Raw genomic sequence first — 115,343 nt, 5'->3', positions numbered from 1 at the left:
GCGCTACCGCTCCCACCGCGGCCAGGCTCAGCATGGCCTGCAGTCGGGTGCCGTCCCCGGCCTGCAGTGTGGCGAAACAGAGCTTTCCGGTATTGCGGACAAAAACGACGCGGCCAGTGACACCGACGGCGTCGCCGGTAGCTTCGTCCGCCGCGAGGTCCGGGTATTTGGCCCTGATCTGAGCCAGTGTGTGGGTCCGCTCAACGCCGACCGGATACGCCTGGCCGCCGCGCTCGATCAGCCGGGCACGCTTTTCCATCCGGACCTGCATCTGTTCGGAGACGTCCGTGGCCTCCGTTGCCGGCACCCGGGGGTGTGGGGTTGACGCAGGTAGGGTCGAGGCGGGCAGGGTTGAGGCAGTCAGCGCCTGGTCAGTCAGGGTCTTGTCAGTGGTCACGGTACACAAGTTTAGTCCGACGACGGCGGCACGCCGGCATCGTCCAGCCCGGGTGCCGCAGCGCTCGCCACGGACCGAAGGGGTGCTCTTAATCGGCAGGGTATTTATCACCGCCGTGATTTGCCGGCACCTTTTCATTACCCGTGCACAATAACCTGGTACGGACTAAGCCTTAGAAGTTTACGTCCGGCGGAGCCCGGGCGGCTCACCCGGTGCCATGGAACTGCCCGCTCATTATTCGATGACAACGGATATCGCGGCGGCGTTCCGGCAGCAGTGCCTGCGTCGGCGATATCCTTGGTCGGGGTCCGGTAGATTCGATGGCTCGCAATACGGTGGCGAAATCCGTCGGCTCGCTGTCGGCACCGGAATTCGCCGGGTCCGCGGAATTCGCCGGGTCCCTGCCGACCCCCGGCAACCGGCGGTTTTATGCGCCGGCGAAAAGACCATTATCCGCCCCGAAGCACCCTCTTCACGCCCGCTCCCCGCGCACCCATCCAACAGGGCAGCGGTTAGCGCACCATTGCGAGGCGTATTAAAGTCCCAACTGCTGCGACCGGGTCAGAAGCCCAGTGGCATGCTGTCGATCAGACGGACCGGGCCGACCTGTGCGGCGATCAGGGCCAGGGCTTCTCCGGTAAAGGGCGTCTCCCGGCAGTTCTCCGCGCGCGGTTCGAAGGTATCCGGGTCCACCACCTCGAAATAATCCAGTACCACCAGCCGCTGGCTGTCGATCATATCCATCACGGAGTCGGGATCCAGCGGTTCGTGTCGGTCGGCGCGGTCCCGGAGCAGCTGCAGCACCCTCGACAGAACCAGCGCGGCATCGCGTTCCACTGCGGAGAGGAAGCGGTTGCGGCTGGAGAGCGCCAGACCGTCGTCGGCGCGCACCACGGGCACTCCGACAATTTCCACCGGAAAATTCAGATCCACGACCATCTGCTTGATCAGGGCCAGTTGCTGCGCGTCCTTCCTGCCGAAATAGGCGCGGTACTCCGCGGCCGTCGGAAGACACACATGCAGCAGCTTCGCCACCACCGTCAGGGCGCCGTCAAAATGACCGGGACGTGAAGCGCCCTCGTACTTACCCCCGAGGGGGCCTGAGGCGATGCACACCTTCGGCGGCCCGTCCGGGTACATCTGGGCAACGGACGGGGCAAAAACCAGATCGACCCCTTCGGCCTCCAGCAGGGCCATATCCGCCTCCAGGGTGCGCGGATAGCGCTGCAGGTCAGTCTCGTCGCCGAACTGCAGCGGGTTGACAAAGATGCTTACGACGACGACGTCGTTCCGCGCCGCCGCGGCCCGCGCCAACATCGCGTGGCCTGCATGCAGGGCGCCCATGGTGGGCACCAACCCCAGCGACGGGACGGCCGGCATCCCATCGCCGCCGGCCTGACCGCCGTCGGGCTGAGTGCGTTTCCGCGCGAGCAGGTCCGCGCTTGCGGCCGCAAGCTCCGCAATGGTGGTGACAACCTGGATGGCCATAAGTTAGTCGCTTTCCTCGGTTGGGCGGAGTCCGTTGGCGCCGGTCCCGGGGTCCTCCGGCAGCAGGGCGGCCTCAATCCGGCGCAGCTGCGCAGCCGTGAGAAGGCCGCGGGCGGCCGCGCGGGCCGCCGTCGCCGATGCCATCGCCAAATATGCTGCCACAATATCCCGGACATCCTCCGGGCCATCCCCCGCGGCCAAATCCAGCCCGTATTCACGCAGCGCTTCCGAGTGCGCGGCCACCGTTCCGACGTCACCGCGGGCCACGGGGCCGGTCAGCGCCGACTCCCCCGAGGCCAGTGCGTTCTCCAGCGAGGCCCGCAGCAGCGAACCGAGCATCCGCTCCGGCGCCTCAACGCCGATGCCCGCGAGCAGCTGCGCGGATTGCGCCGACAGCGTGACCAGATGGTTGGCGGCATGCGCCAGCGCGGCGTGATAAAGCACCCTGTCCGCCTCCGCGATGACCACCGGCTCGGCTCCCATCTCCACGACCAGGGCCTGGGCAATCGGCAGCATCGCCGGATCCGCGGTGACTCCGAAGCTGCAGTCCGGCAGTCGGGCCAGATCCAAAGTCATTCCTGTGAAGGTCATGGCCGGGTGCAGTGCCAGTGGAATCACCCCGGCCGCCCGTGCCGGGGCGAGCACCGCGGTGCCATAACGGCCGGACGTATGTGCCACCAACTGCCCCGGGTGCCAGGCTCCGGTTCGGGCCAGCCCCTGCACCAACGCGGGCAGGTCATCATCCGGGACGGCCAGCAGCACCAGCTCGGAGCGTTCGACGATCTCCGGGATCGCCAGCACCGGGACGCCGGTCAGCAGATTTTCCGCGCGTTCCAAGGAGGCCTCCGACACGGCGGAAACCCCGACGACGGCGTGTCCCGCGGCCCGCAGGGCGGCTCCCAGTACAGCGCCTACCTTGCCCGCACCGATAACGCCGACGCCGAGCCGACCAGGTTTATTGCTCATATTGATTGTCCTTGTCTGCGCTGCTGGGCGGAGCCGCACCTGCCAGATCCGGCCCGGCCGGGCGTTCTTCCATCCAGCGCTCGGGTCTTCCTGATCTGCGGGCGCTGGCCGCCCGGGCGGCCTGCCCGGTGAACAACTCCCGCGCCGAAACCAGATCCAGGTGATGGACCATGGGGCGGACCGGGCCTGCGGTGGAGTGCAGCTCGAAATCCACCAGTCCCAGTCGGCGCATCAGTGGACCCTGAAACAGGCTCAACGATTGGGTCCGCTCATGCGGGACCACCTGCAGCCGGCGGAAGAGCAGCCCGTGCCGGCACAGCAGGGCCGTGTCCGTGGCGCGGTAGGCATTGCGCCGCCAAGCGAACGGATCCAACAGGCGGGCGCGGCGCGGGGAATGGATGAAGCCCTGGTCCCGGCCCTTGCCGCGGAGACCGGCCGTGAAAACCCTCACCGGGTCGGCCACCCCGGGGTCCGGGAAGATCAGTCCCAGCACCGTCATGACCTCCGCCTCGGTACCGGCAGGCAGCACCACCGTGCGGCCCCCGCTGTCGCCGTGGTCCGCCCCGTAACCGGCAACGTTGACGTGCACCCGGTACCAGCCGGTCAGCCGCCACAACGGGCTCTGTGTGACTCCGACGGCCTGCACCCTGCCGGGCGGAATGGTCTGGGCGCGCGTATCGAGCAGACCGTAATGCAGCCGGACTCCATCCGGGGACACCGCCACGCGGAAATTGCAGTCAGTCGTGAAAGCCTTCCAGTAGGCCGCCCCGACCGCCAGCAGCAACGGAATGAACACGACCAGGAGGGCCGGCGAACCGGTGCCGAGAAGCGCACCCACGACGAGGGCGGTCAGCACCAGGGCCGCGACGGTGATGCCCGAAAGCAGCGTTGCGCCTGCGATCCGGCCCGGCGTCAATGCCAGCACCTCCCGCTCGGGAGCCTCCGAAATCGCGGAAGGCTGGTCCGGATCGACCCGCATGCCCGACGCCCGGGCCAAGATGGCCGCCCGTAGGCGTTTCGCCTCATCCAGATTCAAAAAGGAGAGCTTCATGGCGGACTTGCCGGCGTCCGCCACCTCAAATTTGAGCTCCGCCAGCGAAAATATGCGCGCCAGCAGCGGCTGCACCACGTCGATGGCCTGGACGCGGTCGATCCTCGCCTGCCGCTGCTGACGGAAGATGACGCCGCTGTTGACGCGCACATGATCATCGGTGACCTGGTAACGGGTGTAGAACCAGGACAGGAAAAAGACGACAGCAAAGATCACCACGGCAGCGGCCAGCACGGAAAGGATCAGCCACACCGGTGCCCCGCCTGGTCGGTGACGGCCGCCGGTGCCGATCGCCTGCACCAGATCGTCAAAGGAATTACGGCCAAAAACGACGATCAGGCCGACGACGGCGAGCCAGCCGCGCACCAACGGGGACACCGGGTGCACCCGGCGCCACTGATCCTCGGGGCCGGTCCGGAACCCGACGGCCGGACCCGGCGGGTTCGACTGCGGCGCTACGGCACCGCCGTCGTCGTACCCCTTCGCCGCGCTCACAGACCGGCCAGCTTAGCCTCACCGCGCGCGGACAACTGCTCCCGCAGCCGCGCCGCCTCGGCCGCGGGCAGTCCCTCCAGCACGGCGTTGGTGCTGGCCGAGGCCGTGTGCATCTTGACCGAGCTGAGCCCGAACGCCCGTTCCACAGGCCCCACAGAGACATCAACGTATTGCATCCGGCCATACGGAACCACCATGACGCGCTGGAAGAAAATTCCGCCGCGGATCAGCAGATCGTCGTCGCGCTCGGCATACCCGATGGCGCGGACCTGTCGCGGAATCAGCACCAGCCGCCAGATCATCGCCAGCAGCACCGCCAGCGGAAGGCTCCACGCCAGCCACGCGGGAAGGCCGTGCCACGGTCCGGTCAGGTGCAGCACCAGGGGCAAGGACGCGACAGTGGTCAGGACCAATGCGCCGAGCCCGCGTTCGATGAGCCGGACGGTCACCAGTTTCGGGGAGACACGTTCAAAGTCAAGGCCGACCGGGTCGATCGGTTCACGCATATTCTTCCTCGCCGGCACTATCGCGTTTCTTCCGTTCTGCCGGCGGGACGTCATCGTCCGGAGGGAGGCGGCAGAACCGCTCAACGATGAAGCCGACCGCCACCATTACGACGCTGCCGCCGACCATCGCCAAGGCAAGCCAGATGACCGTCAGGTTGCTGCGCAGCGCGATGGTGGGAAGCTGGTCCAGCAAAATACCGACATGCCAGCCGAACAGCAGTGCGCCGGCATAGGCGCAGGCCTGAGCCAGCACCCAGGTCCGGGCCGCCAGGATCGGGTTCAGCACCCGGTCCCGTTTGCCATTACGCCAGCTCCGTACACGCAGACCCAGCACAACAGTCATCGCGACGATGATTCCCATGGTCAGCAATGAGCTCAACGGCAGCACCGGAGTGGGCAAACTGGCGCGGTTGGCCAGCACTGTCGCCACCCACCCGGCGGCCCCGGATACCAACGCTATAACTGCCAGCCAGACGGGCCGGATGGTTCTCATTCTTCGCCTCACCCACGTCGGTTGCGCATCTGGTTCCACCGTACAGTTCTTTGCAGACTTTTGTCCTTGCCGACTCCTGCGCCGGATGCCCGCGGACGACGGCGCGCCGGGCGGCTTGCGCGCCGGGCGTCTTGCGCGCCGGGCGTCTTGCGCGCCGGGCGTCTTGCGCGGCGGCGGTTTTTGGGGCTGCGGGGCCTGGTGCGTCCTGAGATGGTGGGGCCTGGTGTGTTTTGGGGCGGCCGGTGCCATCGGGGTGTCAGCCCGTGGAGCCGGATTCGCAGCTGTCATCGTCGGCAAAGTGCTCGATCCCGGGAAAATCCGGCGCCTGTGCGGCCAAAGCGGCCACCGGCTCGTCCGCCAGTGTGGCCTGCGGATCCATCAGCGCCCACGGGTACAGCACGAACGCCCGCTCCGCGGCCCGCGGGTGCGGCAGGGTCAGCTTTTCGTCGCTGCTGCTTAGTCCGCCGAAGGTGATGATGTCAACGTCCAGCGTACGCGCGCCCCAGCGCACGTCGCGGGTGCGCAGGTGGCGGTTTTCCACCGCCTGGCAATGCTCCAGGAGCCCGTAAGGGTCCAGCGACGTTTCGATTTCCATCACCATGTTGAGGAATTCCGGTTGGCCGGAAGGACCGCCCACGGGCCTGGTCTGCACCACCGGGGAGACGTCCCGCAGACGAACGTCCGGACGGTCCACCAGCTCCGCTACGGCAGCGCACAGGGTGTCGTTACGTTCCCCCAGGTTGCTGCCGAGCGCCAGCACCGCCCGTGTGTAGGGTCTGACGGCATCGGGTCTGCTGGCGTCGGGTCTGCTCACGGGCTTTCCCGGTAAATGTTAATCGTTACATCGCCAAAGGGAACCTGAATCGGGGCCTTGGGCTTATGCACGGTGATCTCGACGGCGGACACGGGAAACGTGAGCAGAATCGCGGCGGCGATACGCTCGGCAAGCGTTTCGATCAGATCGTAGGCCTGACCGGTGATCAGCGCGCGGATCAGTTCCGCGACGTCGCCATAGTTCGCGGTCTTCTCCAGATCGTCGTTCTCCGCGGCGGCACGGATATCCGTGAACAGCACGGCGTCCACGATGAACGGTTGACCGTCCCTTTTTTCCCGCTCGAAAACCCCATGCCGGCCAATGGCGGTCACACCGGTGACGGTGATCCGGTCCAGGCGGCGCAGGGCAGACGGCGCGGGCGCCGCGTCAGGCTTCCCAGCAGCTGGCACAGCGTCTTCTTGCACAGCGTCCATATCCACAGCGTCTTCTTGCACAGCGTCTTCTTGCACAGCGTCCCCATCCGCGGCGCCTTTATCCGCAGTGTCGACTGGCTCAGCCTCTTCTTGCACGACGGCGTCAGTCCCGGTCATCAGCTTTGCCCCGGCCGCGGTCATCGGCTGCCCAGCCCGGTCGTAACGGCACCGGCGGGAGACAGCCGGTGGGCGCCCTGTCGGGCAGCCACCTTGGCCGCATCGAGATTGCCGGTGACATCGTGCACCCGCACACCCCAGGCACCCATCGCCGCGGCCAACGCCGTCGTGGCCACCGTGGCGCTGTCCCGTTCCTTAGGCGGCGCGGCCTTCCCGGCGTGGGCCAGCAGCGATCCCAGAAAGCGCTTGCGGGAGGTACCCACGAGCACGCGGTGCCCCAGCACCTCGAAGCGCTGCAGATTGGCCAGCAGTTCCCAGTTCTGTTCCGCATTCTTGGAAAAACCGAGGCCCGGATCCACGATGATCTGCTCCGGCAGCACACCGGCCTCGTAGAACCTGCCCCGGACAGCCATCAGTTCGGCGATGACGTCCTCCACCACATCCGCGTACTCGTTCAGCGCGTCCATGGTTTTCGCCGTGCCGCGGCGGTGCATCAGCACATAGGGCACCCCGCGAGTGGCCACCAGCGCCATCATGTCCGGTTGCACGCTCATGCCGGACACGTCGTTGATCAGTGCCGCCCCTGCGTCGAGCGCCTTGGCGGCGGTGTCGGCGTGCCGGGTATCCACGCTGATCAGAGCGCCGGCCTTCGCCAGCGCCCCGATCACCGGAAGAATGCGGTCCTGCTCCTCCTCCGCGGCCACCTCGGGCGCCCCCGGACGGGTGGATTCCCCGCCGATGTCAATGATGTCGGCACCGGCATAGATCATCCGCAGCCCATGCGCGATGGCCGTATCGAGTGAGTTGTGCTCGCCCCCATCGCTGAAGGAATCAGGCGTGCAGTTCAGGATGCCCATGACGACGGCGCGGTCCGACGGCAGGTCCGCGAACCTGGCCGCCGGCCGCGGTCCCCGAAGGACCGGCAGGGGAGAGGTTGCTGGCCCGGTTCCGGGTGCTGCTGCGAGAGAATCCATAGGTTGCTGGTGTTACCTTCCAAGAATCAGGCTCATGGCTTCGGCCCGGGTAGCCGGCTCGTGCAGCAGGCCGCGCACGGCGCTGGTGACGGTTTTTGCCCCTGGTTTGCGCACGCCGCGCATGGACATGCACATGTGTTCACATTCGACGACTACTATCGCGCCGCGGGGCTTGAGGTACTTGACCAAAGCCTCCACAATCTGGGTCGTCAGGCGCTCCTGCACCTGCGGCCGCTTCGCGTACACGTCCACCAGCCTCGCCAGCTTGCTCAGCCCCGTCACGCGCCCCTCCAAAGAGGGGATGTATCCCACATGGGCGGAGCCATGAAACGGCACCAAGTGGTGCTCGCAGGTCGAATAAAAGGGGATGTCCTTGACCAACACCATTTCCTCATGCGCGATGTCGAAGGTCGTGGCAAGGACATCCGCCGGATCCTGGTGCAGACCCGCGAAAACCTCGCCGTAAGCCTTGGCCACACGCTTGGGAGTGTCCAGCAGCCCGCTGCGGTCCGGGTCTTCGCCGATGGCCAGCAGGATCTCACGGACAGCCTTCTCAATCCGGGGCAGGTCGACCCGGACATTTCCGCTCCCCGCTGTTGCGTCGTCGTCGTCGTCGTAATTGGTCACGTCATTGATCTTAGCTGCCGGGAGCTTGGCTGCCGGCCGGGTGCGGCGGGTGCGGCTCATCACCGGACTGGCCGGGCGTGGTGCCGTTCTGCGATGCCGAAGAGCCAGGCGCATCCACGCTGCCGGGCATATTGGCGTGGGCCAGCTGGTCCTGCGGCGCCACTGTTTCCGGGGCGGGCTCACTGGAGGCCAACGCATCCCGGCGCTCTTTATCGCTGACGACGGGCGGCAGATCCGATACCGGCCGGGTCTGCTTGGACAGCCAGACGTCGCGCAGATCCCGCTTGCGGATATCCCGGAAGATGTACTGGATTTCCGCCTGGTTCAGGGTTTCCCGCTCCAACAGTTCCAACGCGAGCCGGTCCAGCACGTCGCGGTTTTCGTTCAGGATCGTGTACGCCTCGTCGTGAGCCTGGTCAATTAACCGGCGCACTTCCTCATCGATGACGTACGCCACCTGATCCGAATAGTCCCGGTCGTGGCCGGCATCGCGGCCCATAAACGGCTCACCGCCGCCGGTGCCCAGTTTCACCGCACCAATCCGTTCGCTCATGCCATACTGCGTGACCATTTTGCGGGCGGTGGCGGTGGCCTTTTCAATGTCGTTGGAGGCGCCGGTGGAGGGATCGTGGAAGACGATTTCCTCCGCCGCCCGGCCACCCATGGCGTAGGCCATCTGGTCCAGCAGCTCGTTGCGGGTCACGGAGTACTTGTCATCCTCGGGCACCACCATGGTGTACCCCAGCGCGCGGCCACGGGGCAGGATGGTGATCTTGGTGACGGGGGCGGTGTTCCGCAATGCGGCAGCGACCAGCGCATGCCCGCCCTCGTGATAGGCGGTGATCTTACGCTCCAGCTCTTTCATCACCCGGGTGCGTTTCTGCGGACCCGCCATGACGCGGTCAATTGCCTCATCCAGGGCCCGGTCATCGATGAGCTGTGCGTTGGAGCGTGCGGTCAGCAGCGCCGCTTCATTGAGCACGTTGGCCAGATCCGCGCCCGTGTATCCGGGCGTCTTCTTGGCCACCGCGTTGAGGTCAACCCCGGGAGCCATCGGCTTGCCCTTGGAATGTACGCGCAGGATCTGCTCCCGGCCGATCCGGTCCGGAGCCTCGACGGGAATCTGTCGGTCAAAGCGGCCCGGACGCAGCAGCGCCGGGTCCAGGACGTCCGGGCGGTTGGTGGCCGCGATCAGGATCACGTTGGTCTTGACGTCGAAGCCATCCATCTCCACCAGGAGCTGGTTCAGGGTCTGCTCACGCTCGTCATTGCCGCCGCCGATGCCGGCACCGCGGTGACGGCCGACGGCGTCGATCTCGTCCACGAAAATGATGGCCGGGGAGTTGGCCTTGGCCTGCTCGAACAAATCGCGCACGCGCGACGCACCCACGCCGACGAACATCTCGACAAAGTCAGATCCGGAGATGGAGTAGAACGGGACGCCGGCCTCGCCTGCCACCGCTCGGGCCAGCAGCGTCTTACCCGTTCCGGGCGGTCCATAAAGCAGCACGCCCTTGGGAATTTTTGCACCCACGGCCTGGAACTTGGCGGGTTCCTGCAGGAACGATTTGATTTCGTGAAGCTCCTCCACCGCCTCGTCCGCACCGGCGACGTCCGTGAACGTAACTTGCGGGTGGTCCTTGGTGATCAGCTTGGCTTTGGACTTGCCGAACTGCATGACCTTGGAACCGCCGCCCTGCATTCGGGAGAGCAGGAACCAAAAAATAGCACCGAGAATAATGACTGGGAAGATCAGGCTCAGGATGCCTGACCAGAAGTTGTTCTGGATCGGCTGATCATCGAAGGTCTTGAGACTGGCCGAGTCGATGGCCTTAACGATGTCGGTGCCGCGCGCATCAACGAAGAAGAACTGAACGTTCTTGCCGGCCTTTACACCATCGGGGGTGGTGTAGTCATTCTTCAGCACCAGGTCCACGCGGTCTTCGCCGTTAAAGATCTTGGCAGATTCCACCTGACCCTTGCTGAGCAGACCCAGGGCGTCCGAGGTGTCAATTCTGGTGGAACCGCCGCCGGAGAGGGTACCGAACGCGATCAGGAGCAGCACGACAACCGCAACGATCCAAACGATTGGACCCTTGAAGATTTTCTTAATGTTCATGTGCTCGAGGCTTTGCCTCGCCCCTCCCGATCAATACGCCAGATAATTCAGTTCACCGCTTCAAGTAGACGCCACTGCACGACCACCGTACTAGCTTTACACGTCCGCAAACTTTCACGATCAACGCGTGGGAATAGTTCCCTGACGGCGGAACGCCCACCGAGGCATAGCCACCACTGAGGTGCCTGGTTACTCGTAGATGTGCGGGGCCAAGGTGCCGATGAAATCGAGGTTCCGGTACCGCTCCGCGAAGTCCAGGCCGTAACCGACCACAAATTCGCTCGGGATCTCGTACCCGACATACTTGACGTCGATTTCCACCTTGGCGGCCTGCGGCTTGCGCAAGAGCGTGCAGATTTCCACCGATGCCGGCCCGCGGGAGATCAGGTTGGTCTTCAACCAGGAGAGCGTGAGCCCGGAGTCGATGATGTCCTCCACAATGAGCACGTGTTTACCCATCAGGTCCGTTTCCAGGTCCTTGAGGATCCGCACCACACCGGACGACTGGGTTCCGGATCCGTAGGAAGATACCGCCATCCAGTCCATGGTCACGTGGCTGTGCAGGGCCCGAGCGAGATCCGCCATCACCATCACGGCGCCCTTGAGAACACCCACCAGCAGCACGTCCCGGCCTGCGTAATCGGCATCGATCTGCGCAGCAAGCTCAGCCACCCGCTCCTGGATCTGCTCCTGGGAGAAGAGGACGTGCTTGAGATCGGCCTGGACGTCGTGTGAATCCACCCATTGCTCCTGGTGTTGAAGGGCTTTAGCTTTTATCCGGTACGGATTATCCGGTGCAAACGTCAGTGCTCTTACGCATTGCGTCTAAAGACTAGCTTCCCATAGGCGGAGGAGTCCTGGGGAACGGATCTGCTCCGCGGCTGCCGGAAGGCGCTGACGCCACCGGCGAGCTCGACGGGGCCGGCCGACCCCCGGCGTGCCAGCAGAGTCTCGGCGGCAAGCAGGCGCTCAAAGCTGGGCTGTTCCCCGCCCAGTCCGACGACGGCGAGCGCCAGGACGCGCTGTCTAAGCGCCGCCGGCAATGCCCGAAGGCCGGCTTCGGGGAGCTGGACCTCGGCGGCGGGAGCGGTTGCCGGCTCCCCTGCCAGCCGCCGGTATTCGACGGCAGCCTGCTCGTCCAGATAATCCGCGTCCTGCGCCAGGATGCGCGCGGAGCGGTACAGCGACTGCGCAACACCCGGTCCCAGCTCATGTTCCAGGAACGGCAGCACCCGGCTGCGCACCCGTGAGCGCAGGAACGCCGGGTCCGCATTGGTCGGGTCGTGCCAAGGCTGGAGCCCCTCCGCGGTGCAGATATCCAAGGTCTCGGTACGCCGCAAGCCCAGAAACGGCCGCAGATACACGCCGCGCCGCTGTGGGATACCGGCGAGCGAGCGCGTCCCGGAACCTCGGGCCAGACCCAACAGCACCGACTCCGCCTGATCATCGAGGGTGTGTCCGAGCAGCACGGTCCTGGCACCGAGCCGGCTGGCGGCCGCGTCGAGCGCCCGGTACCGCGCGTGCCGGGCGGCCGCTTCCGGACCCACGCCACCACGGGTAACCGTGACGGTGCTGATCTCCACTGGGTCCAGGCCCAGTCCGCGCAGGGTCACGGCCGTGGCCTGGGCCACCCGGTGGCTATGCAGCTGCAGCTGGTGATCGACGATGACCGCGCCGACACGGATTTCTCCGCGTCTGCTTAGGAAGGCGGCGACTGCGGCAAGCGCCAATGAATCCGCGCCGCCGCTGCAGGCCACCAGCACCAGCGGTGCGGGCGCCGCGCCCGCCCCGAGGTCTTCAGGCGGCAGCGTGTACTGACCACGTGGTCTGCCTGTGGTGGAGATCCCCAGCAGGTCGCCGAGCATCTTGCGGGCCTTGCCGACCACGGGGTCGAGCCGGGGACGCGGACGCTGCCGGAGCCCCCCGTGCTCCTGCTCCTGCTCCTGCATTAGGGCTAAAGCCCCATCCGCTGGACCCAGAGTGTGGGGGCATGGATTTCCTGCTCGGTCGGCAGGTGGTCCGCGCTGGTCCAGACATGGTTAAATCCGGACATCCCGGTCTCCGCCACCACGCCCCGGACAAAGCGGGCACCGTCGCTGTACTGTCGCATCTTGGCATCCAGCCCCAACAGGTTGCGGATGAACTTCTCGAGTGCCCCGCGGTCCTTCCCGCGGGAGTTGAAGCGCTGCCGGATAGTGCGCACGCTCGGCACGATGCCTGCGTCTACGGCGTCCATGACCACGTTGGCATGCCCCTCCAACAGACTCATCACAGCCGTCAGATGCGAGAGCGCGGCCTTTTCCTCCGGATCCTGCAATAGGTCCAACAAACCGCCGCGGCTGGGGGCGCCGTCGTGCTCCGCACTTTTCCGAGTCAGGGAACGGGCAGCGGAGACAAGTTTTTCGGCGAGCTTGTCCGTATCGCCCACCAGCAGGGTGCTGAGTTTCTCGATCTCGCTTAGCATATGGTGCCGCAGCCACGGGGCAGCCGCGAACTGGACCCGGTGGGTCTGCTCATGCAGACAAACCCACAGCCGGAAGTCGGACGGGTCCACGTTGAGCTCGCGTTCCACCGAGATGATGTTGGGGGCCACCAGCAGCAGCCGTCCGCCGGCGGCAGCACCGGGACGTCCCGCCAGGGCTGCGAACGGATCATACTGGCCCAGCACCTTGCTGGACAAAAACGCCAACACACCGCCCAGCTGCGCGCCTGTGACGGTTCCGCTCAGCGCCACACTGGAGGGCCTCAGCGCGGCCGCCTGTTTCTTCGCCAGAGCGGCCATGGTCGATTGCATCAGCACGGAAAAACTCTGCGTATTCGCCTTCGCCCAGGACGCCCGGTCCACCACCAGCACCTGCGAATCGCGCAGGTCCCGCGCGGCATCCAAGCCGGTTATTTCATGCACATACGGAACGGAGCGGTCCGCCAGCAGGCGCAGGTCCGCCACGGCCGCACCAATTTCCTTCCCGCTCAGCGCCGGCCCTGCCGGTGCCAGGTTCGCGGCCGTCGAGGCGGCCAGCTCCCAATTGATCAGGCTGGGGCCCGGGGCTGCTGCACTGCTCTGTGAATCCATAGTCTCCATAAGACCACACAACGATTGCGGCCGGTCAGTAGTTCACCTCCCGGCATACCGGCGGCACATCAGGTAGCCGCGGTGCCGGGTCAGCCGCCGCAGCCGCAGCCGGCAAGGATGGTCGCGGCGGCGTCAATCACCGGTTTGGCCGCCGCGCTGCCGGCATTGAGATCGTTGCCGATAAAGGAAAACACCAGCAGGCGTCCGTCCGTATCCACGACGTACCCGGACAGCGAAATCACAGCGTTCAACGTTCCGGTCTTGGCCCGGACCAAGCCCGCTCCAGCGACGGTGCCCGGATCCATGTAGCGCTGCCCCAGGGTCCCGCTCAGTCCGGCGATCGGCAGCCCGAGCAGACCCTGCCGCAGGTCCCCTGTGGTGTCCGCCAGCATAATTTTCACCGTCTGGGTCAGCTGTTCGGCGCTCACCCTGTCATCGGCGGCCAGCCCGCTGCAGTCCGCCAGCACCATCGAGTCGGTCTTTACTCCCAGCGCCGCCACCGTTTCCTTCACCGCTTCGCTGGCGCCGGCCGAGGAACCAACCCTTTTCAGCGCTACGGCGCTCAACCGGCCAAGGGTTTCGGCCACGTAATTATCCGAATCCTGCAGCATGTATTCGATCTGCTCCCCCACGGTCGCCGAGCTGACCTCCGCGAGCGTCCTGGCGCCGTCGTCGGCCTTTCCGCGTTGGATATCCGGGTCCACGTCCACCCCGGCAGCCTTCAGCGCGGCGGCGAATGCCGCCGCGACGCTCATGGCGGAGTCCTGTGGCCGGGCACCGACCGAGGCGTCCGGAGTCAAACGGGCCCCGTATAGCGCCATCGGGAATACCGGCGCAATTTCCCCTGCGACCACGTCGCCCTGCAGCCAGGCCGGGTTGAGGGCCGGGCCGGTGAAAAGCGTGTCATCGACGGTGATCCGCACCGGGCCGCCGGCGCCGGTGGATTCCAGGGCCGTCGCCGTCCGGGCCGCCAGGGTGGCGACGCCGGCATGGCCCACGGTGGCCTCCGCCTCGCTTTGCCCCTCGCCGAGCAGCACGTCGCCGCCGGCACGGAGCACAATGGAGCCCGTCCCGGCCCCGGCCAGAACCTTGGTGCTGAGCCGGGTTTGTGCCCCCAAGGTTTTGAGGGCCGCCGCCGCGGTCAGCAGTTTCAGGTTGGACGCCGGTAGCCTACCGGCCGAGGCGTTGCGGCTGTACAGGATCTGTCCCGTCGCCGCGTCCTGGACGAGTGCGGTGTAGTTGCCGCCGTCGGCGTCCATCAAGGTAGCATCGAGGGCTTTGGAGAGAACTCTACCGTCCGGAACAGGGGCGTTGGATGACAGCGGGTTGATGCCGGAGACGGTGCTCAGCGCGGTGGGAAGCTGCTGTGCCGCGGGAAGTTCCGGCAGCGTGGCGGTGGCCGGCGCCGGACCGAAGACCGGCGCCAGATTCATCCCCACGGGCACCGCCAGAACGCCGAGGGCAATCGCCAGCACGCCCGCCGTCAGAATTTTTGACGTCCGGCTCATGGTGATAAGGGTTCCTTCGGTGCGGCGGAAAATCGGGGCGGGCAGGCGGGCGGTGGGAGCCCAGGTTTCGGCGCAGCACCGGCCGCTATATCCTACATATTAGACGGAACCCCGGTCTGCCTTCGCGTTGCCGATCGGCCGCGCCGGCCTTGCGGGTTTCCCACACCACCATCCGGCCCCGGACGCCCTCAGGCGACGGTCCACTGCCAAGGAGCAACAGATGAAGCACGACGTCACCATCGAGATCCCGCGCGGGTCCCGCGTTAAGTACGAAGTTGACCATGAAACCGGCCGGGTCCGGCTGGACCGGGTGCTCTTTACCTCCATGGGTTACCCCACGCATTACGGTTATTTCGACAACACTCTCGGTGAGGACGGCGATCCGCTGGATGCGCTGGTGCTGCTGCAGGAATACGATCTGCATCCCGGTGTCGTGGTTGAGGCACGTCCGATCGGGGTGTTCAATATGACGGACGACGGCGGCGGGGACGCCAAGGTGATCTGCGTCCTCGACGACAAGCGCTACGACCACATCCAGGAAATCTCCGATGTGGACGACTTCCTGATCAAGGAAATCGAGCACTTCTTCACGCATTACAAGGATCTGGAACCCGGCAAATGGGTCAAGGCGGAGGGCTGGGACGACCGCGCCGCCGCGGAGGTCGAGCTCGAAGCTTCAATCAAGCGCTTCGTGCCGACCGCGCACTAAACTGGCTGCCTAAACCTTGCGGCGGCTCGCGCACCTGATGAACCCCCGATTGGTCAGCCAGAGCAAGAAGGTTCTCCGATGACAAATAAACCGTCAGCAAGTCGTAGTGTCATTCCCGTGCATTCATGACACCAACGTGAAACCAAATGCACGAGATCGGCGCCCGTCCGGACCGGGGCAGCCGCGGCCGGGTTCATGGTGTACCTGCCTTAGCTGCCGCCGCTTCGCAGTCGATAGCGGATGGTATCCAGATCGGCCAGCTCCCCGGAAGCCACGTCGATGGTCAGGTCATAAGCTTGCCTTCCGTCATGCCGCCACGGCCAGTGCTTCCTCAAGCGTCAGAAAGACAGTCATTCCCCAAGCCGCTTCAGGGTGGTGCGGTAACGAACCAACGTGTCCGCTAGGGCCTCCTCGAATACGTTCTGCCGCTTTAGATACCAGTCGCGCCATGGGCGGCTCGGTTCGAAAAGGGCTGCAGGCGCTACAGCAGGCTGCGCAAAACGTGCGCAACGCCATCGTCGTACACCGACGCAGTCGTCTCGTTGGCGGCGGCACGCACCGCGTCGTTGGCTTGGCCCATGGCAACCCCGCGGGCGGCCCAGGTCAACATTTCGATGTCATTGTTCCCGTCCCCCACCGCGACCGTACGTGATTGCTCCACGCCCAACCGCGAGCGGAGCTTTTCCAGGGCCGTTGCCTTTGTGACACCGGCCGCTGCAATGTCCAGCCAAGCCGTCCAGCCCACCGAATAGGTCACCCCCTGCAATCCGCAGGCCGCGATGGCGGCGGCAAAATCCTCCGTACTGCTGTCCGTACTGTTCACCACCACGCGTACCGCTTCAAGGTCGAGCAGGTGCTGGAAGCCCACTCCCTTGGCCTGGATGCCGAAACTGCGATCCTGGAAGCGCTCGGTGGAGAGGAAATTGCCCGCCGAATCCTCCACGGCGTAGCGAGCACCGGGCAAACGATCCCGCAGTGCGGTCAGGGCAAGGCGAGGGTCAAACGTTTCGCGCTCGATCACCTCGTACCCCCATTCCAAGGACGGGTCCAGCCGCACAGTCACGCCGCCGTTGCTGGCCACGCCATAGCCCCGCTCCAGCCCGATCTGCTTCACCACGGGCAGCAGAGCGCCAGCGAACGGCCGGTGGCGATGATGACCTGGTGCCCGGCGGCCACGGTCTCCCGCGCCGCGGCCCGCACAGCCTCGCTCATCAGCCCGTCGTGATCCACCAAAGTGCCGTCCACATCCAGGGCGACGAGAAGGGCGGAAGGATCGGTGTTGATTTCGTTGTTCCTCTGGTCATCGATGCCAGAGACTGCGGATTCAGTCAAAATAGTCATTGAACAAGTCAAGCAGACCTGCAGAAAAATGCCTAGGAAACAGGTCACAGTGGCGATGAACGGCAGGTGAATACCCACAACGTTATCCACAGTGTGGGTATTCACCTGCGCATGCGGCACAGCTGGGGAAACCGGGCGCAGTTGGGAAAGACCGGGCACAGCTGGGAAAGACCGGGCACAGCTGGGAAACCGGGCATCCGGGAATGCCGCGCTCATGGAAAAGCCGGGTCCAGCGGGTGTAACCTCATGCCATGACCCCGCAAGAGCTCGCCAACTTAGCGCACCTGCGCCGGGCCCGGGACCTGATCGACCGTGAGTACGCCCGTCCGCTCGACGTGCCCACCATGGCCCGGCGAGCGCTCATGTCACCGGCGCACTTTTCCCGGCAGTTCCGGGCCACCTATGGCGAGACGCCATACAGCTACCTCATGACCCGCCGGATCGAGCGGGCCATGGCGCTGCTGCGTGCCGGCAGGAGCGTGACCGACGCGTGCATGGAGGTCGGGGCCACGTCGCTCGGCTCGTTCAGCTCGCGGTTCACCGAGATCGTGGGGGAAACGCCGAGCGCGTACCGCGCCCGGGAGCACAGGGCCGTGACGGCGATACCCGCGTGCGTGGCGAAGGTTTACACCCGCCCAGCCAGAAACGCGCCGGCCGGAACCATAGCGAGCAGGAACATAATGAGCAGGATCCGAGAAGCGGTCTCCGCGGCTGCCGACTAGCGTTGGCCGCATGACCATTTCACTCCAATACTGCAATATCACCGTCAATGACCCCGACGAGTCGATGACCTTCTACCGCGACGCGCTGGGCCTTGAGGTGCTCAACGACATCGCCTCAGGCGGCTTCCGCTGGGTCACTCTCGGCAGCGCCAGCCAGCCGGGACTCGGAATCGTGCTCTCGGAACCGCACGCCGGACGGTCACAAACCGACGGCGACTCGCTCCAGGAGCTGCTGACCAAAGGTGCCCTTGGTCCCATCGTCTTCCGCGCCGACGATCTCGATGCGACATTCGAGAAGATGCGGGCGTCCGGCGCCGAGGTGCTGCAGGAGCCCATCGACCAACCCTGGGGTCCACGCGACTGCGCGTTCCGCGATCCCTCCGGCAACATGGTGCGGATCTCGCAGGCGCCGACGGCGTAACGGCAGCCTACAGAACAGGGAAGACTTCCAGCCCGCCCACGTACTTGCGCAGCGCCGCGGGGACATTGACGGAGCCGTCCGGGTTCTGATGATGTTCCAAAATGGCGACGATCCAGCGGGTGGTCGCCAGGGTGCCGTTCAGCGTGGCCACGGCCCGAGTGGCGCCCTTTCCCTCTTTAACCCCGGTTTCGGCGGTTGCGCGTTCGCGGATGTTCAGCCGCCGGGCCTGGTACGTGGTGCAGTTGGACGTGGACGTTAGCTCGCGGTAGGCATCCTGCGTCGGAACCCATGCCTCGCAGTCGAACTTGCGCGAGGCCGACTGGCCCAAATCTCCGGCGGCCGTGTCGATGACCCGGTACGGCAACTCGACCTTGGCCAGCATCTCCTCTTCCCACGCCAGCAGGCGCTGGTGCTCCGCCGCGGCCTCTTCCACCGTTGTGTAGGTGAACATTTCCACCTTGTTGAACTGATGCACCCGGATGATCCCTCGGGTGTCCTTGCCGTGCGATCCGGCCTCGCGGCGGTAGCACGAGGACCAGCCTGCGTAGCGCAGCGGTCCGTTGGAGAAATCGAGGATTTCATCCCCGTGGTACCCGGCCAGGGCCACCTCCGAGGTTCCCACCAGATACAGATCGTCTTCGGCCAGCCGGTAGATCTCGGCGTCGTGCTTCACATCGAAGCCCGTACCTGCCATCGTTTCGGGCCGGACCAGCGTGGGGGTAATCATCGGGACGAACCCGGCGTCGATGGCCTGATCCATGGCCAGCTGGAGCAGAGCCAGTTCCAGCCGGGCCCCGACCCCCTTCAGAAAGTAAAAACGCGAACCGGAAACCTTCGCGCCGCGCTCCATATCAATTGCCCCGATAAGCTCGCCGATTTCCAGATGGTCCTTGGGTGTGAATCCTTCGGCGGTGAAGTCCCGCGGAGTCCCGACGGTCCGCAGCACCACGAAGTCATCCTCGCCGCCTTCCGGCACGCCGTCGGCTATCAGATTTGCCATCCCCCGGACCAGCGCATCCTGGGCAGCCGCGGCGGCTTCGGCCTGGGCGGATGTTGACTTGACCCGCCCGGACAGCTCCTTGACCTCCGCCAGCAGGGCCTGCTTTTCCGCGCCCTTGGCCTGCGCCACCTTCCTGCCGTAGGCATTCTGCTCGGCACGCAGCGCCTCATAGGTGGTGATGGCGTTCCTGCGGGCGGCATCAGCGGCGATAATCGCGTCGACGACGGATGCATCGGCACCGCGCGCGCGCTGGCTGCCTCGGTAGGCGTCGGGGTTTTCGCTGAGGTCTCTGACATCGATCACCGTCTAAGGGTATCCAATCGCACACGCGCCGCGATGCACACCTCCGCGCAGCGGGCCCGGAAGCCCCCCCTTCCAACCGCTATTGTTAGAGGATTATGCCAACCTGGGTTCTGGTCCTCATCATCGTTTCCGCGTCCCTTGCCTTCCTGATCGCCAGTTGGTGGGGCGTGCGCAAGCTGGCACAAAAGCACACCCGCAGCGCCGCCGGGGAGATCCCGCACAAGGGCCAGACCGGCAATCAGAAGGTCGCCGTCATCCTCAACCCGGTGAAGGCCGGCGCACCCGACGCCAGGACTTTCATTCTTCGTTCCGCTGCCCTGGCCGGTTGGAAGGAACCGCTCTTTTTCGAAACCACGATGGAGGATCCGGGATACTCGCAGGCCCGCCAGGCGCTGGAATACGGTGCCGACGTCGTTGTAGTGGGCGGCGGGGACGGCACCGTGCGCGTGGTGGCCGAGGTGCTGCGGCATACTCAGGTCCCGATGGGCGTGATTCCGCTGGGTACCGGCAATCTGCTGGCCAGAAATCTTGGTCTGCGGGTCAACGACATCCACAGCGACGTTCAGACCGCCCTGTTCGGCCACCAGCGCCACATTGATACCGCCACCATGGCCATCGAGAATTCCGTCACGGGAGCCAGCTCCAAGCACGCTTTCCTGGTCATTGCCGGGCTCGGCATGGACGCCGAGGTCGTCGGTGACACCCGGAAGCGGCTGAAGAGGACGGTGGGCTGGCTGGCCTACAGCGAGGCAGGCATGAGGCATCTGCCGGGTCGGCGCAAAAAAATCAGCATCGCCATGGATGATCAGGATCCGCAGCAGCGCAAGGTTCGCACCGTACTTTTTGCCAACTGCGGGCTGCTGCCCGGTGGCATCGACTTCGTGCCCAACGCCCTGATCGACGACGGCGTCCTGGACGTCGTGGTGGCCAGTCCCCGCAGCGCGCTCGGCTGGGCGGCCATGGCCGTGAAGATTGTCCTGCAGCATAAGGGGCGGCTGCCCGTGATCGATTATTACCGTGCGGAGAAAATCACCATCCGCACCGCGGTTCCGGAGGAAACCCAGCTCGACGGCGACACTTTTGGCAAAGCGACAAAGGTGACCGTCGCCGTCGAGCCTAAGGCTCTGCTGGTAAGGGTTAAAGCCCAGACAATTTAGTGCACTACCGGGGCGGCCTCCGTACCGGTCCCGCCGGTGGGCGCATCGGGGTGGCCCTGCTCGGTGATCAGCTCTTCTTCCTCGTTGAAGCGCAGTTCGTTGGCGTCATCCGCCGCGTCGCCCACCGAGTCGTCCCGCTCGTATTGGGCACCGGGGTTGATGATGGTGCCGTCGTTGCCGCTGTCCTTCGACGTGTGACTTTCGCTCATTGGATTCGCCCTTCTTTCAATGCACACCCCGATATGGGGTAGGCCCAGCTTACTTTCATTGCCTCCGCCGGAACAGGTGCACCCTCGAAGTGGCCGGTACCCGTTCCGCTCGGGCGCTAGAGCACCCGGGGAGGCTGCGAATTCTCCGAAACCATGGCACGTCCGGCCTCCATCCAGGCCCCCATACCTCCTGTAACGTTCACGGCGCTGTAGCCGTTTTCCGTGAGCCAGGTAGTGGCCCGGAAGGAGCGTCCACCGGTGCGGCAGATGACGTTCAGGTCCTCATCCGGGTCCAGCTCGTCCAGCCGGGCCGGGAGCTCGTCCAGCGGTATGTGCAGCGCGCCCGCAATGTGTCCGGCCTCCCACTCATAGTCCTCCCGGACGTCTAGTACCCGGGACTCTTCACCAAGTGCGGTCGCCTCTGTAGTGGGAATGTCAGCCATCGTGTTCTCCTGCCGGTATGCGGGCCTTATCCATTCAGCCTATAGCTCCCTCCCGACAACCCGACGCCGGCAGGAGAAGGAAAAAGGTGCCGGGCTGCAGAGTGCAAAAAGGAGTGCGAAAATAGGGCAGGTGAGTAAAACACATACCTCCGCCGACGCGCCACTGCCGTCCACGGACAAGTCATTCTTCGGCCAACCCAGGATGCTGCTGAATTTGTTCAGCGTTGAACTCTGGGAACGGTTCTCGTTCTACGGCATGCAGGGCATTCTCGCGTACTACATGTATTATACTGCCACGCGGGGCGGTCTAGGCATTAAAGACACCGTCGCGCTCGGGATCGTGGGGGCCTATGGCGGCGGCGTGTATCTGTCCACGATCCTGGGAGCCTGGGTGGCTGACCGGCTCATGGGCTCGGAACGCGTGCTGTTCTACAGCGCCATGATGATCATGGCCGGCCACATCTCGCTGGCACTGCTGCCCGGCGCCGCGGGCCTGGCAGCGGGCCTGATCATGATCGCCGTCGGCTCCGGTGGGCTGAAAGCCAACGCCACCTCGCTGGTCGGCTCGCTGTACGGCGAAAAGGATGACCGCCGGGACGCCGGATTCTCGATCTTCTACATGGGTATCAACATCGGCGGCCTGATCGGTCCGCTGCTCACCGGGCTGCTGCAGACCACGCTTGGTTTCCACTATGGCTTCGGTGCCGCCGCCGTCGGCATGGCGATCGGCCTGACGCAGTACGGACTGACGCGTAAAAACCTTCCGGAAGAGGCACACCTCGTTGCCAATCCGCTGCCGCGCAGCCGCTACCCGATGATGATCGTTATCGCCGCGGCAGCCATCGTGCTGATGGTGCTGGCCGTGCTGATCGGCGTCGTGACCGCGGCAAACCTGAAGTGGGTTGTTGTCGGCGTCGTCGTCCTGGCGACGGTCGCCTATTTCATCGTTATCCTTTCCAGTCGGAAGGTCGATGCGGTGGAGCGCAGCAGGGTGTACTCGTTTATCCCGTTGTTCATCGCAAGCGCTGCGTTCTGGTCTTTGTTCCAGCAGCAGTTCACCGTGGTGGCACTTTACGCCGACAAGCGCCTGGACCGTAACCTGTTCGGCTGGGAAATGCCCGCCAGCTGGGCGACGTCGATCAACCCGGTGTTCATCATCATCTTTGCCGGCGTCTTTGCCGCGCTCTGGACGAAACTCGGCTCCAGGCAGTGGACCACGCCGATCAAGTTTGCGGCGGCACTGGTGATCATGGGACTGGCCTACCTGAGCTTCATCCCCGTTGCGGGGATAGCTTCCGTGCCGCTGCTGGCCCTGGTGTGGATTCTGCTGCTGTTCACCTTCGCGGAACTGCTGCTCTCCCCGGTGGGTTTGTCGCTGGCCACCAAGCTGGCGCCGCGGGCATTTCACACGCAGATGGTCGCGCTGTTTTTCCTTTCCGTCGCCTTGGGCACGGCTCTCTCCGGTGTCTTTGCCGGCTACTACCGGGAAGACAATGAGACCCCCTACTTTGCCGTGATCGGCATTGCGGCGATCGTGCTGGGCGTGGTGCTGGCTCTGGCGTCCAAGCCGATCAAGCGGTTGATGGCCGGGGTGCACTAACCAAAGCAGTTGTGCCGGATTCGGCCGAATTGCGCCAATCGGCGTTTCACTCTGGCATGCTGGAACCATGTCTAGCCGCGCGGGCACTGTTGCCCTTCCCTCGGACCTTGTCGACCTGACCGCCCTCCTCGATGCCTACTACGATGTGAAACCCGATCTGGCCGATCCCGCCCAAAGGGTCGCCTTCGGTACGTCCGGCCATCGCGGGTCCAGCCTGAAGGCTTCCTTCAACGAGGGCCACATCGCCGCCATCACGCAGGCGATCGTGGAGTATCGGGCGGGTCAGGGCATCACCGGACCGCTGTTTCTGGGTAAGGACACGCATGCCCTGAGCGAGCCGGCGCAGAACACCGCCCTGGAAGTGCTGGCCGGCCATGGCGTGCAGGTACTGATCGACGCCCGGCACGCATACACGCCCACACCGGCGGTCTCGCATGCCATCTTGACCTACAACCGCGGCCGGGGGCCGGGGGATGGCCAGGCGGATGGAATCGTCGTGACCCCCTCGCACAACCCGCCCGGAGACGGTGGCTTCAAATACAACCCCCCGCACGGCGGCCCCGCGGACTCGGACGCCACCGGCTGGATCGCGAACCGCGCCAATGAACTGCTGGAAGGCGGTCTGCGGGACGTTAAGCGCATTCCGTTGGCGGACGCGCTGATCGCCGAAACCACCGGAAAGTTTGATTTCCTCAGCAGCTACGTCGACGATCTGCCCTCCGTGCTGGACCTGGACGCCATCCGCGGTGCCGGCGTGCGGATCGGCGCCGACCCGATGGGGGGTGCCTCGGTGGACTATTGGGGCGAGATCGGCGAGCGCCACAACCTCGATCTGACAGTGGTGAACCCAACCATTGACCCGCAATGGGCGTTTATGACGCTCGACTGGGATGAAAAGATCCGGATGGACTGCTCGTCCCCGTTCGCCATGGCGTCGCTGATCAAGGCGCTGCAGACCGACGACGGCGGTGCCGGGCGTGGGGCCACCGGCCGGGCCCGGTACGACGTCGCCACCGGCAACGACGCCGATGCCGACCGGCACGGGATCATCACCCCGGACGCGGGCCTGATGAATCCGAATCACTATCTCGCCGTGGCCATCCAGTATCTGTACACGCACCGTCAGCAGTGGCCCACCACCGCAAGCGTGGGCAAGACGCTCGTCTCGTCCTCCATCATCGACAAGGTGGCGGCCGATCTGGGCCGGCAGCTAATGGAGGTTCCCGTGGGCTTTAAATGGTTCGTTCCCGGGCTGCTCTCCGGCGAGGGCGTCTTCGGGGGGGAAGAATCCGCCGGCGCCTCCTTCGTAAAGAAGGACGGCTCCGTCTGGACCACGGACAAGGACGGCATCCTGCTGGCCCTGCTGGCCTCCGAGATCATCGCGGTGACCGGCAAATCCCCTTCCCAGCACTATGGTGACCTGACCGCCCGCTTCGGATCGCCGTCGTACGCCCGCATCGACGCGGCGGCAAGCCGGGAGCAGAAGGCGGCGCTGGGCAAGCTCTCCGCCTCGGACGTCACCGCCAGCACCCTGGCCGGGGAGCCCATCACCGCCAAGCTCACCGAGGCGCCGGGCAACGGCGCATCCATCGGAGGACTCAAGGTCACCACCGACAGCGCCTGGTTTGCCGCCCGACCCTCCGGCACCGAAGACGTCTACAAGATCTACGCGGAGTCGTTCAAGGGCGACGACCACCTACGGCTGGTGCAGGCCGAGGCCAAGGCACTGGTCGACGGCATCATCTCATAAGCACATCCGCCGTCTCCTCAGCACGTCCGCCGCGCGATGAGGGGTCAGGAGTGGACTCCGTGTTCGTGCGCGGTGTGGCCGGCGGGCTCCAGTTGGAAGGTGGAATGCTCGATGCTGACGTCAAAATGCCCGGCGACGCATTGCTGCAGCTGATCCAGCAGCTGTGGGGAATGCCCGTCGTGGAAGCAGCCGTCGTCCACCACCACGTGCGCCGTGAGGACGGGCAATCCGCTGGAGATCTGGGTGGCGTGCAAATCGTGCACGGCCAGCACATGCGGCACCTCGAGAATGTGTTGCCGCACGCTCGCCAGATCCAGCCCCGCCGGCGTGGATTCCAGCAGCACGCCGATCGTTTCCAGCAGCAGCTTGAACGTGCGTGGCAGAATCAGCACGCCGATCAGCATCGCGACGACGGCATCGGCCTGCAGCCAGCCGGTCAGTCCGATCACCACGGCCGCGATGATGACGGCGACCGAGCCGAGCGCGTCATTGACCACCTCAAGGAACGCGGCACGCATATTGAAATTCCGGCCGCGGCCACCGGCGAGCACCAGCAGTGAGATGACGTTACCGGCCAGCCCGATCGCCCCGAAAACCGCCATCTCCATCGACGCAATCGGCGACGGGCTGATCAGCCGCTGGATTCCCTCCACCAGTACCACCAGCCCGACGGCGAGCAGCACGGCCGCCTGTGCCGTTGCCGCCAGAACCTCGGCCCGGGCAAAGCCCCAGGTCCTCCGGTCGGAGGCAGGCCTGGACGTCAGCCGGGCGGCCAGCAGCGCCATGGCCAGCCCGGACGCATCGGTGAGTACATGCGCGGAGTCGAAGAGCAGCGCCAGCGACCCGGTCAACCAGGCGCCCACCAGCTGGAACATGAAGACCAGCAAGGTGATCCCCAGCGCCACGGCCAGCCGGCCCTGATGCGAGGCGGCGGCCCCGTGCGCGTGGCCGTGAGAGTGGTCGTGTCCTGACATGACTCAATCGTATGGGCTGCGATCCCAACTGCCCCACGACCGCTGCCCCACGCCGGGCCCGCACCGCACCGATCCTGCGGGCGGGTAGTCTTAGCTTCGGTCAAAACGATGGAGGCACAGCAATGAGCTTGCGCAGCACCAGATGGACCGTGCACGGTGACGGCAAAAACGTCAGGCCCGGCGCCGTCGTCTCCCCGGACGAGCGGCTGAGCTGGCCGCGTACCATCGGAATCGGCCTCCAGCACGTGGTCGCCATGTTCGGCGCCACGTTCCTGGTGCCCATTCTGACGCACATGCCGCCCGCCACGACGCTCTTCTTTTCCGGCATCGGCACCATCTTTTTCCTGCTCATCACCGCCGGCAGGGTGCCCAGCTATCTGGGTTCCAGCTTCGCGTTCATTGCCCCGATCACCGCCTCGCAGTCGCAGTTCGGCGTCGGCGGCGCGCTGGGCGGGGTGGTGCTGGCCGGCGTCGTATTGGCGATCATCGGCGCCGTCGTCCAACGCTTCGGCGCGGCGTGGATCAACAGGATCATGCCGCCGGCGGTGACCGGGACGATCGTGGCGCTGATCGGTCTGAACCTCGCGCCGTCGGCCAAAAACAATTTCACCGCCGCCCCTGTCACCGCCTTTATTACCCTGCTGGTCATCATTTTGGTCAGCGTGTTGTTCCGCGGCATTTTGGGCCGGCTCTCGATCCTGGCCGGGGTGGTGGTGGGTTATCTGGTCGCCATCCTGCGCGGCGAGGTCAACTTCGGCACCGTTGACGCCGCGGCGTGGATCGGCCTGCCGCATTTCCAGACGCCCGAATTCCATCTGGCGGTGGTTGGCCTATTCGTTCCGGTGGTGCTGGTGCTGGTGGCCGAAAACATCGGTCATGTGAAATCCGTGGCACTGATGACGGGCAGGAATCTGGATCCGCTGGCCGGCCGGGCACTCATGGCCGACGGCCTGGCCACCACGCTGGCTGGGTTGGGCGGCGGCTCGGGCACCACCACCTATGCGGAGAATATCGGGGTGATGGCCGCCACCCGGGTTTATTCGACCGCCGCCTACTGGGTGGCCGCCGTCGCCGCCCTGCTGCTGAGCTTCTCCCCCAAATTCGGCGAACTGATCGCCACGGTTCCTGCCGGTGTACTCGGCGGTGCCGCCACCATGCTCTACGGCATGATCGGCGTGTTGGGCGTGCGGATCTGGGTGCAGAACAAGGTCAATTTTTCCAACCCGGTGAACCTGACCACCGCCGCCGTCGCCCTCATCATCGGTGTTGCAGACTACACCTGGAACATCGGCGAGCTGCAGTTTGCCGGCATTGCGCTGGGCACGGCCGCAGCCCTGGTGATCTACCACGGCATGAACGCACTCGCCCGGTGGCGCGGGACGGCCACGGACCCCCGCGATCCCGAAACCGATGCACCGGACGCACTGGGCCCGGATTCCCGCGGCGCCGAAATCTAACCGGCGGGGTGTGGACGGGCGCCGCTACAACCGCGTCCTTGAGGCTGACATACGCCCGTCGATGCCGTTAAGACGCCGGTCAGATCCCGTTCAGCGCCTCGGCGGCGGCAAGCGCGACATACCGCGCGGCATGGCGCTGGGCCTCGTCGCCCGACCGTGCCACCTCGGCGGCACTCGCCGCTGCCACCACACCGTGTTCGGCCAGTTGCGCCGGCGTCACTTCAATCCGGCCGGCGACGACGACGACGGGCAGTCCGAGCGCGTTGGCGGCGTCGGCCAAGCCAATGGGGGCCTTGCCGGACAGCGACTGAACGTCCAGCGACCCCTCTCCGGTGATGACCAGATCCGCGTCCTGCAGCGCGGCGTGCAGGCCGGTCAGCTCGGCCACCAGCGCGAAGCCGCCCTCGATGTCCGCGCGAGTATAGGCGAGGAACAACGACGGGAAACCACCGGCCGCGCCCGCGCCGGGCACATCAATGTCGTTTCCGGTGGAGGACCGGACGACCGAGGCCAGGTTCCGCAGACCCGCGTCCAGCAGCTCCACCGCCTCGGGATCCGCACCCTTCTGCGGGGCAAACACGTGTGCCGCTCCGTCGGGGCCGTAGAGCTTATTGTCCACGTCGACGGCCAGCCGGATCCGGGCCGTGGACAGCCGGGGGTCCAGTCCGCTGGCATCGACGGCGGAGACATCCACCAGCGACCCGCCGCCAAGCGGCACCAGATTTCCCTGCGTATCCAGCAGTTTTAGCCCGAGCGCCCGCAGCGCACCGGTCCCGGCATCCGTCATGGCGGACCCACCAAGTCCGATGACGATTTCGGTAGCACCGGCATCCAGAGCGGCGGCGATCAACTGCCCGCAGCCGTAGGAATGGGCACGCAGGGCGTTCTCCCGGGTCGGCTCGGAGAGCAAATAACCGCTGGCCTGCGCGGTTTCGATCACCGCCATCGGCCCCTTAATGGCCCAGGCGGCACCCACGGGCTTGAGGATGGGCCCGACAACGGCGTTGAGCTTCTCCTCAAAGCCGGAGGCCAGGGCTGCTTCCAAGGTCCCCTCGCCGCCGTCGGCCATCGGCAGGGTGGTGACAACTGCCTCCGGATACACGCGCAGGACGCCCTCGGCCATCGCCGCGGCCGCCTCGAGGGCCGTCAGGGTTCCTTTAAATTTGTCCGGTGCAATGAGAATCCGCATGGCTCCATCCTGCCAGCTGCCCGCAACCCGCACGAACGGTCACTAGCCGGCCCGGTCCCCACTGCCCGGCGCCCCGGGCCCGGGCCCGGGCCGGGGCCAATACCCGCGTTCCCTCATGACTTCGGCCAGCAGATCGGCGCGGTCCGTCATGAGACCGTCCACCCCCAGGTCAAAAAGCGCGTGCATCCGCCGCGGATCGTCGATTGTCCAGACATGGATCTTCAGCCCCAGCTCATGGGCACGGGAAACAGATTTCGGCGTGACCAGGTGGATGGACCGGTAACGGACGGGCACCTGGAGGCAGTCCACGTCGTGCAGGATCCGCCGCAGCAGTGGCCTAGGCAGCCACGGTCCCAGACAGATGAAGGCCGCCAGGGACACCACCCCGGCGGAGCTGGCCGTGGGCCTGGAGAGTCGCTTAAGCACCGCGCGCCGACGACGGTCGGAGAACGAGGCCACGCAGACCCGGTCATGCAGACCGGATTCCTCGATCGCGGCGGCCAGCGTCTGCACCGACCCCCGGTCCTTGACATCCAGGTTCAGCCGCACCCCGGGCAGCGCGGACACCAGCTCGGCAAATGTGGGAATGGTCTCCCTGCCGCTGATCCGGGCCTGCGCCACCCGCTCCGCGGTCAATGCGGAGATCCGCCCGGTACCGTCCGTGATCTGCTCCAGCCTGGCGTCGTGGAAGACCAGCAATACCCCGTCGGCCGTTGTGTGCACGTCCGTCTCCAGATAGTCAAAACCAAGCGCGACGGCGGCGCGGAATGCCGCGAGCGAGTTTTCCAGACCATCCTTGGAAAAGCCGCGGTGGGCGAAGGCCACCGGGGCCGTTGACGCCAGGAACGGCAACTGTCTGCTCACGCTTCCACGCTACTGGAGTCCGACCGTGCATGGTTGGATGCCTGCGGAACGCTGGAATCATGCGGGCTGCTACCGCACGCCGCGGCCTCCCGTTTTCAGCGCCGCCAACCGTTCCTCCAGAACCTGGGCAACGCCGTCGTCGGCGAAATTCGGGGCCCGCAGCGCGGTGGCCGCCCGGGCCCGTTCATGGCCACTGGCCATCGCGTACCCGGCGCCGGCCCAGCGCAGCATTTCAATGTCGTTGGGCATGTCCCCGAAGGCCACCACGTCCCGGGCCGCGATCCCCCGGGACGCCGCGTATTCGGCCAGCGTCACTGCCTTGTTAATGCCGTGCGGTCCCATCTCCAGCATGGCCGCCGTGGCAGCCGAATGCGTCACGGCGAGCAGCCGGTCGATCTGAGGGCGCACCCGGGCCAGGAACGCGTCGGCCGTGCTCTTCCGGGTGACGGCCAGAAACTTGACCACGGCGGATTCCGCGGTGACCGTTTCCGGCAGCGGAGCGGGCGTGACCTCTGCCAGCAGGTCCACCGAGCCGGGTTCCAGGAAGCCCGGCTCCAGGTGGAAGCCGTCCAGCGTTTCCACGGCAAACACCGCATCCGGCACCAGCCCCTTTATAACCCGCCGGGCCTCGAGCACCGACACCAGCGGCAAAAGGTGGGAGGACATGACCCGTTCGCGGACCAGGTCATAGACCACGGCCCCGTTGGAGCAGATTACGGTGCCGGTGTGGCCGATCTGCTCGCGCAGCGGCCCCAGCCAACGCGGCGGCCGCCCGGTCACGAAGACAATTTCCAGCCCCGCGTCCTCTGCGGCCCGGAAGGCGTCCACCGTTCTGGCACTGATTTTTCCATCGTGACCGAGGATGGTTCCGTCAATGTCGCTGGCAATTAAACGCATACTCTAGGCTATCCGACGCCGTGGGAGCCGATCAGCAGGCCGCAGCGCTCCTCGAGATACCGCACCGCCAGATGCAGCTTGGAAAAGGCCTCGTTCGCAGTCTGGCGGTGAAAATATCTGAAGTAGATCTGCTGGGCGATGACTGCGAGGCGGAACAGGCCAAACACCTCATAAAAGGTCCAGCCGGCCGGACTCAGGGCGAGCCGCGTGCGGGACGTGTAGTAGTTCACGACCTCGGCCCGGGTCAGCATCCCCGGCAGCTGGGTCGGCTGCCGGCGGAAGCTGCGAAACACCGCATCATCATCGGCCTGGACCCAATACGCGAGCGCACCGCCGAGGTCCATCAGCGGGTCGCCGATGGTCGCCATTTCCCAGTCCAGGACGCCGGCCACCCGAAGCGGCGCCACGGCCTCCTGCGCGAGGACAACGTTGTCCAGCCTGAAGTCGTTGTGGATCACGCAGCTGCGGACGTCGGCGGGTTGATTCACCGCCAGCCATGCCATCACTGTTTCAAAGCCGCCGACGTTCTCCGTCCGCGCCCTGACATACCGCTGGGACCAGCCCACCACTTGGCGGCCGACGTAACCAGCGCCCTTGCCGATTCCGCTTAATCCGGCGGCGTCCGGGTCAACGCTGTGCAGCTCCACCAGCCGGTCCAGCAACTCCATACACAACGCCCGCGCCCGATCGGGGCCAAGCTCAAACCCCGCGGGCGGGTCCGCGCGCAAAATGGTCCCGTTCAGCCGCTCCATGACGTAAAACTCCGAGCCAAGGACGGACCGGTCAGCACAAAACGCAATCATCGCGGGCACGTAGCCGAACAACGGCTTGAGCTGTCGCTGGAGGTAGAACTCGCGGTGCATATCGTGCGCGCTTCTGGCCTTGCTGCCGGCGGGCGGGCGGCGCAGGACCACCTGCAGTTGCGGATAGCTGAGCAGATAGGTCAGGTTCGAGGCGCCGCCGGAAAACTGACGGACCTCCGGGACGCCGTCGAAATCTGCCGGGTCGAATCCCTCCTGTTCGGCGGCGTGATGGCGCAGCCATCGAGCCACGGCGGCGAGGTCGAAGGCGTCTTCGGTGCGTACGGGTCGGAGGCCGGCGGGATCGGTCATGTGCTGGGCTCCCTGCTGGTCAGGTATTTGCGCAGTTCCAAGCCCGCGACTACGCCGCGGTGCACCTCGTCGGGGCCGTCGGCCAGCCGTAGCGCCCGGGCCTGGGTCCAGGCAGCGGCGAGCGGGAAGTCGTCGGACAGTCCGGCGCCCCCATGCAGCTGGATCGCCATGTCGATGACCTGCTGCGCCATGGTCGGCACCGCTGCCTTAATCTGGCTGACCGCTGCGACGGCGTCATCAGGGCCTTTGGTGTCCAGCAGCCAGGCCGCATGCAGCACCAGGAGCCGGGCCTGGTCGATGGCGATCCGCGCCTCGGCAATCCTTTCCCGGTTTCCACCCAGATCGGCCAGCGGCCGACCGAACGCCGTGCGGCCCAAGGCCCTGCGGCAGGCCAGTTCCAATGCCCGCTCGGTTAGTCCAATCAGGCGCATGCAATGGTGCACCCGGCCGGGGCCAAGACGGCCCTGCGCGATCTTGAATGCGTGCCCCGGGGCGCCGATCACATTGGTCAGCGGCACGCGGACATCGGTGAAGGAGACTTCGCCATGGCCACCCGGTTCATCGTAGGTCCCCATCGTAGGCAGCATCCGTTCAACGTGGACGCCAGCAGCGTCCCGCGGAACCAGCACCATTGAGTGCCTGGCATGGCGGGGCGCCGCGGGATCGGTCAACGCCATCACCAGGAGTATGCGGCAGTCCGGATGGCCGATGCCGGTGGACCACCATTTGCGCCCGTTCACGGTGACCACGTCAGCGGAGACGATGGCCGTCGTTTCCATCGTTGTCGCGTCCGAGGATGCCACGGCGGGCTCAGTCATGGCAAAGGCGCTGCGGATACGGCCGTCCAGCAGCGGTTCCAGCCATTTTTTACGCTGCTCCACGGAGCCGTATTTGATCAGCACCTCCATGTTGCCGCTGTCCGGGGCATTGCAGTTGAAGACCAACGGGGCCAGAAAGGAATGCCCGGTGAGCTCGGCGATCGGCGCATAGTCCACATTGCTCAGGCCGGTACCGCCCGGCGGCAGGTAGCGGGGATCAAAGGCTTTTTCATGGCCCGCCGGCAGGAAAAGGTTCCACAAGCCCTGTCCGCGGGCCTTCGCGCGCAGATCCGCGAGCACCGGAAGCGGTTTCCACTGCCGACCCTCGGTCCGCGCCGCGGAAAGAGCGCGCTCGTACTCCTCCTCCGCCGGAACAATCTCGGTGCTGATGAACCGGCCGACGCGTTCGCTCAGTTCGGCGGCCAGCGGCGAGAGGGAAAAGTCCATGTCGCTGACCCTAGCGCTTGCCCGCGCCTGGCCGCCACCCGATTACCGGACTCTTCTGCGCAGATTTGGCCGCTTCGCCGGCGCATGCTCGTTCCTTCGCGCCATCAGCTCCCGGCCATGCGCAGATTCGATCGGTCAGTGATCAGCGTCCGAAGGTCCCGGTGATCCGGGCCCGGCCCAGCGTGTGCGAGAACAGGTTGAAACCCAGGAACGCCGGCGAGGCGGTTTCCGGCAGTCCCAGATCCGGCACGTCCACCGCATGCACCACTACCATGTAACGGTGCGTGCCGTGCCCGGGCGGCGGGGCGGCCCCCGCGAAGCCGGCAAAACCGCCGTCGTTCTTCAATGTGAGGGCACCGGACGGCAGCCCCGCGTCCCCTTTTCTGCCGGCACCTTCGGACAACGACCTCACTTCCACCGGAATATTACAGACAGCCCAATGCCAGTAGCCGCTGGCCGTGGGAGCGTCCGGATCGTACATGGTCACGGCGAAGCTCTGCGTCCCGGCAGGAAAACCACTCCAGGTCAGCTGCGGGGAAATGTCCTGGCCACCGGCGTCGGCGCTGATCTGCCGCTCGGACAGCGTCTGGCCGTCCCGGATCGAGTCGCTGGTCAGCGTGAAAGTGCCGACCTCGGGCAAGGCATCGTACGGATCATATGAATTCATAAGGGAATATTCCTTTCGTTTGCTGCCTAATGGGGTTGCACCCGGGCACGGACCACAGAGCAGCGGCCGCGCTGGCTACTCCGCTGCGGCGGAGGTGGAGGAAGGGTCGGGTTCCTGGGCCGCGATCCGGGTGCGGAGTTCCTCGCGGCTCGGCGGGTTGGCTCCCGGCCTGGAAACCGTCACCGCTGCGGCCTCGGCGGCGTAGTGCAGAATCCGTGCCAATTCCTCGGTGCTGAGGGAATGCAGGCTGTCCCGGCGCTGGGCGCCATCCAGTTCCCGGTCCACCAACGCGGAAAGCAGCGCAGCCATAAAGGAATCCCCGGCCCCCACCGTGTCCGCCACCTCCGTCGCAGGGACCCGGGCCTGCGTTTCGCCGCCCGCGCAGACCGCCCATGGTCCGTCCACGCCGCGGGTCACCACGACGACGGCGGGACCGCGGCCTGCATCGCCGGCAGCAATGGCCAACCAGTTCCGTGCGGCTGTGAGCGGATCAAGATCGGGATACAGCCACTGCAGATCCTCATCAGAGGCCTTCACCACGTCCGCCAGCCGGACAAATTTCTCCGCCTCCCGCCGGGCATATTCCACGTCGGGAATAATGCTCGGCCGGCAGTTCGGGTCGTACGAGATGGTGGCCCGCGGGCGCGCCTGCCGGACGGCGCGGAGCACCTGGCTGGCGCCGGGCTGGAGCATGGCTGCTATCGAGCCGGTATGCAGCACCGTCGTCGCCTCGAGCAGGAAATCCAGCCGGTCCTCAAGTCCGGGAAGATCCCAGGCGAGCTCGAAGACGTAGGAGGCGGCGCCGTCGTCGTCCACAACGGCACGCGCAATACTGGTGGCGCCTTCATCCGGCGGAATGGGCAGCAGCACCGAGTTATCGTGCAAATGCGCGGAAATCAGCGTGCCGTACGGGTCCCGTCCGAACCGCCCGAGGAACTGCACCGGATGCCCCAACCGGGCGAGCCCGACCGCGACGTTCATCGGGCTCCCGCCCACATGCGCGACCGGCTCCTGCGTCCCGCGCACCACTTCGTCGATCAGGGCCTCACCAATGACAGTCAGCATGCTCTTAGCCTAGGTCCATCCGCGGGGATACGCGTGCTGCCTTACGACGTGCGCCATCGGTACCGGCTTCGTCGCCGGAGCTGCCCCCGAGGGGCCGAGAGCCGCCGAGGTGGCGGGATCAGATGACCGGCAGGGCGTCCAGCACCAGTGCGCGGCAGGCGGCATACGCTTCGCGGTGGATATCGATCAGGTCGAAGTGATCCCCCGACACCCGAATGAGTTCGGCGACCGCTCCGGCTGCCCGTGCCGCTGCCACATAGGCCCTGGACTGGGCCGCCGGAACCTCGGTGTCGGCCGCGCCGTAGACCGCGTATACCGGCACGCGGAGCGGAACCTGCTGGAGCGGATCGGCCAACCGGTAGCGTTCCGGATCCGATTCGGGTGAACGCCTGATGAAGTTTTGGACCGCGCCGTCGCTGAGACCCAGTGCCATGGCTTGACGCAGATCCAGCACTCCGGCCTGACTGACGACGGCGGTCAGCGGCACCGCTGCTGGCCCTCCTGCCCCGCGGCGCCCATAAAAGCCCGGCGCACCCGGTGGCATTGCGTCCCTGCCTGCCGCCCACACCGCCAGCTGGCCTCCGGCGGAATGCCCCAGCGCCACCACTGCGGACAAGTCCAGGGAGTGCTCCGCCGCGGCCGCCGCCAGCGCGTCGATTCCCGCGCTCACGTCCTCAAACGTCTCCGGCCACCCGCCGCCGTCACCGGCCCGGCGGTATTCCAGATTCCACGCCGCGACACCGTGGGCGGCGAGGTCTTCGGAGAGCGGGGCACCCAACTGCGCGGTGTACCGCGAACGCCAGTACCCGCCGTGGATGACCACGGCGACCCCTGCGTACTTCCGCTGTCTCGGCAGATAGAGCTCCGCATACTGGTTCGGGTCGGCGCCGTAGCTGTACCGTGCGGGCACGTCGGCCTCCTGTTCTGGGCTGGGCATTTCCACTTGTCCGTGCGGGATATTTCCATTGGCGTGAATCCATGCCTGCACCCGCTGTTCGGCACGGATCCGGGCCATGGGGCGGTTCAGCCGGCTCAGGACCGGGCATAGCGCCGGACAAAATTCGCTATGATCTGCGCGGGCTGATCCACATTTTCCGCTCGCGCGGCGCTCCGCACCTGCTCCAGCTGGTCGGGATGGAAGTAGCCGGCATCCCGGTATACATCAATTCTGGTCAGCAACCCCGCCACATCCAATTCAGGGTGGAACTGCGTGGCGTACAGGTTGGATTTGATCCGGAACATCTGCACCGGGCAGCCTGCCGAAGAAGCCAGCAAGGTCGCGTGGGCGGGGAGCTCGGTGCACGCCTCCTTATGTCCGACAAACGCTTGGAACTTCGACGGCAGACCAGCCAGGAGCGGATCGTGCAGGCCCTCATCGGTCAACGTCACCTGCACGGGGCCGATCGGTTCGCCGAAACGCCTCCCGATCACCGCTCCCTGATGCCGGCCAAGAGTTCCGACGCCGTAACAGGCGCCCAGAAAGGGGATATCGGCCGCCACGATCCGGTCCAACAGGGCCGAAAGCTCCGCCTCGACGCGCAGCTGAACGGTGCTTTTCTGCTCCACCGGATCACTGGCATTGAACGGGCTGCCACCCACCAGCACGCCGGAGTAATCACTCAGATCGAGTGCCGGCAGCGGCCCCGCCTCCAGCCGCACCCGAACCAGAGAGTCGGCCGGAAGGGAACCGAAGCGCAGGAACGCCTCATATTCGCCATCCGCCGCCGCCTCATCGGCGCGCGTGGCCAGCAGCAGAAACGGCTTGATGCCGGCATGGACTTCACTCATGCGCTTGAGCCTACCCATTCCGCCCGCCGGTACTACTGTCGCCGGAAGTAGTGTCGGTCGCTAGTGCTAGCGTGGTGGTACCCGTAAAAGCCTGACAGCGAAAGGCCCACATGAGCAGCCACTGGGACAGACTCGACGAGCGCCTTCGCCCCGCAGTGGCTGCCAGCGTAGCCGAGTATGAACGGATCCGCTCCCAGCTTGAATTTGTCACCTGGGACGTTGAGGCGAGTATCCGGGAGATTTTCGAGGACTCCGAAACAACGCCGCTGTTTTTCACCAGCCGCACCAAGTCGCTGGAATCCTTCCGCGAGAAGGCCTCCCGGATGGTGTCCCCGGTGGCGGGTGCCGAACCTGCACTGCAGTTCCCGGACCCGCTGCGGAATCTGACCGACATCGTCGGAGTGCGGGTGATCACCACCTTGCCGGCGGAGAATGCCCAGGCTGCCAACCTGATCAAGCGCCAGCGCAGCACCTTCGACTGCCGCGGTGACCGCGAAAAGGACATCGGCTCCATCGAGTCCGGAACCTACGGGTACTCCAGCCGGCACCTGATCCTGCGCACCATCCAAAATGACGTCGTCAAGCACTACCAGCAGGTCCTTGACCCATCGGCCAAGCCCAACGGCAGCTACTTTTTTGAATGCCAGATCCGCACGGTTTTCGCGCATGCGTGGAGCGAAATTGAGCACGACATCCGCTTCAAGGCCCAGGACCGGCGTGCCTGGAGTCCGTACTTTGACCGTCAGTTCACGGCAACGGCGGCCATGCTGGAAACGGTGGAGACCGCTTTTTCGGAACTGCACGAACGCTATGAGGCGGTGACCAATTTCTGGGATGAAAATGGGGAGGGCGCGGTTCCGCTGACGCCGAACCGCGTCAAGGAAGTCTGGCAGACCCTGCTGCCGCACGTTGACCGGAAGTCCGACGACGATTGGGGCTGGGCAGCGGAGCTGCTCGCGGCCCACGGACTGGTCCGGACCATCGAATTGGTCGATGTCCTGCAATCACAGGCAATCAGCGACGTCCGCCAGGCCCTGGATCACAGATATTCGCCCGGGCCGGACCGGCTGCTGGATGACCTGCTGCTCTGGCGCTACGGCACCGTCCATATTGACCTCACCACCGAGCCGGCAACCCCGGATGCCAAGCATCCTGAGAGCAAGCCGCGCCGGGAAAGTCTGCAGCGGCGCTATCAGCAAATGATGCGGTACCGGGAGGCCGGCCGGGCTGCGTCTTCTGCCTGAGCTGGCGCCCCGGTTTGCCCGCCGCCGGGGCGGGCCATAAGGTTACTGTGCATCAGTAATGTCAACCCTTGAGGAGTCATGATGAAAGCATCGAAGACACTGACCAAGAACCTGCAGTCCGTCCTGGTGGATCTTATTGAGCTGCACGTGCAGGGCAAGCAGGCGCACTGGAACATCGTGGGCACCAACTTCCGGGACCTGCATCTTCAGTTGGACGAGATCGTCGATTCGGCGCGGGAATTTGCCGATGTCACGGCCGAACGGATGCGGGCCCTGCAGGCGTCACCGGACGGCCGCACCGGGACCGTCAGCAGCACGACTTCGCTGCCGCAGTTCCCCGAGGACCTGGTTGATACGGCCGAGGCCGTGGATCTGGTGGTTGAGCGTCTGGACTCGACGGTGGCGACCATGCGCAGGGTCCATGATCAGGTGGATGAGGAAGATCCGACGACGGCGGATCTTCTGCACGGCTTCATTGCAGCCCTGGAGCAGTATGCCTGGATGGTCGGGGCCGAGAACATGAAGGCCGGCAGCACCAAAACTGTGTCTTCGCATTCCAAGAGCCAGGTCAAGGGCTAGCCCGCGACTGAGTCCCCCAGGCGATAAGCATCCACAGTAGACAAGATCCCGGCGATTTTGGCCGTGGTCTTTTTTATTTCGGTGATTAACCCATCCGTGACTCCGGACACACCGAATAACCAATGGACGCGCTCGGAACCGGGCCGCCACCGCGAATGAAGAGGATCCTGAAATGAATAAGAAATCTGCATTCCTGATTGCTCCGGCTCTGGCACTGGGCGCGTTGGCCCTTTCCGGCAGCCCCGCACTCGCCGCCGACACGGCCTCCTACCAGACAACCTTGGGCGCTTTGAACGGCAGCTCGGCCAGCGGCACCGTCATGATCAGCGTGACCGGGGACCAGGCCACGGTCACGGAGAAGGTCAGCGGCCTGGCCGCATCCTTCAACGGGCAGCCGTATCCGCACGTCCAGCACATCCATATCGGTGCGCAGGGTACGTGCCCGGCGCCGTCTGCAGATACCAATGGGGATGGTGTCATCAACACCACCGAGGGCGGTCCGGCGTACGGCATGATCGGAACCACCCTTACCACCAGCGGCGATACCAGCCCCGCGGCCGGTACCGACCTGACGTTGGCGGGAATGGGCTCCGATTTCACCTACCAGCGCACGTTCACGCTGAATGCCGACACCGCTGCCTCGCTCAAGGCAGGTAAGGCCGTCGTCGTCGTTCATGGGCTTGACCCGGCAACCCTTTCCGCGAAGGCTCAGGCCGAGCCCAGCGATCTGGTTCCCTCCCTGCCGCTGGCGGCAACCTCGCCGGCACTGTGCGGCACACTGGCCGTGTCACAGATGAGCAGCATGCCCGGAGGTGCCCCCGGCACCGGCGTGACCACGGCCGTAGCGCACAGCAGCACCACGGCTGGTCCTGACGCAGGCATGATCGCCGGTGGCAGTGCCCTGGTACTGGCAGCCGGAGGTGCCCTTCTGGTGGGCCGCCGGATGTCCACCAAGAGCGTCAAGGACTAGGGAAAATCCTGTTCCGATGAACAATCACATCAGCCGTCGCGGACGTTTCATCGCGTCCGCGGCGGCCGCCCTCATCTTTTTGGCCGGCTGCGGATCGACGTCCGGCCCGGCAGCGCAGTCAGTGCCGCCGGAATCCGCGGCGGTTTCCAGCAGTGCCGTTGCAGCGCCGACGTCGGCTGGGGCACCACTCCAGACACCAACTCAGGCGGCGGCGCCCGTCGAGCCGGCCGCTGCTGCCGTGCCGGCGACGGTCGGTCCAGCGCTGCCCGCATCCCAGCCCGTCGCACTGGACATTCCGGACATCACAGTGAGCTCCCAGTTGCTGCAACTCGGGAAAGCGGCGGATGGAACGGCGGAGGTTCCTCCCGGTGAACCCGGCTCTCCCGCCGGTTGGTACAAGTACTCTCCAACGCCAGGCGAAATCGGCCCGTCTGTGATCCTTGGCCATGTCAATTCGACGCTCAGCAATATCGGTGTCTTTTACCGGCTGCATGAAATGACCCAGGGCCAGCAGTTCTCGGTAAGCCGGGCCGATGGAACGGTCGCCGTCTTCGCAATGGACCGTTCCGCGGTTTTCAAGAAAGACCAATTCCCCACGCTCGAGGTCTACGGCAACACAAAGCGCGCCGAGATCCGGCTCATCACCTGCGGCGGCTACAACCCGGCGACGAATCTGTATGACGACAACACAGTGGTTTACGGTCATCTGGTGTCCAGCCATCCGGCCTGACGCCACCAGCAACCCGTACTCAGGGCCGATCAAAGCCGTCGCGGCTACCCGAGAACGCACGGGATCCACTCAATCTTTCGGACCGGATCAATAGCCGTCAACAGTGGCTAAGGAAGCCTCGGACCGGAGAAGGGCAAGGAACCGCGGCGAGGGATCGACAAAGATTCGACCAAGAATTTGGAGTTTGAGATGATGCGCAAAAGCGCCATACTGGCTCTGGCCGGGGCCGCCTTGATTGTGCTGGCCGGCTGCGGGGCCCCTGCCGCCCAACTGGGTGCGGCTGCGGCGCAGGCAACGTCGGTACAGCCCGGACCCAGCGCAGCCAGCTCCGCCCCATCGACGTCCGGCACGGCAGACGGCAGCACACCGTCCGCGGCCGCACAGATGATCTGCGGCGACGAGACCAAAACCAATCTCGCGTCGAGTCTGGCACTGCCGGGGCCGCCGCAAAGTGCGGACAGCTGGTCCGATCAGCTGTACACCTGCACCTATGCCCTACCGGCGGGCCAGCTTGTGTTGTCCGTCAAGGAATCCGAGAGCCCCGCATCGGCGCGCGCGTATTTTGATGCCCTGCAGAAAACGCTCGGCTCCGCCGAAGCAATCGAGGGACTTGCCAACCTGGGACTGCCCGCTTATAAAACCGCCGACGGCAACGTGGTGTTCGTCAAAGACAATATGACACTGCAGGTGAACGGGACCGGGCTGACCGGCACCGTCGGGCCGCACGCCGTTTCGCGAACCGAGCTGTCCTTTGAAGTCGCCACCGCCATCCTGGGCTGTTGGCGGGAGCACTAGCCGTCCGTACCTTCGCTTCCGCCACTGCCATTGCCTGACTGCCCATCCGAGGCTGCAGGGTGCGCCGCCCGGGAATTTTCCGGCGTGTGCGGTTCCATCGCAGGGTTCCACAACGGGTCGTCGGCGGGATCGTTGACCGATCCCTTCGCCGCTCCCGCGGTGGTTACGGCATCGCTGTCCGGGTCAACATGGGCCAACGGATTGTCCGTTTCCGGGGCCGCGTCCGGTTCGTCATCGTCGTTCTCCGGGCGGTCCTTACCCGCCCGCTGCTCCTGGACCTGGTCCCGGTCCCGGGAATCAGCATGATCGCCCATCGCTGTCCTCTCCTTCCGACAAGTGCCCGGCTGCTCTCCGAGCCGCAGGCGGCTGGAATCCGGGCTGATTCCGTCAACGTACCAGTGCCCGCGGAAAGATGGAACCGCCGGACCCCGTTTGAGTGGCAAGAACCCGCCCGATGCGAGTCAGGGGCGAGTTAGGGTGGTCGTCTGCGATGGTACTCGGGCAGTAACGCGGCTCAGGATTTATCGAAATCATTCAAAGCCCCGCCACGTTTCGCGTGAGCGCATCGTAGTTTCGCACGGGGCGGGGGAGCGGCCTACGCCCGGTAATCGAATGCAGAAGCAGGCGCCTGCGCTCACGCCGTCGCTCACCCGGGGGGCGGAGTCACCGTCGATGGCGTCCACCACTTGCGTACCGCTGTCCGGCAGTTCCGGCGGTTCCCCCAGCTCCGGCAGTTCCGGCGGTTCCCCCAGTTCAACCGTGAGCGTTGCACCCAGCCGCTCGGCGAGCCTGGCGGCGATGGAGAGCCCGAGTCCGCTGCCTACCGGCCGCTGACCGGCATATCTGCGGTACAGCACGCCGCGGTCAAAGGCGACGGCGGCGTCCTCCGCTGTCAGCCCGGGACCGTTGTCCCGCACGTCTATTGCCACAACATCGTGACCTCCTCCAGACTCCAGCCGCGCGCTCAGCCGTAACGGCTTTCCCTGCGGTGTCACCCGCAGCGCATTTTCCACCAGGCCGTCGAGAATCTGCCGCAGCCGCTGGGCGTCCGTCAATACCATAAGAGCCTGCTCCGGCACCGGCACGATCAGCTGCAGCCTGACACCGCTTTGTGCCGCACGAGCTCGCCAGGTCTCCTCCACCTGATGCAGCAGTGCGGTTATCTCCACTGGCCGGGTCTCCACGGCAAAATCGTCTGCTTCCAGCCGGGCCAGCTCCAGCAGATCATTGACAAATACGTCCAGCCGGTCCGTCTCCGCGGCCAGCGTACGACCCACCGCAGCCACGTCCGCCGCCGCCAGAACCAGCCCGTCCTCCAGTGCTTCGGCGTACCCGCGCATAGCCGTCAACGGCGTGCGGATCTCATGCGAAACCGACAGCAAAAATTCACGCTGGCGTCCCTCGCTCGCCAGCAGCGCATGGTCCAAAGTGTTGACCGCCTCGCCCACAGCACGAACCTCCGTGACACCGGCAGGTACCAACTGCACGCCGCGTTCGCCGCCGGCCATCCGCCGGGCTGCGGCCGCCGTCCTCACCAGCGGGCGGGACATCCTGCGCGCCAGCAGGGTTCCGGCCAGGACGGCGATCAGCAGACCGGCGGCGAGCGCCAGCAGGGTCCGCTGCAGCACCAGCGCAGATGCGGCATAGACGTCCGCCAGCGAGCGGGTCAACACGATCGCCCCGCCGCGCTTAAGTCCGCGGGCCTCCAGCAGCAATGTCGAACCTTCCCGGTTGACGGTCTGTGATGTCTTTCCGCCGGAGAGAACCCGTTGTATCTCGTCCGCGCTGAGATACGGCCGGGCGGCTCCGCTGACGGTGCCGTCGGTGCTGACCGCGGAGAGCTCGTAGTCGGCCGGACCCAGCAGGTGCCGTTCACGCAGATCCAAGGCCTGCGAGGCAACGGGGGTGGCCGCAAATGCATCGGCCTGCCGGGAAAGTTCCGATCTGGCCTGCTCGACGGCGGCGGCGCGGATCAGCGGAAAGCCCACCGTCCCGGTCACGAGAACGGCCAGAACGGCGACGGCGGCGGTCACCAACGTGACCCGGCCCGCCAGCGAGCGCAGCCACGTTTTCATCGGACGCCCGCGGTCTCCATCGGCGGCCACGTTTTCACCGGGCTCTCGGGACCTTGCCGGCCACGTCATGGTGGACAACACCGCCGTCGTCGTCCATCATGTCGTTTCGTCGCCGGCGGTGTAGCCGACGCCGCGCAAGGTACGGATCGGGCTGGCTGTTCCGAGTTTTGCGCGGACCTGGGCAATGTGGACGTCCACTGTGCGGCCGGCGCTGTAGCTCGCCTGTCCCCAGACAGCGGAGAGCAATTGTTCACGACTGAAGACGCGGCCCGGGCTCACCAGCAGGTAGGCCAGCACATCGAACTCCTTTGCGGTCAGCTCCACCGCAGTTCCCGCGGCACTCACGCTGCGCCGGTCCGGATCCATGATCACGGCACCGACGCGGATGAGTTCCCGCCGGGGCAGCCCTGCCGTCCGGCGCAACACGCCCTTTAGCCGGGTGACCAATTCGCGCGGGGAAAACGGCTTGGTCATGTAGTCATCGGCGCCAAGCTCAAGGCCCAGGATTTTGTCCACCTCCTCGTCGCGGGCGGTGACAAAGATCACCGGTGTCCAATCCCCCGCCGCCCGCAGCCGGCGGCAGACCTCAATTCCGTCCATGCCGGCACCATCGGTGCCGGGCAGACCGACGTCGAGAATCACGGCCACCGGCCGCAGGTGCCTGACTTGCCGCAGTCCCGCCTCGCCGGTCGTTTCCACGTGGACCCCGAAACCGGCACGGCTGAGGTAAAGCCGCTGAACATCGGCGATCGCGCGCTCATCCTCGATGATCAGCACCAGCCCGCAAGCCCGCGCATCATCGGGTGCCCCGGCATTGTCCATGACTCCATTCAACCCCTTGCCGGCGGCACCTGTGGGCCACGCGCTGCTTTCTTTACTTTCCCCTTACATTCCTCTGACACTCCCCCCATACTGGGCCGTCATAGTGGACTCAACGGCAGTCAGGGAACCCCCCGGACGCGAATGCGAAGGAGCCATCATGAACGTCAATTCTGAATTGCACCCCGAAACCGGGACAACTGGATCAGCAGGGGAGCCCGTAAACACAAACGGACGACGGCGACGCAACCGGATCGTCGGGTCAGTGGCGGGGACGGCCCTGCTCGCCGCCGCGTTCTTCGGCGTGACGGCAGCCTCCGCCGCGGATGCTCCGCCGCAGCCCGCCGCAGCCGGCACCGCATCGTCCTCCGCCTCGGGTACGGCCGGGCCAACGGCGGATGCCGCAGCCCACACAGCGCACCACCGTGGCGCCACACTGCGCGAGGAACTGCGGATCAGCCTGCAGGCCAAGCCGGGCTTCGGCGACAAGGACCATGTGCTGGCCTATGCGCTGATCCAGCGCCCCAAAGCGTTCGCGAAGCTGCCCGCCAACCTACAGTCCGACCTGAAGACGCTGGAAGCGGCCCCGGCGGCGGAGCGGGACGCGGACGCCGGCAACATCAAGACCACGGCCCTGAACGGCGGCTACGGCACGTCCATCCAAACACACGCACAAGCGATCCAGGCCAAGCTGGCCTCGGCACCCGCGAAGTAACGGTCCATAAAAGGGCCGCCGGGTCTCCGCGCGGCCGCGGCCGGCCTTGGTCGACCACCGGGCCATGTGGTCACCCCGCCGTGGCAGTGATCACGTCCTTGGAGTGGACGCCTCGTCCAAGGTCACCGACGCCGCGTGTTGACCGGGCGACGGGTCGGTCCCCTGCCCACGGGTCGGCCTTGCGGCGCCGTCGTCTTTGGGGGCGGCGGCGTCGGCTCCGTCGGGGGCGCCGTCGTCGTGAGCACGGCTGGGCCTAAAACTGCTCGGTCGTCCGATCTGATCGGTCCGACTCAATTTCGAGGGCCACCAGATGACCCTGCCCAGGTCATAGGAGAGCGCCGGGACCAGCAGCGAGCGCACAACGACCGTGTCCAGCAGCACTCCGAAGGCAACGATGAACGCGATCTGCACCAGGAAGAGGATGGGAATAACACCCAACGCTGCGAACGTCGCTGCCAACACCACACCGGCGGACGTAATCACGCCGCCGGTCACCCCCAGCCCGCGCAGAATGCCCGGGCGCGTGCCCAACTCCAGGGACTCCTCGCGTACCCGTGTCATCAGGAAGATGTTGTAGTCCACGCCCAGCGCCACGAGGAAAACAAACCCGAACAGCGGCACGGCCGCGTCGGCCCCCGGGAAGTGGAAAAGGTGCTTGAAGGCCAGCGCCGAGACGCCCAGCGCTGCCGCGTAGGAGAGCACGACGCTGCCGATCAGCAGCAGCGGCGCCACGATCGAGCGAAGCAGCAGCATCAGAATCACGAGAATGACGGCGAGCACCAACGGGATGATTTTAGTCAGGTCGCTTTGCGCCGTGACATTGGTATCCAGCGCGATCGCTGTCACGCCACCCACCAGCACGCCCGCATCCAGCGGTGGCAGGGTTCCCCGCAGATCGCGCACCACCTGCTCCGCGGCGGCGGAATCCGCCGGCGTCGTGAGCGTCGCGTTGATCAGGACTTTCCCGTCTTTGAGGACTGGTGGCCGGGCGGGGCCCTCTGCCACCGGGCTGCCTGCACCGGAGTAGACGGTGGCTCGGGAGATGCCCTCCTGACCGGCGACGGCGGCAAGCACAGAATCCGTCTTTTCCTGGTCCTCGATGATCAGCACCGGACTGCCGCTGCCGGCGTCGAAATGCTGGCCGAGAGCCTTCTGTCCGTCGACGGCGTCGCTCTTCGCCAGTATTACATCCGACTGCGAGACGCCGCTCGCGTTGAGCTGGAGCGCCCCGGCACTGGCCGCCAGCAATGTGATCAAAGCGGTAATCCACGCCGCCCGAGGATGTCCTCCGATCATCCTGCCCATCCGCTGCCACAGTCCGGTTATCCCTTCCAACCCGGCGCGGGCTTCGCTCTGCTCGTGTCTGCCATGCTCGCGTCCGGAATGCTGGTACGCGGAGTTCTGACCGCCGTCCACCTTGGGCCGGAACGGCCAGAACGCCAACCGGCCAAAGACCACCAGCAGCGCCGGCAGCAGAGTGAGGGAGGAGAGCAGCGCAAAAACTATACCGATGGCGGCAATGGGGCCCAGGCTCCGGTTGGAGTTCAGATCCGACACCAGCAGACACAAGAGGGCGATGATCACGGTGATTCCGGAGGCCAGGATCGGCTCCTAAGCCGCACGCAGGGCGCGTCCCAGAGCTGCCCACCTGGAGGTCACCTGATGGAGCGCTTCCCGGAACCGGGACACCAGCAGGAGCGAGTAATCCGTTGATGCACCGATGACCAGAATGCTCAGAATCCCCTGGCTTTGCCCGCTGAGCTTGATCCAACCCCAGCTGGCAAAGGCGTAGACCAGCAAAATGGCCGCTGTCAGCGCAAAGACCGATGTCAGGAGCACCAGAATGGGTAGAATTAGGGAGCGGTAGACCGCCAGCAGAATGAGGAAGACAGCGATCAGCGCCACGAGCAGCAGCACGCCGTCGATCCCGCTGAATGCGTTGACCAGATCCGCTGTCAGCCCGGCCGGCCCCGTCACGTAGACCGTTGCGCCAGCTGGCAGGTTCTCCGCCAGCACATGCCGCAGGTCAGCGATCACGGTTTTCACGTTTTCCGTATCGGCAACCGGGACTATGAACGTCACGGCTTTTTTGTCCGCCGACGGGATCGGGCCGGCAATGCTGACGGTGGCCGGCGCCGTCGGCTGCTCAACGCCTGCGACGGCGGCCATCTTCGCCGTCAGCGTGGCATAGTCCGCGAGCTTGGGGGCTGGGATTTCCGTTTCCGAGGTCAGCAGCACAATGGCTGGAATGCTGCTGGAATCCAAGAACTGCTGCTGCAAATCCCGAGCCTTGGTGGACTCCGCGCTGGCCGGCAAAAAGCTTGCCTGATCGTTGCTGGAGACCGCAGAGAGCTTGCCGAACGTCGGGCCGCCAAAAGCGGCTGCTCCCAGCCAAATGACAAGGAGCACCACCGGCAGCAGTATCCGCAACCAGCGCCTCGGGTTCCAGTCTTTGTCCATTGGACAGCCTCTGCTTCGAGATTTATCTCCATGATGGAGCTTCTTTATCATAAAGATAATACAGATATGCTGGTTAAAATCCAATGCCTGATGCATAGAGTACAGAGGTGGTGAAGCGTGACGGCGCCGAGGCCGAACTATGAACTATTGACACTGCTGCAGCAGTTCACCGTGGAGACAGACCGCTACGTGGACGCCGTCAGCGGAATCCATGGTCTGCACCGGACCGATATGAGCGCCCTGGCGTTCATGGTCCAGTCCGCTCGCACCGGACAGAAGGTCACTCCGGGACGTCTTGGCGAGGCTCTGAACCTCAGCTCACCGGCGACGACGGCGCTGGTGGCCAGGCTGGACCGCGCCGGTCACGTGACCCGCCAGCGCAGTGACGAGGACCGCCGCCAGGTCCGGCTCGCCATGACAGACCACGCACGTCAAGTGGGCAGCACGCTCTTTAGTCCGCTGGCCCGGCATCTGGGCGATGCGCTGGAGAACTACAGTGCGCAGGAGCGGGAACTGGCGCAGCGGTTCCTGCGGGACATGATCGAAGCAACAACTGCCGCCCGGGAGGACATTCCCCCGGCCTGACCGCGGGATTCCGCCGTCGAGCCCGTCCAGACCCCGGAGTCGGTATGCTGATTCCGAAGTCTCCTGCACGAAATGTTGGACGTCGCCTGCACCGCTGTCTCCCACACGTCGTCAAGGTTCAGCGGCGTCCGCGCTTGGAGGCATGACCTTTCGTCTTCCCTCCGGACGTCTTGGCGCCCCTGCCGGCACCCTTGGCACCGCGGACTGCTGAGCCGCCGGCCGCCGTCGTAGTCTTTTTTGAACCTTTTCCCGAGCGGTCTGCGGCACCCTTGCCGCTGACTCCGCCCCGAATCTTCTTCGGCGCGGCATCCTGGGCGGCCTGAACGGATGGCTGGCGCGAGCTTTGCGCCGTCCGCCCCCGCACCACGCCGATGAATTCCTCGATCACAGGATCCATATTCCCCTCCAGCCAGGCGAGGCCGATCTGCGGCTCTACGACTCCCGTCACCGGGCGCGAACGCAGTGACCTGCGGCTGAACTGGCGTGCCACGGACATCGGCAGAATCAGAATTCCCAGCCCGGCCTCCACCAGGTCCAGTGCGGCCTCCAAGGAATCCATCGCCGGCAGCGGTTTCCGGGCTCCGTCCCGAATCTGGTCCGAAATATCCCGCCACTCGGGAAAGAGATCCGGGTCCTGCAGCAGGTATTCCGCTGCCAGCTCAGTCACCGGCACCTCGTCGAAAACGGCGATCTCGTGATCCTTTGGCGCCACTACCACAGGAATCTCGGCGTAAAGCGGAATAACATTCAGCCCCGTGCGGTCCACGGGAAGCCGAACGAAGCCGATTTCCGCTTCGCCGCGGTGCAGCACCGCCACCTGGTCCGCTTCGGACACAGGCGAGGCCAGCAGCGGGCATTGTGGCATGCGGTCCTCCCAGCGGCGGATCCACTTGCCTGGAGTCACTCCCGGCACAAAGGCTACGGTCAGAACTCGAGATTCAGGCACCTGAACACAGTAGCGCACCCGACCCGAGGCCGGGCCAGTAAATGCGCCATGCTGCGTGCACATGCCCGATCAAGGGCCCTCCCGCTGATGACGGTGCGTTGGCTACGGCGCATGGTACCCAATGCATTTGGCTTGGCGCGGTGGGCACGGCGGCGCATTGGCGCGGTGGCGCTGTGTATGCCGCGTTAGCGCGGTGCCTAGCCGCGGTGCATGGGGTGGCGCATAGGGCGGCGCATAGGGCATGGTGCATTTGTCGTTACATGGTTCAGGGTCGACAACGCGGGCGGACGTTGGATTACCAAGACCGCACATCATTATCCCCAACCCAAATGTGTACTATTATTCTCCTCCGTCAGCGCGTATTATGGTATACATGTTCGATACATTGAGTTCCGGTTCCGCAGGGTCCGCACACAACGCGGCCGGCACACCCCCGGCTTCGACCCTCGGCACTGCCCACTCGGGCGCCCGAGCTGCCGCCGGAGCGGGTGCTCGCTCGGGCGCCGCTTCCGCGGGCGCCGGTCCTGTTGCTGCCGGTCCTGTTGCTGCCGGTCCTGTTTCTGCCGGTCCTGTTTCTGCCGGTCCTGTTGTTGCTGGTCGGGTTGGGATGATTGCGGGGTGGATCACTGTTTTGGCGGGGATGGATCCCGAGGACGGGGATGACGGGGAGCGGATCGGGTTGCTGCGGGTGATGGAGGACCTCAAATCCGCTGCCTGCGCGGGGCAGGCCCGTACCGCTGCCGCGTTCGACGCGTCCCAGCGCCGGGCGCAGGCCGGGGCGGGTATCCCGGCCGCGGAGCTGGGCAAGGGCATCGGGGGGCAGATCGCGTTGGCGCGGCGGGAATCCCCGCAGCAGGGAAACCGGCTGCTGGGCCTGGCCCGGATCCTCGTGACCGAGATGCCGCACACCCTCACGGCCCTGAGCAGCGGGCTGCTCAATGAGTGGCGGGCGGTACTGCTGGCCCGGGAGACCGCGTGCCTGAGCGCCGATGACCGGCGCACCGTTGATGCCGGGCTCGCCGCCGACACCGGGGCGCTGGCGGGGATGGGGAACAACAAGCTCGTCAACGAGGCCAAACGGGCCGCGTACGCCCTTGACCCGCAGTCCGTCACCGCGCGGAACGCGAAGGCCGAAAACGACCGGCACGTCAGCTGCCGGCCCGCGCCGGACACCATGACGTACCTGACCGGGCTGCTCCCCGTCGCTCAGGGCGTGGCCGTGTACGCGGCACTGGCGAGGGAAGCGGATTCCCTGCGCGCGTCCGGAGACGGACGCGGACGCGGGCAGATCATGGCCGACACCCTCGTCCACCGCGTCACCGGTACCCCCGGCGGGATCACCGGCGTTGAGATCCAACTCGTCATGACAGACCGGACCCTCTTCCAGGGCGACAGCGAACCGGCCTACCTCCCCGGCTACGGCATCGTCCCCGCGCAATGGGCCCGGAACCTCACCCGCCGCACCCACACCAACAGACCCACCAACAGACCCACCAAACCCGGTGGATCCGCCGGCAGCTCCGGCGGGGAGATGCCGGACGCGGCGATGCCGGATGAACCGGGGATCCGGGTGTCGCTGCGCAGACTGTTCACCGCCCCGGGGACCGGGCAGCTCGTCGGCATGGACGCGAGGTCCAGGTTCTTCCCGCCGGGACTGCAGCGCCTCATCCGGACCAGGGACCAGACCTGCCGGACCCCCTACTGCGACGCGCCGATCCGGCACGCGGACCACATCATGCCACACAACCGCAAAGGCGCCACCAGCGAAATCAACGGGGAGGGAACATGCGAACGCTGCAACCTCGCCAAGGAAGCGCCCGGCTGGTCCTCCATCCCACGACCCGGACCCCGCCATACCGTCCAAATCACCACCCCCACCGGACACACCTACCAATCCACCGCACCCGCCCTACCCGGCACCACACGAACGGGAGCCGGCCGGCCGGGAACGAGAACCACCGCCAAGAGAAAGAAATACTTCCGCCAAGTCGTACCCGGCCGATTCTCGTCGCCCTAATCCCGGGTCCCACCGCCGGAACACACCTCAGGCGCGGATTTCAACCAACCCGAGACGGCTGTGCGAGCCGATGGAGCACCCCACGAACATCGCCCTTGGTCTGCTCCCCCGAGGCGCACCAGGCCGAGTGCTACCGCTGCTGAATACCCCCCGTACTCTTAAGGCATGAGTTCTGAACCTTCCGCCCAGTCCATGAAGCCCGAAACAGCTGCCAAGAAACTGGGCATCTATCTGCCGGCCGCGCCTGCCGAGTTCCGGGACAACGCTATCTCCCGTGGAGATTTCAAGGCGTTGCAGGAGAATCCGCCGGTATGGCTTGAGGAACTGCGACGTACCGGGCCGCACCCGCGACCCGTCGTGGCGCAAAAGCTCAATATCTCTGTCGGCGGGCTCAACCGATCGGAGATCACCGAGCCGCTGACGACGGCGGAGATCACCGCGCTGCTGCAGGCCCCGCCGAAGTGGCTGGTCACCGAGCGCACGGTGCACGCGAAGGCACGCGCGGAAGCCAAACTGGCGAAGGACCGAGAGGCCAAGCGTCGGCCCAAGAGCTGACCGCTGAAATCAGGTTCTGATCAAAGCTTGGGATCGACGATTTCAGCCGCCAACGTCTAAACCGTCGTCGTAATTCCGGTGTATCGTTTTACCTCTTTGCAAATCGTATGCACCCGATGCCCTCGTTGACTGCATACATTTGAACTTGGTGAAGATGACTCTCATTTAGTTTTTGGCTTACGCGTTTGACCTCGATGAAGGCGACAAGTTGCTTGTCGATTCGGACACCGTAACCGGCGAGTAGTCCTGCTTAACCATGTATTCCGTCGTTAGGTCCCGGAATTTGTCGTAGCCAAGTCTCTCGCAGAGCATGTCCGTGATCAGGAGGCGCGTGTCGCCTTCATTCGCATCTCTGGCCACCAGATCTTGAAGAGGCTTCGCAAAGCGGCGGACGGCCAATCGCACCTGCGCCCGAGCATCCGATTCCCATTTTGGCTCCTTAGCGCCAGCTGGTGACTTAATCTTGGCCACAAGCGTCACCGACGCTTCTTTCGCGGCGGCCGCACCGATCGACGGATCCGCATGGGTCGCAACGACTTCCGCCGGAGTGACTTCCACGACTGGCTTCAACTGTAGGGAGGCGACATCGGGCAGCTTAATACTTTGAGTTGGCGATATCAATGGAGCGGCCAACTCATCCGGAAGCTCAAGGTGCGGCCGCAATACCCAAAAGCTGCCTGCTTCAGTAGCCATTGCATTGTAGGAAGCCAGGGCTCCAGCATCAGCCGGTCGGCTCCGGCGATGTCGGCGCTTTCGCAATTGACATAGCCTGAAGATCGGCGAGCTTCGGGACTGCATGTCCCGGCTGGCTGCCACTTCCGCCCAAGCCGCCAGCGCTTCGAGCCTGGCTTGCGCTTTGGAATCCAGATTGTTCTGGTAATCCACGTAAAATTCCCCACACCGTTTCCATCCCAGTTCACAAAGGTCGGATCGAACCTTGAGCCGCGCACCAATTTTCAATTCAGCTCAGCATGCACTGGCCCGCAACGCTTCCTCCCAGATTGCCGAGTTCGGCACCCCGCCACCGAAGAGCTGACCAGACGAATTCCGCCCGCGGAATAACTGGCTCCCGAACAGTACTTGTGAGCTCCGGCATTGCTACTGTTGTAGGTGGATTCTGGGGGAGTTTAGCCCTAGGACAGTAGCATCCCCAGCTGCCTGGCACGCTGGTACAGACTCAACACTCTAAGGAGCCCCGACAAAGCGTGTTCGTCAAGACATTCGGCTGGTCGATGGTGATCACGGTCGCCGCACTGATCCTCGCCTTCATATACGGCGGCCCCAGCGCCGTCGTTTTGTGCGCGATCCTCGGCGTGCTGGAAATTAGTCTCAGCTTCGACAATGCGGTGGTCAATGCCCGCATCCTCGAGAAAATGAGCGACTTCTGGCAGAAAATCTTCCTCACCGTCGGCATCCTGATCGCCGTCCTCGGTATGCGCATCCTCTTCCCACTGCTGATCGTCGGCGTCACGGCCAAGCTGAACCCAATCGAAGCGATCGATCTGGCGCTGCAGAAGGGCGACATTCACACTCCCGGCAGCTACGCCTACCTGCTGCATGACGCGCACCCGCAGATCGCTGCCTTCGGTGGGATCTTCCTGCTCATGCTCTTCCTTGATTTCATGTTCGAGGATCGTGACATCCGCTGGCTGACGTTCCTGGAGAAGCCGCTGGCCTTGATCGGCAAGCTCAACGGAGCCTCCCTCGTCGTCGGGCTCGTTGGCCTGGTCATCGCTGCCCAGTTCGCCGGCGACAAACAGGGTCAGGTACTGATCTCGGGCATCCTCGGCATGGTCACGTACTTCCTGGTCACCGGGCTCGGCGCCCTTTTTGAGGTCGACGACGAGGACGACGACGGCGAGATCGATCCCGAAGAGGTAGCCACGAAAGCGGAGAAGATCGCGCATCCCAAGGGCGGCGCCGGCAAGGCCATAGGCCGGGCTGCGTTCCTGCTCTTCCTATACCTCGAAGTGATCGACGCTTCGTTTTCCTTCGACGGCGTCATCGGTGCGTTCGCGATCACCTCAGACCCGATTATCATCGCACTGGGCCTTGGCCTGATCGGCGCGATCTTCGTGCGCTCCTTGACCGTATATTTGGTCCGGCAGGGCACGCTGGATGAATTTGTCTACCTTGACCACGGAGCGCATTGGGCCATCGGCGCCCTCTCCGTGATTTTACTGATCACGATCGGCACGGAGATCAATGAAGTCGTCACCGGGTTGATCGGCGTCGTCTTCATCCTCGCCGCATTCCTTTCTTCCATCCGGCGGAACAAGCGGCTGACCGGTCGGGAAAACTTGAAAGAAGTCCACGTAAGCAATTAATGAGGAGACTAAATCATGGGTTTGAGCCTGCAGAAGGGTCAGTCGCTATCACTGACCAAAAAAGACGGCGGCGCGCTGACAAGGGTCCGCATGGGACTGGGCTGGGACTCCGCGGCCCCGGTTAAACGCGGCATTTTTGGACGTGCCAAGGCAACCGAAATCGATCTGGATGCCTCCGCCATCTTCTTTGACGCCTCCGGCAAGGCCATTGACGTGGTCTGGTTCAACCAGCTGGCCAGCAAGGACGGTTCCACCCAGCACACCGGTGATAATCTCACCGGCGCCGGCGAAGGGGACGATGAGACGATCCTGGTGGACCTGTCTAAAGTCTCACCATCGGTGAGTCAAATCGTCTTTGTAATCAGCAGCTATAGCCAGCAGACCTTCGACCTGGTGGAAAATGCGTTCTGTCGTCTCGTTGATGATTCCACTGCCGGCTCTCCGGAGGTAGCCCGGTACCAGTTGACCGATTCCGGCACCCATACCGCCATGATCATGTCCAAGGTTTCCCGGGAGGGCACGGGCTGGCAGTTCAAGGCGGTCGGCGAGCGCGCCCAGGGCCGCACGGTCCAGGACCTCGTCGCCCCTGCGGCGCGTTATCTCTAAACGTCTGAACAGGAAGGAATTTTCATCATGGCAGGCCTGACTCTTTCCAAGGGCAGTAACCTCTCGCTGACGAAGACCGATCCCGGGCTGAAACGGGCAATGGTCGGTCTGGGTTGGGATCCCCGCACCACGGCCGGTGAGGCCTTCGATCTGGACGCCTCCGCGCTGCTGATCGGTTCCAACGGCAAGGTCCGCTCGCAGGATGATTTCATCTTTTACAACCAGCTGCAGGCCAAGGACGGCTCGGTGGTGCATCAGGGCGACAACCGCACCGGTGCGGGAGAAGGCGATGACGAGCAGATCCTGATCGATCTGAGCATCCTCGCCGCGGATGTGGAGCGGGTTGTCATTGTCGTCTCCATCGACGAGGCCGAAGCGCGCCGGCAGAATTTCGGCCAGGTGCGCGACGCATTCTGCCGCGTGGTAAACCAGGATTCGGATCAGGAGGTCGTCCGCTACGACCTCAGTGAAGATGCTGCTGCCGAAACCTCCATGATCTTTGCGGAGATCTATCGCAATGGTGCGGAGTGGAAGTTCCGGGCCGTGGGCCAGGGCTATGCCACCGGCCTTCGCGGCATAGCCACCGATTTTGGGATTTCACTGGACTAAGGAGACCGGCAATCCGCTGGTCTCCCCCATCCACCGATAATTCATGCACCTTGTAGTCCCCGCAATCTGCAATATCTATCCATAGGAGTGTTCTCATGGCAGGACTGACGCTTGAAAAAGGAAACAACCTTTCCCTGACCAAAGCCGATCCCGGACTAGCGCAGGCAGTGGTCGGGCTCGGCTGGGACCCGCGCACCACCAGCGGTGAGGCCTTTGACCTGGACGCCTCAGCGTTGCTGGTAGGTGCGGACGGGAAGGTCAGGTCCTCCGATGACTTCGTCTTCTACAATCAGCCGCAGGCCAAAGACGGGTCGGTCATCCACAAGGGAGACAACCGGTCCGGCGAGGGAGCGGGCGACGACGAACAGATAGCCATTGATCTGACGCTGGTGGCTGCCGACGTCGAGCGCGTGGTTATCGTGGTCTCGATCGACAAGGCCGAGGAACGTCGGCAGAACTTCGGCCAGGTCCGAAGTGCTTACTGCCGCGTTGTGAACCAGAGCAACGATCAGGAAATCGTCCGCTTCGATCTGAGCGAGGACGCCGCTCCGGAGACCTCCATGGTCTTTGCCGAGATTTACCGCAACGGCTCGGACTGGAAGTTCAAGGCAGTCGGGCAGGGCTACGCCACAGGCCTTGCCGGGATTGCCAATGACTTTGGCGTGGTTCTGGGCTAGATTTTGCCCTAACCCCATGCTGTAATCACGCGGGGCTGTCCGCTGCCGGTAAGGCAGAGCACGGCCCCGCAGCTACCAGAAGAACAGGCTGGCCAGACATATGACTTCTCCGTTGACTCCCCCCGACACTATGGACACGGCACTGGTGTTGCGCGCCCCGGACGCGCCGGCCATTGTTGAGCCCGACGACGCTCCGGGCATGGTTCCAGTGCCGCAGGAACGCCAGGTTGAAATCCATCGGCAGGCCAAGGAGTTTGTCTCCGAGCTTGCCGAACTTGACCCGCGCAGCCCCGAGTTCACCACGAAAGTGGAGGGCATCTCCAAGCTCGCTGGTTCGGAGATGACGCAGTCCAGCGGGTACTCCACCCGCATGCTGGAACGCTCCTCCACCTCAGTCGCCGGGGCAAAGCGCAGCGGCAACAACGCGCAGGTGGCAGTCGCCGGCACCCTTGGTGAGCTGCGCTCCACGGTGGAGGACCTGACCCCTAATCAGGCCGATCTGAGCGTGGGGCGAAAGATTCTCGGCTTCATCCCCGGTGGAAACAAAATGGCCAAGTACTTCCAGAAGTACGAGTCAGCCCAGACACAGCTGGACCATATCATCAAGGCCCTGATGTCCGGCCAGGATGAGCTGCTCAAGGACAATGCGGCGTTGGCCGGCGAGAAGATCCAGCTCTGGGAAACCATGCAGTCGCTGAGCGAGTACGCGGTGTTTGCCAAGGCCCTCGATGCTGCCTGCGTGGAAAAAATCGATGCCACCCGCGCAAAGGGTCAGATCGAGGAGGCTCAGAAGCTCGAGGCGGACGTGCTGTTCCCGATCCGGCAACGCCACCAGGACATCCTGACTCAGCTCGCTGTGTCCGTACAGGGTTATCTGGCGATGGATCTGATCCGCAAGAACAACTTGGAACTTATCAAGGGAGTGGACCGCGCCCGCACCACGACCATTGCGGCGCTGCGCACGGCCGTCATCGTCGCACAGGCCTTGGCCAATCAGAAGATGGTGCTGGACCAGATCGACGCGATCAACACCACCACCAACAACATGATCCTCAAGACCAGCGAGATGCTCAAGGATCAGACGGTCCGGATCCATGAGCAGGCTTCCAGCTCCGGCGTCAGCGTGGAAACACTGCAAAAGGCATTCGACAACGTCTTTGCCACCATGGACGCGATCGATACCTTCCGGGCCACAGCCGCCAAAAACATGGAAGGCACGGTATCCGCTCTCGAGACCGGTCTAGAGAAGGCCAAACCCTATCTGGAACGCTCGCAGCAAAACCAGAGGGGCTAAACCGCGGGGATGACAACAGGTGGTGGAACGGTGATAGGGAAATTCGTTGGTTCTCTCTTCAAGAATCCTCCCGCGGCGGCGGGGGTTGTTCCGGAGAGCCGGCAGAGCGAGGTGGAGGCCGACGACGCTCGCACGGCGCGTTCACTGGATCAGTTGCGGACGGATATCCGCCGCGCCGGGGCCGTCCTGCCGCCATTGCTGTCCTCCCAACTGCGGCAGATTGATGATCTGCTTCGCACCGTGATAGAAGTGGTCGCCGCGCAGAACGCGTCCACCGAGCAGCGGGTTCTGCTGGACGCCATGATCTCCGACTACATCCCCACCCCGCTCCGGGCCTATCTGGCCATGACGGACACGGACCGGGCGGAGCATTCCCGGGCCACCGGACTCTTTGTTGAGCAGCTGACCACGCTGGAGGCGACGATAAAGGACCTGCTCAATCAGATCCGCACCGGTGCCTTCGCCGAGCTGTCCACGCACGGCCGGTTCCTCGCCGACAAGTTCGCCGAGCCGTCCCTGCGGTTGGACGGTCAATAGTGGCAAACCTGGTTCCCGGGGCCAACGCGGCCCTCACAGCGGAAAACCGTGGGCTGAGCAAGGTGCTGGTCGGACTCGGGTGGGATACCGTCCCCAGCCGCGGGCCGGTTGCGGAGCTCGTACCGATGGCGGTCATGTGCAATGATGCCGGCAGTGCACTTTCCGGGGAGTACCTCGTGTTTTTCAATCAACTGGTCAGTGCGGACGGATCGGTCAGCTTCGCCGGCGAAGACGATCAGGAACAGATCGACGTCGATCTGGCCCTGGTACCGGCCGAGGTCGCGAAGATCGCCTTCATCGTTTATGTGGACCCCGACGTCCGGGGCCCCGGCACCTTCTCCGCCGTCCGCTCTGCCTATATCCGGGTTGCCACCGTGGAGAACCGCGAACTGGTCCGGTTCGAGGTCCCGCTCAGCAGCAACGACAACATCAACGCGATGATGTTCGGTGAACTTTACCGACACCGCGAAGACTGGAAGTTCCGTGCGCTGGGCCAGGGTTACACCACCGGACTGGCAGGCGTGGCCAAAGACTTCCGGGTGGACGTCTAGCCGATGCCAGCGAAATCTTCACCCGTCCGCACGGACATCGGGTACCTGCGGCGCCGGATCAAAGCCGTGCCCGCTGCGGTGCAGCTTAGTCCGGCTGACCAGAGCACGACGGCGGCTGACCAGAGCACGGCGGCTGCCGGCCAGAGCCTGCCGGCAGCCGCCTCCGGCGGCGCTGGCCTCAGTCTCAGCCGCGCGGTACCCGCGCGTCCTGCCGGCGGCCGGCCTACCTCCGTTCAAACCCAGCCCTTTCCCGCCCCTGGCATCGGTGAGGTCACGGAACTGAACCTCCAAGTGCCCATGCTCCGGCTCAACGGCCGGCAGTCCGCCATCGGAACACTCATCGTCACTGGGGCGTCGGCCGTAACATGGGAAAGCTCCACGCATATTACGGGTGCCCTTACGGCCGATGGCCACTTCGCCGGCACCCCCGTTGAAACCTCCGGCAACCGGTCGCTGGTCGGCTATGCGGGCCGGGACGCCGTGGTAACCCTGCGGCACGTCCGGGAACTGCGGCGCGCGCTCTTCATCGGCCGCGGACCCGCGACCCTGGGCGCGCAGATTTTCGACGGCGCCAGTTTCACCTTGCCACCGCGCGACGGTAACCGGATGTTCATCCTCTCCTTGCTTCGGGTGGATAACCTGCTCGAAATGCGGGCCGAACCGGTACCAGCCGGAATAACTGACCAGGACATCTGGCAGGAATTCGGTTTCAGCATGACCCGCCGAGTCACCCTTCAAGGGAACAGGGGCAGATAACCCTTCATGCACCATTTTAATTTCCTCAGCGAACGTCAGGCGTCGCGTCTCTTTTTTGCCCGACCGCAGACGCTGACGCTGGATTCCGACCCGAACCTTCTGGCCGTCGCGCTGGGCGCCACCCTTTACGCGCCGGCGGACCGGCCGCAGTTAGCCGAGGATGTTGCGAAGCAGGCAGCCCGAGGCTGCCTGAGCATGGTTCTTTGCCTCGAAGACTCCATCGCGGACAATGTGGTGGACGCGGCCGAAGACAACGTGGTCCGCACCTTGGAGCTCCTCCGTCAGGACTCCACTGCTGGTGCGCCGGAGCATTCGGGCCCCGGGGCGGAGCACGCGGGCCCCGGGGCGGAGCACGCGGGTCCCGGGGCGGAGCACGCGGTTTCCGGGGCGGACCGGCCGATGCTCTTCATTAGGGTGCGCACGCCGGAGCAGATGGTGCGGCTGGCGCAGCGCTGCGGCCCGTCCCTGGACGTTTTGGCTGGCTTCGTCATCCCGAAATTTGAAAACGAGACGGGCCGGGCACAACATTTCCTGGACGCGCTGCACCGGGTTCACGCCGTCCATGCCCAAGCGCAGGCAATAGTACTGCCGGCGACACACACAGGGGCACCGGGGACGGCGCGGCGGCTGCGGATCATGCCCATATTGGAATCTCCTGTGATGATCCACCGCGAGACCCGCTCCGCGGCGCTGGCGAACATCCACTCCGTCCTGCAGGCGCACCGCGAGGATATCCTGGCGGTCCGGCTTGGCGCGACAGACATGTCCAGCGCGTTCGGACTGCGCAGATCGAGAGACCTGACCATTTACGACGTCAAGGTCGTGGCCTCGATGATCGCCGATATTGTCAATGTGCTGGGCCGCCGGGAGGACGGTTTTGTCATCTCCGGCCCTGTTTGGGAACACTATGCCAACACCGAAAGGCTGCTCCGGCCACTGCTGCGGGCCACGCCGTTCGCGGAGTCCGACGATGTGGAGCTGCGGCAGCGCATTCTGGTGGCAAACCTGGACGGGCTGATGCGCGAGATCGCCTTGGATCAGGCCAACGGTCTGCTCGGGAAAACGGTCATCCATCCAAGCCACGTGCCGCTGGTGCACGCGCTCTCCGTGATTAGTCATGAGGAGTTTCTCGATGCCGGCGAGATCGTGGGCAACAGCGGCGGTGGCGCGGCAGCCTCGCCCTACGGAAACAAGATGAATGAGATGAAGCCACATCAGGCCTGGGCCCAGCGGACCCTGCTCCGCGCAGCGGCCTTCGGCGTCGCCGCACCGGACGTCACCTTTGTCGACTTCCTGGAAGCGGGGATGAATTGACGCCGGTCTGGACGGGCGATTGCGTGCAGCAGGAGCTTGGCGTCCGGATTGAGTCCGCCGGGGGGAGCCTGATGGAAGTGAAGGATCTGGTGGGGCTTGCCCTGCGCCGGAATCCGAAGCGTGCCCATCTGCTGGTGTCCCGGGTCCTGGCCAAGCATGTGCCCACCGTCCCTTCCCTGGCCATCGCGGCCGGCATGCTGCTCGGGGCGATGGTGGCGGAGCGGCTCGCGGGCCCTGCGGAGCACGGCCCGGCGCTACGGAGCGCGGCGGAAGCTTTAGCGGCCGCACTGCGGTCCGCTGACGGCGAAATACCCGCCACAGGCGACACCAACGGCGACACCTTGACCGGCAGGAGAACCGACGACGGCGCAGCCGGTCCGCCGCGGGAAAAGCCAGCGCCGCGGGAAAAGCCAGCGCCGCGGGAAAAGCCAGCGCTGCGGGAACTGCGGGAAACCCTCGCCGCGCTGGCGGCGAACCATCCGGACGTGGTCACGATTGGTTACGCCGAGACGGCGACCGGCCTGGGCCGGCTGGTCGCGGAGGGCATCGGTTCCTACTACATCCACACCACCCGTCACTTGGCCGCCGGATCCCACTCGGTTGCAGCCTTCGAGGAAGGCCATTCGCACGCGACCTCGCACCGGCTGCTGCCCACCGATGACCGGTGGCTGCGCCCTGGCGGCATCGTTGTCCTGGTCGACGACGAGCTCAGCACTGGCTCGACGATCATCAACACCATCCGCGAACTGCACGGGCTTATGCCACAAAGGGAATATATTGTTGCAGCGCTGGTGGATCTGCGCACAACCGGGGACCGCGAGCGCTTCGACGAGCTGTCCGCTGCGCTTGGTGCGACGATTCGGGTGGCCGCATTGAGCAGCGGGCGGATCAGCCTGAGTGCGGACATTCTGGCCCGCTCCCGGGAATTCATCGCCGCCCTGCCGGCCCCGGTGGCTGCCATGACTACCGGGAAGGAAGTGGCCGAACGCCAGGGCTCCATCTCGTTCTTAAGCATCGGCACGACCGAAATCGCTCCTATCCGCAGCGACAGGTTCGGCAATGAGCCGCCCGCCACGGCCAGCATTGCCCTGCCGGCCGTGGCGGCGATTACGGCGCATATCCGTGCCGACGTCGCGCAGCGCACGGGCGTAGCGAAAATGGCCCAGATGGACACCACAGCGCAGCGGGATCTTCAGACGTGGCTGCAGGAGGGGATTTTGGTCTTGGGCACCGAGGAGTTCATTTCGCTGCCCCTCGCGGTGGCCGACGCGCTTGACGAGCACTTCCCGGTGAAGTTTTCCACCACCACCCGCTCCCCGATCGTGGCACTCGACCGGCCGGACTATGCCATCGCCAGCTCCATCGGCTTCGGCAGCCATGACCAGACCGAAGATGGCCCCGGACCCCGGTTTGCCTACAACCTGTCCCGAGATGGACTCCGCTTCGGTAGCATCATCCTGATGCCCGAGCCCGGGACCGATCCGGCTGTGCTTTCCGGAACCGGGAGCATCACCGAGGCGCTGAGCGCTCTTTGCCGTGACGTCGTCGTCGTACTCCTTCCTGCAGCATCCCCCGCCACCGCGGCCAGCAATTTCAGACAAGGACCCCATGCCCCGCACAACTGATCCGACCGGCCAGCAGGAACTGCCCGTCCCGCTTTCCGGACCGGACTTTGGCTCCTACCCGGCCGAGGACGTCCGCTGGCTGCTGACGGACCTCGGTGATGCCAGGCTGGAAGCGCCCACCGGCGAACGGGAGCAGGCCATCCAGAGCGGGGCAGCCAATTATGCCGAATCCCTGCCGGTTGAATACACCCCGAGCGCCGAATATCAGCAGCTCTACCGCGACGCCCTGCAGCGCTCGGGCCGGCGGATCGCGGAGGCAGTGGGCACAGTGACGGATCTGCTGCTGGCCGCCCGGGAACAGCAGCCGGTCCTGGTGTCGCTGGCCCGCGCCGGTACACCGGTGGGAATCCTGATGCGGCGCTGGGCCCGGGAAATCCGCGGCATCGAGGTGCCGCACTACACGATGAGCATCGTGCGCGGCGTGGGGGCTGACGAAAACGCCCTGCGCTACTTGGCCGCGCACTACGACCCGGCCAGGATTATCTTCGTTGACGGATGGACCGGGAAGGGCGCGATTGCCCGCGAGCTCTCCATCGCCCTCCAGCGCTTTGAGCAGACCGACGGGGTCACCTTCAACGACGACCTGGCCGTGCTGGCGGACCCGGGACACTGCGTCGGCCTGTACGGCACGCGCGAGGACTACCTCATTCCCTCGGCCTGCCTGAATTCAACAGTCTCCGGCCTCGTCTCCCGCACTGTGTTCAACCGCCGGCTGATCGGCCCGGGAGATTTCCATGGCGCAAAGTTCTACGCCGGTCTGCGTGGCAGCGACGTCTCGGGGCAGTTCCTGGATACCGTGTGCGGCCACTTCGGCGCTGTCCTGTCCGCCGTGGACCGTGCTACGAAGCTCGCCGCTGCCCAAGCATCGCAGGAACGGGCGCCCAACTGGGCCGGCTGGAAAGCCGTCGAGGACATCAGCCGCGACTACGGCATCAACAACGTCAACCTGGTAAAGCCCGGTGTTGGCGAGACCACGCGCGTACTGCTGCGCCGGGTGCCCTGGAAAATACTGATCCGACCCGAGGCCAGAGCCGAGGTGACACACGTGCTGCTGCTGGCCGAACAGCGCGGCGTGCAGGTGGTGGAAGTCCCGGACCTCGCCTACAGCTGTGTGGGACTGATCCACCCGCTGTTCACGAAGGGCGCCACCGGTGCCGACGGCCGTGCAGTCGCGGCCACGCTGTGACCGGCGGACCCCTCCCGGTGCTCTTGGCCTGCGACCTTGACCGCACACTGATCTACTCGCCCAAAGCATTTTGGCTGGACGTGCCGGACGAGCAGGCCCCGCCGATCGTCGTCGTCGAGCTGTACCAGGGCGTCCCGATCTCCTTCATGACCCGCACCGCCGAAACACTGCTGCTGGCGCTCAGGTCGGCGGCGACTGTGGTCCCAGTGACCACGCGGACCGCTGCCCAGTACCGGCGCGTCCGGCTGCCCGGGCCGGAGCCGGAGTATGCCGTGACCACCAACGGCGGCGTTTTGCTTCATCACGGCGAACCGGATGCGCACTGGCACGCGTCGATCGCCCGCCGCAGCGCAGCCCGTTGCGCTCCGCTGCAGACGGTGGAGGCCCTGCTGGCCGATCCTGCGTTTTCCCCATGGATCCTCAAACTCCGCCATGCCGAGGACCTGTTCATCTACGCGATTGTTGACCGTGCGGCCATGCCAGAGGACTTCGTTGCCGGGCTGGAGCAGCAGTGCATGGCGCTGGGCTGGACGGTGTCGCTGCAGGGCCGCAAGCTCTACTGCGTGCCGCAGCCGGTGACGAAGAGCAGCGCCGTGGCGGAGGTGCGGCGGCGCACCGGCGCGGGCACCGTGATTGCCGCCGGTGACTCGTTACTGGACCAGCAGATGCTGGCGGAGGCCAGCATCTCCTTCCGTCCCGCCCACGGCGAGTTGGACGACGGCGGCTACCGCAGTGCCAACCTCACGGTTACCAATGCGCGGGGCATCATGGCCGGCGAGGAGCTGCTGCTGCGGATGGGCCGCCTGGTCCATCAGATCCAGCAGGGCCAGCAGATCCAGCAGGGCCGGCAGATCCAGCAGGTCTGACGGAATCCGGCGCCACTGACTCAGGTAACCTGTCCGGGCGCCGGCGGAGGGCAAACGGATTACCCGCTCCACCAGGAGGTGTAGATCCGGCCGTCATTCCCGCAGACAAATACGTCCAGATTGTTCCCGGTCCTGGCCACTGCCGACAGCGGAGCCCCGTTGGGGAAGAACCCGCCAATCGAGCGCCAATTATCGTTCACGCCGGACCAATCCACACCCGCATACCACCACGAGGTGTACACCCGACCGTCATTCCCGCAGACAAACAGATCCAGGTTGTTCCCGGTCCTGGCCACCGCCGAGAGATGAGCCCCGTTGGGGAAGAACCCGCCAATCGAGCGCCAATTATCGTTCACACCGGACCAATCCACACCCGCATACCACCACGAGGTGTACACCCGACCGTCATTCCCGCAGACAAACAGATCCAGATTATTGCCCGTGCGGGCCACTGCCGCCACCGGCGCACCGTTGGGGAAGAACCCGCCAATCGAGCGCCAATTATCGTTCACGCCGGACCAATCCACACCCGCATACCACCACGAGGTGTACACCCGACCGTCATTCCCGCAGACAAACAGATCCAGATTATTCGCCGTCCGGGCCACCGCCGACAGATGAGCCCCGTTGGGGAAGAACCCGCCAATCGAGCGCCAATTATCGTTCACGCCGGACCAATCCACACCCGCATACCACCACGAGGTGTACACCCGACCGTCATTCCCGCAGACAAACAGATCCAGGTTATTCGGTGTCCGGGAAACCGCTGACAGATGAGCCCCGTTGGGGAAGAACCCGCCAATCGAGCGCCAATTATCGTTCACGCCGGACCAATCCACACCCGCATACCACCACGAGGTGTACACCCGACCGTCATTCCCGCAGACAAACAGATCCAGGTTATTCGGTGTCCGGGAAACCGCTGCAACCGGAGCCCCCGGAGGGAAGAACCCGCCAATCGGGCGCCAGTTGTCCTGCACTCCGGACCAGCTTTGGCCGCTGGTCCACCAGGAGGTGTAAACCCGTCCGTCATTGCCCACGACGAAAAGGTCCAGCTGGCCGGGAAAGCGGGACACAGCGCTCACCGGCGCACCCACGGGGAAGAAGCCGCCGAGCGCAGCCCAGTTGTCATTGACCCCGGACCAGTCATACCCGCCGTAAATCGATCGGATGCCGGCAATATCATCGTTGGTCAGTTCTCTGCGCGGGCCGCCATAGTAGGCATACATCACGGAATCCTTGACGTCCGAATGGTTCAGTCCCAGCCCGTGGCCCAACTCATGCAGTGCAACGGTCGGCAGGTCTGTTCCCGCTGGGGGCAGGTTTGTGCTCCAGGTCTCCGCCTCGTCGAAGTGACAGTCTCCGCCGATCCCGTTGTCTCCGGGTCCTGGGGGGTAGAAGCAATGAGCCAGAACATTGCCGGCGGTGGTTCCCGCGCCGTCAAAGGGATACCCGTCACCGTGGTCGCCGGAATAAAAGCCGACACGGATGTCTCCGTCGCCACTTCCGGCAGCCTTTTCGGTGATATGCAGCGGCGCGGCCGCGGACCAGCGGTCAAAGGCTCCGCGGATTGTTGAACGGATGTCGGCATCCGGCAGATCGGGGGAAAAATTCGTGTGGGAATAGGTGACGTTCAGTCCCGGCCATCTGGTCCCGCCCACCACGAATTGGCCCAGTACACTGACGTTGTCCGGGACACCGCACCGTGGTTGCTTCATCAGCGCCAGTGTTGGCTGGTCCACCTGTCCGGTTTCGGCAAGGCCGTAGGTGCGCTGATACAACCGAACGGCTTCCTCAAGACGGGAATCGAAATGGGTAGGATCCGCTGGCGCCTGAGCCACGGCCGGCTGCCACCCTGGATATCGTTGCGCCAGTTGTTCGTTCGGCAGGTAGCCGAATTTTTCGAGATAATTATAGGTCCGCTGGACATCCGGCCCTGTGTCCCCTGTCCGGACCAGCCCCACGGGAAGATAGGATCCCATGGGCTGCTGAACTGAATTCTCCGGCATGTCATTGTCCTTTACGGTGTTTGGCTAGTTCTCCTGTGTGCTCCCACCGTAGGGATGAAGGAGGCCGCCGTCATGAGCAGAATGTTGCTCATTTTCGCGGGAAAATATTCCCGCCAACTCCTGCCGGCGGGAGACGGCCAGCTTGTCGTAGATGTGCGCGACGGTGTTGTCGACGGTTCTGATCGAAATAACCAGTTTCCCGGCGATACTCCGGTTGGTCAGTCCAGCGGCCACGAGCCGCGCAATTTCCGTCTCCCTGCGGGTAAGCCGCGCTGGTTCGCACAACGCGTCAAGCGCCGGGGTCCGGGCCCCTTCACAATGCGCGGCCCAGCCACGGGCGCGGCGCGAGGCCTCGGCGGCGGCGCTGGTGCGCCCAGCCCGAGCGTGTGCCCGGGACGATTGCGCGGCTGCCTCAGCCGCGAGAAGTACATAGCCGCAGCTATGGAATTGATCCGCGACTGTGCCAAGGGCTGCACTGTCGTCGGCTGCGAGCGCAGCACCATGGCGCACATAGAGGTCAGTTAAGGGGCCGTCCACCTCGGCAGCAAGCTCGGCGAGCCTGCCATTAGCCTTCCACGGGCCACCGAACCGTACGGCCTGATGCAGCGCCAGGAGTTCCCAGCCGGATTGCCGGTCCCGCTGTGCACGATCCGCGGCCGCCAACGCCAGCGAGATGCCGTGCTCAATCTCGCCCTTGGCCACAGCAACCCAGCCGGCCGTTGAGCCGCCCCAGACATCCAGGGCGCCAAGCCCTGGCCAGGCGTAACGATTGGCGGACGCGAACGCTGCAGCGGCGAGGGATGAATCGTTCAGCTGGGCGGCGGCGCGGGCCAGATGGTCCCAGGCAAACCTCATGCTCCATTCCCGGTATGGATGGGAATCATCGCCCACCACGGCCAGCGCTGTTCGGTAGTGCTTGGCGGCGGTGGCTGGCCGCCCTCGGGCGAAGCCCAACTCGCCTCGCCAGACGCTCCACATCCCCGTTCCGATCCGCCAGCCGGCCTCCACGGCCCGGGCGTACGCCGTCTCGATTATGCCCTCCGCCTCCGATAGGCCACCGGACATAATTAGCGCACCGGCGAAGGCGGACTCGGCCTCGTCCTCGGACATTGACCAGTCGCCGTGGGAGGTCCCCCGGTTGAGCGCGACGGCCTGCCGACCGTACTTCAGCGCATCGTTGATTCGACCTTGCACTGACATGGCTTCCGCATAGACCACCCACTTGCGCACCACTGTGGCCGCCGTCGAGCCGCCACCATCCTCGGCAATTCCCGCAGCTGCTGCCACGGCTTCCTCGGGGAGACCCGCGTAGGTCCGGATGTTCGCGCGCTGCACGGCAATAACATCACGGCCTTGAACAATCCGGTGCTCGGCACGGTCCAAGACCGATTCCGCGTCGGCGGGACGCTTCAATCCGAAAACCAGATTCCAGGCGCGCGCGGCTGCCAGCTCTGCCCGATCCCTGTCAGGCAACTCCCGCTTTTCCATCTCGGCCAGTAACGCCTCGCCAGCCGCGGCGCTGCCGCGCAGCACCAGCGTCCGGGCCAGGACCGTTTCAGCAGCAACTCCGCCGTTGGCTTTCACCGCAGCATCAGCCAGACGGGTGGCCATCTCCAGGTCAAGGGCGGCCAGCGAGCGAATGGCACCTTGGACCAATACGTGTGGTTCGGAAGGGACACCGGTCATCAGGTGCCAGACGGCACGGCGCAGGATCTGTTCCCCTCGAACTGCCGGGTCGGCGGAGCGCAGCAAGGTCTGCGCGACTGCGGCCCGCTGGAGCGAAGTGGACAAACTGCGGGCGACCTCCCCGTACAACGGGTGTCCGAGCCGGATCACGATGCCCTCAAGCGTTGCTTCCGAGCGGACCAGTCCGGACTTTTCGGCGGCGCTGACGGTCGGTGAGCGGATGCCCGCCCGCGTTATGGTTTCCACGCCCAGCGGCTCGCCGAAGGCCACCAGATCCACCAAACGGCGAACGTCGCGGCTCGCGCCGGTAAGCCGCTGGGCAACAAATTCGATCAACCGTGGCGCCGCCGAAACGGGTCCCGACCAGCGCCACGAGCCACGGCTGCACGATAGTTCACCGGACTCGATCCCGCCGCGCACCAACTCACGCACAAAGAGGGCGTTTCCCTCGCTCAGATGCCAGAGCTTAGCTGCCGAGACGGGATCAAGCGGACCGCCAAGAAGGGAGCCGACGAATTCTTCGGCGTGGAGGCGGGTGAACGGACCAATAGTTAGCCGCTCACCGAGTCCGTCCTTCCAGATCGCCGTGATCGCGTCCGGCGCTGTGTCGCTGGCCCGCACGGTGCTGACGATGAAAGCGGTTCCTGTCACCGCCAGATGGTGGATTAAGGCCGCGGAAGCATCATCGAGCCGCTGAGCGTCGTCAACCACGACGACGGGCGGGACCGTCCCGGGTCGGGTGGCCATCCACGCCGCGGTCCGCCGCAGCAGCTGGAAGCGGTCCAACCCGGCAACGTCCGGCACCAGATGGGAGACGGCGCCGAAGGGTATGGTGGACGCCGAGGCAGTTGCAGCGACCCAAAACACCGCTCGGCCGAGGCCTGCTGCCCGGTCTAGGACAGCCCGGGCAATTCTGGTCTTGCCAACGCCCGCCGCCCCGATGAGAGTGATCGACCGAGTCCCCCCGGGAGCCATCGCATGCCAGATCGCGGACAGTTCCGTCTCCCGGCCTACAAAGTCGTCGCTCATGTCTTAGCCACTCCCGCTGGAGGATCTCAGGCGTCACGCCCCCGGATTCTCCCCCACTATACGTCCGGGTCAAACACCTGGCTGGACTTCTCCAGAACCTGGCCCTTGAAAAACGCCGGCTGCACCTTGTACATGATGAACATCAGCACCACGCCCAGCAGCAGCACGCCCATACCCAGGATGAAAACCAGCCCCAATCCGCCGACGTTGGAACCGGAACCATAGGCCGGGTCCATCGAGTCATAGGCGGTCTTGACGAACATGACCAACAGGATCACGCCGCCCACCAGCGGCGCCAGGAACTTGAACAAAAATGACCTGACGCCATGGAAAGCCTCGGCGCGGAAGTACCAGACGCAGGCCAGCGCGGTGATCCCGTAGTAGAAGCAGATCATCATGCCCAGCGCGGTGATGGTGTCCCACAGGGCATTCTCCGAAACGGTCCGCGTGATGATGTAGAACGCGGCGGCGGCCACCGCGGAGGCTATGGTGGCGTAGCTCGGTGACTTGTGCGCCGGGCTGATCCGACCGAATTTGCGCGGCAGTGCGCGGTAGTGGCCCATGGACAGCAGCGTCCGCGCCGGGGAAACGAAAGTGGACTGCAGAGACGCGGCGGAACTGCTCAGGATTGCCAGCGACATCAGGATCGCGAAGGGACCCATCACCGGCCCCGCCAACACCGCAAAGATACTCGCCTGGTTGTCAGGATTTCCCGCGCCCAAGCCGGTGTCCCCCACGCCGGCAAAAGCGAGCGTGGCAAGTGCGACGGTCATGTATATGACCACAATCACCAGCACCGTCACGGTGGCCGCACGGCCCGGGGTCTTTTCCGGATTCTTCGTTTCCTCGTTCATGGTCAGCGTGACGTCCCAACCCCAGTAGATGAAGATGGAAAGCGAAACTCCCGCGGCGAAGGCAGTGAACGAACCGACGGCGAACGGGTTGAACCAGTCGGGCGTGATCGCGGTCGCGTCAAAGGCCGTGCCGTTGGCTACGTGGCTGAACGCTGCCACGGCGAACCAGCCCAGCACCAGCAGCTGGAATCCGACCAGCACATACTGGAAGGTCTTGGTGGTCTCCATGCCGCGGTAGGAGATCCAGCAGGCGAGCGCGATGAACACTAACGTGGTGGCAATGTTCAGCGGCAGGTTTGCGGACAGGTCCGCCAGGTCCGGGTTGCCGGTGAGCTGGGCCAGCATCAGATAGAAAAAGTCGACGGCGACGGCGGCCAGGTTGGAGAGCACGATGATGGTGGCCGAAATCAGGCCCCAGCCACCCATCCAACCGATCCACGGACCGAACGCGCGGCTGGCCCAGGTGAACGACGTGCCGGCATCCGGCATCGCATTGTTGAGCTCCCGGTAACCGAGGGCCACCAGAAGCATGGGCACGAATCCGACCAAAAAGATCGCGGGCAGATGCACGCCAACCTCGGCCACGGTAGGGCCCAGCGCTGCGGTGAGCGTATAGGCGGGTGCAATGCAGGAAACACCGATGACGACGGCGCCGATCAGCCCGACGGAACCAGCCTTCAGACCCTTTTCACTGAGTCCTTTTTCATTGGGACCTTTTTCGTCGGGGCCTCTTCCGTGCAGGCCCTTGTTCGTGGAATCGCTCTTGACTGCTTCGGTACTCATCGGTTCACCTCTTCTGATGCGGTGGTATCGGTACTGCCGGGCGCGGCACCGTCAAGCTCGTGCTTCCGCCGCCGCAACATCGAGGACATCCTCCGCCCCTGCCCGCAGCCCGACCCCGCAGGTCAGCCGTGTGATCGGATCCGTTCGGCCGTACCCCTGCGGCGCGAGGGCGACAGGTACCGTGGCCGCGTGCAGCACGGTACTGGCAACGGGGCCAACGGTGAACCGTTTGAACAGGCCATTGCTGCCGGCCCCGATCACCAGCAGACCGGCGCCAAATTCCTCCGCCGCGGCGATCAGCACCGAAGCCTCGGATTCCCCCTTCCGGACATGCGCCTGCGCAGCAATGTCCGCGGGAATCAGGGCAAGCGCTTCCTCAAGCCAACGCTGCGCCTGATCGGTGACGATGCTCGCATAGCCGGCAGCTGGGGGATGCACCACGTTATACGGCGAATTGTCCGGCAGCACCATGACCAGATCCAGAGAAGCGCCTTGTCGGAGGGCAAACGCGATGGCCAGATTGACGACATCGCGACCTCTGTCATTGGCCGAATATCCCACTGCGTAACGCATCTTCTGACCCCTCTTTGTACGAAACTAACCTGTCCGTAATTACCCTGCCGGGATATCCCGTGGCCACAATTACCCTGACCGCATCCCTGGGTTAGGAGCCTACGACGGCGGCGGCGGCCTCGGGCGCGTTGTGCGCATCGGCGGTGAGGATCCTGGCAGCGGTGTACTGGCCCATCCGCACCGCTCCGTCCACGTGCTGGTAGCCCTCGGCCGCCAGATCAGAGGAAGACCAATGGATCGGGCCGACGGGTTTAAGCTGGTCCGCGCCGTAACGGTGCAGACCGCCGAGGTCATAACTGGTGGCGTAGGCGCCGCGGGTCCATTCCTCCGACCCCCAGTCGGATTCGTAGTACACCACCGGATCCAACGCCTTGTCCCCGAGGAAGCCGGCCAGGGACTCGGTGATCTTCCGCTTGCGCTCTTCGGCGCCGAGAGTGAAGGCATAGTCGGCCTTTTCGTCCGAGATGAAGCCAACGAGGGTGCCACGCGGATCCTCGTGGTTGGTATTGTCGTAAACCTCCTGGACCAGCGATGATGCGCTGAACCCCGTGCCGCAAAGACCGTCCTCACGCCAGAACGGGGTCGCATACACGGCGTGCACCTTAATGACGAGCCCGAGGGATTGGTGCTGGTGCATCTGGTGCTGCCGGCGCGGCAGGGGAGGTTCGAAGGAGACGCGCGTATACAGGTTCGGCGGGACGGCCATGATGGCATAGCGGGCAGTGACCGTGGCCGCATCCGAGAGGGCCGTGACGGTAAACCTTCCGGTGCCGACAGCATCCTCCGTGCCGCGGGCACAGTCTGCGCCGCCGTCGTCCGCCGCCCAGCGCAGGGTCCGGACCGGGGAATTAAGGACGACGTCGGCGCCAAGTTCCGCGGCCATCCGTTCCGAGACCTGCTGCATGCCGCCGATCACACGTTTGTCCAGGATGTAATCCTCATCGACGAGGTTACTGAACGAGCCAGCGGAGGCGGCCATCAGCACAGCCTGCAGCGCCGAAAAGGAATGGGCCGGCTTGGTCAGCATGCCGCCGGCAATGAAGAGGCCGATGTTGTTGCAGGCCTCCTCATCGGTGGACTGCTGCCGGAGCCAATGATGGAAGGAAATGATGTCCAGCTCGCGGGACCTCGCATGGGCCCACGGCTCGTGGGCACCGATTTCAGCGGCGAGGGAATCCAGCAGGTCGATCAGCCTGGCCATCTCCGCCGCCGTGTGCTCACCGACCGGGAACATCTCACCGGTGTAGCGCGTGCGGATGCCGTCCGGGGAGATGTAAACGGACTCGCCGTCGCGGTAGCGGTCAAACGTCTCCAGTCCCAGTTCCTTCAACAGCCCTATCAACGCCGTCTGGTCAGGAGAGACCCATTGCCCGCCGATTTCCAGCGTGGCGCCGTCGATCACGTTCGTCCAGGTACGGCCGCCCACCCGGTCCCGTGCCTCCAGGACCGCCACGCTAAGACCGGCCTTCTTCAGCTCATAGGCTGCCGTCATACCCGAAGGTCCGGCTCCAATAATTACGACGTCGCGTTCCAGATTCCGCATCGCTTCCTCTCCATCGGGCCGTTCCGTGACCGGCCGCACTATATGAATGTTGTTCATTTTTATTAGACTCTAACCGGTGCTCGTCATTTTAGGAAGAGCAGCAATGGAATAATTCCAACTGGACAGTTCCAACTAGGTAGCAGGTAACGCACTCAAAACACGAAATGGGTGCACGTGCTGCTACCTAGTTGGGTCGGGAGGGCATAGAGGGGGCAGCATTGGAGAGCGCAACACCGGCGGCTGGGGCAAAGCGGCGTGCGGGCCGGCCGCCGCAGGCCGTTCTCGGCCCGGACCGGATCACTCAGGGGGCACTGCGGCTCATTGCAAAGGTCGGTTACAAGGGCCTGACCATGTCCGCGCTGGCGCACCTGCTGAACGTGGCGCCTTCCGCGCTGTATAACCACGTGAGCTCCAAACGGGGCGTACTGCTCCTGATCGAAGACCATCTCATGGGTGGGGTCGACGTTTCCGGCTTCGGCGCCGAACCATGGCATGAGGCCGTACGCCGCTGGGCCTGGTCCTATCGGGACGTCTTTGCGCGGCACACACCGCTCATCCCGGTGATCGCCGTTTTGCCCGTGACCAATGCGCCGCAGACCGTGAAAATGTACGAGGCGGTCACCGCTGGTTTCCTGCAGGCCGGCTGGCCTGAGGAGCGGATCATAGACGCGATTGTGGCGTTGGAATCCTTCATCTTCGGATCCGCATTCGACGTGACGGCTCCGGCCGATATTTTCGACTCCGGGGACCTGGCCGCCGATGCACCACTCTTTACCGCTGCGGTGAGATCCCGCGTTCGCACGCCGTCACGTAAGTCACGCGACAATTCAGGTGACAGTTCGAGTGACAGCGCCTTTGAGCTGGGTCTCGAGGTGCTCATCGCCGGCATCGGCGTCCGCAGCGGACGCCGATGATGCGCCGTCGTCATCACCGCAGGTCTGCGCCACCGGGCAGGCTGCCAGCCGCGGCGCCCCGATAGTGTCCGGCTCTGGTCAGGATGGAGCAGGGTCCAATAGGGTGGGAGGGGTTGCAGATGCGGCCGCCCGAAAAGGAGAGAATCATGGGAATTAATCTCAGCCATGCCGCCCTTCGACTCGTCACCGGGGCCTTCATCCTCAACTCCGGCGTGGGCAAGCTGAAACTGGATGAGGAACACGCTGCCGGCCTGCAGTCGATGGCCGGAAATGCCATTCCTGCGCTGAAGAAGCTGCCGCCGGAAAGGTTCGGCAAAATGCTCAGTTTCGGCGAAATCACCGTCGGCTCACTCCTGCTGGCGCCCTTTGTCCCCAGCCGGCTGGCCGGCCTTGCACTCGGTGTTTTCTCGGGCTCGCTGGTCACCATGTATCTCAGGACACCGGGAATGACGGAGCCCGACGGCTTCCGCCCCACCCCGGCGGGTACGGCGCTTGCCAAAGACACCTGGATGCTCGGCATCGCCGCAGCGCTGCTTTTGGACCGCAAGCACAAAGGCGTCAAAGTCGCCAGGCGCGCGGCTGGGTAGACGGCTTACCGCCCGGGCGGCAGGCCTCGGACGTAGGCGGCCTGGCCGACGTGCATCAGGCAGTCCTGGAGCACACTGACCAGCCGCACACCCAGGCTGACCGACGGGTCCCAGGAATCGTCGACGATGCGGTCCAGCGCCGCCTTATCGAGTCCATTAAGGAATTCCAGGGTCTTCGCCTGCACCGCCTGATAGTACTCCTGCAGCAGCGAACCCGACTCGACCTGCACCGCGGACACCTGGTCGTGGCTGTGCCCGTACCCGGTGTCCTCGGGCTGCAGCCCAAAGCCAAAGCGGTCCTTGAACCCGGCGGATATCCACTGCTGGTCTGTCCCGGCCACGTCCGAAAGGTGATCGTCCTGGACCCGGCTTAGGTGCCAGACCAGCCAGGCAATCGAGTTACCCTCGCCGCCGGGACGCCGGTTCAGTTCCGCCGCCCCCAGCCCCTTCAGCACGCCCTCCACCAGGGCGGGGATCCGGCCGAAAGCATCCGCCAGGAGGTCTGTGGGTTCCATATCAGCCATGGTTCCATGGCGGGCCACGGACCACCAGAGGCAGCACGCGATATCATGCTAGTTAACCCCTGAAATTTAACCCCCTACCAGCTAACCCCAGTAGCGCTTGAAGCCCTACAACCGCAGTTTGGAGAATAGCCATTACAGACGTGTCCGCACAGCATGATGTCTACATCGGCAGTCCCGCGCCCGACGACGAACGCGACCTGGTCGAGGAAACCTCGCCCGCCGCCGTCGTCCGTCTGACGAACCGGCCGGACGTCATCCAGTACCAGGGCCGCTACGCCCTGCTCAACGTGGACCGCACGCCCTATCAGGCGATGGTCGAGGATCTGTTGTTCATCCGGGCCGCGCTGGAGGACGCCGGGCTGACGTATCTGTTGGTGCGCGGCAACAATGAGCGGCCGGTCATCTCGGTGGACTGGAAGGGCCGCAAGAAGCTGCGGAAGGCCCTGGCCAAGGCCTGCTTGAACGAGCCGTTCTACGCCATCACGGTCGATGCAAAGAAGAAATCGTCGCTGTTGGTGGCGGACGGCGAGCTGGCCCGCAACCGCAAAGCCCGGATCCTGCGGCTGTACCGTCCGCGCGTTGAGCCCGAGGGGGGACTGGTGTACGGGCCGTCGATGGGTGTGCAGATCGAGCTGTGGAGCTTCGAGGGGGAAACCCTGGTGCTGCCGATGGAGAATTCCCTGACCCGGCGGATCCTGCCGAATGCCGAAGCCGTCCGCGGCACGGTGGAACGGTACGGTCACGTCTGGCCGACGATCGAGAACATGTTCGCCGATCATGCCACCGACATCCGTTTCGACATCGATATGGTCTTTTCCTGGGTGGACGGCAGCTCGCCGGAGTACCAGGCGGCGCGCCGCGCCCGAGAGGTCGGCGTCGTCCTCGGTGAGGGCGACGACAACGAAGCCCGCTTCCGGCAGATCGATGAGCTCAAATACGCCCTGCGTTCCATCTATATGTATGCGCCCTGGGTGCGGCGGATTTTTATCGCCACGGATTCGCCGGCTCCCGCGTGGCTGGCCGACCACCCGACCGTAACGATCGTGCGCAGCGAGGAATTTTTTGCGGATCCTTCCGTCTTGCCCACGCACAACTCGCAGGCGGTGGAATGCCAACTGCACCACATTGACGGCCTCGCCGAGCACTTCCTGTATTCCAATGACGACATGTTCTTCGGCCGCCCCGTCAGTCCCGATATGTTTTTCACGCCGGGAGGCATCACCAGATTCATCCAAGCGGACACCCGGATCGGCCTGGGCGAGAACGCGGCCGAGCGCAGCGGCTTTGAAAACGCTGCCCGGGTGAACCGGAAACTTCTTTGGAACCGCTTCGGCCGGATCACCACCCGGCATCTGGAGCACGCGGCGGCTCCCTTGCGCCGCAGCGTCATGGCGGAAATGGAACGCGAATTCCCGACGGAATTTGCGGCGACCGCGGCCAGCACATTCCGGGCGGCGGACAACATCTCCGTGACCAACTCGCTGTACCACTACTACGCGCTGCTCACCGGTCAGGCCGTCACCCAGCGCGACGCCAGAGTGCGTTACATTGACACGACCATGCGTTCGGGCCTGACATATCTGCCGCGGCTGCTGGCCAAACGGAACGCAGACTTCTTCTGTCTCAATGACGGAAGTTTCCCCGAGGTCGCCGCCGAGGAACGCGCCGAATTGGTCACGGACTTCCTGGAAAAGTACTACCCCCTTCGGGCGCCCTGGGAAAAATAGCATCCTTGGACCGCGGAGTGGGTACTGCCGCCCTAAGGCCATCCGCGGAAGGGGCAGGCATCGCCAGTCGACGGCCGGGCGCAATCGAGTGCGGGGCGCTCTCAGCTCCGGACCAGCGCCGCGCGCCGCGCTTCAACCCGTGTCCCCGCGCCAGGTGATGGCTCGTGTTCTGGGATGCGGATTCCGGCGGCGGCAAGGCGGCGCTGCGTTTCCTCGGCGCTGACGTACTCCCCCACCGTTGCCCCGCCGCCCAGCGGCACTACCGAGTGGACCACTGTGTGCTCATAAACATGGACGAGGTTGAAGGCCTGCGCCGCGTCCCGACCGCGGTGGCTACCGGACGTCACCGCCAGGTCCTGTGTGTAACAGGTCGCCGATGCCACTGAGACCGGGATACCGGCAAACATCGCCATGGAGGAATAATGCAGATGCCCGGCCAGGATGGTGCGGACGTCGGATCCCCACAGCACGCTGGCCAGCTCGGGCTGGCGGCGCAGTTCCACCAGCACGGACAGATCCTGAATGCACGGGACCGGAGGGTGGTGCAGCGCCAGAATGGTTCCGTCCGGGGCGGGCTCGGCCAGTTCGGCGGCCAGCCATTCCAGCTGTGCAGTGCTGATCTCGCCGTGATGGAAGCCCGGAACCGTCGAGTCCAAGGTGATGATGCGAAGCCCGGTGATGTCGTAGCTGCGGTCCACCGGCGCCGAGTTGGGGCTCTGATCGAGCAGGGAGGAACGGAATTGGGCGCGGTCGTCGTGATTGCCCATCGCCCAGATCACCTGCGCGCCCATTGCCTCGGCCGCCGGTTCCACAATTGCACGCAGCTTGACGTAAGCCTCGGGCTCGCCCTTGTCCGCAAGATCTCCGGTAAATACCACCGCCTCGGGCCGGACACCGGAGGCCCGAACCTCCGCGAAGACCTGACGCAGCCGGGCCTCGCTGTCCACGGCCCCATACAGCCGGCCCGGACCACCCACCAGATGGGTGTCGCTCAGATGAAGTATGAAATGACTCGGCCTGGAATGCTCGGCCTGGATGAGTTCCATCACTACCTTTGTTGGTCGGGTGGAGGATGTTCCCCCAGCTTCCCTCTCACTTAACATCCAACCAGACCCAAGCCAACTTTGGGGAAACTGCGGGAAGCGTGTCATGAACATCACAGTTTCGCATTCCGGGCCGGTAAGCCAATCATGACGTTGGTGTCAGAATTTGCTTGGGCATACACCGCGGCCAGCACAGCTGGTGTAAATGGACGACCCGGGGCACTGGCTCCCTGTTTTCCGAGTGATCTGGTTCTGTGCACCTCAGGCCCCGATACGTAAATTTGAGGCTACACCAGGCGAGGTGATCTGGATCACCCACAGTTAGACTGTGCGGACCGATGCCTCCCGGTGGACCCTAGCCTGTCGCCTCGTGACGCAGGCACAGAAGTGCACTTCAACGGGTTCCGTCTGAGCATTTGGAGGAAACGTGGACAACGCCGATCCTGGGCAGGCCGAGAATGCCGGCCTTAGTAAGGGGCTTAAAAGCCGACACATGAACCTGATCGCCATAGGGGGGGTCATTGGCGCCGGCCTGTTCGTCGGCAGTGGCGTCGTGATCAGCAACACCGGTCCGGCAGCAATCATCTCCTTCTCCATCGCTGGCCTCATCACCCTGCTCCTGATGCGGATGCTCGCCGAAATGGCCGTAGCCCGCCCCGTCGTTGGGTCCTTCTACGTCTATGCGCGGCAGGCGCTGGGCCAGCGGGCCGGCTTTACCACCGGCTGGATGTACTGGTATTTCTTCGTCATCGTAGTGGCCGTCGAGGCTATTGCGGGCGGGCGGATCATCCAGCTGTGGTTCCCGATGATCCCGCTGTGGATACTCAGCCTGGGCCTGATGCTGCTGCTGAGCGCAACTAACATGATTTCGGCCCGCTCTTTCGGGGAGTTCGAGTACTGGTTCTCCGGCATCAAGGTCGTCGCCATCATTGCGTTCCTGGCTCTCGGCGTGCTGTGGATCACCGGACTGTGGCCCCATTCCACTCCGGGACTAGCCAACCTTATCGACCACGGCGGGTTCACTCCGCTGGGCTGGGGGGCGGTCCTGGCCGCCGTGGTCCCCTGCGTGGCTTTCTATACCGGTGCGGAAATCATCACCATTGCCGCCGCGGAATCGGAAGATCCGCAACTGGCTGTCAAAAAGGCCATGCGCTCGATCGTCGTCCGCGTCGTGACGTTCTATGTTGGGTCAATCTTCGTGGTCGTGACCATCCAGACCTGGGACGCGAAGAGCGTTGGTGTCAGCCCATACGCGGCGGTGCTGGATGTGATGGGTATTCCGGCCGTAGCCACCATCATGAACTTCATCGTTCTGACAGCTGTCCTCTCGTGCCTGAATTCCGCGCTGTACACCACCTCACGCATGCTCTTCGCCCTCACCCGCAACGGGGATGCGCCTAAATTCTTCACCAAGCTGTCCAAGGGCGGCGTTCCCCGCCGGGCCATCCTGCTGGGCACCACCGTCGGGTATATCTCCGTGGTGTGCGTGTACATGTGGGGCGACGTGGTGTTCAGCTTCCTGGTGAACTCGTACGGCGCGGTCGCACTCTTCGTCTACCTGGTGATCGCCGTTTCACAGGTGGTCCTGCGCAAGAGACTTGACCGCGAAGACCCCGCGGCGCTGAAACTGAAGATGTGGCTGTTTCCCGGGCTCAGCTACGCGACAATCGCGCTCATGCTGGCGGTGATCGTGGCCATGGCCATTCTTCCCAGCACCCAGACCCAGTTCCTGATGAGCGGCGTCACGCTGATTGTGATCCTGCTCGGCTATGAGCTCCGGAAACGGTTCGGAAGGCGGCCGGAGTCCGACGACGGCGCCGCGGCGCCGCGGAAGGCCACTGACTCGGCGGTTGCCGCGCCTGTCAACGGCGCCGGGCCCGTGGCGGTGTCCTTGTCAGAGGCGTCCGCCTTGGGCCAGGACGCGCACGGCTTCCAGGCCAGCGAGTCCGTGAAAATCCCCAACTGAGCTGTCGTCCGGAGCAGGCTCCGGCCCAAGAGCCTGCTCCGGGAACTATGTCACTGAAGACATATCTCCCGGAGCGGGCTCTGTTGCGGTTGGGGGTCAGCTGCCACGGTTTAACTTGGGACTTATTGGGGGTAACGGGGCGAAGGCTTCAGCGCCGCGCCGCCAGCAGGGCAAGGACGTGGCCGACGACGGCGCTGGTCGTACCGCTCGATGCGGGCGGGATTTCAGGGCTCTTCGCGGTTCATGGTGAAACCGGGCCCGCTGAGATGAATTCATTCCACCTTCCGGGCGGCACTTCTGAGAGATTGCGCCAATAGGTCATGGCCGGTGTTTGGGCCGGTGTCCTGGCGGTGGGTGGTCAAACCCTCGCGGATGGGCCTGCGGACTATGATCGCGTTGGCCAGGGCGATAAACGCCTCGATCATGGGAACGCGTTTTTCGGTGAGCTCTGGACAGCATCGAGAACGCAGTCCAGCCACTCGGCCGGGACCCACTTCCCACGCGTTATTGCGAGTTTCACGTCCTTATCTCCGCGCCGCCAATAGGGCAAGGACCTGGCCGACGACGGCGCTGGTCGTTCCGCTCGAAAGGTCCAGCGAGGTGGACCGCCGGTAGTACGGACCCAGATCCAGTCCGACGCCCAACCCGAAGATCTCGGCGCTGCCGGCCGCCTCGTGGCCGGCCACAACTTCGCGCAGGTGATGTTCCAGATACTGGTGATCGTTGGCCAGCGCCGTGGCACCATCCATGGGACTGCCGTCGGACAGCACCAGGAGTAGCCGCCTTTGCGCTCCGCTGTCCTGCCCGCCCCCGTTCAGTCGGCCGCAGGCCCAGTCCACTGCCTCCCCATCGATACCCTCGCGGAACAGATCCCGCTTCAGCAGCCCGGCAATTTCCGGCCGGGCCCGCCGCCATGACGTGTCGGCGTCTTTGAACACCAAATGCCGCACCTCATTGAGCCGACCCGGTTGCTCCGGCCGGCCGGCGCGGAGCCATTCCTTCCGGACCCGACCGCCGTTCCAAGCACCAGTGGTGAAACCCAGAATCTCACAGCGGGCACCGGCCAGTTCCAGCGCGCGGGCAAAGACGTCCACCAGAACGGACAGCGCCAGGCTGTGTTCCTTCATGGAGCCGGAGCAGTCGACCAGGAATGTCACCGTGGCATCCGTCCGCGCCGCGGTCCTTTCGCTCCGGAACACTCTGCGCTCCGCGGGGGAGGTGACCAGTAGAGCCAGTCTGCTCCCGTCGATCCGCCCCTCCTCCGCACCGCTGTCCGAGCCGTCCAGGACCTGGGTCGACAGCAGTGTTCCCAGCGCCCGCCCCAGCCGGGGGACGTTGATCCGCTGCCGGGCGATGTCCTCATCAAGGCGCTGCCGGTATTCGCGCAGCAACCCGGGGCGGACCAGATCGGCAGCATGGCGCTGCTGGTCATGGGCCTTCGTAAACACGCGGTAACCGCCCTCCGCTGCCTCAAGGGCGCTGCTGCGCCCGTACGCCGCGGTGGGCACGCCGTCGTCGTCGTGCTCGTGCTCGAAGAGCAGCGCGAAGGCCGGCCGCCGTGAACCGGCGCGGGAGGACCGGGTCTCCTGGGTTTCCAGCTCGTCGCAGCGGGCCGCGATCTCCTCGGCAATGGCGCGGGCGGGGCCGGCAAAGCCGGACTGCGAAAAGCGCTGCCGGCGCAGAGCTGCCAAGGGGGCGCCGATGCGCGGCGCCAGCTCAAAGCGGGTCGATTCAATCAGGTCTTCGACGGCGGCGGCCATGGGTTCGGCAGTGATCCGTGCCCGGCCCATCTGGGCAATGGTAAAGAGGAGGATCCCTTGCGACGTGCCGGTCAGTGTGGAGGCCTCAAACTCCCGCGACCAGTGCAGAAAGCGGCGGCTCAGGTTCGCCCGGACGCCCCGCATGGCATCATCCACGTGGGATTCCACCCGGAACTGTTCCAGCATCTCAAAGACCAGTCTGGCGGCGGTCGGCTGTGGGCAAAGCTCCTGATGCAGGGCCCGGTCGCTGTGCTGCAGACGCAGGGCCATGCCGTCGGCCGCACCGCGCAAAGCAGCCAAACCGCCTTCGCCGTCCGGGTGCAGGTGGGGCGCGGGCGTGGGCTCCCGGAGGTCCCCACGGTAGAGGAGTCCACCACGGAAGTGCACTCCGGGTTGCCCGCCAGTGCCCGGATGGCCGCGGAGCACAGCTCGCCGGTCAGCTGCTGGCGCTGCAGCGACGCTGCTGCCTTTGTCCTCGCGGTCTGCTCCACCGCACCGGCCGGGGTGATCTCCTCTGCGCATGTCCTCGCGGTCTGCTCCGCCGCACCGGCCGGGGTGGCCATGGGAGCGCTACGCGACGTGCGCCGCGGGCAACCACGGCCTCGATGGCGAGTCTGACGGATCCTGCTTGTCCAGTTCCCGGTCCTTGTCCAACTCCCTGACCTTGTCCCGCTCCGTGTCCTTGTCTAACTCCCTATCGAAACAGCGCTGGAAGTATTCGGCCACGACCGGCTGCTCAGCTTCGTCGCATTTATTGACGAAGGAAAGCCGGAACGCCCGCCCGGGGTCGCCGAAGATCTCGATATTCTCGGCCCAGGTGATGACTGTGCGCGGGGACATCAGCGTGGACAGATCCCCCACACGGAAGCCGTTCCTGGTCAGCTTGGCCACGGCGACCATGGACGCAACCAAAGTGCGCCCGGCTGGATGGTCCAGTTCCGGTACCCTTGCCACCACGATCTCGATCTCGTCCTGCTCGGGCGGATGGTTCAGCGCCGCCACGATGTTCCAGCGGTCAATCTGGGCGTGGTTGAGCCGCTGCACGCCGTGGTACATCCCGTTCAAGTTCCCCAGGCCCACGGTGTTGGCCGTCGCGAACAGGCGGAATCCCGGGTGCACGTCGAGGACCCTGTTCTGGTCGAGCAGAGTCAATTTCCCGTCCCGTTCGAGGATCCGCTGGATCACGAACATCACGTCCGGCCGGCCGGCGTCGTACTCGTCCAGGATCAGCGCAACAGGGCGCTGAATGGCCCAGGGAAGAATCCCCTCCTGGAACGCGGTGACCTGCTTGCCGTCCTTAAGCACCACCGTGTCCCGGCCCACCAGATCCAGCCTGCTTATGTGGCCGTCCAGATTGACCCGCACGCACGGCCAGTTCAGCCGCGCCGCCACCTGCTCAATGTGCGTGGATTTACCCGTCCCATGCAGCCCTTGGAGGAGCATCCGCCGGTTCCTCGTAAAGGCCGCCAGGATCGCCAGCGTCACGTCATGGTTGAACCTGTAGGCTGGGTCTACTTGGGGGACATGCTCATCCGCTTCGCTGAATGCGCCCACCATCAGGTCCGAGTCGAGATGGAACAGTTCGCGTACGGAGACGATGCGGTCCGGCGTCGCCGCTTTCAGCTGGTCCACTGCTTGTCCTTGCCAGCGGACCGGATTCCGGCCGTCCGGTGTTCGACGGACTGGATTCCGGCCCTCCGGTCTTCGACGGACTGGGCTTCAATCAGGCCGATCGCATCCGCCGCGCGTTGCAGTGCCGGAAGAAGTTTCAGCCCTTTCTCTGGAGTGAGCCGCATGACGGGCGCCTGCACGGCAACGCAGAGATTGGAGGCGGCGTTGGTCGTGGGAACCAATACGGCGACACAAACCAACCCGGGCAAGAACTCTTCATCGTCGATCGCGTACCCGTCGCGGCGGACACGCTGAAGTTCGCCCTCAATCAGGTCCAGATCAGTCACTGTCTTGTTCGTGTAGCGTTCCAGCGGAGCCGCCCCAAGGAGGCGCCGACGCTGTACTGGACTGAATTGGGAGAGGATCATTTTTCCGCTGGCCGAGCAGTGGACCGGGACCCGGGATCCCGGCTGCAGCGTAATCCGCAGCGGTTCCGGCGTTTCGACGCGGTCCAGGTAGACCACCTCGCTGCCGGAGACCGCTGTGATGTTGCAGCTTTCACCCAGCTCCCCCACCAGGTTCCGCAGCACCGCGTGCCGTGCCCCGTGGTGGATGTCATTGAGCAGCAGGTCTTCAGCCATCCGGCGCAGCCGCACCCCGGCACTGTAATGCCTGCCGTTGTCCTGGCGGATCAACAGGCCTGCTCCTTCCAGCTGCTGCAGCATGCGGTGCAGCGTGGGCTTGGGCGTTCCGGTCTCCTCCACCAGCCCCTGCAGAGTGAAAAGCTGGTCCTTTGTGGCAATCAGTTCCAGCAGCGAGAACAGCCGCATCGTCGGTGTATCCCCGGCCAACTCCACTGCCGTCTGACCATCCGGGCCACTGAGCCTGTGAATCTCAGCCATCTGTTCTCCTCCATCTCGTGAATCCGTCACCTTAGGCCTTCATTCAAATATATCGTACGTGACGTTCCGGATATTGAAAATAACCCTTGACGGTCCTTAATTTTTGTCATAATCTCGCTGTGAACCACAAAACAGGAACACTTCGTTCCACTTTCTAAGCATCTCTACCTATTTTGGGCGTTACCCCGGAGAAGGAGCAGTCACCATGAGCCAAGAAACTCTCACCATTTCAGGCACTGCCGACGATGACGCGGCGGAAGCATCCACGGTAAACAAAACACCCGCAAGTGCGGCCCCCACCAAGGCCGCGCCGGCCAAGGCCCCCCGATCCGCAGTCAAGGGCGTACAGAAGATGACGCCCTCGGAGGCCTTCGTGGAGACACTGGTGGCCAATGACGTCACCGACATGTTCGGCATTATGGGCTCGGCGTTCATGGACGCGATGGACATCTTCGCCCCGGCCGGCATTCGCCTGGTTCCGGTGGTGCACGAGCAGGGTGCCGCCCACATGGCGGACGGCTATGCCCGCGCCAGCGGCCGCCACGGCGTCGTTATCGGCCAGAATGGGCCAGGCATCAGCAACTGCGTCACCGGCATCGCCGCTGCCTTCTGGGCCCACAGCCCCGTGGTTATCGTCACGCCGGAAGCCGGCACCAACGGCATCGGGCTCGGCGGCTTCCAGGAAGCCAAGCAGCTGCCCATGTTCCAGGAATTCACAAAATACCAAGGCCACGTGACGCACCCGGCCCGGATGGCAGAATACACCGCACGCTGCTTCGACCGCGCAATGTCCGAAAACGGACCCACCCAGCTCAACATCCCCCGTGACTACTTCTACGGGGAAATCACCGCAGAGATCCCAGAGCCGCGCCGCGTGGACCCCGGTGCCGGCGGCACCAAGAGCCTGGACGAGGCCGCTGAACTGCTGGCCACCGCCAAATTCCCGGTGATCGTCTCGGGCGGCGGGGTGGTCATGGCCGACGGCGTCGAGGAATGCAAGGCGCTTGCCGAGCGTCTGGGTGCCCCGGTCGTCAACAGTTACCAGCACAACGACTCCTTCCCGGCCAGCCACCCGCTCTGGGCCGGCCCGCTTGGCTACCAGGGATCCAAGGCCGGCATGAAGCTCATTTCCCAGGCCGACGTCGTTATTGCCCTGGGAACCCGACTGGGCCCCTTCGGCACACTGCCGCAGTACGGTGCGGCCTACTGGCCCACCGCAGCCAAGATCATCCAAATCGATGCCGACCACACCATGCTCGGCCTGGTCAAAAAGATCAGCGTCGGCATCTGCGGCGATGCCAAGGCCGTAGCCATCGAACTGACCAAGCGGCTGGCGGATAAGACCCTCGCCTGCGACGCCACCAAGACGGAGCGCGCCGCCCTGATCAAGGCCGAAAAGGACAGCTGGGAGCAGGAGCTGACGGCCTGGACTCATGAGAAGGATGAGTACAGCCTGGACATGATCGAGGAGCAGAAGAACGAAGAGGGCAACTGGCTGCACCCGCGCGAGGTGCTGCGCGAGCTGGAAAAGGCGATGCCCGAAAATGTCATGATTTCCACCGACATCGGCAACATCAACTCCGTGGCCCACAGCTACCTGCGCTTTGAAAAGCCGCGCAGCTTCTTCGCCCCGATGAGCTTCGGCAACTGCGGCTACGCGCTGCCGACCATCATCGGCGCCAAGGCCGCCGCCATGGACCGCCCGGCGGTTGCCTATGCCGGCGACGGCGCCTGGGCCATGAGCATGGGCGAGGTCCTCACCTCGGTGCGGCACGACATTCCGGTCACGGCCATTGTCTTCCGCAACCGGCAGTGGGGTGCGGAGAAGAAGAACCAGGTGGAGTTCTACAACCGCCGCTTCGTGGCCGGAGAGCTCGACAATGAAAACGAGAGCTTTGCCGCCATGGCGCAGACCATGGGCGCAGAGGGCATCGTCGTCGACAAGCTGGAAGACGTCGGCCCAGCTCTTGAGCGCGCCTTCGCCGCCCAGATGAACGAGGGCAAGACCACCGTCATCGAGATCATGTGCACCCGCGAGCTGGGAGATCCCTTCCGCCGTGACGCACTCTCCAAGCCGGTCCGTCTGCTGGAGAAGTACAAGGACTACGTCTAAACCTGACTTAGGATCGGCGATCAACCGAGCGGTTGGCAAGTGAAACGCCCCAACTACGGCGGGGGGCGCAAGCCGCCAAGCCACCGGAGATGGCCATCTTCCGGGCTTAACTGACGGAAATAAAACCCAGCTCGCATAACCACCTGACCCATCGAGCCGAATGTGGTTGAGTTGGGGGCATGGCATCACGCATCGAGGACTACGCGCTTTTATCCGACATGCACACCGGTCCGCTTCTCTCGCGCACCGGCAGCCTGGACTGGCTCTGTTTCCCCCGCTTCGACTCTCCCTCAGTCTTCGGCGCGCTGCTGGGCACCGAAGATAACGGCCGCTGGCTTTTGGCGCCCGCAGCGGCTGATGCCGTCGTTGTTAAGCGGGAGTACCTGGACGGCACCTTTGTACTCCGCACCGATTGGGCGGCCGACGGCGGCAGCGTGCGGATGACCGAGTTCATGCCGGTGGGGGACAGACGTGCCTCGGTGGTGCGGCGGGTCGAGGGTCTGAGCGGCAGTGTGCGGATATGCCAGGAGCTGAAGATCCGGTTCGGCTACGGTACCGTCGTACCGTGGGTCGGCCGGATGATGGACGCCGAGGGCATCGAGGTGCTGGTGGCGGTTGCCGGACAGAATGCGCTCATGCTGCGTGGGGATGTGCTGCCTACTGCCACTGGCGATAAGCTTGCCGGCGACTTTACCATCGCTTCCGGGGAAAGGGTGGATCTGGAACTTGTCTGGTACCCCTCGTACCGACCCGGGCCGCCCCGGATCGACATTGACGCCGCTCTGGCCCAAAGCGTGCATTACTGGTCCGACTGGGCCTCCAGATACAGCCAGGATGGCGAATATGCGGCCGCCGTCCAGCGCTCGCTGCTGGTGCTGCGCGCGCTCACCCACGAAGACACCGGGGGCATCGTGGCCGCCCCCACCACCTCCCTGCCGGAGGACTTCGGGGGCGCTCGCAACTGGGACTACCGATACTGCTGGCTGCGCGATGCTGCCCTGACGCTGGAGTCGATGCTGGCCCACGGTCACGCTCAGGGCGCCCTGCACTGGCGCAACTGGCTGTTGCGCGCTGTCGCCGGGGATCCGGAGGACCTGCAGATCATGTATGGCGTGGCCGGGGAGCGCGAACTCGAGGAGCGGCAGCTGGCGCATCTGCCCGGATATGAGAATTCAGCTCCGGTGCGCATCGGCAACGGTGCCGTCGGGCAGTTCCAGGCGGACGTCGTCGGCGAAGTGATGGTGGCGCTGGAGAAGTTGCGGCGGGCCGGCGGCATGGAGGACCTTTTCTCCTGGCCGCTGCAGCGTGCCCTGCTGGGATTCGAGGAAAAGCACTTCGACCGGAAGGACTATGGCATCTGGGAAATGCGCGGCGAACCGCGGCATTTCACGCATTCCCGGGTGATGATGTGGGCGGCATTTGACTGCGGAGTCCGCGCCGTGCGCGAGCACGGGTTGGACGGACCGGTGGAACGCTGGACGGAACTGCGTGAGCGACTCCGCCGGGAAATCCTGAGGTATGGTTTCAGCACCGAACTCAATTCATTCACTCAGGCCTATGACGGCTCGCAGGCGGACGCCTCGCTGCTGGTAATTCCGCAGGTGGGCTTCCTAGCGTACGACGATGCGAAAATGCTAGGTACCGTGGCGCAGCTTGAGCGTGAGCTTATCGACGACGGCCTGCTGCTGCGCTACCGCACAGAAACCGGGGTGGACGGCCTGGAACCCGGCGAACACCCGTTCTTGGCCTGCTCCTTCTGGCTGGTGGAGCAGTACGCGCACAGCGGCCGAAAGGGGGAGGCCAGGGCGCTGATGGACCGCCTGGTGAAGCTGTGCAATGAGCTGGGCCTGCTCGGCGAGGAATACGCGATGAAAGCCGACCGGATGGCCGGGAACTTCCCGCAGGCGTTCTCTCACCTGGCTCTGATCCGGGCCGCGGATGCCCTCCGCGGCCCGGAACGGGTCAGCCTGGCCCCTGCTGGTCCCGCGGTCCCAGGGGGACAGCTGTGAAATCAGTTACGCGCCTTGGCCTGGCTTGGACGCGCTGCTGTGCGCCGCGCCGTCAAGCACCTGCGTAACCCGAGATTCTTTTAGCAGCTGATCCCGCGCAGCAGCCACGGCTACGGCACGCATCCCGCATTCTCACCACATCCGCCGTACGGGCTGCCAAGTACAAACGAATTCTGCACCCGGGCGGATGGGTCCAAAAGATCCAGAAAGGACACGATCAATGGGACCAAACTGGACCTATGATCCTGCGCACATGTGGCGCTGACGTCCGGCGACAACCCGGCCTAGGCTTCGATTATTGCTATCACAACGAACAAGGAGATGGTCATGGCCATGGAAAGCATTCTCCACTCCCGCCGGATCGTCGGCCGCACCTGGACACCGGAGGAGCTGCACGCCTTAGCTGTAACGGACAGGGAAGCCCAGCGCCATGTCGCACACATGAGCGCCCGCATCGCGCTGGTTGACCGTGCCCATCTGGTTGACGCCGACCGTATCCGGTCGATCGTCGTGGAGAGCATGGGAGGCATCGCCGGCACGTACTACATGGTGGCCGCCCTGCAGTTGGCCGAGTTGGCCATCACCTACCCGCAGCTACTGACGGATATCCAGTACAACGTGCTGCTCGCACCTCTGGAGGCCGCCGAACAGATAGCTGCTTCAACGAGCACGTACGTCCCGGTAGCCGCCTGAGGACACCTGCCGGGAGTCCGCATCGGATCCACACGGGCCGGAGGACGCGACCGGACACGGTCCAATCGAGGGTCAAGGGCGTCGGCCCCCAACGCCCACTCCACGGCGTCCGTCGACCATGCCAGACAGCAGGTTCCGCTGCTCTCCTTCACGACTGATCCGACCGGGACCACGGCGCAGGCCCTGGCCCTACGTCCAGCTCCCTTGGCGTTTATGGCATTCACGGTCACCGTGAGACCCAGGAAAGGCTGAGCCGGATGTCACCTGTGGGCTGCGGTCACCGCCACCACGACGGCGATGACGTCTTGTTAGCGCGGCGGGACAGGTCGAGCGCGGGGAGACCCAGCCAGAGCCCCCTAGATCTCCACGCGACCGCAAGCGGCCTTGGTCGATCACCGGTCCCATTTGATTCGGAGAGCGCTTGGCTATCCCTCAGCGAGCGTCCTCGGCGAGCAACGTGCGCGCCACCTCGCCGAGCACCGCCATTCCCTCGGCAATGGCGCGGGTCGGGATGGCACCATAGCCGATCCGGAAGTTGTTCCGCGGCGGATCCGGCTGCATATAGTAGATGTCGCCCCGTTCGATGAGTACACCACGTTCCTCCGCCCTGCTGACCAGAACGCGGCAGTCGAGCTGGTCCGGGCCAGTCATCCACAGACTCACTCCTCCGGGCGGATACGCGTTTTGCTGCCATGGAAGACAGCGCACGGAGAGCTCGCTGAGCATTTTCCACTTGCTCTTCATCTTGCTGCGGTGCTGACGCAGGGCACGGTGGTAGTCGCCGCTGTCGATCATCAGGGCCAGTGCGCGCTGCATGTGGCCCGGTGGGTGGCGCACCTGATACCGCCGCACCCTCCTCAGCTCCCGGATCAGTTCCTCGGGTCCCACCAGGAAACCCAGCCGCAGGCCCGGCGAAAGGAACTTGGAGAACGTCCCCAGATACAGCACGTCGCCGGTGGAATCGAGGGCCTTCAGCGCAGGGCTGGGGCTGCCTTCATAACGGAACTCGCTGTCGTAGTCATCCTCGATGACGACCGTGCCGGAGGCCGCGGCGAGCCTGAGCAGACGACGACGGCGCTCCATGCTGAGCGTGACGTTGGTGGGATGGTGGTGGCTGGGTGTGACGTAGACGAGCGCGGTGCCGCTCAGCGTGTCCGGGAGACGGAGACCGTCCTGATCCACGTCGATGCCGTATACCTGTGCACCTGTGCGCATGAAAATGTGCCGCGCGTCGAGATAGCCCGGGTTCTCGATGCCAACGCGCTGATGAGGACCGAGAAGGGTTCTGCCCAGCAGGTCCAGCCCCTGCTGGGAGCCAATGGTGATCAGGATTTCTTGCGGCTTGGCCTCGATTCCCCGTGCCGGAACTATCTGACGCCTGATCATCTCGATCAGCATCGGATCGTCGGCTCCCACGCTGTCCTGAAGGCTGGCATAGGTATGGGGCTGATAGAGCGCATCCCGCAGGCTCCGCACCCATGCTGTGGCGGGAAAACTGCTGACGTCTATCTGTCCGGCCACAAAAGGATATGGATAGCGGTGCCAGTCCGCGGTCTTCTCCACGTCCATGACGCCCTCATCGGGGTAGCGCCGCATCCTGGAAGACCAGTCAATCATCGGTCCGGACGCCTGCACATCGGCCTCGGCCGCGGCGAGCATTTCCGGATTCACATAGATCCCCCGGCGTTCATGGCTGAGCACCAGGCCCTCGGTCAGCAACTCCTGATAGGCCAGATTGATGGTGTTGCGGGAGACTGAGAGTTCGCCCGCCAGCTCCCGTGAGCTGGGAAGCCGGCGGCGGGCATCGAAGATGCCCACGGCAATACCGTGCTCCACGACGCGCCGGACCTGCCGGTACAGCGGTTCGCTGGAACTGCGGTCAATCTCTATCATGGTCCGTGGCACGCTTTGTCTCCTTGATGGCCCAGTTGACTGTCGGAGCCCAAAAAGGCGGGGGAGTTCATGCATGGACCCCCCCGCCTGGAACTTTGCCTTACTCTAATGATGCGCGGCCACTTCCAGTGAATCAATGACCTCGATCCCGTGGGCTGCGCCCACGGCGGCATTGGTCAGGCGCCCACCGGTGGTGCTCAGGCCCGCTCGCAGAGCCGCATTCTCCGCCACCGCCCGGTGTACACCCTTCGCTGCTATCTGCACCACGTAAGGCAGCGTCACGTTGGTAAGCGCATACGTCGAGGTGTTGGGAACCGCCCCCGGCATGTTCGCCACGCAGTAGAAGACCGACTCGTGGACGCGGAACGTAGGTTCCTGGTGCGTGGTCGGGTGGGAATCTTCAAAGCAACCGCCCTGGTCCACAGCGATGTCAACCAGCACCGAGCCGGGCTTCATCTTCGCGACCAGGCCGTTCGTGACAAGTTTCGGGGCCTTCGCACCGGGAACCAGGACCGAACCGATCACCAGGTCAGCATCGACGAGGGACCGTTCGATTTCCAGGGCATTGGAGGCCACGGTCTTCAACCGGCCCTGGTAGATCGCATCGAGCTCACGCAGGCGGTTGATGTTGATATCCAAAATCGTGACCTCGGCCCCGGTGCCCAGCGCCATGGCGGCGGCGTTGGTGCCCGCGACACCGGCGCCAAGGACTACGACCTTGGCCGGGCGGACCCCTGGGACCCCACCGAGCAGGATGCCCTTGCCACCGGCCGGGGCGGTCAGGCACTGGGCCCCGACCTGGACAGAGAGCCGGCCGGCGACCTCGGACATCGGCGCCAGCAACGGCAGGGTTCGGCCGTCCTGGACGGTCTCATAGGCGATGGCCGTAACTCCGGCGTCGATCAGTGCTTTGGTCAGTTCGGGTTCGGCGGCCAGATGCAGGTACGTGAACAACACCAGATCCTTGCGGAAGTACTGGTATTCGGAGGCAATGGGTTCCTTGACCTTGACCACCATGTCCGCATCCTGCCAGGCCTGCGCGGCGGTATCGACCATGTGCGCACCGGCCAGTGCATATTCGTCATCGGCGATGCTCGAGCCGATGCCCGCGCCGCGTTCGACCAGCACCGTGTGAGCGTTGCCCACCAATTCATGAACACCCGAAGCGGACATCGCAACACGGAATTCGTTGTTCTTAATTTCCTTGGGAACACCGATGATCATTTGGTACCTCCTGATGGTTAATGCGTGTTCTCAACACGTCGGCCGAGCGGGCTGCGCAGCATAAACGAAGTCTGACCGCCCACCCCAGGGGTCCAGAAGATCCAGAAAGGACGTGATCGACAGATCCAAACTGGACCTGTGAGCCCGCTCTCATTTGGCACTGACGTCCGCCGGCATGCCCGGCTTAGGCTTCGATCATTGCTATTTACAACGAATAAGGAGCATGGACGTGGACGCCACCAAACTGCGGGCTCAGGCCCGCCGACACCTCGGACCCCACTTCACCCGCAAAGACACCTGGGACAGCGAATTCCCCATCTTTGTCCGCGGCGAAGGAAGCTACCTGATCGATACCGAGGGGGACCGGTATCTCGACGGACTCGCCGGGCTCTTCTGCGTCAACATGGGCCACGGCCGGGCCGACATCGCCAAGGCCGCCAGTGACCAGATCAGCACCCTTGCCTATGCCTCCAACTGGGGATCGGCGCATCCGCCGGCCATCGAGGCCGCCACGCTGATCGCTGAGCTGGCCCCCGGCGACCTTGGCACCACCTTCTTCGTCAATTCCGGCTCCGAAGCGGTGGAGACCGCACTGAAATTCGCCCGCCAGTACCACCGCAGCCAGGGCCAGCCCCAGCGCACCAAGGTCATCAGCCGCGACATGTCCTATCACGGCACCACCATGGGCGCCCTCTCCATCACCCAGCTGCCCAAGATCAAAGAACCGTTCGGCGAGCTGCTGCCGGGAATCCGCAGCGTTCCCAATACGCTCGGCTTCACCGGGGACTGCGGGCCCGTCACCGAACTGGACTGCTTCCGGGCCATTGAGCAAGTGGTCCTCGAGGAAGGTCCCGAAACCATTGCGGCCATCTTCGCGGAGCCCGTCCAGAACGGCCGCGGTGCCCTAGTGGCGCCTGACGGCTACTGGCCCGCGCTGCGCGCCTTGTGCGATAAGTACGGAATCCTGCTTGTCTCTGACGAGGTCATTTGCTCCTTCGGCCGGCTCGGCCACTTCTTCGGCTACGGGGTGACGGGTGTCGTTCCGGACATGGTCACCTTCGCCAAGGGGTCCACCTCCGGCTACGCACCGCTGGGCGGCCTGATCGTCCGGGAGAAGCTGGTCCAGGAGCTGTACAACTCGTCCAAGGGCGGCGTCTTCACCCACGGCGCCACTTGGGGTGGCCACCCGGTTTCCACCGCCGTCGCCGTCGCGAACATTACCGCCATGCGGGATGAGAACGTGCTGGGCAATGTCCAGGAGCAGGGTCCGAAAATCATGGAAGCCCTCCAGTCCCTGAAGAATGCGCACCGCTGCGTCAAGGCGGTCCGCGGGACCGGCTTCTTCTATGCCATCGAGCTGATGGCGGACAGCTTTAGCGGCCGCGAACTGACAGATGCGGAATCGCTGACGGTGCTGCGGGAGGTTTTACCCGAGTCATTCAAGCGCACCAAGGTGATCCTGCGGGGGGATGACCGCGGCGCCACCATGCTCATGATCTCACCGCCGCTGGTCGCCGACTCTGATGTCCTCGCCGAGCTGCTGCACGGCGTGGACGGCATGCTCAACGACGTCGAGAAAGCCATTCAGCCGTAGGCAGCGAAGTACCTGTCTGCATGTCCTGCGGAGAACCACCTTAGTGGCGGGCTCCGCAGGACCCAATTTGAGAGGTGGGACAATGGGGACCGCGATCGTTGGCACTTCGACGGACCAGCGCGCACCGCGTGCCGGAACAGCCATGTTTGATCGCTGGCGCCAGGAGCTCGCCGGTCGTGGACGGGTCGTCGGGTTCGCCGACGGCGAAGACCAGCGTGCGGTGCGGGCGGCCAGTGCGTTGCTGGCAGAGGGGATCGTCAGGCCCAGGCTGTTCGGCAGGAGCGCCGAGGTACGTCGGGCCGCTGCCGCACTGGGCTGCCTGCTGCCCGCGGACACCATCGTCGATGTCCGCGAGCTGGCCGGGGACAGCAGGATCGGCACGCTGATCGGGCAGGCCTACGCGCGGCATCAGGAGCGATCGGAGCAGGCCAAGTCGGATCCGGTGCACCTCGCCGCAGCCGCGCTGAAGGCCGGCTACGTTGACGCCTGCGTGGCCGGGGCCGGCAGTCCCACGGCAGATGTGCTGCGCGCCGGGCTGCGGGTCATCGGACTCGCCCCGGACTGCACCACCTTGAGCAGCTCCTTCCTGATGTTGCTACCCGACGGAAGAGAGCTGACTTTCAGCGACTGCGCCGTCGTTCCGGATCCGTCCGCCGAGCAGCTCGCGGACATCACTGTTTCGGCCGCCGCCACTCACAATGCCCTGACCCGGCAGATCCCGAGGGTGGCGCTGCTGTCGTTCAGCACCCAGGGCAGCGCGAACCACCCGCATGTTGACAAGGTAAGGACCGCAATGGGCATACTCCGTTCCCGCAACCCTGCGCTACAAGTGGACGGTGAGCTGCAGTTTGACGCAGCGCTGATCCCGGAGATCGGGGCCTTGAAGGCTCCCGGATCGGACGTCGCGGGGCGGGCGAACGTGCTGGTATTTCCCAGTCTTGACGCGGGAAATATCGGTTATAAAATCACCCAGCGCCTGGGCGGCGCCACGGCTTTGGGCCCGGTCCTGCAGGGACTGGCTGCCCCGCTGAATGACCTGTCCCGCGGATGCAGCACGGAGGATATTGTCTCCGTTGGCCTGCTGAGCGCGATGCAGTCGCTTGTTTCGGGGCATGCCCAGGCGGAATCCGCCCTGACCTGCACAGCCTGACCTGCACGGCCTGAGCTGCACGGCCTGAGCTGCACGGCCTGAGCTGCACAACCTGACGGCATCGCAGCCCTCCGCCGGATAACGGCTATCCACCCACCTGCTGCATCGAAAGAAAGGAGATCCGACGCGGACCCCGGGATTTGCCGGGTCCAGCCGGATCGCAGAAGATATGACGCAAGATGTGGTCACCGCGAAAATTCACCAGCCGAGGTCTCCGCTTTCCCGGGGTCTGCGGCACAAAAGGCTGCCCGGGCTCGCAGCCGCGGCGGTCGCCGTCGCCGTGGCCTGGCTGATCCATCTGGCAGTACCGGTGATGCCCTTCCTCACGGTGGCGGTCATTCTGGGAATCCTCTCCGCAAATATTCCGGGGATCAGTTACGCCGTCGAAGGCGTCCTGCGGCCGGGACTTGAATATTCTGGAAAAAAATTCATGCGCCTGGGCGTCGTGCTGCTCGGGCTCAAACTCAGTCTGATCGATGTGGCAGCGCTCGGCTGGGGGACGCTCGGGATTGTGGTCGGCATCGTTCTCCTGACGTTTTTTGGCACCTTGGCCCTAGGCAAGCTCCTCAGGCTTCCGGGCGATCAGCCGATCCTGCTGGCAACGGGCTTCTCCATCTGTGGTGCATCGGCCATCGGTGCCATGAGTGGAGTGACCAAAACAGATCACCGGGACACAGTTGTTCCCATCGCCCTGGTGACGCTGTGCGGAACCCTGGCTATCGGGGTGTTGCCCGCTCTGAAAGGACCCCTGGGCTTGGACGCGATCGCGTTCGGGCACTGGGTCGGAGCAAGCGTCCACGACGTAGGGCAGGTTGTGGCCACGGCACAAACAGCAGGCTCGGCTGCCCTGGCCGGAGCCCTGATCATCAAACTCACCCGCGTGCTCATGCTGGCACCCATTGTTACGGTAACCGCTCTCGTGGAACGGCACCGCCACCACAGGAAAGTGGCAGCCGGCGCAGTCGACCACGCCGAGATCAAGCTTCCCCCGCTGGTTCCGCTCTTCGTGGCCGGATTCATTGCGATGATTGTCCTCCGGACCTTGGGAATTTTGCCGCCTCCCGCCCTTGCCGCGGCCGGCACAGCCCAGGACCTGCTGCTTGCGGCAGCACTCTATGGATTGGGAGCATCGGTCAAAGTACGCTCACTGGTCCAGACCAGCGGCAGGGCCATCATCGCCGCGATGCTTTCCTGGGCCCTGATTGCAGCGCTCGCCTACGTGGGCGTGCACTACATCTGACGTGCCCTTAGGGAAATCAATGGGTAGAATCCGACGGCGGGTACGTCTTCCGCCTACGCCCGGACGTAGCTGAGCGTGGCGAAGCCGCCGGGAACGATCGAGACCCGGCCCGAGTGCTTCGCGCCACTGGACTTCGGGCCGATCACTCAACACCCCCGCCCGCCGCCAAACAGGAGTTCCGCCGTCGTCGTCCTGACGCGCCCTCGGCGTCTGGCAGCGAAAAAGACGCTCATTCCCCGTTATCGCACCGGCGGGCGGTGCGGCAACGGGGAAAGGCCGCCAGGACGGGAACGGGGTTAAGCGGCGTCCAAATACCCGTTCGGGTTCAGCACATACTTCGTGGCAGCGCCCGCATCAAACTCCGCGTAACCGCGCGGTGCGTCGTCAAGGCCGATCGCCTTGGCGTTGACGTTGTTGGCAATGTGCACCTTGTCATGCAGGATCGCCATCATCAGCCCACGGTTGTATTTCATCACCGGACACTGGCCGGTCACGAAGGAGAGCGACTTCGCCCAGCCGGTGCCCAGGCTCAAGGAAAGGGAGCCCTTCTGCGCTGCCTTGTCCGCCGCGCCCGGATCTCCGGTGACGTACAGCCCGGGAATGCCCATCGCGCCGCCCGCCGTCGTGATCTCCATCAGCGAATTCAACACCGTAGCCGGCGCCTCCTGGCCGTCCTTACCATGCCCCTTGGCCTCGAATCCGACCGCGTCGACGCCGCAGTCCACCTCCGGCACGCCCAGGATCTGCTCGATCTGGTCCTTCGGATCCCCCTTGGTCAGATCGATGGTTTCGCAACCGAAGCTGCGCGCCTGCGTGAGCCGGTCCTCATTCATATCACCGACAATGACGGCGGCGGCTCCCAACAGCAGAGCGCTGGTGGCCGCGGCCAGACCCACCGGTCCGGCACCGGCAATGTAGACGGTCGAGCCCGCCCCCACGCCAGCCGACACTGCCCCGTGGTAGCCGGTGGGGAAGATGTCCGAGAGCATGGTCAGATCCATGATTTTCTCCAGGGCCTGATCCCGGTCCGGGAACTTCAGCAGGTTCCAATCCGCGTACGGAACAAGCACATACTCGGCCTGGCCGCCGATCCAGCCACCCATGTCCACGTAGCCGTAGGCGCCGCCGGGCTGTACCGGGTTGACGTTGAGACAAATGCCGGTTTTGCGTTCCTTACAGTTCCGGCAGCGGCCACAGGAAATATTAAAAGGCACTGAGCAAATATCGCCGACCTTGATGAACTCCACGCCGGGGCCGACCTCCACCACCTCGCCGGTGATTTCATGCCCCAAAATCAGGTTCTTCGGAGCCGTGGTGCGTCCGCGGACCATGTGCTGGTCCGATCCGCAGATATTGGTGGCGACGGTTTTGAGAATGGCGCCGTGCGGCACCTTGCGCCCCACGTTGTCCGGGTGGACGCCCGGCCCGTCTTTCAACTCGAAGGTGGGGTAATCGATGTCGATGACCTCCACCTGTCCGGTCCCCTTGTAGGCAACGGCTCTATTTCCCGACATGGTGTCCCTTCCTAGTGCTGCGGACCCATCCCGTTGGAGGCTCCGCTCCGATTTAAGAAGCACCCGGGGCGTCACGGACGTTGCCTGCGCGGCTGCCTTGCCGCACGGCGTTGGTCAAAGACGGTGGGTGTCAGGCCAGTCTAGGGCGGAAGCAGCCCAAAAGTAAGGGTGCGGAGAAATACTAGTCCGGTACCAGCATGGTTCGCAGATCGAGCCGGTGCAGAACCCGGTCCGCGACCATAGGATCCGCTCCCGCCTCACCGCGCGCTGTCACCATTTCCTGGCGTGCCGCATCCAGGGCCAGCGACTGAACGGTGATGGCCCAGCCGCGGAACTCGGAGCGCTCCTCTTTCATGGCATCTGTAGGAGCCCCTGCCAACTCACTGTGCAGCTGGCGCAGGCGCGCCTTGACCCAGTCAATCCTTTTCTGATCCACCCCGTCGAGGAGGTCGGAAGACTCGACGGCGGCCATGGCGGCTTCCTGGGCGCGGGCGGCCAGCTCCTGCTCCGCCTGCTTCTCCGTCTCCGGCGACTCCTCAATGCCGAGATATTTCATCAGCCACGGCAGGGTCAAACCGGGCAGCACCAGCGTGCTCAGCAGGATGGCCACGGCCAGCAGCACAATCTGGCTGCGCGCCGGGAACGGCGAACCGTCCGGCATCGAGCTGGGCAGCGCCAGGGCCAGGGCCAGGGTGGCCAGCCCGCGCATGCCGCACCAGGTCAGCGCCACCACGTCTTTGCCTTTCGACGGCGGCGGGTCCGCATTCTTGCGCCAGCGCGGCAGTACCATCATGGCCAGCCAGGCCGCCCGGACGGCGAAACAGAGCAGGCAGATCAGCACGGCCGGCCAGAGCAGGGCCATGATGTTCATCGCCTGGCCCTGGACGACCTGCCGCACCTCCAGCCCGACCAGTCCGAAGGCAATGCCGGTTACCAGCAGCTCCACCACGTCCCAGAAGGCGGCGACGGTAACCCGCTCCTCGGCCGCATCCGGGTGGCTGCCTCGCCGGATTTCGAGAGCCGTTATCACCACGGCAACGACCCCAGAGGCATGCACCGAATCTGCCGCGATGTACACCGCGAAAGGCACCACCAGCGTGGCGGCGCTGTGACCCACTGGATTGGTAATGAACTGCGTCAGTTTCTTGGTGATCCAGCCTGCAGCGAACCCCAGCAGGGCCGCACCGGCCGCGCCCAGGAGGAAGGATCCGACGATTCCGGCGCCCACATCCTCGCCCTCAAGTGCCGCGGCAACCGCGGCCTGGAAAATCACGATGGCGGTGGCGTCGTTGAACAAGCCCTCGCTTTGCAGCACGCTCGTCAGCCGGCGTGGCATCCGGACACGCGCCGCCACGGACTGCACCGCCACTGGGTCGGGCGGCGCCACCATGGCGCCGAGGGCTATAGCGGCCGGAATACCGATCCCGGGGATCAGCAGCCAGGCCACCCCGGCCACGGTCGCCGTCGTCACCACCACCAGGGCCACCGCCAGCAGCACGATGCTGCGCCAGCGAATGCGGAACACGGACCAGGAGGTTTTCAGCGCGGCTGCGAAGAGAAGCGGCGGAAGAAAGAGCGGCAGAATCAGCTCCGGATCGATGTGGACCCGTGGAAAGCCGGGGATAAAGGCCGCGCCGGCGGAGAGGATGATCATGAGCACCGGATACGGCAGCCTGATCCGGTCCCCGAGCCCGACCATCAGTACCGTGGCCAGCATCAAACCGACCACCAGCGCCAATATTTCCATCAATGCCACCACCGTTTCAGTTCATCGCAACCCCAAAACAGCGTAGCCTCTCAGCATGGCCGGAACCGCGGACACGGCGGGATATCTTGGCCACCGGCCGGATCGGCATCTTCACCGACGGCAGCCTGCCTCATTGTCCCGCCGGGCTCGTCCCACGCCGGGGCTCAACCCACGTGGACCTCGACCCAAACAGACCGGGGAGCGCCACAATCCCGGCCCGTGCCAGGCAGCGGGACGCCCAAGACGGCGTCCACTACCGCTCTTCCCAGTCGGTCACCATGCCGAACACCTGGTCACGGCGGTGGCGGGATGCGTATATACGGGTAGTTTGGTAGGTGAGCACCAATGAATCGGACACCCAGGAGGATTCCCTAATGGCTACCAAATTTTCTGTCGGCGACCACGTCAGGTGGAACTCGGAGGCCGGCGAGGTTCAGGGCAGGATTGTTAAGGTCCACCGGAAAGACCGCCTATTCAAGGGCCAAACGCGGCACTGCACCCCGGAGGATCCGCAGTACGAGATCAAGAGCGACACCACCGAGCATGTGGCGCTGCATAAGGGGTCAGCGCTGACCAAGATCTGAACCCCAACGGCCCGATGGCGGCCGGTGACGTTGGGCTGACGTCCCCGCGGTTGTCGTGTTGGGCCCCGGCCGCCGTACTGCCTGGGGACGGCGTCGTTAGTAGCCTGCGTGCACATCCACCAGGCCCTGCAATGGCTTTCCTTCGGCCCACCGGCGGACGTTCTCACGAACCCGAGCGCCGATCAGCGGACGGACCATCTCCTCGGTGTCCGCGGTGTGCGGGGTGATGAGCGCCTTCTGTTCCGTCCACAACGGATGTCCATCAGGCAACGGCTCCGGATCCGTCACGTCCAGAGCCGCGCCGGCCAAGGCACCGCCAGCGAGTGCCGCCACCAACGCGTCCGTATCCACGAGTCCTCCACGGGCGATATTGACCAGGATGCTCGTCCGTTTCATCCGATCCAGTTCCCGTGCACCGATCAGCTTCTTCGTCTCGGCCGTCAGCGCAGCAGCCAGCACCACCACGTCTGCCTCCGCCAGTACATCCGCGAGCGAATGTCCGAGCTCTGCATCGGCTTCGGCATCGGCAGCTCCCAGATCCGCGCGCAGAGCCCGCATGGACATCGTCACGTCCGCTCCGGGCACGGCATCGGCACCGCGCCGCAGCACCGTCACATGAGTGTCGAAAGCCTTGAACAGCCGGACGATTTCCTGCCCGATCCCGCCCGCGCCCAGCACCACAACGCGCATTCCGTACAGGGATGTTCCGTGTTCCGCGCCCCATGCGGTTGCCCGGACTCTTTCAGGAAGCCGGCGCAGCAGGGCCAGGGTGAGAGCGAGTGCGTGTTCCGCCACGGGGCGGGCAAACGCACCCTTGGCGCTGGTCCAATGCAGAGCGGGGTGGGCGGCGAGGGCGGGCCCATAGACCTCGACGCCGGCGGAAGGCAGCTGGATCCAGCCTATTCCGGGATGCCGATCAAGTAATTCGGTGAGCTCCGGGGCACCGATCCGACCACTGAGAATTAGACCCGTCGTATCGCCGGACAGAGGGCCGAGCGTACCGCCAGCCGCAGTCACCTCCCGCGCCAGGTTCTCATCCGGTTCGGGAAGAATGGTCAGCCGCGGAGCGGTGTCCGTCGTCGTCGTCGTGCCCGCAGCCGCCGTCATCGTGCCCGCAGCCGTCGTCGTCGTGCTCATCATCTCGTGGCCTTCCCTCTGCCGTTTCCTCTGCCGCGCGTCGGCCCCAACTCCCCACCGTCTGCACGCAGCGCAGCGGAGCGACTGTCGAATTGCAGTGTCGGCCCCGCTCCCACCAGAATACCGTCGCGTGACCAGCTCGCGGCATCGGTGGCGGCGCAGCAGTGCCCGCGCCTTATGAGGCGCTTCGGTGCTCGCGGGCCCGGATCCCAGCACATGACACGCAGAACCTGGCCTCCGGACGGACTTCTAGCCGTTCCGGCGGAATCGGCTTCCCGCAGCGCTCGCAGCTCCCGTAGGTACCGCGCTCCAGCCTCGTCTGTGCTTCCAGCAGCTCCGCCAGCTGCGTTTCAGCATCAGCCAGCAAAGCAACGTCGCGTTCACGTTCCAGCGTGACCGTGGAGCCTTCCGGATCATGCTCGTCGTCCGCAGGTGTATCCCGGTTAGCGAGCGTCACCTCGCGGATCTCATCACCCAGCCGCCCGATCTGCTGACGGGCGTGCGCTACCCGCAATTCCAGTACCCCGCGGATCAGCTCCTCATTCAGCATTCCTTAGAGTACCGCTTTGCCAACCTGCACGTCATGAATTTGCGCCTTCGAATCCTTACGCCTACAGGTCCGCGGGCCCTCGTCCGCGGGCCTTCGTCCGCCGGCATTGGGTGAGCAACCAGTTATTTCCTCCTGAGCCGCAAGGGCGGAATTTTGATATAGCTTCCTTGTGACTACCGCAGTTGCCTCCGCCACCACCACGAACGATGGTGGCTTGATGGCAGCTTTCGAAAAAATCCAGGACCATTCAGAGCGTCGCCCCCGGACGCCAAAACACGTAGCTAGGGCCGGCGAATTTTGGGGGGTGTTAAATGGTTTGAGCCCCGCACGGTGTGCGGGGCTCAAGCCTTTTTGTTTTCTAAATGGTGTCCGGCGGTGTCCTACTCTCCCACACCCTCTCGAGTGCAGTACCATCGGCGCTGTGGGTCTTAGCTTCCGGGTTCGGAATGGGACCGGGCGTTTCCCCCACGCTATGACCGCCGTAACTCTTTGTCCGCACCGGCACCACCGGGTTTTTGGGTGGGTGCTGGGGGAAATTTGTGGGTTACAACTTCACTGTATGTAGTTATTCAACTGTATGTAGTTATTCAACTGTGTGTAGTTATCCATGTGGTGTTGGGCATGGGGTGGTTGAGGGTGCAACCAGGACAACCCGTTCCCCTGTCGTGTGACAGGGGGTGGGGGTTGTTGGTTGGGAACCACATAGTGGACGCAAGCAGCAGATCTTTTTCCCTGACCGTGGTGGTGCAGCGTTTGAAGTCGCTTCACCGGTCAGGGGTGTGGTGTAAGTCATCGGCCTATTAGTACCGGTCAGCTTCACGGGTCTTTAGTCCCCGCTTCCACGTCCGGCCTATCAACCCAGTGGTCTGGCTGGGGGCCTCTCACACACAAAGGTGCATGGAAATCTCATCTCGAAGCGGGCTTCCCGCTTAGATGCTTTCAGCGGTTATCCCATCCGAACGTAGCTAATCAGCGATGCACTTGGCAGTACAACTGACACACCAGAGGTTCGTCCGTCCCGGTCCTCTCGTACTAAGGACAGCCCTTCTCAAATTTCCTGCGCGCGCAGCGGATAGGGACCGAACTGTCTCACGACGTTCTAAACCCAGCTCGCGTACCGCTTTAATGGGCGAACAGCCCAACCCTTGGGACCTACTCCAGCCCCAGGATGCGACGAGCCGACATCGAGGTGCCAAACCATGCCGTCGATATGGACTCTTGGGCAAGATCAGCCTGTTATCCCCGAGGTACCTTTTATCCGTTGAGCGACGGCCATTCCACAATGTGCCGCCGGATCACTAGTCCCGACTTTCGTCCCTGCTCGAGATGTCTCTCTCACAGTCAAGCTCCCTTGTGCACTTACACTCGACACCTGATTGCCAACCAGGCTGAGGGAACCTTTGGGCGCCTCCGTTACTCTTTAGGAGGCAACCGCCCCAGTTAAACTACCCATCAGGCACTGTCCCTGACCCGGATTACGGGCCGAAGTTAGATGTCCAAAGTGACCAGAGTGGTATTTCAACGATGACTCCACCGTAACTGGCGTCACGGCTTCACAGTCTCCCACCTATCCTACACAAGCCACTCCGAACACCAATACCAAACTATAGTAAAGGTCTCGGGGTCTTTCCGTCCTGCTGCGCGTAACGAGCATCTTTACTCGTACTGCAATTTCGCCGAGTTTATGGTTGAGACAGCGGGGAAGTCGTTACTCCATTCGTGCAGGTCGGAACTTACCCGACAAGGAATTTCGCTACCTTAGGATGGTTATAGTTACCACCGCCGTTTACTGGGGCTTAAATTCTCAGCTTCGCCCGCAAGGGCTAACCGGTCCTCTTAACCTTCCAGCACCGGGCAGGAGTCAGTCCGTATACATCGTCTTGCGACTTCGCACGGACCTGTGTTTTTAGTAAACAGTCGCTTCCCCCTGGTCTCTGCGGCCCCGATCCCCTCCGACCAGCACGTGGTCATCAAGGTTGGGGCCCCCCTTCTCCCGAAGTTACGGGGGCATTTTGCCGAGTTCCTTAACCATAATTCTCTCGATCGCCTTAGTATTCTCTACCTGATCACCTGTGTCGGTTTGGGGTACGGGCGGTTAAAACCTCGCGTCGATGCTTTTCTCGGCAGCATAGGATCACCAAATTCCCCCTCACGGGGGTCCCGTCAGATCTCAGACCCGGTATCAAAACCAGGGCCACGGATTTACCTATGACCCGCCCTACATCCTTAGACCGGGACAACCATCGCCCGGCTTGGCTACCTTCCTGCGTCACACCTGTTAATACGCTTACCTCCCGGGATCAGGTCCCGCGGTCCGCAAAAAACCGGACCCGCCACAAGGGCGGACGGTCATGCATCCGGCGGTTAGTATCACCCGATCAGCATTGGCGGTTTTTCACCGGTACGGGAATATCAACCCGTTGTCCATCGACTACGCCTGTCGGCCTCGCCTTAGGTCCCGACTTACCCAGGGCAGATTAGCTTGACCCTGGAACCCTTGATCATCCGGCGGACGGGTTTCTCACCCGTCATTCGCTACTCATGCCTGCATTCTCACTCGTGTAGGCTCCACCACTGGTTTACACCGCGGCTTCACCGCCCACACGACGCTCCCCTACCACTCCGGACGACTGAACCACGAAGGCTTGTCTACTATCCGAAATCCACAACTTCGGCGGTGTACTTGAGCCCCGCTACATTGTCGGCGCGGAATCACTTGACCAGTGAGCTATTACGCACTCTTTTAAGGATGGCTGCTTCTAAGCCAACCTCCTGGTTGTCTTCGCAATCCCACATCCTTTCCCACTTAGCACACGCTTAGGGGCCTTAGTTGGTGGTCTGGGCTGTTTCCCTCTCGACCATGAAGCTTATCCCCCACGGTCTCACTGCTGCGCTCTGACTTACCGGCATTCGGAGTTTGGCTGACGTCAGTAACCTTGTAGGGCCCATTAGCCATCCAGTCGCTCTACCTCCGGCAAGAAACACGCAACGCTGCACCTAAATGCATTTCGGGGAGAACCAGCTATCACGAAGTTTGATTGGCCTTTCACCCCTACCCACAGCTCATCCCCTCCATTTTCAACTGAAGTGGGTTCGGTCCTCCACGACGTCTTACAGTCGCTTCAACCTGGCCATGGGTAGATCACTTCGCTTCGGGTCTAGATCACGCCACTACACTCGCCCTATTCAGACTCGCTTTCGCTACGGCTTCCCCACACGGGTTAACCTCGCGACGTAACACTAACTCGCAGGCTCATTCTTCAAAAGGCACGCCGTCACAAGAATCAGACTCGCTCCGACGGTTTGTAGGCACACGGTTTCAGGTACTGTTTCACTCCCCTCCCGGGGTACTTTTCACCTTTCCCTCACGGTACTTGTCCGCTATCGGTCATTAGGTAGTATTTAGGCTTATCAGGTGGTCCTGACAGATTCGCACGGGATTTCTCGGGCCCCGTACTACTTGGGATACTCTCCAGGCGGTGTCAGAAACATTTCGGTTACGGGGCTCACACCCTCTACGGCCGGCCTTTCAAGACCGTTCACCTATGCCTACACTCTCACCTCCCCAGCCCGGCAGAGCTGGAACGGAAAGTCCCACAACCCCGGCCATGCAACGCCCGCCGGCTATCACACATGACACGGTTTAGCCTGATCCGCGTTCGCTCGCCACTACTGACGGAATCACTGTTGTTTTCTCTTCCTGTGGGTACTGAGATGTTTCACTTCCCCACGTTCCCCCCACACAGCCTATGTGTTCAGCTGCAGGTCACCACGTCACCCCAAAGAGCGCGTGGCGGGGTTTCCCCATTCGGACATCCTCGGATCAGGGTTCGGTTATCAACTCCCCGAGGCTTATCGCAGATTCCTACGTCCTTCTTCGGCTCCTAATGCCAAGGCATTCACCGTGCGCCCTTAAAAACTTGACCACAAAAGATCACAAAACAAAACACATCGAGAGAACCATGAAACCACCACACCACCCCACACCCCGAAAGGCACGAAACGATGCAACAGATCCAGGTTCAAACATTCTCAAAGAAATTGCTTCTTAAGATGCTCGCGTCCACTATGTAGTTCTCAAACAACAACCCCATCACACACCAGCCACCACACCAACGCGCGGAAACCAGCCATGCCCGGGAACACCAGAAACACCAAACCCCCGCAACCCCCTCCACCCACACCAGCAGGCAAAAAAGACCACGGAACCCTGTTGCCTCAGGACCCAACAGTGTGCCAAACGAAACCCACGGAACCACCAACCGCAAAACCATCCTTTCCACACCCGCCGCCACGCCCCCCAAAGGAGAACACAACACACGGGCCGTACTCAAACACCGGCCGGCACCCCACAGGCACCTGTCCTGTCAATATTCCACCCATGAGCACCCACCGCGGAACCTGCGTCCGCGCAACGGGCCTCCTGCAGACCCCCACCACCAACCACCAGGGCCGGGGCAAACGAATCTGAGGCGCTCCTTAGAAAGGAGGTGATCCAGCCGCACCTTCCGGTACGGCTACCTTGTTACGACTTAGTCCCAATCGCCGGTCCCACCTTCGACGGCTCCCCCCCAAAAGGGTTAGGCCACCGGCTTCGGGTGTTACCAACTTTCGTGACTTGACGGGCGGTGTGTACAAGGCCCGGGAACGTATTCACCGCAGCGTTGCTGATCTGCGATTACTAGCGACTCCGACTTCATGGGGTCGAGTTGCAGACCCCAATCCGAACTGAGACCGGCTTTTTGGGATTAGCTCCACCTCACAGTATCGCAACCCTTTGTACCGGCCATTGTAGCATGCGTGAAGCCCAAGACATAAGGGGCATGATGATTTGACGTCGTCCCCACCTTCCTCCGAGTTGACCCCGGCAGTCTCCCATGAGTCCCCGGCATAACCCGCTGGCAACATGGAACGAGGGTTGCGCTCGTTGCGGGACTTAACCCAACATCTCACGACACGAGCTGACGACAACCATGCACCACCTGTAAACCGACCGCAAGCGGGGCGACCATCTCTGGCCGTTTCCGGTTCATGTCAAGCCTTGGTAAGGTTCTTCGCGTTGCATCGAATTAATCCGCATGCTCCGCCGCTTGTGCGGGCCCCCGTCAATTCCTTTGAGTTTTAGCCTTGCGGCCGTACTCCCCAGGCGGGGCACTTAATGCGTTAGCTACGGCGCGGAAAACGTGGAATGTCCCCCACACCTAGTGCCCAACGTTTACGGCATGGACTACCAGGGTATCTAATCCTGTTCGCTCCCCATGCTTTCGCTCCTCAGCGTCAGTTACAGCCCAGAGACCTGCCTTCGCCATCGGTGTTCCTCCTGATATCTGCGCATTTCACCGCTACACCAGGAATTCCAGTCTCCCCTACTGCACTCTAGTCTGCCCGTACCCACCGCAGATCCGGAGTTGAGCCCCGGACTTTCACGGCAGACGCGACAAACCGCCTACGAGCTCTTTACGCCCAATAATTCCGGATAACGCTTGCGCCCTACGTATTACCGCGGCTGCTGGCACGTAGTTAGCCGGCGCTTCTTCTGCAGGTACCGTCACTTACGCTTCTTCCCTACTGAAAGAGGTTTACAACCCGAAGGCATTCATCCCTCACGCGGCGTCGCTGCATCAGGCTTGCGCCCATTGTGCAATATTCCCCACTGCTGCCTCCCGTAGGAGTCTGGGCCGTGTCTCAGTCCCAGTGTGGCCGGTCACCCTCTCAGGCCGGCTACCCGTCGTCGCCTTGGTAAGCCATTACCTCACCAACAAGCTGATAGGCCGCGAGTCCATCCAAAACCAATAAATCTTTCCACCACCCACCATGCGGTGAAGAAGTGAATATCCGGTATTAGACCCCGTTTCCAAGGCTTATCCCAGAGTTAAGGGCAGGTTACTCACGTGTTACTCACCCGTTCGCCACTAATCCCCCCAGCAAGCTGGAGATCATCGTTCGACTTGCATGTGTTAAGCACGCCGCCAGCGTTCATCCTGAGCCAGGATCAAACTCTCCGTTGATGTAAAAACAGACACCACCACAACACCCGGAAAAAGGATGACATGACAGCACTAAATTCGAAACCAGCCAAAAAAGCCACCCACCACCACAAACACGGCAGCAGGCAACAGTCTCAACCAATAAATAAATACCGGTATCAACAAAACTTGGCACACTATTGAGTTCTCAAACAACAGACGCACCCGGACCCGCCAGCCAATTCACATCAACCGCGCCGCACCGGAGCAACTTTTCAAACTTACCCGATCCGGACCATCCAGGCAAATCAGCGAACCGACCCGCCCGGCTCAACCGGACCACCCCACACCCCCGCACAACAAACACCAGGCGACACAAAATCACCGGATATTTGATCCGCAGTAAAAGGAAGGGAGTTTGTTCCACCTCGTCGGTGGCAACTAGAGAAACACTACCCGCCTTCCCGCCAAAACACCAATCGACCTAATGCCCCACGAAGTCCGGTGGGGTGCGCGACTTTGCGCCCCGCCCGAAATAGCGGCTTTTTCACCAAACTACATTCATCAATTCCCCGTCTGTAAGGACGGGAGGAAGTTACGATGCAGTTTGCTAATGCCCTGTCGCGGCGGGCAGCGGGCGTTCATCGCCCGGCAGTGTGTCCGGGTGGTCTCCGTGATGAGTGCGCTCTGCTGGCAGTGCTGTCCATTGCGGAGGATCGAGGGTCCACAGACCCGCACTGGCTGAAACACCTCGGACTGATCTGGCGTAGTCGGACGGTCGTGTTTGACGGCAATTCCGTGGTTCCCAAACAGCTCATGTGTGCGGCTCAACATCTTTTCGGAGCTAATTCAGCGAGACTTCCCGAGCTGTATGTCCGCAGCATGGCAAATACGGGTTGAAGGTACGGATGGTCCGGGTGGGTGGTACCGATCGTTTCGGCAAGGGGGTACCGCTGGGGATTAGCGCATGGCCCGTAAACTGGTCATTGCCCGCGGTGACAGGATCGCCCACCAAACCCTGTTGAACAAGCTCAGCGACATTGACCTGCTCATCATCGATGACTTTCTCGCCATTGCCATCGATGAGACCGCGGGGAACGACCTGTTCACGGTTCTGGTCAACAGGGACCAACGGCTCCCCACCGTGATCGTCAGCCAGTCCGGGCCGACCTACTGGGTCGAGACCCTCCCGGAGAAGGTCGCCGCCGACTCCATCGTCAACCGGCTGGCCAACCACGCCCGCACGATCACCCTGGGCGAGATCGACATGCGCCGGCTACATGCTCAAGCGGCACGGGTCGCCAGCGAGGACCACCCGTACCATGAGCCCGTATTTGCCACGCAGCATATTGTTCGAAGAGCCACGCATGTTCTCTCGCTGGCCAGTAAATGCGAAGCGAACTTTCCCATGTCTGCCGGATTCGCTAAGTCAGGCGTGGGGAGGTCGCATCCGGTATCTGCCACTGTGTTCGATTTGCCGCTATCCAAACCCATGTCCCGCCGGCTGACTCCCATCGTCCGCGGGCATCGCCCGCGAAAGTCCAGAGCCTCCGGGATTGCCGTGGACTGTGCCGCTTCAGTAACCGTGCGGGTGTTGCGGCGGCGTCAGGCTTCTATTGCTCGACCGACAACTCCGCCATCCAGCACCGCTCCTGCCATTTCGGCATCCTTCACCGGAAGTATCCGATCAGCTGGATCTGGAATGGGTATCCGCCGGCGGCTTCGGCCGCCCGATACACCACGGCTGGCATCCGTTCGAACCCAGCACGAGGAAAGGTTCCGGGGAACAGACGCCTCCACATCGTGGACGGCCGCGGCGAGGAGATCAATCTTGTCGGGCCGCGGAGGAACGTCGCCACTCCCTCGTTGAGCAGGTCCCACACCACTGACGCCAGGCCGGCTAAGACGCGCCCAACGGCGGGCCGGTCCTGTATGTAGTGTTGAATGCTGGCGGTGAGCTGCGCTATTACAACGCGGTCGGCTACAACGCGGTCGACCGCGTGAATTTCATTCACAGTGATGACCACTCCGGTCCCGTGCTCATCGAGAGTTTGAAGCAGGTGCCCTCTCCGATGGTCCGCTACGGGACCTGCCTCTCGGGAGCCAGCTGGGTCGTGACGGTGCAACCAACACTGGCAACGGTGATGATGCGGCGGACCTGGGGTCGCTGCCAAACTCTTCGCTCACCCGACACGGTGATTCGCCGATACGACCCATGAATCTGTCCGCTGCCGTTTCCGAGATAATGGCCCATCCCCACTTTCCGTCAGATCCTTCAAATGATTCGTCGTGAGTGACGGACGAACAAGAACACCGACCGACTCATCCAGGAGTACCACCCAAGGTCTCGACTTCACCAGTCAACCGCCAACCGCCGGCGCGTCGGTGGCCGAACAGCGTGAGCAACAAAGCCCCGTGTCGGGACGCAACCCCGACGAACACAGCGGGACAGGGCTATCAACCGACCAGCACCCGACCCCGCTGACGGGAAGCGGACGCTGCTCACCGGACAGGTCAGGGCATGGCAACAGCGTTGGCTGGGAATCCCGCCCCGTCGGTCGGTGGCCCTGCCGTCATGGCCGGCCAGTCCTTTGGTGCCGTGCCGGCGAATTTTGGGGGGTGTTAAATGGTTTGAGCCCCGCACGGTGTGCGGGGCTCAAGCCTTTTTGTTTTCTAAATGGTGTCCGGCGGTGTCCTACTCTCCCACACCCTCTCGAGTGCAGTACCATCGGCGCTGTGGGTCTTAGCTTCCGGGTTCGGAATGGGACCGGGCGTTTCCCCCACGCTATGACCGCCGTAACTCTTTGTCCGCACCGGCACCACCGGGTTTTTGGGTGGGTGCTGGGGGAAATTTGTGGGTTACAACTTCACTGTATGTAGTTATTCAACTGTATGTAGTTATTCAACTGTGTGTAGTTATCCATGTGGTGTTGGGCATGGGGTGGTTGAGGGTGCAACCAGGACAACCCGTTCCCCTGTCGTGTGACAGGGGGTGGGGGTTGTTGGTTGGGAACCACATAGTGGACGCAAGCAGCAGATCTTTTTCCCTGACCGTGGTGGTGCAGCGTTTGAAGTCGCTTCACCGGTCAGGGGTGTGGTGTAAGTCATCGGCCTATTAGTACCGGTCAGCTTCACGGGTCTTTAGTCCCCGCTTCCACGTCCGGCCTATCAACCCAGTGGTCTGGCTGGGGGCCTCTCACACACAAAGGTGCATGGAAATCTCATCTCGAAGCGGGCTTCCCGCTTAGATGCTTTCAGCGGTTATCCCATCCGAACGTAGCTAATCAGCGATGCACTTGGCAGTACAACTGACACACCAGAGGTTCGTCCGTCCCGGTCCTCTCGTACTAAGGACAGCCCTTCTCAAATTTCCTGCGCGCGCAGCGGATAGGGACCGAACTGTCTCACGACGTTCTAAACCCAGCTCGCGTACCGCTTTAATGGGCGAACAGCCCAACCCTTGGGACCTACTCCAGCCCCAGGATGCGACGAGCCGACATCGAGGTGCCAAACCATGCCGTCGATATGGACTCTTGGGCAAGATCAGCCTGTTATCCCCGAGGTACCTTTTATCCGTTGAGCGACGGCCATTCCACAATGTGCCGCCGGATCACTAGTCCCGACTTTCGTCCCTGCTCGAGATGTCTCTCTCACAGTCAAGCTCCCTTGTGCACTTACACTCGACACCTGATTGCCAACCAGGCTGAGGGAACCTTTGGGCGCCTCCGTTACTCTTTAGGAGGCAACCGCCCCAGTTAAACTACCCATCAGGCACTGTCCCTGACCCGGATTACGGGCCGAAGTTAGATGTCCAAAGTGACCAGAGTGGTATTTCAACGATGACTCCACCGTAACTGGCGTCACGGCTTCACAGTCTCCCACCTATCCTACACAAGCCACTCCGAACACCAATACCAAACTATAGTAAAGGTCTCGGGGTCTTTCCGTCCTGCTGCGCGTAACGAGCATCTTTACTCGTACTGCAATTTCGCCGAGTTTATGGTTGAGACAGCGGGGAAGTCGTTACTCCATTCGTGCAGGTCGGAACTTACCCGACAAGGAATTTCGCTACCTTAGGATGGTTATAGTTACCACCGCCGTTTACTGGGGCTTAAATTCTCAGCTTCGCCCGCAAGGGCTAACCGGTCCTCTTAACCTTCCAGCACCGGGCAGGAGTCAGTCCGTATACATCGTCTTGCGACTTCGCACGGACCTGTGTTTTTAGTAAACAGTCGCTTCCCCCTGGTCTCTGCGGCCCCGATCCCCTCCGACCAGCACGTGGTCATCAAGGTTGGGGCCCCCCTTCTCCCGAAGTTACGGGGGCATTTTGCCGAGTTCCTTAACCATAATTCTCTCGATCGCCTTAGTATTCTCTACCTGATCACCTGTGTCGGTTTGGGGTACGGGCGGTTAAAACCTCGCGTCGATGCTTTTCTCGGCAGCATAGGATCACCAAATTCCCCCTCACGGGGGTCCCGTCAGATCTCAGACCCGGTATCAAAACCAGGGCCACGGATTTACCTATGACCCGCCCTACATCCTTAGACCGGGACAACCATCGCCCGGCTTGGCTACCTTCCTGCGTCACACCTGTTAATACGCTTACCTCCCGGGATCAGGTCCCGCGGTCCGCAAAAAACCGGACCCGCCACAAGGGCGGACGGTCATGCATCCGGCGGTTAGTATCACCCGATCAGCATTGGCGGTTTTTCACCGGTACGGGAATATCAACCCGTTGTCCATCGACTACGCCTGTCGGCCTCGCCTTAGGTCCCGACTTACCCAGGGCAGATTAGCTTGACCCTGGAACCCTTGATCATCCGGCGGACGGGTTTCTCACCCGTCATTCGCTACTCATGCCTGCATTCTCACTCGTGTAGGCTCCACCACTGGTTTACACCGCGGCTTCACCGCCCACACGACGCTCCCCTACCACTCCGGACGACTGAACCACGAAGGCTTGTCTACTATCCGAAATCCACAACTTCGGCGGTGTACTTGAGCCCCGCTACATTGTCGGCGCGGAATCACTTGACCAGTGAGCTATTACGCACTCTTTTAAGGATGGCTGCTTCTAAGCCAACCTCCTGGTTGTCTTCGCAATCCCACATCCTTTCCCACTTAGCACACGCTTAGGGGCCTTAGTTGGTGGTCTGGGCTGTTTCCCTCTCGACCATGAAGCTTATCCCCCACGGTCTCACTGCTGCGCTCTGACTTACCGGCATTCGGAGTTTGGCTGACGTCAGTAACCTTGTAGGGCCCATTAGCCATCCAGTCGCTCTACCTCCGGCAAGAAACACGCAACGCTGCACCTAAATGCATTTCGGGGAGAACCAGCTATCACGAAGTTTGATTGGCCTTTCACCCCTACCCACAGCTCATCCCCTCCATTTTCAACTGAAGTGGGTTCGGTCCTCCACGACGTCTTACAGTCGCTTCAACCTGGCCATGGGTAGATCACTTCGCTTCGGGTCTAGATCACGCCACTACACTCGCCCTATTCAGACTCGCTTTCGCTACGGCTTCCCCACACGGGTTAACCTCGCGACGTAACACTAACTCGCAGGCTCATTCTTCAAAAGGCACGCCGTCACAAGAATCAGACTCGCTCCGACGGTTTGTAGGCACACGGTTTCAGGTACTGTTTCACTCCCCTCCCGGGGTACTTTTCACCTTTCCCTCACGGTACTTGTCCGCTATCGGTCATTAGGTAGTATTTAGGCTTATCAGGTGGTCCTGACAGATTCGCACGGGATTTCTCGGGCCCCGTACTACTTGGGATACTCTCCAGGCGGTGTCAGAAACATTTCGGTTACGGGGCTCACACCCTCTACGGCCGGCCTTTCAAGACCGTTCACCTATGCCTACACTCTCACCTCCCCAGCCCGGCAGAGCTGGAACGGAAAGTCCCACAACCCCGGCCATGCAACGCCCGCCGGCTATCACACATGACACGGTTTAGCCTGATCCGCGTTCGCTCGCCACTACTGACGGAATCACTGTTGTTTTCTCTTCCTGTGGGTACTGAGATGTTTCACTTCCCCACGTTCCCCCCACACAGCCTATGTGTTCAGCTGCAGGTCACCACGTCACCCCAAAGAGCGCGTGGCGGGGTTTCCCCATTCGGACATCCTCGGATCAGGGTTCGGTTATCAACTCCCCGAGGCTTATCGCAGATTCCTACGTCCTTCTTCGGCTCCTAATGCCAAGGCATTCACCGTGCGCCCTTAAAAACTTGACCACAAAAGATCACAAAACAAAACACATCGAGAGAACCATGAAACCACCACACCACCCCACACCCCGAAAGGCACGAAACGATGCAACAGATCCAGGTTCAAACATTCTCAAAGAAATTGCTTCTTAAGATGCTCGCGTCCACTATGTAGTTCTCAAACAACAACCCCATCACACACCAGCCACCACACCAACGCGCGGAAACCAGCCATGCCCGGGAACACCAGAAACACCAAACCCCCGCAACCCCCTCCACCCACACCAGCAGGCAAAAAAGACCACGGAACCCTGTTGCCTCAGGACCCAACAGTGTGCCAAACGAAACCCACGGAACCACCAACCGCAAAACCATCCTTTCCACACCCGCCGCCACGCCCCCCAAAGGAGAACACAACACACGGGCCGTACTCAAACACCGGCCGGCACCCCACAGGCACCTGTCCTGTCAATATTCCACCCATGAGCACCCACCGCGGAACCTGCGTCCGCGCAACGGGCCTCCTGCAGACCCCCACCACCAACCACCAGGGCCGGGGCAAACGAATCTGAGGCGCTCCTTAGAAAGGAGGTGATCCAGCCGCACCTTCCGGTACGGCTACCTTGTTACGACTTAGTCCCAATCGCCGGTCCCACCTTCGACGGCTCCCCCCCAAAAGGGTTAGGCCACCGGCTTCGGGTGTTACCAACTTTCGTGACTTGACGGGCGGTGTGTACAAGGCCCGGGAACGTATTCACCGCAGCGTTGCTGATCTGCGATTACTAGCGACTCCGACTTCATGGGGTCGAGTTGCAGACCCCAATCCGAACTGAGACCGGCTTTTTGGGATTAGCTCCACCTCACAGTATCGCAACCCTTTGTACCGGCCATTGTAGCATGCGTGAAGCCCAAGACATAAGGGGCATGATGATTTGACGTCGTCCCCACCTTCCTCCGAGTTGACCCCGGCAGTCTCCCATGAGTCCCCGGCATAACCCGCTGGCAACATGGAACGAGGGTTGCGCTCGTTGCGGGACTTAACCCAACATCTCACGACACGAGCTGACGACAACCATGCACCACCTGTAAACCGACCGCAAGCGGGGCGACCATCTCTGGCCGTTTCCGGTTCATGTCAAGCCTTGGTAAGGTTCTTCGCGTTGCATCGAATTAATCCGCATGCTCCGCCGCTTGTGCGGGCCCCCGTCAATTCCTTTGAGTTTTAGCCTTGCGGCCGTACTCCCCAGGCGGGGCACTTAATGCGTTAGCTACGGCGCGGAAAACGTGGAATGTCCCCCACACCTAGTGCCCAACGTTTACGGCATGGACTACCAGGGTATCTAATCCTGTTCGCTCCCCATGCTTTCGCTCCTCAGCGTCAGTTACAGCCCAGAGACCTGCCTTCGCCATCGGTGTTCCTCCTGATATCTGCGCATTTCACCGCTACACCAGGAATTCCAGTCTCCCCTACTGCACTCTAGTCTGCCCGTACCCACCGCAGATCCGGAGTTGAGCCCCGGACTTTCACGGCAGACGCGACAAACCGCCTACGAGCTCTTTACGCCCAATAATTCCGGATAACGCTTGCGCCCTACGTATTACCGCGGCTGCTGGCACGTAGTTAGCCGGCGCTTCTTCTGCAGGTACCGTCACTTACGCTTCTTCCCTACTGAAAGAGGTTTACAACCCGAAGGCATTCATCCCTCACGCGGCGTCGCTGCATCAGGCTTGCGCCCATTGTGCAATATTCCCCACTGCTGCCTCCCGTAGGAGTCTGGGCCGTGTCTCAGTCCCAGTGTGGCCGGTCACCCTCTCAGGCCGGCTACCCGTCGTCGCCTTGGTAAGCCATTACCTCACCAACAAGCTGATAGGCCGCGAGTCCATCCAAAACCAATAAATCTTTCCACCACCCACCATGCGGTGAAGAAGTGAATATCCGGTATTAGACCCCGTTTCCAAGGCTTATCCCAGAGTTAAGGGCAGGTTACTCACGTGTTACTCACCCGTTCGCCACTAATCCCCCCAGCAAGCTGGAGATCATCGTTCGACTTGCATGTGTTAAGCACGCCGCCAGCGTTCATCCTGAGCCAGGATCAAACTCTCCGTTGATGTAAAAACAGACACCACCACAACACCCGGAAAAAGGATGACATGACAGCACTAAATTCGAAACCAGCCAAAAAAGCCACCCACCACCACAAACACGGCAGCAGGCAACAGTCTCAACCAATAAATAAATACCGGTATCAACAAAACTTGGCACACTATTGAGTTCTCAAACAACAGACGCACCCGGACCCGCCAGCCAATTCACATCAACCGCGCCGCACCGGAGCAACTTTTCAAACTTACCCGATCCGGACCATCCAGGCAAATCAGCGAACCGACCCGCCCGGCTCAACCGGACCACCCCACACCCCCGCACAACAAACACCAGGCGACACAAAATCACCGGATATTTGATCCGCAGTAAAAGGAAGGGAGTTTGTTCCACCTCGTCGGTGGCAACTAGAGAAACACTACCCGCCTTCCCGCCAAAACACCAATCCGCAGTCGCAGCCATGGCAGGCACGACGGCGCCGCGCTTTTCATTACGCCCCTAGCCTCCACCGAGTGCGGCCGCAAGGATCCACGCCAGGGTTCATGCGACAGGGTTCAGGCACAGGGATTCCGGCGCAGGGGTGTCAGCGTCAGGCAAACGGGGGCCAGGTAGGCTTCGCTTCCGAACCCTCGCCCACGCCTGCGCTGAAGGGACAGGGTCACCAGGCGACTCAGCCGTCCCCCCGAACGTGCCGGGTGCTGCGTCCTCTCCTCGTCTACCAGCCGGCTTCCCCCAATCCCTAACCGCCAGGGTGCAACCCTCGAAGGCGAATCTCCCTTGTCCGCCTGTCCCTTCACTGACCCTGCGCTCACCGCATCTCAGCTATGTCTTGACCTCGCGGTCCGGCCGCCCCTCGGGTCTGACCACTCGGCTTCAAAGAATTGTTGACCCTTCGACTCTTCCTCCACAGCCCTATATCCTGTTGCTAAATCACCGCGCATATTTATGGGGCATAAATGAATAAGAATCAACTGCCGTCCGGCCAAAACCCCCGACTCGTTCGGAAAACCGGTCACTTGGCCATGTTCGGCGCCGGGACCTTGGCGCTGCTGCTTTCCGGCTGCGGCGGCTCCACCAGCGCCGCCGAGCCCGCTGCCCTTCTGACACCGGCGGCAAGTGCCAGCCCAACGCCGTCGGCCATTGCGTCCGCGCCGTCGCCCACAACGTCCGCGGCGGCAACGGACATGGATCCCCTCGATCCGGACACCGTCCCGGTTGTCACCCTCAGCGGCGTTGCTTCCCCGAAGGCACAACCCGCCTATGGCACCAA

The 115,343-nt window shown here is 63.7% G+C and carries 94 protein-coding genes, 6 rRNA genes and 2 pseudogenes (2 of these 102 cut by a window edge); 43 read left to right on the top strand and 59 right to left on the bottom strand.

What is annotated here, in order from left to right; all coding sequences use genetic code 11:
• The 15 genes from lysS to dacB all read right to left on the bottom strand — a co-directional run.
• Positions 1 to 271, bottom strand: partial view of a lysine--tRNA ligase gene (lysS, locus tag ACLLJI_RS01080; RefSeq protein ID WP_434621051.1) — the 5' end (the start) only. 1,196 nt of this gene lie to the left of the window's left edge; 271 of the gene's 1,467 nt are visible here — the first part of the coding sequence; the start codon lies at positions 269 to 271; the stop codon falls past the left edge of the window.
• A gap of 687 nt (positions 272 to 958) precedes the next feature.
• Positions 959 to 1,885: a pantoate--beta-alanine ligase gene (panC, locus tag ACLLJI_RS01075; RefSeq protein ID WP_434616900.1), complete on the bottom strand. Its 927-nt coding sequence runs from the start codon at positions 1,883 to 1,885 to the stop codon at positions 959 to 961.
• Positions 1,886 to 1,888: 3 nt separating this feature from the next.
• Positions 1,889 to 2,851: a Rossmann-like and DUF2520 domain-containing protein gene (locus tag ACLLJI_RS01070; RefSeq protein WP_434616897.1), complete on the bottom strand. Its 963-nt coding sequence runs from the start codon at positions 2,849 to 2,851 to the stop codon at positions 1,889 to 1,891.
• Entirely contained in the window at positions 2,841 to 4,397 is a 1,557-nt protein-coding gene (locus ACLLJI_RS01065; RefSeq protein ID WP_434616894.1) for a PH domain-containing protein, read from the bottom strand. Before ACLLJI_RS01065 ends, ACLLJI_RS01070 begins: the two co-directional genes overlap by 11 nt.
• On the bottom strand, positions 4,394 to 4,903 hold the full coding sequence (locus ACLLJI_RS01060; RefSeq protein ID WP_434616891.1) for a PH domain-containing protein: 510 nt from the start codon (positions 4,901 to 4,903) through the stop codon (positions 4,394 to 4,396). Before ACLLJI_RS01060 ends, ACLLJI_RS01065 begins: the two co-directional genes overlap by 4 nt.
• Positions 4,896 to 5,396 carry a DUF3180 domain-containing protein gene (locus ACLLJI_RS01055; RefSeq protein ID WP_283558840.1) on the bottom strand — a complete coding sequence of 167 codons (501 nt, stop codon included), beginning with the start codon at positions 5,394 to 5,396 and terminating at the stop codon, positions 4,896 to 4,898. Before ACLLJI_RS01055 ends, ACLLJI_RS01060 begins: the two co-directional genes overlap by 8 nt.
• A 256-nt stretch (positions 5,397 to 5,652) precedes the next feature.
• Positions 5,653 to 6,210, bottom strand: coding sequence for a 2-amino-4-hydroxy-6-hydroxymethyldihydropteridine diphosphokinase (gene folK / locus ACLLJI_RS01050; RefSeq protein WP_434616887.1), 558 nt, complete (start codon positions 6,208 to 6,210; stop codon positions 5,653 to 5,655).
• Complete coding sequence (folB, locus tag ACLLJI_RS01045; protein WP_434616884.1) at positions 6,207 to 6,665, bottom strand: dihydroneopterin aldolase; 459 nt, start codon at positions 6,663 to 6,665, stop codon at positions 6,207 to 6,209. Before folB ends, folK begins: the two co-directional genes overlap by 4 nt.
• A 116-nt stretch (positions 6,666 to 6,781) precedes the next feature.
• Positions 6,782 to 7,735: a dihydropteroate synthase gene (folP, locus tag ACLLJI_RS01040; protein ID WP_434616881.1), complete on the bottom strand. Its 954-nt coding sequence runs from the start codon at positions 7,733 to 7,735 to the stop codon at positions 6,782 to 6,784.
• Between the two features lie 12 nt (positions 7,736 to 7,747).
• Positions 7,748 to 8,362, bottom strand: a complete 615-nt coding sequence (gene folE, locus ACLLJI_RS01035; protein WP_434621048.1) for a GTP cyclohydrolase I FolE — start codon at positions 8,360 to 8,362, stop codon at positions 7,748 to 7,750.
• A gap of 10 nt (positions 8,363 to 8,372) precedes the next feature.
• The gene (ftsH, locus tag ACLLJI_RS01030) at positions 8,373 to 10,481 is read right to left on the bottom strand and encodes an ATP-dependent zinc metalloprotease FtsH (protein WP_283558844.1); all 2,109 of its coding nucleotides are present in this window, start codon (positions 10,479 to 10,481) and stop codon (positions 8,373 to 8,375) included.
• Between the two features lie 189 nt (positions 10,482 to 10,670).
• Positions 10,671 to 11,222, bottom strand: coding sequence for a hypoxanthine phosphoribosyltransferase (gene hpt / locus ACLLJI_RS01025; protein ID WP_434616877.1), 552 nt, complete (start codon positions 11,220 to 11,222; stop codon positions 10,671 to 10,673).
• Positions 11,223 to 11,293: 71 nt separating this feature from the next.
• Complete coding sequence (tilS, locus tag ACLLJI_RS01020; protein WP_434616874.1) at positions 11,294 to 12,430, bottom strand: tRNA lysidine(34) synthetase TilS; 1,137 nt, start codon at positions 12,428 to 12,430, stop codon at positions 11,294 to 11,296.
• A 5-nt stretch (positions 12,431 to 12,435) separates the two neighbouring features.
• A complete protein-coding gene (locus ACLLJI_RS01015; RefSeq protein ID WP_434616871.1) occupies positions 12,436 to 13,563 on the bottom strand; it encodes a zinc-dependent metalloprotease in 1,128 nt (375 codons plus the stop codon).
• Positions 13,564 to 13,643: 80 nt separating this feature from the next.
• The gene (gene dacB / locus ACLLJI_RS01010; protein WP_434616868.1) at positions 13,644 to 15,062 is read right to left on the bottom strand and encodes a D-alanyl-D-alanine carboxypeptidase/D-alanyl-D-alanine endopeptidase; all 1,419 of its coding nucleotides are present in this window, start codon (positions 15,060 to 15,062) and stop codon (positions 13,644 to 13,646) included.
• Between the two features lie 220 nt (positions 15,063 to 15,282).
• Here dacB and ACLLJI_RS01005 point away from each other — a divergent pair, with 220 nt between their 5' ends.
• Positions 15,283 to 15,771 (top strand): inorganic diphosphatase, encoded by a 489-nt coding sequence (locus tag ACLLJI_RS01005; protein ID WP_283558849.1) that lies wholly within the window; start codon positions 15,283 to 15,285, stop codon positions 15,769 to 15,771.
• Positions 15,772 to 16,252: 481 nt separating this feature from the next.
• Here the strand turns inward: ACLLJI_RS01005 and ACLLJI_RS01000 are convergent.
• Positions 16,253 to 17,112, bottom strand: a pseudogene (locus tag ACLLJI_RS01000) (HAD family hydrolase).
• Positions 17,113 to 17,363: 251 nt separating this feature from the next.
• On the opposite strand from ACLLJI_RS01000, the gene ACLLJI_RS00995 reads away from it, so the two are divergent.
• Complete coding sequence (locus ACLLJI_RS00995; protein WP_434616864.1) at positions 17,364 to 17,834, top strand: helix-turn-helix transcriptional regulator; 471 nt, start codon at positions 17,364 to 17,366, stop codon at positions 17,832 to 17,834.
• Positions 17,835 to 17,844: 10 nt separating this feature from the next.
• A complete protein-coding gene (locus ACLLJI_RS00990) occupies positions 17,845 to 18,255 on the top strand; it encodes a VOC family protein (RefSeq protein WP_434616861.1) in 411 nt (136 codons plus the stop codon).
• 7 nt (positions 18,256 to 18,262) lie between these two features.
• On the opposite strand, the gene serS is transcribed toward ACLLJI_RS00990, so the two are convergent.
• Positions 18,263 to 19,558 (bottom strand): serine--tRNA ligase, encoded by a 1,296-nt coding sequence (serS, locus tag ACLLJI_RS00985; protein ID WP_434616858.1) that lies wholly within the window; start codon positions 19,556 to 19,558, stop codon positions 18,263 to 18,265.
• Between the two features lie 95 nt (positions 19,559 to 19,653).
• Between serS and ACLLJI_RS00980 the strand changes: the two genes are divergently transcribed.
• Complete coding sequence (locus ACLLJI_RS00980; RefSeq protein WP_434616855.1) at positions 19,654 to 20,715, top strand: diacylglycerol/lipid kinase family protein; 1,062 nt, start codon at positions 19,654 to 19,656, stop codon at positions 20,713 to 20,715.
• Here ACLLJI_RS00980 and ACLLJI_RS00975 read toward each other — a convergent pair.
• On the bottom strand, positions 20,712 to 20,924 hold the full coding sequence (locus ACLLJI_RS00975; protein WP_283561519.1) for a hypothetical protein: 213 nt from the start codon (positions 20,922 to 20,924) through the stop codon (positions 20,712 to 20,714). The genes ACLLJI_RS00980 and ACLLJI_RS00975 overlap by 4 nt on opposite strands.
• Positions 20,925 to 21,040: 116 nt before the next feature.
• Positions 21,041 to 21,367 (bottom strand): rhodanese-like domain-containing protein, encoded by a 327-nt coding sequence (locus tag ACLLJI_RS00970; protein ID WP_283561518.1) that lies wholly within the window; start codon positions 21,365 to 21,367, stop codon positions 21,041 to 21,043.
• Between the two features lie 121 nt (positions 21,368 to 21,488).
• On the opposite strand from ACLLJI_RS00970, the gene ACLLJI_RS00965 reads away from it, so the two are divergent.
• Both ACLLJI_RS00965 and pgm read left to right on the top strand, forming a co-directional pair.
• The gene (locus ACLLJI_RS00965; protein WP_434621045.1) at positions 21,489 to 22,967 is read left to right on the top strand and encodes a peptide MFS transporter; all 1,479 of its coding nucleotides are present in this window, start codon (positions 21,489 to 21,491) and stop codon (positions 22,965 to 22,967) included.
• A gap of 67 nt (positions 22,968 to 23,034) precedes the next feature.
• Positions 23,035 to 24,717: a phosphoglucomutase (alpha-D-glucose-1,6-bisphosphate-dependent) gene (gene pgm / locus ACLLJI_RS00960; RefSeq protein ID WP_434616851.1), complete on the top strand. Its 1,683-nt coding sequence runs from the start codon at positions 23,035 to 23,037 to the stop codon at positions 24,715 to 24,717.
• Between the two features lie 44 nt (positions 24,718 to 24,761).
• Here the strand turns inward: pgm and ACLLJI_RS00955 are convergent, their stop codons facing one another.
• A complete protein-coding gene (locus tag ACLLJI_RS00955) occupies positions 24,762 to 25,691 on the bottom strand; it encodes a cation diffusion facilitator family transporter (protein ID WP_434616848.1) in 930 nt (309 codons plus the stop codon).
• A gap of 122 nt (positions 25,692 to 25,813) precedes the next feature.
• Between ACLLJI_RS00955 and ACLLJI_RS00950 the strand changes: the two genes are divergently transcribed.
• Positions 25,814 to 27,148, top strand: coding sequence for a uracil-xanthine permease family protein (locus tag ACLLJI_RS00950; protein ID WP_434616845.1), 1,335 nt, complete (start codon positions 25,814 to 25,816; stop codon positions 27,146 to 27,148).
• Positions 27,149 to 27,227: 79 nt separating this feature from the next.
• Here ACLLJI_RS00950 and ACLLJI_RS00945 read toward each other — a convergent pair whose 3' ends face one another.
• The 9 genes from ACLLJI_RS00945 to ACLLJI_RS00905 all read right to left on the bottom strand — a co-directional run bounded on the left by ACLLJI_RS00945 (position 27,228) and on the right by ACLLJI_RS00905 (position 35,974).
• Positions 27,228 to 28,337 carry a glycerate kinase gene (locus tag ACLLJI_RS00945; RefSeq protein WP_434616842.1) on the bottom strand — a complete coding sequence of 370 codons (1,110 nt, stop codon included), beginning with the start codon at positions 28,335 to 28,337 and terminating at the stop codon, positions 27,228 to 27,230.
• Positions 28,338 to 28,379: 42 nt separating this feature from the next.
• The gene (locus ACLLJI_RS00940; protein WP_434616839.1) at positions 28,380 to 29,201 is read right to left on the bottom strand and encodes a glycerophosphodiester phosphodiesterase; all 822 of its coding nucleotides are present in this window, start codon (positions 29,199 to 29,201) and stop codon (positions 28,380 to 28,382) included.
• 69 nt (positions 29,202 to 29,270) lie between these two features.
• Entirely contained in the window at positions 29,271 to 30,098 is an 828-nt protein-coding gene (locus ACLLJI_RS00935; RefSeq protein ID WP_434616836.1) for an HAD family hydrolase, read from the bottom strand.
• 8 nt (positions 30,099 to 30,106) lie between these two features.
• Positions 30,107 to 31,210 carry a phosphotransferase family protein gene (locus ACLLJI_RS00930; RefSeq protein WP_434616833.1) on the bottom strand — a complete coding sequence of 368 codons (1,104 nt, stop codon included), beginning with the start codon at positions 31,208 to 31,210 and terminating at the stop codon, positions 30,107 to 30,109.
• Positions 31,207 to 32,475 (bottom strand): acyl-CoA dehydrogenase family protein, encoded by a 1,269-nt coding sequence (locus ACLLJI_RS00925; protein ID WP_434616829.1) that lies wholly within the window; start codon positions 32,473 to 32,475, stop codon positions 31,207 to 31,209. Before ACLLJI_RS00925 ends, ACLLJI_RS00930 begins: the two co-directional genes overlap by 4 nt.
• A gap of 142 nt (positions 32,476 to 32,617) precedes the next feature.
• Positions 32,618 to 33,142 carry a YbhB/YbcL family Raf kinase inhibitor-like protein gene (locus tag ACLLJI_RS00920; RefSeq protein WP_434616826.1) on the bottom strand — a complete coding sequence of 175 codons (525 nt, stop codon included), beginning with the start codon at positions 33,140 to 33,142 and terminating at the stop codon, positions 32,618 to 32,620.
• 75 nt (positions 33,143 to 33,217) lie between these two features.
• Positions 33,218 to 34,207: a carbohydrate kinase family protein gene (locus ACLLJI_RS00915; RefSeq protein ID WP_434616823.1), complete on the bottom strand. Its 990-nt coding sequence runs from the start codon at positions 34,205 to 34,207 to the stop codon at positions 33,218 to 33,220.
• A 118-nt stretch (positions 34,208 to 34,325) separates the two neighbouring features.
• Entirely contained in the window at positions 34,326 to 35,222 is an 897-nt protein-coding gene (locus ACLLJI_RS00910) for an alpha/beta hydrolase family protein (RefSeq protein ID WP_434616820.1), read from the bottom strand.
• A 17-nt stretch (positions 35,223 to 35,239) separates the two neighbouring features.
• On the bottom strand, positions 35,240 to 35,974 hold the full coding sequence (locus tag ACLLJI_RS00905; protein ID WP_434621042.1) for a glutamine amidotransferase: 735 nt from the start codon (positions 35,972 to 35,974) through the stop codon (positions 35,240 to 35,242).
• A 131-nt stretch (positions 35,975 to 36,105) separates the two neighbouring features.
• Here ACLLJI_RS00905 and ACLLJI_RS00900 point away from each other — a divergent pair, with 131 nt between their 5' ends.
• The 5 genes from ACLLJI_RS00900 (at position 36,106) to ACLLJI_RS00880 (ending at position 40,313) form a co-directional block, all read left to right on the top strand.
• Positions 36,106 to 37,239, top strand: a complete 1,134-nt coding sequence (locus ACLLJI_RS00900) for a GTP pyrophosphokinase (protein WP_434616817.1) — start codon at positions 36,106 to 36,108, stop codon at positions 37,237 to 37,239.
• A gap of 81 nt (positions 37,240 to 37,320) precedes the next feature.
• Entirely contained in the window at positions 37,321 to 37,818 is a 498-nt protein-coding gene (locus ACLLJI_RS00895; RefSeq protein ID WP_434621039.1) for a Dps family protein, read from the top strand.
• Positions 37,819 to 37,990: 172 nt separating this feature from the next.
• Positions 37,991 to 38,788, top strand: coding sequence for a hypothetical protein (locus tag ACLLJI_RS00890; protein ID WP_434616814.1), 798 nt, complete (start codon positions 37,991 to 37,993; stop codon positions 38,786 to 38,788).
• 16 nt (positions 38,789 to 38,804) lie between these two features.
• On the top strand, positions 38,805 to 39,518 hold the full coding sequence (locus ACLLJI_RS00885) for a class F sortase (RefSeq protein ID WP_434616811.1): 714 nt from the start codon (positions 38,805 to 38,807) through the stop codon (positions 39,516 to 39,518).
• 189 nt (positions 39,519 to 39,707) lie between these two features.
• Positions 39,708 to 40,313, top strand: a complete 606-nt coding sequence (locus ACLLJI_RS00880; RefSeq protein WP_434616808.1) for a hypothetical protein — start codon at positions 39,708 to 39,710, stop codon at positions 40,311 to 40,313.
• Here the strand turns inward: ACLLJI_RS00880 and ACLLJI_RS00875 are convergent.
• The 3 genes from ACLLJI_RS00875 to ACLLJI_RS00865 form a co-directional block, all read right to left on the bottom strand.
• Positions 40,310 to 40,627: a hypothetical protein gene (locus ACLLJI_RS00875; RefSeq protein WP_434616805.1), complete on the bottom strand. Its 318-nt coding sequence runs from the start codon at positions 40,625 to 40,627 to the stop codon at positions 40,310 to 40,312. The two genes, ACLLJI_RS00880 and ACLLJI_RS00875, sit on opposite strands and share 4 nt — an antisense overlap.
• Positions 40,628 to 40,843: 216 nt before the next feature.
• On the bottom strand, positions 40,844 to 42,388 hold the full coding sequence (locus ACLLJI_RS00870) for a sensor histidine kinase (protein WP_434616802.1): 1,545 nt from the start codon (positions 42,386 to 42,388) through the stop codon (positions 40,844 to 40,846).
• Between the two features lie 96 nt (positions 42,389 to 42,484).
• Entirely contained in the window at positions 42,485 to 43,210 is a 726-nt protein-coding gene (locus ACLLJI_RS00865; RefSeq protein WP_434616798.1) for a response regulator transcription factor, read from the bottom strand.
• Between the two features lie 157 nt (positions 43,211 to 43,367).
• Here ACLLJI_RS00865 and ACLLJI_RS00860 point away from each other — a divergent pair, with 157 nt between their 5' ends.
• Positions 43,368 to 43,922 (top strand): hypothetical protein, encoded by a 555-nt coding sequence (locus ACLLJI_RS00860; RefSeq protein ID WP_434616795.1) that lies wholly within the window; start codon positions 43,368 to 43,370, stop codon positions 43,920 to 43,922.
• 90 nt (positions 43,923 to 44,012) lie between these two features.
• Here the strand turns inward: ACLLJI_RS00860 and ACLLJI_RS00855 are convergent.
• A pseudogene (locus ACLLJI_RS00855) lies at positions 44,013 to 46,382 on the bottom strand (MMPL family transporter).
• 117 nt (positions 46,383 to 46,499) lie between these two features.
• Between ACLLJI_RS00855 and ACLLJI_RS00850 the strand changes: the two are divergent.
• Entirely contained in the window at positions 46,500 to 46,967 is a 468-nt protein-coding gene (locus ACLLJI_RS00850; protein ID WP_434616793.1) for a MarR family winged helix-turn-helix transcriptional regulator, read from the top strand.
• 118 nt (positions 46,968 to 47,085) lie between these two features.
• On the opposite strand, the gene ACLLJI_RS00845 is transcribed toward ACLLJI_RS00850, so the two are convergent.
• The gene (locus ACLLJI_RS00845) at positions 47,086 to 47,913 is read right to left on the bottom strand and encodes a substrate-binding domain-containing protein (protein ID WP_434616791.1); all 828 of its coding nucleotides are present in this window, start codon (positions 47,911 to 47,913) and stop codon (positions 47,086 to 47,088) included.
• A 607-nt stretch (positions 47,914 to 48,520) separates the two neighbouring features.
• Here ACLLJI_RS00845 and ACLLJI_RS00840 point away from each other — a divergent pair.
• On the top strand, positions 48,521 to 49,930 hold the full coding sequence (locus ACLLJI_RS00840) for a DUF222 domain-containing protein (protein WP_434615760.1): 1,410 nt from the start codon (positions 48,521 to 48,523) through the stop codon (positions 49,928 to 49,930).
• A gap of 192 nt (positions 49,931 to 50,122) precedes the next feature.
• On the top strand, positions 50,123 to 50,485 hold the full coding sequence (locus ACLLJI_RS00835) for a DUF5997 family protein (protein WP_283561528.1): 363 nt from the start codon (positions 50,123 to 50,125) through the stop codon (positions 50,483 to 50,485).
• A 177-nt stretch (positions 50,486 to 50,662) separates the two neighbouring features.
• Here ACLLJI_RS00835 and ACLLJI_RS00830 read toward each other — a convergent pair whose 3' ends face one another.
• On the bottom strand, positions 50,663 to 51,370 hold the full coding sequence (locus ACLLJI_RS00830; protein ID WP_434616790.1) for a hypothetical protein: 708 nt from the start codon (positions 51,368 to 51,370) through the stop codon (positions 50,663 to 50,665).
• Between the two features lie 320 nt (positions 51,371 to 51,690).
• On the opposite strand from ACLLJI_RS00830, the gene ACLLJI_RS00825 reads away from it, so the two are divergent.
• The 12 genes from ACLLJI_RS00825 to ACLLJI_RS00770 all read left to right on the top strand — a co-directional run bounded on the left by ACLLJI_RS00825 (position 51,691) and on the right by ACLLJI_RS00770 (position 62,833).
• Positions 51,691 to 52,812: a DUF475 domain-containing protein gene (locus ACLLJI_RS00825; RefSeq protein ID WP_434616787.1), complete on the top strand. Its 1,122-nt coding sequence runs from the start codon at positions 51,691 to 51,693 to the stop codon at positions 52,810 to 52,812.
• A gap of 15 nt (positions 52,813 to 52,827) precedes the next feature.
• A complete protein-coding gene (locus ACLLJI_RS00820; RefSeq protein WP_283561490.1) occupies positions 52,828 to 53,418 on the top strand; it encodes a TerD family protein in 591 nt (196 codons plus the stop codon).
• 27 nt (positions 53,419 to 53,445) lie between these two features.
• Positions 53,446 to 54,027, top strand: a complete 582-nt coding sequence (locus ACLLJI_RS00815; protein WP_283561489.1) for a TerD family protein — start codon at positions 53,446 to 53,448, stop codon at positions 54,025 to 54,027.
• 95 nt (positions 54,028 to 54,122) lie between these two features.
• Complete coding sequence (locus ACLLJI_RS00810) at positions 54,123 to 54,704, top strand: TerD family protein (protein ID WP_283561488.1); 582 nt, start codon at positions 54,123 to 54,125, stop codon at positions 54,702 to 54,704.
• A gap of 100 nt (positions 54,705 to 54,804) precedes the next feature.
• The gene (locus ACLLJI_RS00805) at positions 54,805 to 55,998 is read left to right on the top strand and encodes a toxic anion resistance protein (RefSeq protein WP_283561487.1); all 1,194 of its coding nucleotides are present in this window, start codon (positions 54,805 to 54,807) and stop codon (positions 55,996 to 55,998) included.
• Positions 55,999 to 56,007: 9 nt separating this feature from the next.
• Positions 56,008 to 56,535, top strand: coding sequence for a hypothetical protein (locus tag ACLLJI_RS00800; protein ID WP_283561486.1), 528 nt, complete (start codon positions 56,008 to 56,010; stop codon positions 56,533 to 56,535).
• Positions 56,535 to 57,086 (top strand): TerD family protein, encoded by a 552-nt coding sequence (locus ACLLJI_RS00795; protein ID WP_283561484.1) that lies wholly within the window; start codon positions 56,535 to 56,537, stop codon positions 57,084 to 57,086. The genes ACLLJI_RS00800 and ACLLJI_RS00795 overlap by 1 nt, the downstream gene beginning before the upstream one ends.
• 3 nt (positions 57,087 to 57,089) lie before the next feature.
• Positions 57,090 to 57,842 (top strand): hypothetical protein, encoded by a 753-nt coding sequence (locus tag ACLLJI_RS00790; protein WP_283561483.1) that lies wholly within the window; start codon positions 57,090 to 57,092, stop codon positions 57,840 to 57,842.
• A 6-nt stretch (positions 57,843 to 57,848) separates the two neighbouring features.
• On the top strand, positions 57,849 to 59,156 hold the full coding sequence (locus tag ACLLJI_RS00785; protein ID WP_434616780.1) for an HpcH/HpaI aldolase/citrate lyase family protein: 1,308 nt from the start codon (positions 57,849 to 57,851) through the stop codon (positions 59,154 to 59,156).
• Positions 59,157 to 59,179: 23 nt separating this feature from the next.
• The gene (locus ACLLJI_RS00780; RefSeq protein WP_434616777.1) at positions 59,180 to 60,781 is read left to right on the top strand and encodes a phosphoribosyltransferase domain-containing protein; all 1,602 of its coding nucleotides are present in this window, start codon (positions 59,180 to 59,182) and stop codon (positions 60,779 to 60,781) included.
• Positions 60,765 to 61,967 (top strand): cysteine protease StiP family protein, encoded by a 1,203-nt coding sequence (locus ACLLJI_RS00775; RefSeq protein WP_434616774.1) that lies wholly within the window; start codon positions 60,765 to 60,767, stop codon positions 61,965 to 61,967. Before ACLLJI_RS00780 ends, ACLLJI_RS00775 begins: the two co-directional genes overlap by 17 nt.
• Positions 61,964 to 62,833: an HAD family hydrolase gene (locus tag ACLLJI_RS00770; RefSeq protein ID WP_434616771.1), complete on the top strand. Its 870-nt coding sequence runs from the start codon at positions 61,964 to 61,966 to the stop codon at positions 62,831 to 62,833. The genes ACLLJI_RS00775 and ACLLJI_RS00770 overlap by 4 nt, the downstream gene beginning before the upstream one ends.
• Before the next feature lie 59 nt (positions 62,834 to 62,892).
• On the opposite strand, the gene ACLLJI_RS00765 is transcribed toward ACLLJI_RS00770, so the two are convergent.
• From ACLLJI_RS00765 to ACLLJI_RS00745, 5 genes are all read right to left on the bottom strand, one after another.
• Complete coding sequence (locus tag ACLLJI_RS00765; protein WP_434616768.1) at positions 62,893 to 64,842, bottom strand: matrixin family metalloprotease; 1,950 nt, start codon at positions 64,840 to 64,842, stop codon at positions 62,893 to 62,895.
• Between the two features lie 24 nt (positions 64,843 to 64,866).
• Entirely contained in the window at positions 64,867 to 67,557 is a 2,691-nt protein-coding gene (locus ACLLJI_RS00760) for a LuxR C-terminal-related transcriptional regulator (RefSeq protein WP_434616765.1), read from the bottom strand.
• 56 nt (positions 67,558 to 67,613) lie between these two features.
• The gene (locus ACLLJI_RS00755) at positions 67,614 to 69,194 is read right to left on the bottom strand and encodes an APC family permease (RefSeq protein ID WP_434616762.1); all 1,581 of its coding nucleotides are present in this window, start codon (positions 69,192 to 69,194) and stop codon (positions 67,614 to 67,616) included.
• 51 nt (positions 69,195 to 69,245) lie between these two features.
• Positions 69,246 to 69,767, bottom strand: a complete 522-nt coding sequence (locus tag ACLLJI_RS00750; RefSeq protein ID WP_434616759.1) for a universal stress protein — start codon at positions 69,765 to 69,767, stop codon at positions 69,246 to 69,248.
• A gap of 91 nt (positions 69,768 to 69,858) precedes the next feature.
• Positions 69,859 to 71,310, bottom strand: coding sequence for a flavin monoamine oxidase family protein (locus ACLLJI_RS00745; protein WP_434621035.1), 1,452 nt, complete (start codon positions 71,308 to 71,310; stop codon positions 69,859 to 69,861).
• Positions 71,311 to 71,528: 218 nt separating this feature from the next.
• Between ACLLJI_RS00745 and ACLLJI_RS00740 the strand changes: the two genes are divergently transcribed.
• Positions 71,529 to 72,224 carry a TetR/AcrR family transcriptional regulator gene (locus ACLLJI_RS00740; protein ID WP_434616756.1) on the top strand — a complete coding sequence of 232 codons (696 nt, stop codon included), beginning with the start codon at positions 71,529 to 71,531 and terminating at the stop codon, positions 72,222 to 72,224.
• A 146-nt stretch (positions 72,225 to 72,370) separates the two neighbouring features.
• Complete coding sequence (locus tag ACLLJI_RS00735) at positions 72,371 to 72,811, top strand: hypothetical protein (RefSeq protein ID WP_434616753.1); 441 nt, start codon at positions 72,371 to 72,373, stop codon at positions 72,809 to 72,811.
• Positions 72,812 to 72,816: 5 nt separating this feature from the next.
• On the opposite strand, the gene ACLLJI_RS00730 is transcribed toward ACLLJI_RS00735, so the two are convergent.
• Complete coding sequence (locus ACLLJI_RS00730) at positions 72,817 to 73,335, bottom strand: mycothiol transferase (protein ID WP_434616750.1); 519 nt, start codon at positions 73,333 to 73,335, stop codon at positions 72,817 to 72,819.
• Positions 73,336 to 73,646: 311 nt separating this feature from the next.
• Here ACLLJI_RS00730 and ACLLJI_RS00725 point away from each other — a divergent pair, with 311 nt between their 5' ends.
• Positions 73,647 to 75,062 carry a stealth family protein gene (locus ACLLJI_RS00725; RefSeq protein WP_434621032.1) on the top strand — a complete coding sequence of 472 codons (1,416 nt, stop codon included), beginning with the start codon at positions 73,647 to 73,649 and terminating at the stop codon, positions 75,060 to 75,062.
• A 101-nt stretch (positions 75,063 to 75,163) separates the two neighbouring features.
• Here ACLLJI_RS00725 and ACLLJI_RS00720 read toward each other — a convergent pair whose 3' ends face one another.
• Positions 75,164 to 76,108 (bottom strand): phosphodiesterase, encoded by a 945-nt coding sequence (locus tag ACLLJI_RS00720; RefSeq protein ID WP_434621029.1) that lies wholly within the window; start codon positions 76,106 to 76,108, stop codon positions 75,164 to 75,166.
• Positions 76,109 to 76,598: 490 nt separating this feature from the next.
• Here ACLLJI_RS00720 and ACLLJI_RS00715 point away from each other — a divergent pair, with 490 nt between their 5' ends.
• Positions 76,599 to 78,071 carry an amino acid permease gene (locus tag ACLLJI_RS00715; RefSeq protein ID WP_434616747.1) on the top strand — a complete coding sequence of 491 codons (1,473 nt, stop codon included), beginning with the start codon at positions 76,599 to 76,601 and terminating at the stop codon, positions 78,069 to 78,071.
• Between the two features lie 272 nt (positions 78,072 to 78,343).
• On the opposite strand, the gene ACLLJI_RS00710 is transcribed toward ACLLJI_RS00715, so the two are convergent.
• Both ACLLJI_RS00710 and ACLLJI_RS00705 read right to left on the bottom strand, forming a co-directional pair.
• Entirely contained in the window at positions 78,344 to 78,496 is a 153-nt protein-coding gene (locus ACLLJI_RS00710; protein WP_434621783.1) for a hypothetical protein, read from the bottom strand.
• Between the two features lie 99 nt (positions 78,497 to 78,595).
• Positions 78,596 to 80,101 carry a cobaltochelatase CobT-related protein gene (locus tag ACLLJI_RS00705; protein ID WP_434616744.1) on the bottom strand — a complete coding sequence of 502 codons (1,506 nt, stop codon included), beginning with the start codon at positions 80,099 to 80,101 and terminating at the stop codon, positions 78,596 to 78,598.
• On the opposite strand from ACLLJI_RS00705, the gene ACLLJI_RS00700 reads away from it, so the two are divergent.
• Positions 79,988 to 80,449 carry a hypothetical protein gene (locus ACLLJI_RS00700; protein WP_434621780.1) on the top strand — a complete coding sequence of 154 codons (462 nt, stop codon included), beginning with the start codon at positions 79,988 to 79,990 and terminating at the stop codon, positions 80,447 to 80,449. The genes ACLLJI_RS00705 and ACLLJI_RS00700 overlap by 114 nt on opposite strands.
• On the opposite strand, the gene ACLLJI_RS00695 is transcribed toward ACLLJI_RS00700, so the two are convergent.
• Both ACLLJI_RS00695 and ACLLJI_RS00690 read right to left on the bottom strand, forming a co-directional pair.
• Complete coding sequence (locus ACLLJI_RS00695; RefSeq protein WP_434616741.1) at positions 80,402 to 81,463, bottom strand: AAA family ATPase; 1,062 nt, start codon at positions 81,461 to 81,463, stop codon at positions 80,402 to 80,404. The two genes, ACLLJI_RS00700 and ACLLJI_RS00695, sit on opposite strands and share 48 nt — an antisense overlap.
• Positions 81,451 to 82,344 carry an IclR family transcriptional regulator gene (locus ACLLJI_RS00690; RefSeq protein WP_434616738.1) on the bottom strand — a complete coding sequence of 298 codons (894 nt, stop codon included), beginning with the start codon at positions 82,342 to 82,344 and terminating at the stop codon, positions 81,451 to 81,453. The genes ACLLJI_RS00695 and ACLLJI_RS00690 overlap by 13 nt, the downstream gene beginning before the upstream one ends.
• Positions 82,345 to 82,549: 205 nt before the next feature.
• Here ACLLJI_RS00690 and xsc point away from each other — a divergent pair, with 205 nt between their 5' ends.
• From xsc to ACLLJI_RS00675, 3 genes are all read left to right on the top strand, one after another.
• Positions 82,550 to 84,457, top strand: a complete 1,908-nt coding sequence (gene xsc, locus ACLLJI_RS00685) for a sulfoacetaldehyde acetyltransferase (protein WP_434616735.1) — start codon at positions 82,550 to 82,552, stop codon at positions 84,455 to 84,457.
• Positions 84,458 to 84,636: 179 nt separating this feature from the next.
• Positions 84,637 to 86,466 (top strand): glycoside hydrolase family 15 protein, encoded by a 1,830-nt coding sequence (locus tag ACLLJI_RS00680; RefSeq protein ID WP_434616732.1) that lies wholly within the window; start codon positions 84,637 to 84,639, stop codon positions 86,464 to 86,466.
• Positions 86,467 to 86,793: 327 nt separating this feature from the next.
• Positions 86,794 to 87,159 carry a hypothetical protein gene (locus ACLLJI_RS00675; RefSeq protein ID WP_434616729.1) on the top strand — a complete coding sequence of 122 codons (366 nt, stop codon included), beginning with the start codon at positions 86,794 to 86,796 and terminating at the stop codon, positions 87,157 to 87,159.
• A gap of 432 nt (positions 87,160 to 87,591) precedes the next feature.
• Here ACLLJI_RS00675 and ACLLJI_RS00670 read toward each other — a convergent pair whose 3' ends face one another.
• Both ACLLJI_RS00670 and ald read right to left on the bottom strand, forming a co-directional pair.
• Positions 87,592 to 89,064 (bottom strand): PLP-dependent aminotransferase family protein, encoded by a 1,473-nt coding sequence (locus ACLLJI_RS00670; protein ID WP_434616726.1) that lies wholly within the window; start codon positions 89,062 to 89,064, stop codon positions 87,592 to 87,594.
• Between the two features lie 93 nt (positions 89,065 to 89,157).
• Positions 89,158 to 90,276 carry an alanine dehydrogenase gene (ald, locus tag ACLLJI_RS00665; RefSeq protein WP_434616723.1) on the bottom strand — a complete coding sequence of 373 codons (1,119 nt, stop codon included), beginning with the start codon at positions 90,274 to 90,276 and terminating at the stop codon, positions 89,158 to 89,160.
• A 229-nt stretch (positions 90,277 to 90,505) separates the two neighbouring features.
• Here ald and ACLLJI_RS00660 point away from each other — a divergent pair, with 229 nt between their 5' ends.
• The 3 genes from ACLLJI_RS00660 to ACLLJI_RS00650 all read left to right on the top strand — a co-directional run bounded on the left by ACLLJI_RS00660 (position 90,506) and on the right by ACLLJI_RS00650 (position 94,260).
• The gene (locus ACLLJI_RS00660) at positions 90,506 to 91,870 is read left to right on the top strand and encodes an aspartate aminotransferase family protein (RefSeq protein ID WP_283561896.1); all 1,365 of its coding nucleotides are present in this window, start codon (positions 90,506 to 90,508) and stop codon (positions 91,868 to 91,870) included.
• A 142-nt stretch (positions 91,871 to 92,012) separates the two neighbouring features.
• Positions 92,013 to 93,020: a phosphotransacetylase gene (locus ACLLJI_RS00655; RefSeq protein ID WP_434616719.1), complete on the top strand. Its 1,008-nt coding sequence runs from the start codon at positions 92,013 to 92,015 to the stop codon at positions 93,018 to 93,020.
• A gap of 169 nt (positions 93,021 to 93,189) precedes the next feature.
• Positions 93,190 to 94,260 (top strand): YeiH family protein, encoded by a 1,071-nt coding sequence (locus tag ACLLJI_RS00650; protein WP_434616716.1) that lies wholly within the window; start codon positions 93,190 to 93,192, stop codon positions 94,258 to 94,260.
• Positions 94,261 to 94,556: 296 nt separating this feature from the next.
• On the opposite strand, the gene fdhA is transcribed toward ACLLJI_RS00650, so the two are convergent.
• Entirely contained in the window at positions 94,557 to 95,774 is a 1,218-nt protein-coding gene (gene fdhA / locus ACLLJI_RS00645; RefSeq protein ID WP_434616713.1) for a formaldehyde dehydrogenase, glutathione-independent, read from the bottom strand.
• 181 nt (positions 95,775 to 95,955) lie between these two features.
• A complete protein-coding gene (locus ACLLJI_RS00640; protein ID WP_434616710.1) occupies positions 95,956 to 97,533 on the bottom strand; it encodes a Na+/H+ antiporter in 1,578 nt (525 codons plus the stop codon).
• Between the two features lie 362 nt (positions 97,534 to 97,895).
• Here ACLLJI_RS00640 and ACLLJI_RS00635 point away from each other — a divergent pair, with 362 nt between their 5' ends.
• Complete coding sequence (locus ACLLJI_RS00635) at positions 97,896 to 98,105, top strand: DUF2945 domain-containing protein (protein WP_283561892.1); 210 nt, start codon at positions 97,896 to 97,898, stop codon at positions 98,103 to 98,105.
• A 96-nt stretch (positions 98,106 to 98,201) separates the two neighbouring features.
• Here the strand turns inward: ACLLJI_RS00635 and ACLLJI_RS00630 are convergent, their stop codons facing one another.
• From ACLLJI_RS00630 to ACLLJI_RS00610, 5 genes are all read right to left on the bottom strand, one after another.
• A complete protein-coding gene (locus ACLLJI_RS00630) occupies positions 98,202 to 99,245 on the bottom strand; it encodes an NAD(P)-dependent oxidoreductase (protein ID WP_434616707.1) in 1,044 nt (347 codons plus the stop codon).
• 172 nt (positions 99,246 to 99,417) lie between these two features.
• Entirely contained in the window at positions 99,418 to 99,792 is a 375-nt protein-coding gene (locus tag ACLLJI_RS00625; RefSeq protein WP_434616704.1) for a TraR/DksA family transcriptional regulator, read from the bottom strand.
• Positions 99,793 to 100,159: 367 nt separating this feature from the next.
• Positions 100,160 to 100,276, bottom strand: a 5S ribosomal RNA gene (rrf, locus tag ACLLJI_RS00620).
• 295 nt (positions 100,277 to 100,571) lie between these two features.
• A 23S ribosomal RNA gene (locus ACLLJI_RS00615) occupies positions 100,572 to 103,718 on the bottom strand.
• A 557-nt stretch (positions 103,719 to 104,275) separates the two neighbouring features.
• Positions 104,276 to 105,800: ribosomal RNA gene (locus ACLLJI_RS00610) — 16S ribosomal RNA — on the bottom strand.
• Together the 16S, 23S and 5S rRNA genes form the textbook arrangement of a ribosomal RNA operon.
• Positions 105,801 to 106,725: 925 nt before the next feature.
• Between ACLLJI_RS00610 and ACLLJI_RS00605 the strand changes: the two genes are divergently transcribed.
• Entirely contained in the window at positions 106,726 to 107,628 is a 903-nt protein-coding gene (locus tag ACLLJI_RS00605; RefSeq protein ID WP_434616701.1) for an ATP-binding protein, read from the top strand.
• Positions 107,629 to 107,695: 67 nt separating this feature from the next.
• Complete coding sequence (locus tag ACLLJI_RS00600; protein ID WP_434616698.1) at positions 107,696 to 107,977, top strand: hypothetical protein; 282 nt, start codon at positions 107,696 to 107,698, stop codon at positions 107,975 to 107,977.
• 463 nt (positions 107,978 to 108,440) lie between these two features.
• On the opposite strand, the gene rrf (ACLLJI_RS00595) is transcribed toward ACLLJI_RS00600, so the two are convergent.
• From rrf (ACLLJI_RS00595) to ACLLJI_RS00580, 4 genes are all read right to left on the bottom strand, one after another.
• Positions 108,441 to 108,557, bottom strand: a 5S ribosomal RNA gene (gene rrf, locus ACLLJI_RS00595).
• A gap of 295 nt (positions 108,558 to 108,852) precedes the next feature.
• A 23S ribosomal RNA gene (locus ACLLJI_RS00590) occupies positions 108,853 to 111,999 on the bottom strand.
• Positions 112,000 to 112,556: 557 nt separating this feature from the next.
• Positions 112,557 to 114,081 (bottom strand): 16S ribosomal RNA (locus ACLLJI_RS00585).
• A 1,004-nt stretch (positions 114,082 to 115,085) separates the two neighbouring features.
• Complete coding sequence (locus ACLLJI_RS00580; protein ID WP_434616695.1) at positions 115,086 to 115,259, bottom strand: hypothetical protein; 174 nt, start codon at positions 115,257 to 115,259, stop codon at positions 115,086 to 115,088.
• On the opposite strand from ACLLJI_RS00580, the gene ACLLJI_RS00575 reads away from it, so the two are divergent.
• Positions 115,258 to 115,343, top strand: partial view of a GmrSD restriction endonuclease domain-containing protein gene (locus ACLLJI_RS00575; protein WP_434616692.1) — the start only. 814 nt of this gene lie beyond the right edge of the window; only the first 86 of its 900 coding nucleotides appear in the window; it begins with the start codon at positions 115,258 to 115,260; its stop codon lies off the right edge, out of view. The two genes, ACLLJI_RS00580 and ACLLJI_RS00575, sit on opposite strands and share 2 nt — an antisense overlap.

The sequence above is a fragment of the Arthrobacter sp. A5 genome, from assembly GCF_051131705.1.
Taxonomy (GTDB): Bacteria; Actinomycetota; Actinomycetes; order Actinomycetales; family Micrococcaceae; genus Arthrobacter_M.
This window is presented reverse-complemented; position numbering and strand designations above follow the sequence as displayed.

Bases quoted from the DNA above. Each gene is read 5' to 3' on its own strand.
- ACLLJI_RS00860 (WP_434616795.1), top strand. From the start codon at position 43,368: ATGAACGTCAATTCTGAATTGCACCCCGAAACCGGGACAACTGGATCA.
- ACLLJI_RS00745 (WP_434621035.1), bottom strand. From the start codon at position 71,310: ATGCGGAATCTGGAACGCGACGTCGTAATTATTGGAGCCGGACCTTCG.
- panC (WP_434616900.1), bottom strand. From the start codon at position 1,885: ATGGCCATCCAGGTTGTCACCACCATTGCGGAGCTTGCGGCCGCAAGC.
- xsc (WP_434616735.1), top strand. From the start codon at position 82,550: ATGAGCCAAGAAACTCTCACCATTTCAGGCACTGCCGACGATGACGCG.
- ACLLJI_RS00840 (WP_434615760.1), top strand. From the start codon at position 48,521: ATGATTGCGGGGTGGATCACTGTTTTGGCGGGGATGGATCCCGAGGAC.
- ACLLJI_RS00970 (WP_283561518.1), bottom strand. From the start codon at position 21,367: ATGGCTGACATTCCCACTACAGAGGCGACCGCACTTGGTGAAGAGTCC.
- ACLLJI_RS00945 (WP_434616842.1), bottom strand. From the start codon at position 28,337: ATGCGGATTCTCATTGCACCGGACAAATTTAAAGGAACCCTGACGGCC.
- ACLLJI_RS00715 (WP_434616747.1), top strand. From the start codon at position 76,599: ATGAACCTGATCGCCATAGGGGGGGTCATTGGCGCCGGCCTGTTCGTC.
- ACLLJI_RS00975 (WP_283561519.1), bottom strand. From the start codon at position 20,924: ATGAGCGAAAGTCACACGTCGAAGGACAGCGGCAACGACGGCACCATC.
- pgm (WP_434616851.1), top strand. From the start codon at position 23,035: ATGTCTAGCCGCGCGGGCACTGTTGCCCTTCCCTCGGACCTTGTCGAC.
- ACLLJI_RS00995 (WP_434616864.1), top strand. From the start codon at position 17,364: ATGACCCCGCAAGAGCTCGCCAACTTAGCGCACCTGCGCCGGGCCCGG.
- ald (WP_434616723.1), bottom strand. From the start codon at position 90,276: ATGATCATCGGTGTTCCCAAGGAAATTAAGAACAACGAATTCCGTGTT.
- ACLLJI_RS00800 (WP_283561486.1), top strand. From the start codon at position 56,008: ATGACAACAGGTGGTGGAACGGTGATAGGGAAATTCGTTGGTTCTCTC.
- dacB (WP_434616868.1), bottom strand. From the start codon at position 15,062: ATGAGCCGGACGTCAAAAATTCTGACGGCGGGCGTGCTGGCGATTGCC.
- ACLLJI_RS01055 (WP_283558840.1), bottom strand. From the start codon at position 5,396: ATGAGAACCATCCGGCCCGTCTGGCTGGCAGTTATAGCGTTGGTATCC.
- ACLLJI_RS00790 (WP_283561483.1), top strand. From the start codon at position 57,090: ATGCCAGCGAAATCTTCACCCGTCCGCACGGACATCGGGTACCTGCGG.
- ACLLJI_RS00750 (WP_434616759.1), bottom strand. From the start codon at position 69,767: ATGCGTTACGCAGTGGGATATTCGGCCAATGACAGAGGTCGCGATGTC.
- ACLLJI_RS00580 (WP_434616695.1), bottom strand. From the start codon at position 115,259: ATGTCCGTTGCCGCCGCGGACGTTGTGGGCGACGGCGCGGACGCAATG.
- ACLLJI_RS00650 (WP_434616716.1), top strand. From the start codon at position 93,190: ATGACGCAAGATGTGGTCACCGCGAAAATTCACCAGCCGAGGTCTCCG.
- ACLLJI_RS00805 (WP_283561487.1), top strand. From the start codon at position 54,805: ATGACTTCTCCGTTGACTCCCCCCGACACTATGGACACGGCACTGGTG.
- ACLLJI_RS00935 (WP_434616836.1), bottom strand. From the start codon at position 30,098: ATGCGTTTAATTGCCAGCGACATTGACGGAACCATCCTCGGTCACGAT.
- ACLLJI_RS00710 (WP_434621783.1), bottom strand. From the start codon at position 78,496: ATGATCGAGGCGTTTATCGCCCTGGCCAACGCGATCATAGTCCGCAGG.
- ACLLJI_RS00820 (WP_283561490.1), top strand. From the start codon at position 52,828: ATGGGTTTGAGCCTGCAGAAGGGTCAGTCGCTATCACTGACCAAAAAA.
- ACLLJI_RS00605 (WP_434616701.1), top strand. From the start codon at position 106,726: ATGGCCCGTAAACTGGTCATTGCCCGCGGTGACAGGATCGCCCACCAA.
- ACLLJI_RS01060 (WP_434616891.1), bottom strand. From the start codon at position 4,903: ATGCGTGAACCGATCGACCCGGTCGGCCTTGACTTTGAACGTGTCTCC.
- ACLLJI_RS00735 (WP_434616753.1), top strand. From the start codon at position 72,371: ATGGGAATTAATCTCAGCCATGCCGCCCTTCGACTCGTCACCGGGGCC.
- ACLLJI_RS00915 (WP_434616823.1), bottom strand. From the start codon at position 34,207: ATGCTGACTGTCATTGGTGAGGCCCTGATCGACGAAGTGGTGCGCGGG.
- ACLLJI_RS00880 (WP_434616808.1), top strand. From the start codon at position 39,708: ATGATGCGCAAAAGCGCCATACTGGCTCTGGCCGGGGCCGCCTTGATT.
- ACLLJI_RS00815 (WP_283561489.1), top strand. From the start codon at position 53,446: ATGGCAGGCCTGACTCTTTCCAAGGGCAGTAACCTCTCGCTGACGAAG.
- ACLLJI_RS00680 (WP_434616732.1), top strand. From the start codon at position 84,637: ATGGCATCACGCATCGAGGACTACGCGCTTTTATCCGACATGCACACC.
- ACLLJI_RS00725 (WP_434621032.1), top strand. From the start codon at position 73,647: ATGGTCGAGGATCTGTTGTTCATCCGGGCCGCGCTGGAGGACGCCGGG.
- ACLLJI_RS00625 (WP_434616704.1), bottom strand. From the start codon at position 99,792: ATGCTGAATGAGGAGCTGATCCGCGGGGTACTGGAATTGCGGGTAGCG.
- ftsH (WP_283558844.1), bottom strand. From the start codon at position 10,481: ATGAACATTAAGAAAATCTTCAAGGGTCCAATCGTTTGGATCGTTGCG.
- ACLLJI_RS00760 (WP_434616765.1), bottom strand. From the start codon at position 67,557: ATGAGCGACGACTTTGTAGGCCGGGAGACGGAACTGTCCGCGATCTGG.
- ACLLJI_RS00730 (WP_434616750.1), bottom strand. From the start codon at position 73,335: ATGGCTGATATGGAACCCACAGACCTCCTGGCGGATGCTTTCGGCCGG.
- ACLLJI_RS00900 (WP_434616817.1), top strand. From the start codon at position 36,106: ATGAGCAGCCACTGGGACAGACTCGACGAGCGCCTTCGCCCCGCAGTG.
- ACLLJI_RS00865 (WP_434616798.1), bottom strand. From the start codon at position 43,210: ATGGACAATGCCGGGGCACCCGATGATGCGCGGGCTTGCGGGCTGGTG.
- ACLLJI_RS00655 (WP_434616719.1), top strand. From the start codon at position 92,013: ATGTTTGATCGCTGGCGCCAGGAGCTCGCCGGTCGTGGACGGGTCGTC.
- ACLLJI_RS00755 (WP_434616762.1), bottom strand. From the start codon at position 69,194: ATGAGTACCGAAGCAGTCAAGAGCGATTCCACGAACAAGGGCCTGCAC.
- ACLLJI_RS00885 (WP_434616811.1), top strand. From the start codon at position 38,805: ATGAACAATCACATCAGCCGTCGCGGACGTTTCATCGCGTCCGCGGCG.
- ACLLJI_RS01070 (WP_434616897.1), bottom strand. From the start codon at position 2,851: ATGAGCAATAAACCTGGTCGGCTCGGCGTCGGCGTTATCGGTGCGGGC.
- ACLLJI_RS00980 (WP_434616855.1), top strand. From the start codon at position 19,654: ATGCCAACCTGGGTTCTGGTCCTCATCATCGTTTCCGCGTCCCTTGCC.
- ACLLJI_RS00895 (WP_434621039.1), top strand. From the start codon at position 37,321: ATGAAAGCATCGAAGACACTGACCAAGAACCTGCAGTCCGTCCTGGTG.
- ACLLJI_RS00690 (WP_434616738.1), bottom strand. From the start codon at position 82,344: ATGGCTGAGATTCACAGGCTCAGTGGCCCGGATGGTCAGACGGCAGTG.
- ACLLJI_RS00785 (WP_434616780.1), top strand. From the start codon at position 57,849: ATGCACCATTTTAATTTCCTCAGCGAACGTCAGGCGTCGCGTCTCTTT.
- ACLLJI_RS00630 (WP_434616707.1), bottom strand. From the start codon at position 99,245: ATGATGAGCACGACGACGACGGCTGCGGGCACGATGACGGCGGCTGCG.
- ACLLJI_RS00810 (WP_283561488.1), top strand. From the start codon at position 54,123: ATGGCAGGACTGACGCTTGAAAAAGGAAACAACCTTTCCCTGACCAAA.
- fdhA (WP_434616713.1), bottom strand. From the start codon at position 95,774: ATGTCGGGAAATAGAGCCGTTGCCTACAAGGGGACCGGACAGGTGGAG.
- ACLLJI_RS00925 (WP_434616829.1), bottom strand. From the start codon at position 32,475: ATGGACTTTTCCCTCTCGCCGCTGGCCGCCGAACTGAGCGAACGCGTC.
- ACLLJI_RS00910 (WP_434616820.1), bottom strand. From the start codon at position 35,222: ATGGCCCGGATCCGTGCCGAACAGCGGGTGCAGGCATGGATTCACGCC.
- folP (WP_434616881.1), bottom strand. From the start codon at position 7,735: ATGGATTCTCTCGCAGCAGCACCCGGAACCGGGCCAGCAACCTCTCCC.
- ACLLJI_RS00955 (WP_434616848.1), bottom strand. From the start codon at position 25,691: ATGTCAGGACACGACCACTCTCACGGCCACGCGCACGGGGCCGCCGCC.
- ACLLJI_RS01005 (WP_283558849.1), top strand. From the start codon at position 15,283: ATGAAGCACGACGTCACCATCGAGATCCCGCGCGGGTCCCGCGTTAAG.
- ACLLJI_RS00870 (WP_434616802.1), bottom strand. From the start codon at position 42,388: ATGAAAACGTGGCTGCGCTCGCTGGCGGGCCGGGTCACGTTGGTGACC.
- ACLLJI_RS00765 (WP_434616768.1), bottom strand. From the start codon at position 64,842: ATGCCGGAGAATTCAGTTCAGCAGCCCATGGGATCCTATCTTCCCGTG.
- ACLLJI_RS00675 (WP_434616729.1), top strand. From the start codon at position 86,794: ATGGCCATGGAAAGCATTCTCCACTCCCGCCGGATCGTCGGCCGCACC.
- ACLLJI_RS00920 (WP_434616826.1), bottom strand. From the start codon at position 33,142: ATGAATTCATATGATCCGTACGATGCCTTGCCCGAGGTCGGCACTTTC.
- ACLLJI_RS00705 (WP_434616744.1), bottom strand. From the start codon at position 80,101: ATGGCCCTGCGTCTGCAGCACAGCGACCGGGCCCTGCATCAGGAGCTT.
- ACLLJI_RS00720 (WP_434621029.1), bottom strand. From the start codon at position 76,108: ATGGAACTCATCCAGGCCGAGCATTCCAGGCCGAGTCATTTCATACTT.
- ACLLJI_RS00950 (WP_434616845.1), top strand. From the start codon at position 25,814: ATGAGCTTGCGCAGCACCAGATGGACCGTGCACGGTGACGGCAAAAAC.
- ACLLJI_RS00930 (WP_434616833.1), bottom strand. From the start codon at position 31,210: ATGACCGATCCCGCCGGCCTCCGACCCGTACGCACCGAAGACGCCTTC.
- ACLLJI_RS00775 (WP_434616774.1), top strand. From the start codon at position 60,765: ATGCCCCGCACAACTGATCCGACCGGCCAGCAGGAACTGCCCGTCCCG.
- tilS (WP_434616874.1), bottom strand. From the start codon at position 12,430: ATGCAGGAGCAGGAGCAGGAGCACGGGGGGCTCCGGCAGCGTCCGCGT.
- ACLLJI_RS00990 (WP_434616861.1), top strand. From the start codon at position 17,845: ATGACCATTTCACTCCAATACTGCAATATCACCGTCAATGACCCCGAC.
- ACLLJI_RS00875 (WP_434616805.1), bottom strand. From the start codon at position 40,627: ATGGGCGATCATGCTGATTCCCGGGACCGGGACCAGGTCCAGGAGCAG.
- ACLLJI_RS00835 (WP_283561528.1), top strand. From the start codon at position 50,123: ATGAAGCCCGAAACAGCTGCCAAGAAACTGGGCATCTATCTGCCGGCC.
- ACLLJI_RS01015 (WP_434616871.1), bottom strand. From the start codon at position 13,563: ATGGAGACTATGGATTCACAGAGCAGTGCAGCAGCCCCGGGCCCCAGC.
- ACLLJI_RS00890 (WP_434616814.1), top strand. From the start codon at position 37,991: ATGAATAAGAAATCTGCATTCCTGATTGCTCCGGCTCTGGCACTGGGC.
- ACLLJI_RS00635 (WP_283561892.1), top strand. From the start codon at position 97,896: ATGGCTACCAAATTTTCTGTCGGCGACCACGTCAGGTGGAACTCGGAG.